Origin of the sequence: Bacillus sp. es.036 (assembly GCF_002563635.1) — a bacterium.
Taxonomy (GTDB): Bacteria; Bacillota; Bacilli; order Bacillales; family Guptibacillaceae; genus Guptibacillus.
Window position 1 is genome coordinate 1,667,425 of sequence record NZ_PDIZ01000001.1, and the last position, 115,343, is coordinate 1,782,767.

General features: G+C 40.1%; 110 protein-coding genes, 7 tRNA genes and 1 riboswitch (2 of these 118 only partly in view). Of the genes, 18 read left to right on the plus strand and 99 right to left on the minus strand.

What is annotated here, in order from left to right; translation table 11 throughout:
* The 11 genes from secD to ATG70_RS08585 form a co-directional block, all read right to left on the minus strand.
* Positions 1 to 382 carry the beginning of a protein translocase subunit SecD gene (secD, locus tag ATG70_RS08530; RefSeq protein ID WP_098443900.1) on the minus strand. It extends 878 nt beyond the left edge of the window, so only the first 382 of its 1,260 coding nucleotides appear in the window; its start codon is at positions 380 to 382; its stop codon lies beyond the left edge, outside the window.
* Between the two features lie 1,200 nt (positions 383 to 1,582).
* A complete protein-coding gene (locus ATG70_RS08540; RefSeq protein ID WP_098443902.1) occupies positions 1,583 to 5,488 on the minus strand; it encodes a TIM-barrel domain-containing protein in 3,906 nt (1,301 codons plus the stop codon).
* A 28-nt stretch (positions 5,489 to 5,516) separates the two neighbouring features.
* Entirely contained in the window at positions 5,517 to 8,750 is a 3,234-nt protein-coding gene (locus ATG70_RS08545) for a TIM-barrel domain-containing protein (RefSeq protein WP_218925489.1), read from the minus strand.
* A gap of 103 nt (positions 8,751 to 8,853) precedes the next feature.
* Positions 8,854 to 10,524, minus strand: a complete 1,671-nt coding sequence (locus tag ATG70_RS08550) for a glycoside hydrolase family 13 protein (RefSeq protein WP_257147648.1) — start codon at positions 10,522 to 10,524, stop codon at positions 8,854 to 8,856.
* A 50-nt stretch (positions 10,525 to 10,574) separates the two neighbouring features.
* Entirely contained in the window at positions 10,575 to 13,901 is a 3,327-nt protein-coding gene (locus ATG70_RS08555; protein ID WP_098443904.1) for a glycoside hydrolase family 31 protein, read from the minus strand.
* Positions 13,902 to 13,971: 70 nt separating this feature from the next.
* A complete protein-coding gene (locus tag ATG70_RS08560; protein WP_098443905.1) occupies positions 13,972 to 15,249 on the minus strand; it encodes an ABC transporter substrate-binding protein in 1,278 nt (425 codons plus the stop codon).
* A 30-nt stretch (positions 15,250 to 15,279) separates the two neighbouring features.
* Positions 15,280 to 16,089 carry a carbohydrate ABC transporter permease gene (locus ATG70_RS08565; RefSeq protein ID WP_098445765.1) on the minus strand — a complete coding sequence of 270 codons (810 nt, stop codon included), beginning with the start codon at positions 16,087 to 16,089 and terminating at the stop codon, positions 15,280 to 15,282.
* 78 nt (positions 16,090 to 16,167) lie between these two features.
* The gene (locus tag ATG70_RS08570) at positions 16,168 to 17,043 is read right to left on the minus strand and encodes a carbohydrate ABC transporter permease (RefSeq protein WP_098443906.1); all 876 of its coding nucleotides are present in this window, start codon (positions 17,041 to 17,043) and stop codon (positions 16,168 to 16,170) included.
* 24 nt (positions 17,044 to 17,067) lie between these two features.
* Positions 17,068 to 18,285 (minus strand): ROK family transcriptional regulator, encoded by a 1,218-nt coding sequence (locus ATG70_RS08575; RefSeq protein ID WP_098443907.1) that lies wholly within the window; start codon positions 18,283 to 18,285, stop codon positions 17,068 to 17,070.
* A 674-nt stretch (positions 18,286 to 18,959) separates the two neighbouring features.
* Positions 18,960 to 20,732, minus strand: a complete 1,773-nt coding sequence (gene ltrA, locus ATG70_RS08580; protein WP_179886331.1) for a group II intron reverse transcriptase/maturase — start codon at positions 20,730 to 20,732, stop codon at positions 18,960 to 18,962.
* Positions 20,733 to 21,704: 972 nt separating this feature from the next.
* On the minus strand, positions 21,705 to 22,826 hold the full coding sequence (locus ATG70_RS08585) for an NAD(P)/FAD-dependent oxidoreductase (RefSeq protein WP_098443908.1): 1,122 nt from the start codon (positions 22,824 to 22,826) through the stop codon (positions 21,705 to 21,707).
* A 160-nt stretch (positions 22,827 to 22,986) separates the two neighbouring features.
* Between ATG70_RS08585 and ATG70_RS08590 the strand changes: the two genes are divergently transcribed.
* Positions 22,987 to 23,406, plus strand: a complete 420-nt coding sequence (locus tag ATG70_RS08590; RefSeq protein WP_098443909.1) for a VOC family protein — start codon at positions 22,987 to 22,989, stop codon at positions 23,404 to 23,406.
* Positions 23,407 to 23,913: 507 nt separating this feature from the next.
* On the opposite strand, the gene ATG70_RS08595 is transcribed toward ATG70_RS08590, so the two are convergent.
* The 3 genes from ATG70_RS08595 to ATG70_RS08605 all read right to left on the minus strand — a co-directional run bounded on the left by ATG70_RS08595 (position 23,914) and on the right by ATG70_RS08605 (position 27,622).
* The gene (locus tag ATG70_RS08595; protein WP_098443910.1) at positions 23,914 to 24,534 is read right to left on the minus strand and encodes a trimeric intracellular cation channel family protein; all 621 of its coding nucleotides are present in this window, start codon (positions 24,532 to 24,534) and stop codon (positions 23,914 to 23,916) included.
* A 96-nt stretch (positions 24,535 to 24,630) separates the two neighbouring features.
* Positions 24,631 to 26,118 carry a UDP-N-acetylmuramoyl-L-alanyl-D-glutamate--2,6-diaminopimelate ligase gene (locus ATG70_RS08600; RefSeq protein ID WP_098443911.1) on the minus strand — a complete coding sequence of 496 codons (1,488 nt, stop codon included), beginning with the start codon at positions 26,116 to 26,118 and terminating at the stop codon, positions 24,631 to 24,633.
* Positions 26,119 to 26,320: 202 nt separating this feature from the next.
* Positions 26,321 to 27,622: an acetamidase/formamidase family protein gene (locus ATG70_RS08605; RefSeq protein WP_098443912.1), complete on the minus strand. Its 1,302-nt coding sequence runs from the start codon at positions 27,620 to 27,622 to the stop codon at positions 26,321 to 26,323.
* 200 nt (positions 27,623 to 27,822) lie between these two features.
* Here ATG70_RS08605 and ATG70_RS08610 point away from each other — a divergent pair, with 200 nt between their 5' ends.
* Together ATG70_RS08610 and ATG70_RS08615 are read left to right on the plus strand one after the other, a co-directional pair.
* Entirely contained in the window at positions 27,823 to 28,896 is a 1,074-nt protein-coding gene (locus ATG70_RS08610; protein ID WP_098443913.1) for a DUF3900 domain-containing protein, read from the plus strand.
* A 230-nt stretch (positions 28,897 to 29,126) separates the two neighbouring features.
* A complete protein-coding gene (locus ATG70_RS08615; protein ID WP_098443914.1) occupies positions 29,127 to 30,122 on the plus strand; it encodes an aldo/keto reductase in 996 nt (331 codons plus the stop codon).
* 75 nt (positions 30,123 to 30,197) lie between these two features.
* On the opposite strand, the gene ATG70_RS08620 is transcribed toward ATG70_RS08615, so the two are convergent.
* From ATG70_RS08620 to ATG70_RS08670, 11 genes are all read right to left on the minus strand, one after another.
* Entirely contained in the window at positions 30,198 to 31,115 is a 918-nt protein-coding gene (locus tag ATG70_RS08620) for an HNH endonuclease (protein ID WP_098443915.1), read from the minus strand.
* 189 nt (positions 31,116 to 31,304) lie between these two features.
* Entirely contained in the window at positions 31,305 to 32,045 is a 741-nt protein-coding gene (locus tag ATG70_RS08625) for an SDR family oxidoreductase (RefSeq protein ID WP_098443916.1), read from the minus strand.
* 222 nt (positions 32,046 to 32,267) lie between these two features.
* Positions 32,268 to 34,199 (minus strand): fructose-1,6-bisphosphatase, encoded by a 1,932-nt coding sequence (locus ATG70_RS08630; protein WP_098443917.1) that lies wholly within the window; start codon positions 34,197 to 34,199, stop codon positions 32,268 to 32,270.
* 285 nt (positions 34,200 to 34,484) lie between these two features.
* Complete coding sequence (locus tag ATG70_RS08635; protein WP_098443918.1) at positions 34,485 to 35,330, minus strand: bifunctional 5,10-methylenetetrahydrofolate dehydrogenase/5,10-methenyltetrahydrofolate cyclohydrolase; 846 nt, start codon at positions 35,328 to 35,330, stop codon at positions 34,485 to 34,487.
* 41 nt (positions 35,331 to 35,371) lie between these two features.
* Positions 35,372 to 35,454, minus strand: a riboswitch (ZMP/ZTP riboswitch).
* Positions 35,455 to 35,746: 292 nt separating this feature from the next.
* Positions 35,747 to 35,820 (minus strand) — tRNA-Arg (locus ATG70_RS08640).
* A gap of 94 nt (positions 35,821 to 35,914) precedes the next feature.
* A tRNA-Gly gene (locus tag ATG70_RS08645) sits at positions 35,915 to 35,988 on the minus strand.
* Between the two features lie 3 nt (positions 35,989 to 35,991).
* Positions 35,992 to 36,066 (minus strand) — tRNA-Gln (locus tag ATG70_RS08650).
* A 4-nt stretch (positions 36,067 to 36,070) separates the two neighbouring features.
* Positions 36,071 to 36,155, minus strand: a tRNA-Tyr gene (locus ATG70_RS08655).
* Positions 36,156 to 36,172: 17 nt separating this feature from the next.
* Positions 36,173 to 36,249 (minus strand) — tRNA-Met (locus tag ATG70_RS08660).
* Positions 36,250 to 36,263: 14 nt separating this feature from the next.
* Positions 36,264 to 36,340, minus strand: a tRNA-Arg gene (locus ATG70_RS08665).
* A 10-nt stretch (positions 36,341 to 36,350) separates the two neighbouring features.
* Positions 36,351 to 36,435, minus strand: a tRNA-Leu gene (locus tag ATG70_RS08670).
* 153 nt (positions 36,436 to 36,588) lie between these two features.
* Between ATG70_RS08670 and kynU the strand changes: the two genes are divergently transcribed.
* The 7 genes from kynU (at position 36,589) to ATG70_RS08705 (ending at position 41,773) form a co-directional block, all read left to right on the plus strand.
* A complete protein-coding gene (gene kynU, locus ATG70_RS08675; RefSeq protein ID WP_373560779.1) occupies positions 36,589 to 37,875 on the plus strand; it encodes a kynureninase in 1,287 nt (428 codons plus the stop codon).
* Positions 37,876 to 37,939: 64 nt separating this feature from the next.
* Positions 37,940 to 38,125, plus strand: coding sequence for a hypothetical protein (locus ATG70_RS08680; RefSeq protein WP_098443920.1), 186 nt, complete (start codon positions 37,940 to 37,942; stop codon positions 38,123 to 38,125).
* A gap of 11 nt (positions 38,126 to 38,136) precedes the next feature.
* On the plus strand, positions 38,137 to 38,421 hold the full coding sequence (locus ATG70_RS08685) for a spore coat protein (protein ID WP_098443921.1): 285 nt from the start codon (positions 38,137 to 38,139) through the stop codon (positions 38,419 to 38,421).
* Positions 38,422 to 38,544: 123 nt separating this feature from the next.
* Complete coding sequence (locus tag ATG70_RS08690; RefSeq protein WP_098443922.1) at positions 38,545 to 39,927, plus strand: alanine/glycine:cation symporter family protein; 1,383 nt, start codon at positions 38,545 to 38,547, stop codon at positions 39,925 to 39,927.
* A gap of 182 nt (positions 39,928 to 40,109) precedes the next feature.
* The gene (locus tag ATG70_RS22170) at positions 40,110 to 40,205 is read left to right on the plus strand and encodes a YjcZ family sporulation protein (RefSeq protein WP_142329607.1); all 96 of its coding nucleotides are present in this window, start codon (positions 40,110 to 40,112) and stop codon (positions 40,203 to 40,205) included.
* Between the two features lie 108 nt (positions 40,206 to 40,313).
* On the plus strand, positions 40,314 to 40,847 hold the full coding sequence (locus ATG70_RS08700) for a 5' nucleotidase, NT5C type (protein ID WP_098443924.1): 534 nt from the start codon (positions 40,314 to 40,316) through the stop codon (positions 40,845 to 40,847).
* A gap of 11 nt (positions 40,848 to 40,858) precedes the next feature.
* Positions 40,859 to 41,773, plus strand: a complete 915-nt coding sequence (locus ATG70_RS08705) for an NAD(P)/FAD-dependent oxidoreductase (protein ID WP_257147649.1) — start codon at positions 40,859 to 40,861, stop codon at positions 41,771 to 41,773.
* A gap of 30 nt (positions 41,774 to 41,803) precedes the next feature.
* Here the strand turns inward: ATG70_RS08705 and ATG70_RS08710 are convergent, their stop codons facing one another.
* Together ATG70_RS08710 and ATG70_RS22470 are read right to left on the minus strand one after the other, a co-directional pair.
* Positions 41,804 to 43,006: a D-alanyl-D-alanine carboxypeptidase family protein gene (locus tag ATG70_RS08710; protein WP_098443925.1), complete on the minus strand. Its 1,203-nt coding sequence runs from the start codon at positions 43,004 to 43,006 to the stop codon at positions 41,804 to 41,806.
* 220 nt (positions 43,007 to 43,226) lie between these two features.
* Positions 43,227 to 43,391: a hypothetical protein gene (locus ATG70_RS22470; protein ID WP_179886227.1), complete on the minus strand. Its 165-nt coding sequence runs from the start codon at positions 43,389 to 43,391 to the stop codon at positions 43,227 to 43,229.
* Between the two features lie 176 nt (positions 43,392 to 43,567).
* Here ATG70_RS22470 and ATG70_RS08715 point away from each other — a divergent pair, with 176 nt between their 5' ends.
* A complete protein-coding gene (locus tag ATG70_RS08715) occupies positions 43,568 to 43,771 on the plus strand; it encodes an alpha/beta-type small acid-soluble spore protein (protein ID WP_098443926.1) in 204 nt (67 codons plus the stop codon).
* Positions 43,772 to 43,821: 50 nt separating this feature from the next.
* Here ATG70_RS08715 and ATG70_RS08720 read toward each other — a convergent pair whose 3' ends face one another.
* From ATG70_RS08720 to ATG70_RS08740, 5 genes are all read right to left on the minus strand, one after another.
* The gene (locus ATG70_RS08720; protein ID WP_098443927.1) at positions 43,822 to 44,328 is read right to left on the minus strand and encodes a hypothetical protein; all 507 of its coding nucleotides are present in this window, start codon (positions 44,326 to 44,328) and stop codon (positions 43,822 to 43,824) included.
* 53 nt (positions 44,329 to 44,381) lie between these two features.
* The gene (locus tag ATG70_RS08725; RefSeq protein ID WP_098443928.1) at positions 44,382 to 44,633 is read right to left on the minus strand and encodes a DNA alkylation repair protein; all 252 of its coding nucleotides are present in this window, start codon (positions 44,631 to 44,633) and stop codon (positions 44,382 to 44,384) included.
* A 101-nt stretch (positions 44,634 to 44,734) separates the two neighbouring features.
* On the minus strand, positions 44,735 to 45,097 hold the full coding sequence (locus tag ATG70_RS08730; protein WP_098443929.1) for a YppE family protein: 363 nt from the start codon (positions 45,095 to 45,097) through the stop codon (positions 44,735 to 44,737).
* Positions 45,098 to 45,204: 107 nt separating this feature from the next.
* On the minus strand, positions 45,205 to 45,702 hold the full coding sequence (locus ATG70_RS08735; protein ID WP_098443930.1) for a MerR family transcriptional regulator: 498 nt from the start codon (positions 45,700 to 45,702) through the stop codon (positions 45,205 to 45,207).
* Positions 45,703 to 46,029: 327 nt separating this feature from the next.
* Positions 46,030 to 46,989, minus strand: a complete 960-nt coding sequence (locus ATG70_RS08740) for a DUF2515 family protein (RefSeq protein ID WP_179886228.1) — start codon at positions 46,987 to 46,989, stop codon at positions 46,030 to 46,032.
* A 98-nt stretch (positions 46,990 to 47,087) separates the two neighbouring features.
* Between ATG70_RS08740 and recU the strand changes: the two genes are divergently transcribed.
* Together recU and ATG70_RS08750 are read left to right on the plus strand one after the other, a co-directional pair.
* Complete coding sequence (recU, locus tag ATG70_RS08745; protein ID WP_179886229.1) at positions 47,088 to 47,690, plus strand: Holliday junction resolvase RecU; 603 nt, start codon at positions 47,088 to 47,090, stop codon at positions 47,688 to 47,690.
* Positions 47,691 to 47,771: 81 nt separating this feature from the next.
* Positions 47,772 to 50,474, plus strand: coding sequence for a PBP1A family penicillin-binding protein (locus ATG70_RS08750; RefSeq protein ID WP_098443933.1), 2,703 nt, complete (start codon positions 47,772 to 47,774; stop codon positions 50,472 to 50,474).
* A 72-nt stretch (positions 50,475 to 50,546) separates the two neighbouring features.
* On the opposite strand, the gene nth is transcribed toward ATG70_RS08750, so the two are convergent.
* The 18 genes from nth to ATG70_RS08840 all read right to left on the minus strand — a co-directional run bounded on the left by nth (position 50,547) and on the right by ATG70_RS08840 (position 67,587).
* Positions 50,547 to 51,206 carry an endonuclease III gene (gene nth / locus ATG70_RS08755; RefSeq protein WP_098445768.1) on the minus strand — a complete coding sequence of 220 codons (660 nt, stop codon included), beginning with the start codon at positions 51,204 to 51,206 and terminating at the stop codon, positions 50,547 to 50,549.
* 90 nt (positions 51,207 to 51,296) lie between these two features.
* On the minus strand, positions 51,297 to 52,013 hold the full coding sequence (locus ATG70_RS08760) for a DnaD domain-containing protein (protein ID WP_098443934.1): 717 nt from the start codon (positions 52,011 to 52,013) through the stop codon (positions 51,297 to 51,299).
* 203 nt (positions 52,014 to 52,216) lie between these two features.
* Positions 52,217 to 53,509, minus strand: a complete 1,293-nt coding sequence (asnS, locus tag ATG70_RS08765) for an asparagine--tRNA ligase (RefSeq protein WP_098443935.1) — start codon at positions 53,507 to 53,509, stop codon at positions 52,217 to 52,219.
* Between the two features lie 146 nt (positions 53,510 to 53,655).
* The gene (locus ATG70_RS08770) at positions 53,656 to 54,840 is read right to left on the minus strand and encodes a pyridoxal phosphate-dependent aminotransferase (RefSeq protein ID WP_098443936.1); all 1,185 of its coding nucleotides are present in this window, start codon (positions 54,838 to 54,840) and stop codon (positions 53,656 to 53,658) included.
* A gap of 22 nt (positions 54,841 to 54,862) precedes the next feature.
* The gene (locus ATG70_RS08775) at positions 54,863 to 55,360 is read right to left on the minus strand and encodes a cell wall elongation regulator TseB-like domain-containing protein (protein WP_098443937.1); all 498 of its coding nucleotides are present in this window, start codon (positions 55,358 to 55,360) and stop codon (positions 54,863 to 54,865) included.
* Positions 55,361 to 55,372: 12 nt separating this feature from the next.
* Complete coding sequence (locus ATG70_RS08780; protein WP_098443938.1) at positions 55,373 to 55,543, minus strand: YpmA family protein; 171 nt, start codon at positions 55,541 to 55,543, stop codon at positions 55,373 to 55,375.
* A 274-nt stretch (positions 55,544 to 55,817) separates the two neighbouring features.
* The gene (locus ATG70_RS08785) at positions 55,818 to 56,642 is read right to left on the minus strand and encodes a ComEC/Rec2 family competence protein (RefSeq protein WP_098443939.1); all 825 of its coding nucleotides are present in this window, start codon (positions 56,640 to 56,642) and stop codon (positions 55,818 to 55,820) included.
* A gap of 43 nt (positions 56,643 to 56,685) precedes the next feature.
* Positions 56,686 to 59,481: an ATP-dependent DNA helicase DinG gene (gene dinG / locus ATG70_RS08790; RefSeq protein ID WP_098443940.1), complete on the minus strand. Its 2,796-nt coding sequence runs from the start codon at positions 59,479 to 59,481 to the stop codon at positions 56,686 to 56,688.
* 239 nt (positions 59,482 to 59,720) lie between these two features.
* Positions 59,721 to 60,104 carry an aspartate 1-decarboxylase gene (gene panD / locus ATG70_RS08795; RefSeq protein WP_098443941.1) on the minus strand — a complete coding sequence of 128 codons (384 nt, stop codon included), beginning with the start codon at positions 60,102 to 60,104 and terminating at the stop codon, positions 59,721 to 59,723.
* Positions 60,105 to 60,107: 3 nt separating this feature from the next.
* Entirely contained in the window at positions 60,108 to 60,971 is an 864-nt protein-coding gene (gene panC, locus ATG70_RS08800) for a pantoate--beta-alanine ligase (protein WP_098443942.1), read from the minus strand.
* A complete protein-coding gene (gene panB / locus ATG70_RS08805; protein WP_098443943.1) occupies positions 60,968 to 61,807 on the minus strand; it encodes a 3-methyl-2-oxobutanoate hydroxymethyltransferase in 840 nt (279 codons plus the stop codon). The genes panC and panB overlap by 4 nt, the downstream gene beginning before the upstream one ends.
* Positions 61,808 to 62,074: 267 nt before the next feature.
* Positions 62,075 to 63,052, minus strand: a complete 978-nt coding sequence (locus ATG70_RS08810) for a biotin--[acetyl-CoA-carboxylase] ligase (protein WP_098443944.1) — start codon at positions 63,050 to 63,052, stop codon at positions 62,075 to 62,077.
* Entirely contained in the window at positions 63,037 to 64,224 is a 1,188-nt protein-coding gene (locus ATG70_RS08815) for a CCA tRNA nucleotidyltransferase (RefSeq protein WP_098443945.1), read from the minus strand. Before ATG70_RS08815 ends, ATG70_RS08810 begins: the two co-directional genes overlap by 16 nt.
* Positions 64,221 to 65,357, minus strand: coding sequence for an N-acetyl-alpha-D-glucosaminyl L-malate synthase BshA (bshA, locus tag ATG70_RS08820; RefSeq protein WP_098443946.1), 1,137 nt, complete (start codon positions 65,355 to 65,357; stop codon positions 64,221 to 64,223). Before bshA ends, ATG70_RS08815 begins: the two co-directional genes overlap by 4 nt.
* Positions 65,354 to 66,067 (minus strand): bacillithiol biosynthesis deacetylase BshB1, encoded by a 714-nt coding sequence (gene bshB1, locus ATG70_RS08825; RefSeq protein ID WP_098443947.1) that lies wholly within the window; start codon positions 66,065 to 66,067, stop codon positions 65,354 to 65,356. Before bshB1 ends, bshA begins: the two co-directional genes overlap by 4 nt.
* Positions 66,048 to 66,458: a methylglyoxal synthase gene (gene mgsA / locus ATG70_RS08830; protein ID WP_098443948.1), complete on the minus strand. Its 411-nt coding sequence runs from the start codon at positions 66,456 to 66,458 to the stop codon at positions 66,048 to 66,050. Before mgsA ends, bshB1 begins: the two co-directional genes overlap by 20 nt.
* A gap of 11 nt (positions 66,459 to 66,469) precedes the next feature.
* On the minus strand, positions 66,470 to 67,270 hold the full coding sequence (dapB, locus tag ATG70_RS08835; protein ID WP_098443949.1) for a 4-hydroxy-tetrahydrodipicolinate reductase: 801 nt from the start codon (positions 67,268 to 67,270) through the stop codon (positions 66,470 to 66,472).
* Positions 67,270 to 67,587: a nucleotide pyrophosphohydrolase gene (locus ATG70_RS08840; protein WP_202407199.1), complete on the minus strand. Its 318-nt coding sequence runs from the start codon at positions 67,585 to 67,587 to the stop codon at positions 67,270 to 67,272. The genes dapB and ATG70_RS08840 overlap by 1 nt, the downstream gene beginning before the upstream one ends.
* Before the next feature lie 199 nt (positions 67,588 to 67,786).
* Here ATG70_RS08840 and ATG70_RS08845 point away from each other — a divergent pair, with 199 nt between their 5' ends.
* Entirely contained in the window at positions 67,787 to 68,656 is an 870-nt protein-coding gene (locus tag ATG70_RS08845; protein ID WP_098443951.1) for a YitT family protein, read from the plus strand.
* Between the two features lie 64 nt (positions 68,657 to 68,720).
* On the opposite strand, the gene ATG70_RS08850 is transcribed toward ATG70_RS08845, so the two are convergent.
* The 22 genes from ATG70_RS08850 to aroC all read right to left on the minus strand — a co-directional run bounded on the left by ATG70_RS08850 (position 68,721) and on the right by aroC (position 89,276).
* The gene (locus ATG70_RS08850) at positions 68,721 to 69,398 is read right to left on the minus strand and encodes a zinc metallopeptidase (protein ID WP_098443952.1); all 678 of its coding nucleotides are present in this window, start codon (positions 69,396 to 69,398) and stop codon (positions 68,721 to 68,723) included.
* A 114-nt stretch (positions 69,399 to 69,512) separates the two neighbouring features.
* Positions 69,513 to 70,274: a sporulation protein YpjB gene (locus tag ATG70_RS08855; RefSeq protein ID WP_098443953.1), complete on the minus strand. Its 762-nt coding sequence runs from the start codon at positions 70,272 to 70,274 to the stop codon at positions 69,513 to 69,515.
* A gap of 62 nt (positions 70,275 to 70,336) precedes the next feature.
* Positions 70,337 to 70,933, minus strand: coding sequence for a DUF1405 domain-containing protein (locus tag ATG70_RS08860; RefSeq protein ID WP_098443954.1), 597 nt, complete (start codon positions 70,931 to 70,933; stop codon positions 70,337 to 70,339).
* An 81-nt stretch (positions 70,934 to 71,014) separates the two neighbouring features.
* A complete protein-coding gene (locus ATG70_RS08865) occupies positions 71,015 to 71,782 on the minus strand; it encodes a menaquinol-cytochrome c reductase cytochrome b/c subunit (protein ID WP_098443955.1) in 768 nt (255 codons plus the stop codon).
* Positions 71,783 to 71,846: 64 nt separating this feature from the next.
* Positions 71,847 to 72,518 (minus strand): menaquinol-cytochrome c reductase cytochrome b subunit, encoded by a 672-nt coding sequence (gene qcrB, locus ATG70_RS08870; RefSeq protein WP_098443956.1) that lies wholly within the window; start codon positions 72,516 to 72,518, stop codon positions 71,847 to 71,849.
* 12 nt (positions 72,519 to 72,530) lie between these two features.
* Entirely contained in the window at positions 72,531 to 73,028 is a 498-nt protein-coding gene (locus ATG70_RS08875; protein WP_098443957.1) for a ubiquinol-cytochrome c reductase iron-sulfur subunit, read from the minus strand.
* A gap of 132 nt (positions 73,029 to 73,160) precedes the next feature.
* Complete coding sequence (locus ATG70_RS08880) at positions 73,161 to 73,631, minus strand: YpiF family protein (protein WP_179886230.1); 471 nt, start codon at positions 73,629 to 73,631, stop codon at positions 73,161 to 73,163.
* Positions 73,618 to 74,493, minus strand: a complete 876-nt coding sequence (locus tag ATG70_RS08885; RefSeq protein ID WP_098443959.1) for a GNAT family N-acetyltransferase — start codon at positions 74,491 to 74,493, stop codon at positions 73,618 to 73,620. The genes ATG70_RS08880 and ATG70_RS08885 overlap by 14 nt, the downstream gene beginning before the upstream one ends.
* Before the next feature lie 125 nt (positions 74,494 to 74,618).
* A complete protein-coding gene (locus tag ATG70_RS08890; RefSeq protein ID WP_098443960.1) occupies positions 74,619 to 75,155 on the minus strand; it encodes a ReoY family proteolytic degradation factor in 537 nt (178 codons plus the stop codon).
* A gap of 68 nt (positions 75,156 to 75,223) precedes the next feature.
* Positions 75,224 to 76,498, minus strand: a complete 1,275-nt coding sequence (locus ATG70_RS08895) for a tetratricopeptide repeat protein (protein ID WP_098443961.1) — start codon at positions 76,496 to 76,498, stop codon at positions 75,224 to 75,226.
* A 444-nt stretch (positions 76,499 to 76,942) separates the two neighbouring features.
* Positions 76,943 to 78,229 (minus strand): 3-phosphoshikimate 1-carboxyvinyltransferase, encoded by a 1,287-nt coding sequence (aroA, locus tag ATG70_RS08900; RefSeq protein ID WP_098443962.1) that lies wholly within the window; start codon positions 78,227 to 78,229, stop codon positions 76,943 to 76,945.
* Between the two features lie 13 nt (positions 78,230 to 78,242).
* Positions 78,243 to 79,349, minus strand: coding sequence for a prephenate dehydrogenase (locus ATG70_RS08905; RefSeq protein ID WP_098443963.1), 1,107 nt, complete (start codon positions 79,347 to 79,349; stop codon positions 78,243 to 78,245).
* Complete coding sequence (gene hisC, locus ATG70_RS08910; protein ID WP_098443964.1) at positions 79,346 to 80,449, minus strand: histidinol-phosphate transaminase; 1,104 nt, start codon at positions 80,447 to 80,449, stop codon at positions 79,346 to 79,348. The genes ATG70_RS08905 and hisC overlap by 4 nt, the downstream gene beginning before the upstream one ends.
* 9 nt (positions 80,450 to 80,458) lie before the next feature.
* The gene (trpA, locus tag ATG70_RS08915; RefSeq protein WP_098443965.1) at positions 80,459 to 81,286 is read right to left on the minus strand and encodes a tryptophan synthase subunit alpha; all 828 of its coding nucleotides are present in this window, start codon (positions 81,284 to 81,286) and stop codon (positions 80,459 to 80,461) included.
* Positions 81,279 to 82,466 carry a tryptophan synthase subunit beta gene (gene trpB, locus ATG70_RS08920; RefSeq protein WP_098443966.1) on the minus strand — a complete coding sequence of 396 codons (1,188 nt, stop codon included), beginning with the start codon at positions 82,464 to 82,466 and terminating at the stop codon, positions 81,279 to 81,281. Before trpB ends, trpA begins: the two co-directional genes overlap by 8 nt.
* Positions 82,467 to 82,468: 2 nt before the next feature.
* Entirely contained in the window at positions 82,469 to 83,155 is a 687-nt protein-coding gene (locus ATG70_RS08925) for a phosphoribosylanthranilate isomerase (RefSeq protein WP_306472699.1), read from the minus strand.
* Entirely contained in the window at positions 83,094 to 83,864 is a 771-nt protein-coding gene (gene trpC / locus ATG70_RS08930) for an indole-3-glycerol phosphate synthase TrpC (protein ID WP_098443968.1), read from the minus strand. The genes ATG70_RS08925 and trpC overlap by 62 nt, the downstream gene beginning before the upstream one ends.
* Positions 83,857 to 84,882: an anthranilate phosphoribosyltransferase gene (gene trpD, locus ATG70_RS08935; protein WP_098443969.1), complete on the minus strand. Its 1,026-nt coding sequence runs from the start codon at positions 84,880 to 84,882 to the stop codon at positions 83,857 to 83,859. Before trpD ends, trpC begins: the two co-directional genes overlap by 8 nt.
* Positions 84,875 to 86,338 (minus strand): anthranilate synthase component I, encoded by a 1,464-nt coding sequence (gene trpE, locus ATG70_RS08940; protein WP_218925496.1) that lies wholly within the window; start codon positions 86,336 to 86,338, stop codon positions 84,875 to 84,877. The genes trpD and trpE overlap by 8 nt, the downstream gene beginning before the upstream one ends.
* A gap of 330 nt (positions 86,339 to 86,668) precedes the next feature.
* Entirely contained in the window at positions 86,669 to 87,031 is a 363-nt protein-coding gene (aroH, locus tag ATG70_RS08945) for a chorismate mutase (RefSeq protein WP_098443971.1), read from the minus strand.
* Positions 87,028 to 88,101: a 3-dehydroquinate synthase gene (aroB, locus tag ATG70_RS08950; RefSeq protein ID WP_098443972.1), complete on the minus strand. Its 1,074-nt coding sequence runs from the start codon at positions 88,099 to 88,101 to the stop codon at positions 87,028 to 87,030. The genes aroH and aroB overlap by 4 nt, the downstream gene beginning before the upstream one ends.
* A 2-nt stretch (positions 88,102 to 88,103) precedes the next feature.
* A complete protein-coding gene (gene aroC / locus ATG70_RS08955) occupies positions 88,104 to 89,276 on the minus strand; it encodes a chorismate synthase (protein WP_098443973.1) in 1,173 nt (390 codons plus the stop codon).
* A 221-nt stretch (positions 89,277 to 89,497) separates the two neighbouring features.
* Here aroC and ATG70_RS08960 point away from each other — a divergent pair, with 221 nt between their 5' ends.
* On the plus strand, positions 89,498 to 90,916 hold the full coding sequence (locus ATG70_RS08960) for an amidase (protein ID WP_098443974.1): 1,419 nt from the start codon (positions 89,498 to 89,500) through the stop codon (positions 90,914 to 90,916).
* 92 nt (positions 90,917 to 91,008) lie between these two features.
* Here ATG70_RS08960 and ndk read toward each other — a convergent pair whose 3' ends face one another.
* The 17 genes from ndk to ATG70_RS09045 form a co-directional block, all read right to left on the minus strand.
* A complete protein-coding gene (ndk, locus tag ATG70_RS08965; RefSeq protein WP_098443975.1) occupies positions 91,009 to 91,452 on the minus strand; it encodes a nucleoside-diphosphate kinase in 444 nt (147 codons plus the stop codon).
* Between the two features lie 101 nt (positions 91,453 to 91,553).
* The gene (gene hepT, locus ATG70_RS08970; protein WP_098443976.1) at positions 91,554 to 92,525 is read right to left on the minus strand and encodes a heptaprenyl diphosphate synthase component II; all 972 of its coding nucleotides are present in this window, start codon (positions 92,523 to 92,525) and stop codon (positions 91,554 to 91,556) included.
* 20 nt (positions 92,526 to 92,545) lie between these two features.
* A complete protein-coding gene (locus ATG70_RS08975) occupies positions 92,546 to 93,274 on the minus strand; it encodes a demethylmenaquinone methyltransferase (RefSeq protein ID WP_098443977.1) in 729 nt (242 codons plus the stop codon).
* Positions 93,275 to 93,277: 3 nt separating this feature from the next.
* Positions 93,278 to 94,054 carry a heptaprenyl diphosphate synthase component 1 gene (locus tag ATG70_RS08980; RefSeq protein ID WP_179886231.1) on the minus strand — a complete coding sequence of 259 codons (777 nt, stop codon included), beginning with the start codon at positions 94,052 to 94,054 and terminating at the stop codon, positions 93,278 to 93,280.
* Between the two features lie 258 nt (positions 94,055 to 94,312).
* Positions 94,313 to 94,534 carry a trp RNA-binding attenuation protein MtrB gene (mtrB, locus tag ATG70_RS08985; RefSeq protein WP_098443979.1) on the minus strand — a complete coding sequence of 74 codons (222 nt, stop codon included), beginning with the start codon at positions 94,532 to 94,534 and terminating at the stop codon, positions 94,313 to 94,315.
* Between the two features lie 22 nt (positions 94,535 to 94,556).
* A complete protein-coding gene (gene folE, locus ATG70_RS08990; protein ID WP_098443980.1) occupies positions 94,557 to 95,123 on the minus strand; it encodes a GTP cyclohydrolase I FolE in 567 nt (188 codons plus the stop codon).
* Between the two features lie 119 nt (positions 95,124 to 95,242).
* On the minus strand, positions 95,243 to 95,515 hold the full coding sequence (locus tag ATG70_RS08995) for an HU family DNA-binding protein (RefSeq protein ID WP_048309232.1): 273 nt from the start codon (positions 95,513 to 95,515) through the stop codon (positions 95,243 to 95,245).
* A 379-nt stretch (positions 95,516 to 95,894) separates the two neighbouring features.
* Positions 95,895 to 97,373 (minus strand): stage IV sporulation protein A, encoded by a 1,479-nt coding sequence (spoIVA, locus tag ATG70_RS09000; protein WP_098443981.1) that lies wholly within the window; start codon positions 97,371 to 97,373, stop codon positions 95,895 to 95,897.
* A 219-nt stretch (positions 97,374 to 97,592) separates the two neighbouring features.
* A complete protein-coding gene (locus ATG70_RS09005; RefSeq protein ID WP_098443982.1) occupies positions 97,593 to 98,312 on the minus strand; it encodes a hypothetical protein in 720 nt (239 codons plus the stop codon).
* 31 nt (positions 98,313 to 98,343) lie between these two features.
* Entirely contained in the window at positions 98,344 to 98,541 is a 198-nt protein-coding gene (locus ATG70_RS09010) for a DUF2768 domain-containing protein (protein ID WP_098443983.1), read from the minus strand.
* Positions 98,542 to 98,876: 335 nt separating this feature from the next.
* Positions 98,877 to 99,128 carry a stage VI sporulation protein F gene (locus ATG70_RS09015; RefSeq protein ID WP_098443984.1) on the minus strand — a complete coding sequence of 84 codons (252 nt, stop codon included), beginning with the start codon at positions 99,126 to 99,128 and terminating at the stop codon, positions 98,877 to 98,879.
* Between the two features lie 69 nt (positions 99,129 to 99,197).
* Complete coding sequence (locus tag ATG70_RS09020) at positions 99,198 to 100,253, minus strand: NAD(P)H-dependent glycerol-3-phosphate dehydrogenase (protein WP_098443985.1); 1,056 nt, start codon at positions 100,251 to 100,253, stop codon at positions 99,198 to 99,200.
* A gap of 12 nt (positions 100,254 to 100,265) precedes the next feature.
* Positions 100,266 to 100,865: a glycerol-3-phosphate 1-O-acyltransferase PlsY gene (plsY, locus tag ATG70_RS09025; protein ID WP_098443986.1), complete on the minus strand. Its 600-nt coding sequence runs from the start codon at positions 100,863 to 100,865 to the stop codon at positions 100,266 to 100,268.
* Between the two features lie 50 nt (positions 100,866 to 100,915).
* The gene (gene der / locus ATG70_RS09030; RefSeq protein ID WP_098443987.1) at positions 100,916 to 102,229 is read right to left on the minus strand and encodes a ribosome biogenesis GTPase Der; all 1,314 of its coding nucleotides are present in this window, start codon (positions 102,227 to 102,229) and stop codon (positions 100,916 to 100,918) included.
* Positions 102,230 to 102,425: 196 nt separating this feature from the next.
* Entirely contained in the window at positions 102,426 to 102,611 is a 186-nt protein-coding gene (locus tag ATG70_RS09035) for a capping complex subunit for YIEGIA (RefSeq protein ID WP_098443988.1), read from the minus strand.
* Positions 102,608 to 103,498 carry a YIEGIA family protein gene (locus ATG70_RS09040; protein WP_098443989.1) on the minus strand — a complete coding sequence of 297 codons (891 nt, stop codon included), beginning with the start codon at positions 103,496 to 103,498 and terminating at the stop codon, positions 102,608 to 102,610. Before ATG70_RS09040 ends, ATG70_RS09035 begins: the two co-directional genes overlap by 4 nt.
* Entirely contained in the window at positions 103,495 to 104,094 is a 600-nt protein-coding gene (locus tag ATG70_RS09045) for a YphA family membrane protein (protein ID WP_098443990.1), read from the minus strand. Before ATG70_RS09045 ends, ATG70_RS09040 begins: the two co-directional genes overlap by 4 nt.
* A 123-nt stretch (positions 104,095 to 104,217) precedes the next feature.
* Between ATG70_RS09045 and ATG70_RS09050 the strand changes: the two genes are divergently transcribed.
* Positions 104,218 to 104,358, plus strand: coding sequence for a YpzI family protein (locus ATG70_RS09050; RefSeq protein WP_098443991.1), 141 nt, complete (start codon positions 104,218 to 104,220; stop codon positions 104,356 to 104,358).
* A 64-nt stretch (positions 104,359 to 104,422) separates the two neighbouring features.
* Here ATG70_RS09050 and rpsA read toward each other — a convergent pair whose 3' ends face one another.
* The 7 genes from rpsA to prsW all read right to left on the minus strand — a co-directional run bounded on the left by rpsA (position 104,423) and on the right by prsW (position 110,314).
* Entirely contained in the window at positions 104,423 to 105,568 is a 1,146-nt protein-coding gene (rpsA, locus tag ATG70_RS09055; RefSeq protein ID WP_098443992.1) for a 30S ribosomal protein S1, read from the minus strand.
* Positions 105,569 to 105,750: 182 nt separating this feature from the next.
* A complete protein-coding gene (locus tag ATG70_RS09060; RefSeq protein ID WP_098443993.1) occupies positions 105,751 to 106,335 on the minus strand; it encodes a lysophospholipid acyltransferase family protein in 585 nt (194 codons plus the stop codon).
* A gap of 4 nt (positions 106,336 to 106,339) precedes the next feature.
* A complete protein-coding gene (gene cmk, locus ATG70_RS09065) occupies positions 106,340 to 107,011 on the minus strand; it encodes a (d)CMP kinase (protein ID WP_098443994.1) in 672 nt (223 codons plus the stop codon).
* Between the two features lie 146 nt (positions 107,012 to 107,157).
* Positions 107,158 to 107,325, minus strand: a complete 168-nt coding sequence (locus ATG70_RS22475) for a DUF5359 family protein (RefSeq protein WP_098443995.1) — start codon at positions 107,323 to 107,325, stop codon at positions 107,158 to 107,160.
* Positions 107,326 to 107,338: 13 nt separating this feature from the next.
* On the minus strand, positions 107,339 to 108,688 hold the full coding sequence (gene ypeB / locus ATG70_RS09075; RefSeq protein ID WP_098443996.1) for a germination protein YpeB: 1,350 nt from the start codon (positions 108,686 to 108,688) through the stop codon (positions 107,339 to 107,341).
* 14 nt (positions 108,689 to 108,702) lie between these two features.
* Positions 108,703 to 109,407 carry a spore cortex-lytic enzyme gene (sleB, locus tag ATG70_RS09080; RefSeq protein ID WP_373560780.1) on the minus strand — a complete coding sequence of 235 codons (705 nt, stop codon included), beginning with the start codon at positions 109,405 to 109,407 and terminating at the stop codon, positions 108,703 to 108,705.
* Between the two features lie 220 nt (positions 109,408 to 109,627).
* The gene (gene prsW, locus ATG70_RS09085) at positions 109,628 to 110,314 is read right to left on the minus strand and encodes a glutamic-type intramembrane protease PrsW (RefSeq protein WP_098443998.1); all 687 of its coding nucleotides are present in this window, start codon (positions 110,312 to 110,314) and stop codon (positions 109,628 to 109,630) included.
* A 125-nt stretch (positions 110,315 to 110,439) separates the two neighbouring features.
* Between prsW and ATG70_RS09090 the strand changes: the two genes are divergently transcribed.
* A complete protein-coding gene (locus ATG70_RS09090) occupies positions 110,440 to 111,411 on the plus strand; it encodes an asparaginase (protein WP_098443999.1) in 972 nt (323 codons plus the stop codon).
* 35 nt (positions 111,412 to 111,446) lie between these two features.
* On the opposite strand, the gene ATG70_RS09095 is transcribed toward ATG70_RS09090, so the two are convergent.
* From ATG70_RS09095 to ATG70_RS09105, 3 genes are all read right to left on the minus strand, one after another.
* On the minus strand, positions 111,447 to 112,445 hold the full coding sequence (locus ATG70_RS09095) for a YpdA family putative bacillithiol disulfide reductase (protein WP_098444000.1): 999 nt from the start codon (positions 112,443 to 112,445) through the stop codon (positions 111,447 to 111,449).
* Positions 112,446 to 112,565: 120 nt separating this feature from the next.
* Positions 112,566 to 113,846 carry a Glu/Leu/Phe/Val family dehydrogenase gene (locus ATG70_RS09100; protein WP_098444001.1) on the minus strand — a complete coding sequence of 427 codons (1,281 nt, stop codon included), beginning with the start codon at positions 113,844 to 113,846 and terminating at the stop codon, positions 112,566 to 112,568.
* 275 nt (positions 113,847 to 114,121) lie between these two features.
* The gene (locus ATG70_RS09105) at positions 114,122 to 115,036 is read right to left on the minus strand and encodes a D-alanine--D-alanine ligase family protein (protein WP_098444002.1); all 915 of its coding nucleotides are present in this window, start codon (positions 115,034 to 115,036) and stop codon (positions 114,122 to 114,124) included.
* Positions 115,037 to 115,242: 206 nt separating this feature from the next.
* On the opposite strand from ATG70_RS09105, the gene ATG70_RS09110 reads away from it, so the two are divergent.
* Positions 115,243 to 115,343, plus strand: partial view of a PIG-L deacetylase family protein gene (locus ATG70_RS09110; RefSeq protein ID WP_098444003.1) — the 5' portion only. 613 nt of this gene lie beyond the right edge of the window; only the first 101 of its 714 coding nucleotides appear in the window; the start codon lies at positions 115,243 to 115,245; the stop codon falls past the right edge of the window.

Genomic DNA, 115,343 nt, shown 5'->3' on the forward strand with positions numbered 1-115,343 from the left:
TTGATGAAAGTACTAGACTGTCCTCCGTGTCTCGCACCGTGATATTGCCCCCTATTGAGATAAAGGTTCTCATTTCCTCTTGATCTTTAACACCAGGTATTTGAACTCGAATGCGACTCTCATCTTCAATTGTAACCGTAGGTTCGCTGATACCTAATAAATTAATTCGATCATGAATTAATGAAGCCGTTTGTTTTAAGAGATCCTCATTGAGAATTTCTTGTTCCTCATAAGGATCTTGTACTTCATAAAGGATTTCAAATCCACCTTGCAAATCCAGTCCTAACTTCACTTCATTTATGAGACTCTTAAACGTAGCGAAAAACAAAGTCAAGATTAACAATATCGTTAAGGTTGTTGAAATAATCCAACTCTTTTTCAAATATAAACACCCTTATAGTAGGAAAGTTCTTTTTTCACTGGTTATGTATTATCAATATTTTTGCTACTCCATTATACCGTACTTAAAGTAATGGATTGTTAAATAACAATCCTCTGGATCTTCAATTCTCGCTCCGAGATAGCAGAAGATTGACTAACTTAAATTAGTAGGCACAAACGATGGTTAGATAAAATAAATGCTTAATCATTATCGACTTCGTCTTTGTTATCTTTTATCAATTTCACTATTCCTTTGATATTACGTATTACTTTATAATTCCCTAAAAGAGTAGCTACAAAAAATAAACTAGTTGAAATCGAATCAATAAATATTTCAAATTGACTTATAACGAAACAATAAACAAATATCCACACTTTTAAAAATCTCACAACATCCTTTCAATAAATTGTTCAACACTCGCAGAACTGAGATTGTTGAACAAATGAAGATGTAAGAAGTATACCTTTCATAAAATTCTTGGATGGCTTTGAATAATTCTGGAGAGGATTCAGCCCCTTTATAAAAACCAACTCCTTTATTTTCCTCGATCTCAATGACCATTAGCTGTCCATCTACTAAGAAAGTAAAAGTTAAACCATTCAATTCAGTGGTTTGTTCTGAAGTAAGAAGATTTTTTAGAAAAACAATCAAAGACGTAATTGATTTAACTGAAGTTTTACTTTCGTTTCACCTTATGTTGTAAACAATAATTACAATAACAAAACTCAAAGACCACAATGGGAACGAAATAAATATAAAGCGACTTAAGTAGCTGCTTAATCCATCGCTAACGAAAGGGCAAAAACAGTTACTTAAAATGATATCTAACACAATCGTACAATAAAGCTTATATATTTTGAATTCTGGCTTTCGCCTTATGTTGTTTGTGAATACAGTTGTGAAAACTAGTAGACACATGATTCCTGTTGAATGAAAAAGCATTCAAAAGAACACCCCCTAGTCATAATCAGTGCCTGCTCCCTCAGCATTTTAACGCAGCGGGAGTCAGGTACTGATCTTCTAAACACTTAGAGAGTGCCCATCCATCCTTTTTTTTCTAGCCTTTTCATTTTATAACCTACATAAGGCCTCCCAGTGCATAGGAGCGCCATTAACGTTACGAAGCTAGCCGAATCAAAAACTTCCCCTAAAGAGAATAAGTCTTCAAAGATATAGTAGCATCGAAGTCTCTTAGAATAATTACGTTGACTTCATTATTTTAACTTGATCAATTTGTAACGTTGTACCGCCCGGTGAATCTACGTAAAAACCAACATCAATCGTACCATTTGTAACCAATACATCGTCTACTTTGATTAATTGCCACTCACTATCAGGTGATAAATTAATAAATTGATCACTTCCACCATAATTAGTAACTTCTAGCCGGGCTGTGTTAGGAGTGTTGTTTTTCAAACGAACCCAAGCTTCAATTGTATATTCTCCATTATTATCAGGAACATTTACAAGTTGATGTATGCTTTGTTTATAAGCAGAACCTTGATATAAAAAAGCCCTTTGATCCCCATGGAAAGCTGTTTCAGGAGGGTTCGTTCCTATTCCTTCATCAACTCCATACGCAAGTGCTTGTCCGCTTGGGTGCCATTCTGTCCAGTTGTCATCCAGACTGATGTTCCGCTCAAAACTACCATTATCCAGAAGGTTTTTCTCCGGTATAGCATATGAATCAGATGACCATTTCACATCTAATTTATCCAAATTCACATTACCACTGTCACTTGATGTGTATTCATAAGTAACGGTGTTCAACCCTTTTGATAGTGATACTGTATCACTTGACGTTTTCCATATGTTCCAGTTCCCACCTGAGTGATCCAAGGATAGTTGACGTTGGTATTGACCGTTTGTATTCAATGATAATGTTTGTACACTTTGAGTACCATTTGCATAATCCAGATTTAAATCGTAGTTGCCTGCTTGTGGTGCAAACACGTCAAAGGTAACGGATGACCCTTCAGTTTTTAATCCATCGACAAAAAATTCTCCCGAATAGAACCAGTGATTTTGATTCAGACTGGCTCCCCCTAGTAGAGTAGATGCCTCTGCTTCATACGTTGAAATATTGTATTGAAAAGGAACCATTATGTGGTCGATATTCACTCTTCCGCTATCTCCCGCACCGTCATGATTAATGAAAGAAACAATACTTTGACCAGAGTCAAGAGGGACCGTTACTTCTAATGTCGACCAGTCATCCCAACCAGAAGTAGCAGGGAAGTCTACTTGCTGTTCATAGTCTCCGTTTACAAACAAACTCAGCGTCTGTCCTGATCCACTTCCATTCGCATAACGAACATTCACAGTATATTCACCCGGTGCTTTTGCTGTTGGATAGAAAGTGACTTTTGCTCCTGTTTGATCCAAACCATCTACAAAACCACTACCAGTAAAAGCAGGATTATTATCGTTAATAGTTGCCTGAGTAGAAACAGTGTCCCCGGATAAGGAAGCTTTCTCTGCTTCTATTATATATGCGGTTTCATTAACACTAGCATCCCCTGTAAGGTTCAAAGCCTTTGCAGTCGTAGATAAAGCAGAGACTTTCACATAGGTGACTACACCATATTCATCTTTACCTACCGTAAAGCCTTCTCCACTAGATTGTAATAAACTTTCTTTATCATTGAAGGAAGACAAGCTGTTCCCGTTTACAGTTACAGAAGTAGCCGCTTTCCCATGTACTTCTAGAATATAGTCTTCAAGTCCAGAAGTGTAAGAGCCTTCTTTTCCTTTAATTGTAACTTCGACTCCATTTTGGCCAATAGCTGTAATTTTTTGTTTCAAGAACTCACCGTCTTCATAATCATAGCTCTCACCATCATCATCATAATAAGTGAAAGATGTTTCAGTCGAAGAAGGAAATACATCTACATTCACTTGATCAATACCTTCCTGTCCTACAAAATCCATTGCCTTCTGAGAAGGAATGATCGCTCCATCTTTAACAAACAGAGGAATGTCAGTCCATTCGTTTGAATCTAGAGAATAGTTAATTGTCTTATCTCCCTCGTAAGAGATCCCTGTAAAGTAATCGATCCACTGACCTGGAGGGAGATAAATATCTTTAGACGTCAAATTCTCTTCTACTACTGGGGAAACATAGAGATAATCACCAAACATCCACCCATCGGTATAGTTTTCTACACGCTCTAATTCAGGGTACTCTTGCATAAGAGGCTTCACTAAGCCTGTACCATTTTCAAAAGCTCTTCTCTCATAAGCATACATATAGGGGATCAGTGAATACCTAAGCTTCATGACTTGTTTTGATACTTCCTCAGCAGTATTTCCGAAAAACCACGGTTGACGTTGATGATTATTGTTACCATGTACACGGAATACGGGTGAAAACGCCCCAAACTGCATCCATCTTGTGTACAATTCCGGAGATGGGTTCGTTATTTTGCCATCTTCCTGATTGAATCCACCAATATCCATTCCCCATTTAGGTTGACCATTATTAATAGAGGATAGCATTACGGATTTCTGTTCTTGCATCCCCGCTGCCCAATTGATTTTTTCTCCTTTATAAAATTGAGCCCCTATATCTCCTGACCATAGAGTCGTCGCAAACCTTTGAGTTCCAGGATAATATGTCCTGCCTGTTTGCCAGACTCTCTCTGAATCATTTGTGTAAGCTCTTTGTCCTTCATATATCGCCTGAGAAAAATGTGGGGTTGTGAAGTTGCCAAACCAGTATTCTGTACCGTTAGAAGAAACTTTATCAGTTTCATCATTCCACCATCCTACGATCCCTTTGTCAAAAGCACCCTTATAATTATCCCAAAGCCAACTTCTAGCTGCCGATTTATAAGGGTCAATGCTTCTTACTTGGACTGGAATAAAGTAATCTTGATATTCCTGGTGACCTGGGTACCAGTAACCACCGTTCTCTGCATCTTGATATTGAGTGGTCCTTTGTCCGGTTTCATTTTCTGTAACAATCCTTGGCTTTGTAATCCCAATCATATGGATACCTTTGTTATCCATTTTGGTTTTGAAATCTGTTGTACTGCTATCTGGGAAATTGTCTGTATTCCACCTGAAAGAACCGTAGTTGTCCTCACCGTAATCTTTCCAATCATAATCTAATCCATAGCTATCAATCGGTATATCTTTGGCACGATAAGTATCAACCATAGAGGTCATTTCTGATTGATCGGTATCCCATTCAAAATTCGAAAAACCTAATGACCATTTCGGCATAATGGGAGACTTTCCCGTTAAATCAGTGAACGACTTCATAATGTCGTCAGTATCACCAAGCATAATGAAGTATTCAACATCTCTTTTAGAATACCTTCTCCCTTCTTCAGGGGTACCTCCGTAATAAAATTCCAGTTTTCCGGTTGCTTCTTCTGTATAGGGATATCCGCCGTCACTATCTACTAAAAGGCCATAACCATCTGTTGACCAAAAAAACGGACCTCCTGAGTCACCTTGCTGGCCAGCATGAGCTCCGTGCTCATTGTTATTGCGAAGCAAATCTCCTCCACCCTCAAAGGCATTGTAACTTCGGATTCCATATATATTATCTGCTGCATTATGCTTAAACCGGACCCCATCGTAAAAGACTCCTCCTTCAGCGGGCTCCCAAAGTAAAGTAGTCCCATCAGATTCTTTTATCGTAACACGTGCAGGAGACTTAGAAATTTCAACTGTCATCTGATCAGTCGTAATGGTAATGGGGTTCGTTGTTGTATTTATCATCGCATTGTTGAATGTAAAGGATCGATCTGGGTCAAGAATAGGTGTATCTGGACTCACCGCCTCTCCATTAGGTCGATAATTGACTCGAAGTAAATTGTCTTTCAAAGGTTCCAAGATGAGGATGTCATCATTTGGATTTTGACCATTATCAATGGTTATCTCAAGCACTCCATTATTCACTGAGCTGTCTAATACATTTCCAAGTTCACTCGCATCTGCCTCGACTTTAATTGAAGGAGTAACGAACAACAGCAATACAACCATCGTTATGAAACCTACGAGAACATGATAACTCGTTGAAAACTTCTTTTGTGATTTCACTTTAACCTCTCTCCTCTCATAAGAGAAAAACAGGGCAAACGTTAGCTTATTCATAACATTTGCCCCAGATCCTAGTAATAGACTAGTAGATACTTAAAGAATCAAGGTTTATTCCACTATAACTCGCAGAGCCATAGCGTACCTCAATTGTATTAAAGCCTGCATTCAAATTGACGTCTATCGCTTCATTGTTCCAAGTATCCCAATCATTCGTTTTTCCTAAGAATAAATCGCTTACTTTTGTACCGTTCACGAATATCTCCCTCGAAGCATCTTCGTTCCCAGCAGCATATTTGAGATCAAGGGTATACATTTCACTCGTCGAGGCCTCGACTTCAAATTTGACAGAATCACCAGACTGAGCGAATTCATCTACAAAGCCTGTTCCTGAGTAGCCGCTATGGTTTGTGTTGGTTGAAACTCCATTCAATTCAGCATATTCCGCTTCATATCCTGGCTTTTTCACACCGCTCAACACGACTTCTTGATTTCCAGCATTTTGATTCAATCTTACGTATAATAGTCTTTGCTCAGCGTCATAGTACCAACCAGAGTTGCTGGAAGTGAACTGGGATAAGCTCGAATATTCGGTCATTGATACGCTATTATTTGTAACGGTTTGAGGTTTTGATGTGAACACTTGAAGGGCCGTTTGTGTATTCGTTGTCGGAACATCGATCGTTATAGTCCCCTGATCATACTTTTCATCGGATACAACTTCCTTCACACTGCCCCCGATATCGTCAAACCAATCATAAGAGGTAATATCTTTAGGATAGATTCTAAATGTTAGCTGGTTATAATCGTCTAGATCGCTATCAATGGATCCTCCTAATACGTATGAATCATTAAAGTTCATCGGTAAAATACTTCCACTTTTCACAAATACCGGTAGATCATCCACACCAGCATAGTAGTTGATGGTTTGGTTTCCAGGTCGTTGTGCGCCGTAGAAGAAATCAATCCATTCTCCTTCAGGTAGGTACAAGTCCCGTGACTGGGCTCCTTGCTCTACAATAGGAGAAACGAGAAGGTTATCTCCAAACAAATATTGTGTTGAGATATCGTGTGTATTAGAATCTTCAGGATATTCGATACCCAAGGACTTCATGAGGGGAACACCCTGATCACTGGATTTCTTAGCTTCACTATAAATGTAAGGAAGAAGGTTCATCCTCATGTTCGTGTACTCACGGAACGTATCAATGACCGTGGAATCGCCTGTGCGATCAGCTACATTCCAAGGAGAACGTTCTTCGCTTACTGATGGGTTAGCTTTTTCAGAGTGGAATTGCATAATCGGAGAAAATGCCGACATCGTTGTAGATCGCTTATATAGTTCTGCAGTTGGAAAGCTTCCAGTAAAACCAGCTAAATCCCAACTCCAAAACGGAATCCCAGATGCGTTAGCAGAGAGTCCTGCTCTTATGGCTTCACGGTATGCAGAGAATGTGGATGTCTGATCGCCCGCCCAAAAAATTCCATGTTCTTGAGCCCCTGTAGTTCCTGCTCGACTAAATGTAAGAGCATCTGATTGTTTAGACTTAGCAAATTCACTATAAGCTTCTACATATTCATTTGGGTACTGATTTCTCATTTCATCCCCAGTTTTACCATTTTCAAATGAAACGTCTCTTCCCCATACCATCTCGCCGCCATCCGTTTTGAACCCATCTATTCCGATGTCATCAAACAAATAGCTACGCTTGGACATCCACCAATCTGTTGCTTGCTGATTCGTGAAATCCAAAAGGAGACTGTTTCCAAACCATTTATTCTCTGGAACGCGATAAGGACTTCCATCCCCATTTTCTACAGCGTATCCTTGATTGATCATATAGGATTCATCGTTGTCTTTCTGTTCATAGTCATAATCCGTATATTTCAAAACAGGGATTTGCCACATCAATACTCGAATGTCGTTCGCATGGGCGTTATCGACCATTCCTTTAGGGTCTGACCACTTTCCACCAAAAGTATAGTCTTCGTAACCTAGTGACTGACCTCCTGATACAGGGGTGTATTGAGCATCGTTAAAAGCATAGAAGGTATGCTCGTCACTCCATTGTTCTAAAACCATTGCTGTCGCTGGAATGTCATAATTAGACGCTTGAGCAACCGCATTATCCACTTCTGATTGGCGGTCCCACTCATTAGCTGACATCCATAGACCAAAGGCCCACTTCGGTAACATCTCAGGTTTTGCTGTAACGTCCGTGTAGTTGGCTATCACATCCGGAAGATCAGTTCCGTGAATGAAGTAATAATCCAACATGGATCCGCTACTTCCACCTGTATCCGTTGTGAAACTGTACATGTCTTGTTTCTCGGTTGCTAATTTGAATTTGGAATAGTGAGTAGAATTAACAAGCACCCCATAACCATTCGTGTTCAAGAAGAATGGGACGGCTAAGTAAGTACGCTCACCTTGATTACGGTATTGGTTGTAAACATAAGTATCTACTTCTGTTCCACGCTTACCTATTTGGTTATAACGTTCTCCAAAACCAAAGAACTCCTCGTTTGTTGGTGTATAAAAATGGTTCTCAACTTTATCAATCGTACTGCTACCATCTGTTAACCAACCTGCTGTGCGGTTTTGAGCAGGATTATATTCCTCGGTAATTAACGTTTGCCCATCCTCTTCGTATACACTCATTTTATAAGGGTCTTTTTGAATTTTGACTTGCAGTTCTGAAGTACTAACGACGATTTCATTTGAACTTTCATTAACTGTATAGTTACTTAATCCACCTTCATAGGTCCCTGTACTATTCGGACTCATTTGAACACGAAAAACATCATCAGCGGCGAAAGACAAACTCATTTCTGGTGTGAAGTTCCCGTTTGTAGATGAACCCGAGAACTCTACACGGTCCGTATTGTCCGTAAAGCTATTAATAGAGGTAAGGTTCTCCCAATCTGTAACTGTAAAATCGAATGAACCTATCGTTTTTTCATTTGCCCCATCTTTGTTTGCATGAACGGTATATTCAACATCATCTCCTTGATTGAGAGAGCCTAGATTAACTTCCCAATAGGTGTTGTTTCCATCATTGTATTTAAACTCACCGTTGATAACTGGTTGTTGTACACCATTCTTCGTCCAAGTAATCCAAGTCGATTGTCCAGGTTCAACAGGCCAAGTTGCTATTTTGATTGAAACGTCTTGTCCGGCAACAGGATCTTTTGGACTTCTTTCAGTCGGCTTAACGTCGTAGAGCCCATCAATGCCATACGGATCATGGTAGACTCCGTCTATAGCGTAGCCTGTGGTTGAGGTGAAAATAAAAGTGAAGAAAAGCGAAAAGATCACAACAAGAAATTTCTTGCCTAAATGTTTAATAGAAATTACCTCCTGTTTATGTTAGTTAGCCCGAATTAATACACTTTCACTTCCTTTCATGAAACGGGCTCTATTAATAAACCTTATACACAGTTCCTTCGAAGGGTCGCAAAACCTCAATCTCCCCAGAACCAGCCTCATTAGATATCACTACAGAAGCCCCCTGAATCCGCTCCACAACATCCGAATCCACTTTCACCTCATCACCTGAGAAATTGCACATAATAATAAGTGATTCCTGTTCCCCTTTTCGCTCATAAGCAAAAACCTTCTCCGACTCTCTCATTATGAGTTGGAAAGAGCCTTCCGATATAACATCCATGTCTTTTCGAAGCTGTATGAGTTGTTGATAATAGTAGAAAACAGACGTTGAATCTTTTAAGGATTCCTCAGCATTGATCGTCAGATGATTTTCGTTCACTTGAAGCCAAGGGGTACCTGTTGTAAACCCTGCATGTGGCGAGTCGTCCCACTGCATCGGCGTTCTGGCATTATCACGGCCTTTTGTATAGATCGCGTTCATGATTCGATCGGTAGACCAGCCCAGTTCTTGTTTTTCTTTGAACATGTTCAAGGTTTCAATATCCTGATAACCTTCCAACTGATCAAACCGAACATTTGTCATACCTAACTCTTCCCCTTGGTAGATGTAAGGTGTCCCTTGCATCATGTGCAGGCAGGTGGCGAGCATTTTTGCAGATTTCTCCCTATATTCCTGGTCATTTCCGAAGCGGGAGACGATACGGGGCTGATCATGGTTGTTCCAATACAAACTGTTCCAACCGATACCGTAGAGGGCCGTCTGCCACTTTTCAAAATTCTCCTTCAGATCACGGAGGTCAAGCGGCTTTAGATTCCACTTGTCGCCCCCCTGTTCGTCCAGTGACATGTGCTCGAACGTAAAGATCATATCCAGTTCTTCGTTCTCTGGATCCGTGTACGCTTTTGCATCATCAGGTGCCGCTCCTGGCATTTCCCCAACGGTCATGACATCGCGGCCTTTCAATACTTCTCGGTGCATCTCTTTTATAAATTCATGGATTCTAGGGCCATTCAGGAAATATGGGCCTGGATCTCCATACTTGTCCCCTTCTTTGACTTCCCCATTTGAGAAAGGATAGTGCTTGGAAATGAAATTGATGACGTCCATACGGAATCCATCTATCCCTTTATCCATCCAGTAGTTCATCATGTCATAGATGTCGGTGCGGAGCTCTTGGTTCTCCCAGTTCAAGTCAGGTTGTTTTTCTGCAAACAGATGCAAATAGTACTGATCAGTGGTGTTTTCATATCTCCAAGCCGACCCGCTGAAAATGGATCCCCAATTCGTTGGCGGTTCTCCATTTGCTTTTCCATCTCGCCAAATATAATAGTCACGGTACTTATTGTTTTTGCTATTCTTTGATTCCACGAACCACGGATGTTCATCAGAGGTATGGTTCACCACAAGATCCATCACAATCTTGATTCCCCTCTTATGGGATTCCTCCAACAACTTCTCCATATCTTCCATCGAACCGAATAATTCATCAATAATCCTATAATTTCGTATATCATATCCATTGTCTTCTTGAGGCGAATCATAGACTGGGGAAAGCCAGATCACATCGATTCCGAGTTTATTCAGATAATCGAGTTTCTCAATAATACCGGGAATGTCCCCCACTCCATTTCCTGTCGTATCATTAAAGCTCTTTGGGTAAATCTGATAGATCGTACTTTTCTTCCACCATGCGTTTGTCATTATCATCATCCTTTTTTGATTGTCATTTCCGTCCTTAGCCGATTACTATCTTAGTAGATAACACGTGTTTTTTTATCCGTACCAACAACTTCTATTTTTAATGGTTCTAAGTCCGTATACACATATACAACAACTTCATCCTCCCCTACTTCTACGTTCAACTCGACGTCATGACCGAGATGATCTGTAAGCGTCTTTTGGAATGATGCCTCACAATAGATTCGACATAAGGGCTGTTTGTATGAAGTTAGATCATTACCTACGGGACTTCCTAGTTCTCCTGATTCACTGACATTTAATAGAAGCGCACTATTCATGCGGACGAACACTGGAATCTCTTCTACTCCAGCAGTACACGTTATATAAGTGGGACCTTCCAGCACTTCGCTTGTCCACAAGTGCATCCATTTTCCTTCAGGAAGATATACATTTCGTTCGATTTCTCCTTCATCAATGACAGGCGCCACAAGTAATGACTCGCCGAATAAGTATTCATCGTAGATTCCTGTTACCCGCTCATCCTCAGGAAAATCAAGCATGAGCGCTCTCATCAATGGTTCTCCTGTGTTACACGCTTTGAGCGACTCCTGATAGAGATAAGGTATTAGATTCATACGCACATTGGCAAAGAAGCGGTACACATCGATCACTTGATCCTCTCCAGTCCGAGAGGCAATATTCCAAGGCGTCCTGTCCTGACTGAACTCTGCTTTGCTCTCTGCATGATACTGCATAATCGGGCAAAAGGCAGCCATGGACGAAGACCGCATAAATAGCTCTGCAGAAGGAATGTCTCCATTAAATCCAGCTAGATCCCACCCCCAAAACACAACGCCTGCAAGACCCGCGTTCAACCCAGCGATCAGTGACCTTTTAAACGCATCGAAGGTAGACCGTTCATCCCCTGCCCAGTGCGCGGGGAATTGCTGTGCCCCGGTGTAACCAGCACGACTAAATGTGATGCCATCATTTTGCTGGGCGAAATCATAATAAGCTCCGATATAATCATTTGGATACTGGTTCCGCATTTCACTTCCCGTCTGTCCATTCGCGAATTTTAGATTTTTCCCGAACACGAACTCGCCGCCATCCGTTTTAAAACCATCCACTCCAATGTCCAACAGGTACTGGCGCTTGTGAAACCACCATTTTCGTCCTTCTGGATGACTGAAATCCATAATCAGACTATTCGTGAACCAGTTCTCAGGAATTCGATAAGGATTTCCATCTTCTTTTTGTACGACGTACCCATTCTCAATCATGTAGGCTTCGTCCTGGTCCTTTAATGGATGGTTTTGTTTGTTTAAGTATTTTTGAATCGGTATCTGCCATAGAACGAGTTTTAAGTTCTCATCATGGATGTGATCGACCATCCCTTTAGGATCCGGCCAGCGTCCCCATGACGGGAAGTCCATCTCTTCATAACCGTGAACATGTCCGGGTTCTTTCAACTCATAAGTCGCGTCATTGAACATATAGTATGTCGCTTCATCGCTCCATTGTTCCAATACAATTACCGTAGCTGGAATTTTATGATCGTTCGTCGCTTTGATTTCATCCTCTACAACCGACTGACGATCCCAGTTATTACTCGACATCCATGGCCCTAGCGCCCAAGTCGGAACCATCTCAGGCTTGGCTGTTCCTTTCGTAAAAGCTTGAACTTGCTCCCTGTAGTCCCCGAAGTAAAAATGAACCGTTGTTTCCTGTACGTTTTCATTTTGTTCAATCAGCCATGTGCATTGATCTTGTAACGAGGAGGCCAAATCAAACTTTGTGTACATCATTGTATCGACATGACAGCCATACCCTTTATTGGTCATATAGAAAGGGATGGGAATGTACGTCCGTGTTCCCTGATCTCTGTATTGGTTGTACACATAACAATCGATAATTTCCCCGCGCTGTTCGATTGCATTATAGCGTTCTCCAAACCCATAGAATTGCTCTTCTTTAGGAGAGTACCAATGCAGCTGAAATTCACGTATCGTTCCAGCTAGATCCTCTTTCCACTCAAGCGGCGGAAACAATGGGTGAGACCGGAGCAGTTCCTCGTCTTGATGGAAAAGAATGATTTCCTTTGAATCGGACGGCACATGTAGACGGTAATCTCCCGCAGAAATCGATGCACCCTTTTTAGAAACGTGCGGAGGCTTCTTCCCTGCTTTGGAACGAAGGGTCATGTCCATACCTTTTTCACTGATTTCAATTGTCAGCCTATGTCCTTCTCCGAACCCCAACTCTAGTGCTTGTTCTGTTGCTTCCACTATTGAAAAAGCATCAACGGATTCCTTTTTTCTAGTCGAGAGAGAATATGTATCAGAATAAAGCTCTTCTCCCTTTTCAAATGTAACGTGAAAAACGTAGGAATAGGTTCCATGATCGGGCAGAGGAGGGCGTTTTCCTTCATAGATGGTCGCTTCCCCTTTTTTCTTCGGTTGTAGATGAACAAAGTCTTTCCACGTAATGGATTCATTTTCCACATGAGCATCTACATGTAGAATTTTCTTTTCACTAATGACCTGACAAGCGAAGTGCACATAGTCTTCTGTGGTAGGATAATGCGGGTGTCTTTCCGTTAATTGTGGCAAGTAGACATTTTCATTACCAAGAGGATCATGAATGACCTTTTCGCCTTCTTTATTCTGAGAAGCGTAATAGTCGAATAGTGAGAGAATGACATCACCAAGTTGATCCTCTTTAGTATGATTTCTTGTTAAGTGTGCATAATACAAAGCTTTTTCTTGGTCGTATTTCTCGAGGTAATAGAGGGCCATCATCGCTGTTGCAGCTTTGGACGTTTTTTCAGCTCCACGGAAAGGAAGCATCCCCTCTTCTTCTTCCAAGTCCAGAACCATCTTCTTCGTTGCTTCCACCATAATCAGGTCTTCTGGAGAGAACAATCCGTAAGGCATAACGGCAAGTGTTTGATCGACAGAGATCCCCCTGTTTTCCATTCCATTCAAAGCGGTGCCACCAGAGAGCAGTTCGTTAAATACAAAATCACGTATTTCTGTCATAGTCTGCTGTACTTCTGTTTGTTGCCGGGTATTCTTCGTTTCCGCTAACGCGGCATAAGCCATGGAAACGTGAGAAAGATAGATGTCACCATCGTTTCCCCATATATCAGAGTGAGGCTGATTCCATTGTTCCGCTATATATGTGATGAACGGCTGATCATCAATAGAAGTCAATTCCTTATCATCTGGCGTCAGACCAACTTGTTTCTGCAACAACCACAGCCATGTAGCAATGGTGTGAAAATGATCCACTTCCAAAGTTGGCTGGTACTCTTTGATGGTTTTTTTGACGTCGGAGTGATTCTCTTTCAGTTGGTCTACATGAGCACGAAGTAGAGATAGATAAGCCTGATCCACTTTTACCACCCTTTCATGAAGAAGGATATATATGGAGACCCCCACATATATCCTTCATGTCCTACTATCATTAGTTTAAGATATTCTCATACTCTGATTGAAGCGTCTTCAAGACATCTTCTGCTGATTTGCTACCATTTAGTGCTTTTTCGAATTCTTGGTTGGTAACATCATTGATCTGGCTCCAGTTTTCAACAACCGGAGGCAACACAAGAGAGTCCAAGGCATTAAAGACCGCTTCACGGTTTTGTGGAGGGGACTGATCAAGGTATGGTTGAAGTACTTCTTCATCCGTCACAGCCGGAAGCTCCCAAGAGTTCTCAACACGAAGCTCCGCCACTTGTTCACTTGCACTCATGAATCGTGCAAACTTATAAGCCGCTTCCTGTTTGTCTGTATCAGCCGAAACAGCAAGACCATTAGCAAAGAAATGATGCGCTTTTTGCGAATTGCCCGCTTCTAACGCAACGTCCCATTCAAAGGAAGCTTCTTTGAATACATCAAACATCCAGATCCCTGTGTGGACGATTCCAAGCTGACCATTCAAGAACAAATCTGCTGGAGCTTGACCGGACATTTCACCAGGTGATGGCGTAACTCCTGATTCCGTCACTTTATCGACCATATATTTCAGGGCTTCTAGGTTTTCTTGCGTATCGACTGTAGGATTACCGCTGTCATCGAATAATTGACCACCATTTTGAGCCGCAATCTTAAAGAACTCATTCATCGTTGTCGGAGCATACGTACCCCAAACGTTGTTTTCTTCATTCGTGATCTTTTCTGCAGCCGCTAGTTCATCTTCCCACGTCCAGTCGGCTGTTGGATATTCTACGCCCGCTTCATCAAACAATTCCTTGTTATAGAACGTTAGAACGTTGGAGAAACTCTCGACCATTCCATACTGTTTTCCATCATACTGATAAGCTTCGAACGCTTCTTGATTTAATTGAGAAGGATCGAATTCGTCGTCCTCTTCAATAAAACTGGAAAGGTCGGCTAACGTTCCCTTTGAAGCGTATTGAACAAAATTCTCATAGTTCAATTCAAAAACATCTGGAGCATTACCCCCGGCCAAACGGGTTTGTAGTTTAGTAAAGTAATCATCGTAAGCTGCCAATTCCGTGTTCACTTTGATATTCGGATTTTCTTCTTCAAAAGCCGTGACAATATCAGCCAGGACATCCTCATAGTTAGGAGTAGCTGAGAAACTGTAATAGGTGATTTCGGTTGTACCTTCTTCACCATCACTGCTTTCATTTCCTTCACCACTCGACTCAAAAGAACAACCAATCAATCCAACACTAGCCAGTAGAAAAAACAAAGATAAAACCCAGATTTTTTTCATGTACTCTTCTCCCCTTTGATAGAATAGAATTTATTCTTTCATTCCGCTCATCGTCATACCTTGGATAAAGTATTTTTGAGCAAAAAGATAGACGATTAATATCGGTAAAACACTAATGACAACGCCAGCCATCATCAATCCCCAATCGGTTCCCCACCGACCTTGCAACAAAGAAAGGCCTAACGGCAATGTGGCTAATTCCTTATTGCTGATGACAATCAGCGGCCATAGAAAGTTGTTCCATGACTGCATGAAAGTGAAGATTCCAAGCGCAGCCAGCATCGGTTTGATCAATGGAAGACAAACGCGATAAAATACTTGAAAATGATTAGCTCCATCCATGAAAGCTGCTTCCTCAAGTTCCCTTGGAATACTCAACATCGCCTGTCTCATAAGAAATGTTCCGAAAACAGCAAACATTGTAGGTATAATAAGGCCTGGATAAGAATCCAGCCAGCCAAACTGCTTAATCAAAATAAACTGAGGAATCATCGTAACCTGGGTTGGTACCATCATTGTGGCGAGGTATAGCAAGAATAATTTATCCCTGCCTCGGAATTGCATTCTTGCAAAGGCATATGCCGCCATCGAACTGAAAATCATTTGCCCGATTGTAGTCAAGACCGCAACCACAACAGAGTTCCAAAGAAAGCGTACCATCGGAAACTGTTGAGTGACCTGCTCATAATTTTGAGTTGTCGGTTGATTCGGAACGAGTTCAGGAGGCAGTACCATCGTGGCTCCATCTGGCTTCAGGGATGTAGAAACCATCCAGAGAAACGGCACCAACATAATGAAAGCGCCTCCGATTAACAATAAGTAAAAAAGGACTTTTTTCATAATCGGGCGTCTCTTCGAACTTTCTGACTTGATGTTCCGGTAAACCAGAGCCTTGCTTGAGTTCTCCATAGCCATGGATCACTTCGCCTCCTTGTCCTGAAATCTCATTTGAATCAATGTAAATAGGAAGATAACTAAAAATAATACCCAGCTCATAGCTGATGCATATCCCATATCAAAGTAACGGAAAGCGTGATTGTATATATTCTGTACCATAACTACAGTCGAACCACCTGGACCTCCGCCTGTCATAATCATCACCTGGTCAAACACCTGAAAAGAATTGATCAAAGAAATGATCGTGACGAAAAAAGTAGTTGGTGCCAGCAAAGGAATCGTGATATTCCAAAGCTTCCTTGCTTTCCCCGCTCCATCAATAGATGCTGCTTCATAAAAAGAAGGAGAGATATTTTGCAGACCACCGAGAAACAAGACCATGACAAATCCTATGTCTTTCCAGGCACTAGTAAGAATGATGCCGATCATAGCTGTATTCGGGTCATTCAACCACATAGGCCCATCGATACCTATTGTGGATAAAGCATAATTGATGAGTCCATATTCCGGGTTGTATAACCATTTCCATACAAGGGAAACCGCAACCCAGCTTGTAATAACCGGCAGAAAGAAGGTAGCTCGAAAAAACGCTCGAAACTTCATTTGTTTGTTCAGAAGTAACGCACAAGCTAATCCAAATACCAGTACCAATGGGATATAGCCAAGAATGAAGAAAAATGTATTTCGAAAAGAAACCCAAAACTCAGGGTCCTGCATCAAGCGTATGTAGTTTTCAAAACCTGTAAATTGCATATCCCCAAGCAGGTCCCAATCCGTAAAGCTGATGACTAGGGAAGAAACAATTGGAGCCCCTATAAACGTCAAGAACCCCAGCAGGTTCGGAAGAAGAAAGACACAAAGCCAAAAAAAAGTTTTTTTCCTCGTCATTCCAACCATAGACCATCACCCCCTCTCAAAATTTTAATCCTCAGCTTTCATTTGTTGATAGATTGGTTCTCGAAATAGTTGGTTAATAGCAAGTAAAGATCCCCCCGTAAACCAAGAGTCATCCTTCAAATGGGAAAAAACAATATCTGTTTTGATGTTCACTTTCTCAAAAAAATTATCTTGAGCGATAGTTAGTACTTCGTCCTCAAACAAATGCTTATACTTTACACCTTCCCCTACAACAATGATCTTGTCCGGGTTCATCGTATTGATCAGGTTTCTCAATCCGTAGCCAAGGTGTGTACCCATTTCTTTCATAAGGGAAGTTGCCAACAGATCGCCCTCTTCCGCATCCATTGCTACCTTTGAAAAGTGATAGTCCCTTTCCTCCAAATCAGGTTGCTTATCCGCTAATTCCTTGAGTCTATTTTCAAAATAGAATTCCGATGCATACATCTCAAGGCACCCTTTTTGGCCACAGTGACATGAATACCCCTCCATGACCAAGTTTGTATGACCAAATTCTCCAGCACCCCCCACAGCCCCGTAATAGATGTTTCGATCAATAACAACAGATAATCCAAGCCCAGCCCCAATGGAAACGACTAAAAAATCATTATCCTTTTGACCTTCTCCTTTCTCAAGTTCAGCCAATGTGTATCCATTGATATTGTTATCAACAAATACCGGAATATCTGGGAAACACTCTTTGATCATAGAGGTGATGGAGACATCCTCCCAGCCTAACAGGGAAGAACGTATAATTTTCCCTTCATTTCGGTTTACGATACCGGAAGAAAGCACGCCTATACCTAGTAGACGCGAGATATCTTTGTCCTCTTCAGAAAAAATCCATTTCACTTTCTTTTTAATAAGAAACACGATAGTTTCAGCAGATGCTTTCTTTTCGAATGAAGCATACGTTTTTAATAAGGTCGCACCATCCAAGTTTGTAAGCGCTATCAAAATTTGTTCTTCTTCGATTTTAATGCTAACAACATAACCATGGCCTTCGTTAAATTTGAGCAGCTTAGCTTTCCTTCCTCCTGTAGAGGTTGCTTCTCCTACTTCGTAAATAAGGTCTTGAGATTTCAATTCTTCCATAATGTATGAAAGTGTTGAAATCCCCAGTTTACACTGTCTGGATATTTCAGATCGACTGATCGGTTGTTGTTGCCGAATAATATTTAATACCTTGAAACGATTAATCTCTTTAATGAGTTCCTTACTACCCGTTCGTAAAGCTTTCATATCTTCACCTCATCAATATTCCACTTACTTCTTTCAATGAACGAATTAAGTGTATATTCAATATACACTACCCATCCAGAAAAGACAACACCATTCCTGAAAATTCTGAAAATTATACATTACTCTCATTCGTTTTCTCCTTTCTTTGAATTTGTAAAATAGGCTACACTAATTTGGATAGTTTCGTTAAGCTCCGAGACACTTTACTCAATATTAAGTTTGAGGTGTGTTTTGCAATAAAAAAACACATAAGCTTGTTAGCCGGTATTTTCAAGTGTTTTGTCTTGATAATACTTGGCTCATTCGGTAGCTATCTCCTGTATATGTAAGTACATGTGCGTAATGAATATCACAATCAACTAAAGCCGCTGTATTGTAGCCCCTTACCTTTTGTGTACCTATAACTTACTTCTCCAGAGACAGGTACTTCCAAAAATAAAAGTTCATCAGTTTATAATATGTACTTACTACAATTCAATTTCCCCCTTTCCTAAACCGTTATTTATATGTTGTTATCTCGAAACTGAGTCTTCATACAGATAGATAAGGGTTTGAAGTTATCGCCCCCTTTTCCCCCTGTTTGCACCGTATGGGCAACTTTCATCGCGTACGGCGCGCCAACTAATCCAATTCATTCTTTCGATGTAATGAATAAAGCCGATTTATATTAAATCTTAGATTGCTTGAAGATTGCACTGCCTTCGAAGATCATTTACCTTTTCTTTTTGAGTGTTTTCCAGCTTTAATTCTTTAAGGATCGCTTTAATTTTAAGTGGATCCTTTAAATGTACAAGCCGGTGAACGGGTTCATATAACACGATCAGGTTAGAGAATCGATCATCTTTTGAAAGATGATAAGGTCTCTTATGATGACAGTGCCAGTCTGATAATCCAAGCTCTGTTCCCGTTACAGCACACTTACCGTACTGAGCGATGAACTTACTAATGCGATTATCATTGTATTCAATCGTTCGATTTGGTATATAGTTTGACATGACATAGTTAAGTACATTTTTCTGAATCGCTTTTAGGTTCTGGTGAATTTTCGCCCTACCTTTCGCAGTATAGTTACAGGTTTCTTGCGAAAAACATAAGTTGGTTTTATGCCGTTGCGCATAAATCGGGACGAATACCATGTCTTGAATCTTATAATATTGGGGTTCATACCCTTTAAAGCGTTTTTGTAGCGTACTTGTCATGTCTTTAAACTCAGCTTCTTTTCTCACGTCTTTTAATCGGTTGTATAATGTCCTGCGAAGATAGAAGTTCAACTCATGTAAATTATTTGTGATATGAGTGGCGGCAGCGTAATAATTCTGGATCCCCATGACAACTGTATTGAAATGCCAGACGGTCTCAGCACAAGGCTTTTTATGGATTGCCTTGATGGATTCTTTCATTTTCCTTTTGGCATTTGCTTTGGCTTTTTTCGACATATTTGAATGAGCCACAAATCCTTTTCTCGTCTTTCCTTTCTTGACAGCTCGAAACGTAAATCCTAGAAACTCTGAAGAGTTTTTCTTTAGGTTTACTACTTTCGATTTTTCTTCACTTGCCTCAAGATGAAGTCTTGTATGGAGAAAATCCTTTATGGCATAATTCATTTTCATTGCTTGTGAGCGTGTACGACATAAGACTTTGAAATCGTCCGCATAACGGACGATGTAACATTCTTTTAAATTTGACCTCTTCAGCGCTTGTATTTTACTTCCATTATGTTTGTACTGATGGCTAGTCTCCAGAGTTTCCCATTGGTTACTAATCCACCAATCTAGTTCATTTAACACAATGTTGGATAGAAGTGGAGAAATGATACCGCCCTGTTGCGTTCCTCTGGTTGGTATGCCTTCTCCTTCAACCTCTGCCTTCAGAAGCTTTGAGATAATAGAAAGCAATGCTTTATCCTTTATACCAATAGACCAGATCTGTTTCAGTAATTTGCTGTGATTGACGTTATCGAAGAAGCCTTTAATATCAACGTCAATACAATGATAAAGTCCACTCAAATTGATAAGAGACTCGAATCTCGCTTTTGCGTGATGCGTACTTCGATTGGGTCTAAAACCATAGCTGTGTTTGTGGAATTTCGCCTCACAAATCGGTTCTAGGACTTGTAAAATACATTGTTGAAGAATTCGGTCCCAGATGGTGGGTATCCCCAACGGTCTCGTTTTGCCGTTGGCTTTTGGTATTAGAACACGTCTAACGACTTCAGGCTGGTAGGATTGAAGCGTGTTTTGAACTTTCTCAATGACTTCTTCTACAGACAGAGATCGAATGTCATCGATGGTTAATTTATTAACACCTGCCGTTTTACTTCCCGTATTTCGTTTGATATTTCGATAGGCAAGACGTATATTTTCGTTCGAACAGATAATATTCATTAAGTCATAGAAATTCTGACCATTAACACTTTGAGCGTACAGATTATCAAAGCAGTGCTCCATATTGTAATACTCAGAGTGTCTCAGTTTCTTCCGTTTCAACAAGTCGGTGACTCCCTTAGGAGTTGAACCTCTTTTAGTCTCACGAGAACCTTATTAATCGATAAAGAACTGTCTTACATGGTTGAATGATCTTCATTAGTCTAGTGGCGATCCCTCCATGTGAATTAGACATTTCATTGGTACTGTGCCACCACTTTCACTGATATTAAGGTAAGTTATACAGTTGTTATTCTCACAATTGTTTTCCTTATCACCATTTCATCGGAAGCAAGTCCTCCACGTTATCAGCTTACAACGTTGAATTATATCTATTATAGAAAGAAGTTAGGTGCTTCCTGTAAGCCTGTTAGTCGTTCATGCGCCTTTAACACACCGTGGACTTTCATATTTACGAGTTTTACTCATCCACTACTAACCTCACTCTTGGTGATATACACATTTCTATGTATTGCAGTTATAGACCTGTACCTTCAGAAGTTCGTCAGCTTAACCTCTATTCTTATAGGTTATACGCATTCTCACCATGTTCTTTCAACCCAAGCATTATGATTCACACCACCCCCGCAGGTAGGTTTTCGTCAGCCGATCCTGTTACGGTGAATTCTCACGCCTTTTCATCGAGCTTATAACACTCTTATCCTTGCTAATTCAAGTGCTATTCGACTAAGAGAGAGCCCTTCAAGACGTTACGCTATCATTTGACTCTTCGATATAATCCTTCAGTTCTGTAAAGAACTGTCTAACTTTTACCTGAGTAATGTGACCATTCTCAGTTTAATTAGAAACGTTTCGCACCACAAAACTGCCCGATTGCTGAACATCACTACGCTTTAAAAAATACCATATTTTTCTATTCAATCGAACTATTCTACTTTTTTAATGACATTAAATACTTTATTATCAGCAAAAAAAGAAGTTCAATTCGAAAGGCCTTTTATGATCCGCCTGCCAAATTGAACTACTTCTTTCGTATTATTGTTTTGAAATCGCTGCGTGAATGTCGTAATCTGCAGGATCAAGTTCAGTTTCTTTACCAATCGCAAGCCTGGCAAGTTCAAGTCCAAGATATGGACCTACGGTTAGGCCTGAGGCGCCCAGACCATTTGCAGCTAGTAAATTATTCATCTCAGGTACATAACCGAATACTGGAAGAAAACCTGGTGTGAAAGGACGAAAACCTACTTTTGCTTCCAAAAAAGTACTCTTTGCTAATCCAGGAGCAATAGCAAGTGCTTTACTAAATATTTCTTGAAGACCGCCTGCCGTTACTCGCCTGTCCATCCCAGCCTCATTTTCATGAGTTGCGCCAATGACGACTCGCCCATCGTCAAAGCTTAATAAATACTGGTCGTTTGGCGGCATCACAACTGGCCACTCGCTTGTAGTTTCACCAGGCACATCAAGGTGAACAATTTGAGCTTTTTGAGAAGTGACGCTGAACTTTAGTCCTAACGGAGATAAGAGTTCTTCCGCCCATGCTCCAGCGGTAACAATGACTTTATCCGCTTCGAGTGTCTCGCCTTCAATGGTTACTCCTGTGATTTCGCTATTTGTTGACTGGAGTTTCGCATCACCATATTTCAATGAAGCCCCATGCATTTGTGCAGCGCGTAGAAGCGCTTGTCGAAGTGCTGCGCCATTTACTCGAGCGGCTCCGCTCACAAAAACAGACTGATACTCTTCCGCTACGTAAGGAAACATTTTTTTTGTTTCTTCGGCTGATAACTTTTTAATCTCACCTATTTCTGGTGCATCTTCTCTCCGTTTTTTTGCTCGATCCATCATTTTATCTAATTTCGTTTCATCCGTGTGGAGGCTAATTGCGCCTACTTTCTTGTAACCCGTTTCTGTCTCTCCATCCTCCATTAATTGTTCAATTAAATTTGGATAGTACTTTGCTCCACCTTTGGCGAGTCGATACCATACCTTATTTCGGCGTTGAGAGAGCCATGGGCATACGATCCCTGCCGCGGCTTCTGTAGCCTGGCCAGGTTCGTTTCTGTCGATAATTGTAACATCTACCCCCATTTTTGCTAAATGGTAGGCAGTTGAGGCACCAAGAATACCTGAGCCTATAATAATCATTGAATTCATCAGTAACACCTATTTCGTTAAATTCATTTCTTTTTCATTTTACACACAATCATAAAACCGCTCAAGCAGTTAAAAGACGCTTTGTCGGGAAACAACTTTCTTCTATATAAATTGCTGTCTATGCTAAAATGACACCATTACGTTATGAAGGAGTTTCATCATGAAAAAAACATTGGATCATATGGGAATTGCAGTTAGACGATTAGATGAAAGTGTTCAGTTTTATACTGAAGTATTAGGAGGAGAACTATTCGACCGCTATCGTAGTGAAGCTACAGGAGTTGAGAGCGAAATTGCAGTGATTGACCTTAATGGAAGTCGTATTGAATTGCTTATGCCTACAAACAATACAACTTCTCCAATCGCACGATTTATGAAACAAAAAGGAAAAGGCGTTCACCATATTGCATACAGGGTCGATAACCTTGATGAAGCCCTTAAAGAATTAGAACAACAAAGCATCCGTGTGATGGAAGAAACACTGCGTATCAATAAACATGGTAGAAGGTTAATTTATTTAAATCCCGCTGATACAGAAGGGACAATTATTGAATATTGTGATTATCCAGAAACAAATTAACTTATAATTGAATAAACGCTAGTCGAAAAACAAGAATCATAAATAACAAGAATGTGAGCACAAGAAGTATATTAATTCTTGAAGGTAAATTATTATTTTGATTGTTTTTATCACTCATGGTAGCTTTCCTCCCGTTACTAAAATTGTAAAACGATATCGTTCGTGTTATTGCTTCATGATCGTTAAGGATTACATTACAAAATCCTCATATCTTTAACATATAGGAAAAACAGCACCTTTACTGAAGGGGCATATTCCTCATCGTTTGCATTTTAGCATAATTTCACTTGTTACAAACGAGTTTTTTGGATTCAAAGTTATTTTTCTTCAAACGCTTTAAGGAAAAACCGGTAAAAGAAAGCTTTTCTCTCTATTGCTTGATCTTCTTTTACATCATTCGTTTCCACTTCTTTTCTTATGGATGGAGAAATCGTCATTATCTCTAGCCATTCAGCCAAATTATTTAATAAAAAAAATGCAGCCTAAGCTGCATTTTTTTTATTCCATCTATGTTTTCGATTCCTCATTATGAATGCTTCTATACGGCAACTTCCATCCATATCGAAGAGAAAGCATGCGGAGGAACACAATGGTTCCAAATAGTAACATTAATGGAGGCAATTCTTTCGGATAACCAAGGCCGATTAACAGACCAGCCATCATCGCCCAAACAGCATAGACTTCTTTTTGCAACACCGTTGGTTTCCTTCTCGCTAGAAGATCACGAATGATCCCTCCACCTGTTCCTGTCATAGCAGCAGCGACCATAGCTGCAATAAAAGGATGTCCCATCTCCTCTGCAAAGAGTGCACCCTGGATTGCGAATGCTGCGAGACCAATCGCATCAAAGAAGCTCCCCCACTTTTCCCAGTAATAGTTAATCCAGCTAGCTGGAAAAACAAAGATAACGAGAATTGTAGCGATCGCAATCATAATAAGAATATCTTGATCCCAAATTGAAGCTACGGGAACACCTATTAATAAATTTCGGATAATCCCTCCACCAAATGCCGTTGCAAGTCCAAGAACGATTACACCAAGAAAATCAAACTCTTCTTCAAGTGCGACCAGTGCGCCACTCGCTGCAAAGGCAATCGTACCGATAATATTAAGAATTTCCCAAGTCACACCATTACGCCCTTTCACGATCTATTGAAAGTTAAAGTGTACGTCAGCTTTTGCGTGTTAGCAACCCTTAATAGAAAAAAACCCCCAGCTGGAGGTTTAAGAAGAAAGATGATAGTGCATTTCGATTAAGTCTTCATCTGAATGTGGAATTTCTTTTCCTTTTACCATTTGAGCGCCGTTGATACATCCACTCGTAAGGAGAATAATATCGTGATCACGTCCAAGCTGCAGTGACTTTAAGACACCTTCACGTCTTGTGTGTGTACGATAGATATTCGGAGCATTTGGATTCGAAAATCCAGACATCACCTTATCAACAATGACTGACGGCTCATGATAGCCTGGATGGTCCACGGTTACAATCACTTCATCTGCCCTACCTTCGATCGCCTTAGCCATTTTTGGCATTTTTTCAAAATCTCTTATTCCAATGCCAGCAATCATGACGATTAGTTTCCGATGGTCTATTTTTTTCACTTCATCAACGAGACGAGTAAGAGCAACTGGTGTATGAGCGTAATCCAGAATAATCGTTTCACGATTAGGCCCAGTTATGACTTGAAAACGACCTTCAGGACTTTCTAATCGCGGAAGCACTCCTATAATTTCGGATAATGAATAACCGAGTAATAGTGCAGTACCAACAGCCGAAAGAACATTCGCAACATTATAGTCAGCAAAAACCGGTACAAACACATCATACGACTCACCATGTGAAACAAGTCTAAAAGATGTTCCATTTACTTGATAGCGAATGTCAGTAGCGATGAGGTCAGCCTCAGCATGTTGGTTTAAGCTATAGCTTACGATTCGATCGTTAAAGGTTCGGATCAGTTCGCTTCCCATTTCATCATCTACATTCACGACAGCTGCTTTTGCTTGATCAAAGAGTTTCATTTTACAAGCTCTATAATGTTCAAACGTATGGTGGTATTCCAGGTGCTCAGGAGAAATGTTTGTATGAATGGCTACATCAAAATTAATTCCATCAACTCGGTGTTGATCAAGGGCAATCGAAGAAACTTCCATTGCTACTCCCTTATCTCCTGCCTCCACTAAATCATTGAAAATCCGATGGAGATCGAGTGATTCAGGTGTAGTAGGCGTGCTTTTTTTGTACGGAATCCTCTTTTTGGAAGACCAGATACCTGTTGTGCCAATCGAACCCGTTGGTAAACCAAGTAAGCTTAAGAGAGACCGAACATAAGCGGCAACTGTCGTTTTTCCATTTGTTCCTGTTACACCGACGGTTCTTAATTTCTCATCTGCGGTATCGTAATATTGTTTTGAAAAGGAACCCATCGCTTTTCGAACATCATCGACAAGAACAAATGTGCAATTTGGATAGCTGTGTGAAAGACTTTGAGTAAGATCCTCTCGGTCAGCTATGACAGCGACTGCTCCATTTTGAATGGCGTCTTCTATGTATAAATGTCCATCGTGATTCTCACCTCTTATCGCAAAAAACACGGAAGACGGCTCTGCTTTCTTTGAGTGAAACGTAAGTTGGGTAATCGTCTGATGGTCTGGCCCATCAATTTGAAAAATGGATGGATAGTCAAGTTTTGAAAAGTTAATCTTCATGGTGAATTCCTCGCTTTAGCCGTATTATTTACTTTTATTGGAAAATTTTTAAAACGAAAGTAAATAATCTAATTTTACTTAAATTCCCCATTATTGCTTGATAAAAAACAATGACGTTACATATAGCATACTCAATTTAACCTACTTTTCATTCATAGGAAATGAACAGACAGCCTTGAAAAACAGCTGTCTGTTATTCCTGTTACTTTTCTGTATTATAGTGATTTCGAACAAGGTCGGTTAGGCTAAGTTCATCTAGGAGATGGGCGGGAACTAAAAATGTAATCGTCACTACGCCTGGGTGCCTTCCGATTTCGATTGAACCTGTAATCGTTGCACGGTTCATTACTTCAGGAACGGTAATGCCTAAAGTGTCAGCTGCACGCTTCAGTCCATTATCTGTTGCCTCATTAAGATCAGCACCGGTTCCGATAAAAGATACCGGTAATGACTCTTCTAATTTTGAAACACCGTACATATTCGCCACGCGCTTGGCTGCTTCTCTTTCTTTTGAAGTAAATGGCTTTGCCAAATGCGGTAGATCTTCTACTGTCGGGAGTAAAATAGGTCCATCTATCGTTAGGTCCTTAATGACGATCGCTTGAAGATTTACAATACCCGCAACATCAGCTGTATGACCTGCGATCTCTCCATTCCCCTGCATCGCATGCATGTCCCCGATATAAATACCTCCACCAGGTACTTTAACAGGACAAATCAATACCGCTCCTTCTCTAACACGATTAATGTCCATATGGCCGTCTGTCCGATCTTCCAATTCCTCTTTTGTAACACCATAATCATGAGGCGCATCAATTAGAAATTGACCGAAATCTCCGGCATTATGTGAATCAGGTAATGGGCGGGAAGGCGTTGTTCCGAGCTGCCCGAGAAAAGGACGTAGTCTTGCCATCGTTCCTACTAGATCACTTGGTCCAAACGTAACAATTGGATTTTGGACAGAGTTTTCAGGAGTAGCCATAAAGGATTTACCATTTTGAGCTATATGAGTGGCTGCAGCTTCATCTACCGTAACACCAACCGTTCGATCAGAATCAAATGCCATTGTATACCCATTCGTAAAAACAAAAGGTGTTACATCTTCTCCACAATTCGAACAGCGAATCGCCTCTGGTCCGGTACCTTCAATTTTCGTATCAGGATATAATTCTCCACAGCCAGGGCATTTCACCGCTACGAATGGATCGCCAACAAACCTTCCATCAACAGGTTGATCGTTTCCTGAAGAAGTTGCCATTGAAGTAACCTGAACCGATTTAATGCGTATTGCAATTGCGTCCCCAACTTCAGCACCTTCTACAAAAACAGGCTTCGTCACTTCATGCCCACCGCGTAAACATGGAGTGATCATTGGCCCCCAACATCCAGGTGCTGTATTTGCAACAATATGACCACCATCTTTCAATGGTCCGAGCATTTCTTTGGAAGGATCGAGTATTCCGTTCGTAAATTCATTAACAAACACCGTTTGCTTTGCTTCCATTGCCTCTCCCCTTTTCATCTGTATTCCTTTCTTCATTATAAGAGTAATGTCGATTCATGTAAAAAATTAATTGGCTAAAAACAAAAAAACTTTGAATTCGAAGGTTTATTACTTTCAAAAGTTAGTTATTTTGAAGTGATTGACGAATTCCAAAACGTTGCCTATACTAAATAAACGCAAACATAGAGACGGGTGATGAAATGGAATTTAAAATGCAGTATCTTTCCTTTTACTTAATCCAAGTAGAAGGAAGCGGAGAAAGTGAAGAACGACGCTACAAGCATTATCAAACACTTGATGCAGACAGCTATGAAGATAGCTCTCTCAAAGACTTTCTCAATGGTGAATTAACAAAAATCATGAAACGAAAAGTGGATCGTCATGCTAAATCTGAAGGTGCTCCAACCAAGATTGGCCGATTTATTGTCGAGCCTGGTCACGAGCTAACGTCCAATCCCAACTATAATTTATTCGACCGCACCCGCTATGCCGAATCTGCGGATGATTTTGAAACATCTACTGACCAAATTGTACAAATGTATCTTGATACAAGTGCGATAAGAGGCGGGGTTTTGATTGTTGCGACTGCTAAATTAACAAAACTCTTCGATGATCCTTTTCTCTTTATCTTAAAATGTGACTTCGAACCAAAAGTAGCAACGATAACCGACGAAGATACGCTAATCCAAAATGTTGAAATGGCGATTACGACAAAAAGCATGAAATCTGTCCAGTATCCCTACATGCCAGAAGAAGGCATGATCGACAGCGCTGAAATTAAAGTCCACCAGTCTTCTCACGCCCGCTACTTTGAAGACTTCTTAAAATGGGTCGAATACGAAAAGTCGATGCCTGAAATTGTGAAGACGCAAACGATGGGCATGGTCCAGGAGCATATCCAAGAAACGTACCAGGAAGAAAGTGAAGAACGAGAAGAGTTTGAGCAAGCAATGGAAGAATGGTCTCAGAGTCCTAAGCGAGAGCTACAGGAGCGCTTTACGACCGAACAAGTCGTCGAAGCTACTTCACAAATCGTTGAGCACTCCCCTGACGTTGAATGGAAGCTGAAGCTTGACCACGTATCCGTGAAAGCGATGCTGTCTGACTTTGGCGAATCAATTCATCTTGCGAAGGTGAACGGAAAGTATGTGCTTGCGATTGAAGCCGATTCGATTACGTTTGAGAAAGGCTTTTCTCCTGTTGAGTTTCACAAGCCTGATACGCTTCAGGAAGTGGTGGAGCGGATTTATAAGAAGAATGAGAATGAGTCATAATAAAAAAAATAAAAAGGCTACTCGTTTCAATCCTATATGAACTTTGATAACCTCACTACTATGTGGGGTTTTTTAAATAAAAGATCGTTTTAAGTTCGATTTTAATCGCTTCTGTAATAGGATGATTCATGTATAAATCAACATTTTGGTAATGAGTCCAACCCTTTTGTTTTATCCCCTCTTTATCCGGGTAAAAACCACTATCATTCAAGTAAGGTGGTATGACATTTATGAAACCCTTTGAACCAACGATAAAATATCAAGTAGGATTAGGTACAGCACCGCTCGGTAATATGTTTCGAGAAGTGCCAGAAGATGAAGCTCTGAGCACGATACAAGCAGCATGGGACCAGGGCATACGTTATTTTGATACTGCCCCTTTTTATGGAGCAGGACTAGCAGAGATGCGTCTTGGTAACGTGCTGTCAAAGTATAATCGTGATGACTACGTATTGAGTACGAAAGTTGGCCGTTATGTAACCGATGACACGGAAGACAAGGAAGGCTTGTTCCAATATGCTCGCAATAATAAAGTGATTACGGATTACACAGAAGATGCAACAAAGAGGTCTATTGAACAAAGCCTTGAACGATTGAAAACGGATCGCTTAGACTATGTTTTCGTTCACGACGTTTCCCCAGATTTTCATGGGGATGAGTGGATCGGAAAGTTCGAAGAGGCTCGCAAAGGAGCCTTTCGAGTGTTGACGCGTCTTCGTGAAGAAGGCGTTATCAAATCATGGGGGCTTGGTGTCAATACAACAGAGCCAATCGAGATCGCGATGGAGCTCGAAGAATTCCGACCTGATATATGCTTATCAGCGACACAATACACTTTGCTTCAGCATGACCGAGCTTTACAGCGTATGATGAAGACAGCTGAAGAAAATGATGTAGCGATTGTCGTTGGCGCACCGTATAACTCTGGTGTTTTACTAGGCGGTGATTACTACAATTATGAGAAAGCAGATGACGATATTATTACGAAAGTTAATCAGTTAAACGAAATAAGCAAAAAATATGATGTTCCTTTAAAAGCAGCTGCTCTACAATTCTCAACTTCTCACCCTGCTGTAAAATCTGTGATTCCAGGTTCAACGCGTCCAGATCGGATAAAAGAAGATATTGAAATGATCCAACGCGATATTCCGAAAGCTTTCTGGAATGAATTATTACAGAAGGGGTTTATCTCTCCTGATGCCCCTTTACCTACTACGATTAAATAAGTATCTTAACTAAACAAAAATGGACTTCTCTACTGGAAGTCCATTTTTGTGTATATACTTTACCCTAATAAAAAATTACTTCCTCATCCTCTTGCGTTTATGCCACTTGAAATATACTTTATTTTCAGGATGAATGCTAATTTTTTTGCGTTGATTTAATCCGTACATGTCATAGTCATCTTCTTGAATACTTGAAGAAATGTGTAATCGACCCTGGCCGTCAAAGGCAATCAACCCCTCATCATAGAGAGCGGCGTGGTTTTGACAAAGTAGCACCCCATTAAAAGGATCCAATCGCTCATCGTTTGAACAATCCTTCCACGGTTTAGCGTGGCTTGCTTTAAGTAATTCCGGAAGTTTAATGGCACAAAGAGCACACTGACCTTCCCATAAAGGAGCAACTTCATTGCGAAACTTTAACTTTCCCCATCTCATTTTCATTTTCGCTTCTGATTCTGTTTCCGTAATGATAGGTATTAGTGTATTACGTTCCGTTCTTCTAACTTCATCTACGGTTAACTCTAATTGTTCTTCATTTATACGATAAAAATTGGACTCACTAATTAGCTCAAGCAGCTTAATTGTTAGTGCTTCATGACAAGGGTATAAATACCCGGGATTTCCACTTGCATCAAGTTGAAATGGTGCGTATTTAAGAGGTAATAAAGGTGAAATTTCTTCAAATTTTTCTCTTACATTTAGCGGAACGTCCAACTCATGGTATTCTAGCGCCACTAAATATCCTTTATCGACTATCGTTTGATGCGATAAAGTTGACGTTTTCGCCTCCTCTTTACAGTCACTCTTAGCAAGGCTAACCGCTACAATCTCTCCTTTAACATAGTGGAAAATAGGATCTCCTTTTTTGACTTCTTTCAGCCTCTTCCACGAATGAGGCTCTTGGCCACCCCTATCTTCTTTCGGTGACCAGATCACCCCTGCTTCTTTTTCTTCAACATATGTATCTCCTTGCATGACAATAAAACTATTCATCTTTCTTCCTCCAACTGTTGTGCTTATTTCTCTAGTTGTTTATACGCTATCCAAGTTAAAGTATATGGGTGATCTGTGAATCATTCAAGTTATTGCGTATCTTAAATATATGTTTATGGTTCACTACTCCATAAAAAAAGACCGAGCAGGCTCGATCTTTTGCTAACGAACTATAAAAATGAGTCGCTCCTATTGCTGCATTGGTCGGACAACCACTTCATTCACATTCACATATTCAGGTTGAGTGACTGCATACACAACCGCACGAGCAATATCATCCGCTTGAAGAGCTTTCATTGAAGAGGCACGATCTTTAAACATGTTGAGGACCTCTTCATCCGTAATATGATGAGTTAGTTCAGTTTCAACGGCACCTGGAGAAATATTCGTGACACGTACACCAGTTTTTGATAACTCTTTTTCAAGTCCCATTGAAAGGGCTCTTACGGCATATTTTGTAGCACTATACACGGCACTTGAAGCAAATACTTCATGCCCTGCTACACTTGAGACATTAATAATATGACCACTCTCTTGTTTTAACATATCAGGAAGCGCTGCATGAATGCCGTATAGAACACCTTTAATATTCACGTCCACCATTTGACTCCATTGATCCACCTCATCATTTTTCATAAATGATAGTAGCATCACTCCAGCATTATTGACGACGATGTCAACCTTTCCAAATTCTTGTTTGGCTTGCTCAACGAGTTGCTCCATATCTTCTTTTTTCGTAACATCCGTTTTCACTACAATGGCTTTTCCATTTGATTGATTCGTGATGAAGCTCGCTAAGTCAGTCAGTTTTTCTTCACGACGAGCTGCAAGCACAAGACTTGCTCCTTCATTCGCTAGTTGTTTCGCTATCGCCTCACCAATACCACTGCTAGCTCCAGTTACTATTGCTACTTTCCCATCAAGTTTCATCGATTGATCGCCTCCGCTTAGTTAAAGTTATTCTTATTGACCATAGCACAACTTTCTAAAATGATTGAATGTTCTGCTCAATTAATATGTAAATGCTTCGTTACTGGTGTAAAATGAAGCACGATCTACCTCCATAAGAAGTTTCCTGCTTATACAAAAACGAAACTAACCAACAAAGCATCGACTTTGTTGGTTAGTTTCGTAAAAAAGGTGCATAAACCGTTAATTGATATACCGATATTCCATTAATCGATTAAGAATATGAACTTCTTGCAGGATTTCTTCTCCAATGTTTGTTTCACGAACTTTTTTTCTTTCTAATTCCTTATCTACTAATCGTTTTACTGACAATACATCTGCTCCGTGTAATAAAACTTCTTCTTTAGAATTAAATAATTTATGAGCAACAAGCTGCATGCCGTAAGAATTAAATAATAACGTGTACCCCGCAATACCTGTTGTTGATTGATAAGCTTTCGAGAAACCGCCATCAATGACAATCATCTTGCCATTTGCTTTGATTGGATTTTCTCCATCAATTTCTTTAACAGGCGTGTGTCCATTTATAATATGACCTTGATCTGGATTAAGGTCAAATTCTGCTAGAATCTGGCGACAGATCTCTTCTTCTTCACGCAAATGATAATAGGGATTTTTTCTTTCTTTATGGCTCTTCTTATCACTTATAAAATATCTCTCAAACGTCGTCATTTCTCTCTTACCGAACAGAGAAGAATACTCGCCTGTCCACAAATACCAAACCATATCTGTCGAAAGGTCAGCTGTTTCTTCAGGATGTGCGAAAGCATGGCGTAAATAATTCTCAAAAATATCAAGTAACTCGCGACCGGCATACGTTTTATTTTCGATGATCATTTTTTCCATATTCCCATTCTCATCGAGAGGAATACATCCATGAATTAATAGATTACCATTGTATCTTAGATAAAGACTGCCTTTTTTCATAAGGAAGTTCATATGTCTAGCAAGCTTTTCCGAGTGTTGTACTGAAAACAAAAGCTTGTTGATGACTTCCTCCTCCTCCTCTAATAGCTGGTCAGGTTGATCTGGATTAATGGTTGAAAAACAGGTGTTTTCTAACGGATACGTTTGCCCATGAATCGTAATGGTGTTTTCTTGATAATCAATCTTCTCTAATAAAAGTCTTTCAGACATATTAAAGTAAGATCTTCTTTTGATGATTGGACTCTCGAGTTTAAACTGTATCATCGTGATCGCCTGATGTATTTTCGTGATTTGACATTTTTCATGACTCGTTTGTTTCTCATCAGATTCTCTCTTTGGCGCAAAAGCGGGATTATCATCATAATATTTTTCGGCGAGATTCAGTAAGGGTCTCAGATTTATGCCATAAACATCTTCAATGATTTCCAAATTGTTGTATCTAGCACAAATACGAATAATATTAGCAAGACATACTTTAGATCCTGCAAACGCACCAATCCATAAGACATCGTGGTTTCCCCATTGAATATCTACCGAATGATAGTGAATAAGGGTATCCATAATTTTATCAGGTTCTGGTCCTCGATCGTAGATATCCCCCACAACGTGAAGATGATCCACAACTAGTCTTTGCGTCGTATAGGCAAGCCCGGTGATTAGCTTATCAGCTTGGTTCAGAGAGATAATTTGTTGAAGTATTTTATTATAATAAGGCTCTTTATTCGTAAGATCAGCCGTTTTATAGAGAAGCTCTTCAATGACATAAACAAACTGAGTAGGCAAAGCTTTACGTAATTTGGATCGTGTATATTTGGAAGAGGCATACGAGATGAGCTTTAGCATACGTTCAATCATCACCGTATACCATTCGTATAATTCGTTATCATTACTGAATGAATGTTTAATTAGGTTGATTTTTTCTTCTGGGTAGTAAACGAGCGTGGCAAATTCATTCAACTCATCTTCTGGTAATTCATCTTTAAACAAGTCAGAAATTTTCTCTTTCACTTTACCTGAACCATTTCGTAGCACATGTTGAAAGGCTTGGTACTCCCCATGTAAATCACTAACAAAATGCTCAGTTCCTTTTGGTAGATTTAGGATGGCTTTAAGGTTGATGATTTCAGTGACAACTTTTTCTTCACTATCATATTTTTGGGCAAGTAAATCCAAATGTTTTGTGTTCAAACTGATGTATCCCCTTTCAAATTACTGCAAGGTTTAAGATGAGAACGATTGCAACTAGCCTTACTAGGATTCATTTTTATAAATGTTTCTTTACATTGATAGTAACATATTTTTAAAATACTAGAATAGAGAATAAAGCAGCACTCTACTACCTCGTATGATACGAATGATTACTACACTGAAAGTTTCTCATTTAATGTAAAAGATACAAAAAAGCAGTTCCATTTAGAGTGCACGATTACAATGTGCCTCCTCCAATGAAACTACTTTTAACTTTACTTCTTTTTATTGAACTGTTTTTTCAGCTGCATCAACGGTATGTTTTAATAGCATCGCGATTGTAACTGGGCCCACACCGCCCGGAACAGGTGTAATATAGGACGCTTTCTTAGCTGCCGCTTCATATTCCACATCTCCAACGTTTCCTTTGTTATATCCAGCATCAAGCACAACAGCTCCATCTTTAACCCAGTCACCTTTAATAAATTCCGGCTTGCCCACTGCAGCAATTACGATATCTGCTTGCTGCACATGCGAAGCAAGGTTAGTGGTTCTAGAATGACAAGTTGTTACAGTTGCATTCTGATTTAATAAGAGCGCAGATACTGGTTTTCCTAAAATTGGGCTGCGGCCGATTACAACAGCGTGCTTTCCTTCAGCTTTAATATCATAGTCTTCCATGATTTTCATTATTGCTGCAGGAGTGCAAGATGGATAAGTTCCAAATCCAAGAGCTGTTTGGCCATAGCCAGCACTCGTTACACCATCAACATCTTTCTCGATCGCAATGGTTTCAAAAGCAAGACGTTCATCAATTTGAGATGGAACGGGGTGTTGAAGCAATATACCATGCACAGAAGCATCCTGGTTTAACTCTTCAATTGTCTGTACGAGCGTTTCAGTTGTTGTGTCTTCAGAGAGGTGAATTTTTTTAGAGGTAATTCCTACCCGCTCACACGCATTGCCTTTCATTCTTACATAGGTCTCAGAAGATGGATCATCTCCAACAAGTATCGTCACAAGGCTTGGCGTCACATCCTTTTCTTTAAGAGATGCGACTCTTGTCTTTAACTCTTCTTTTATGCGATTAGCAACTGCTTTACCGTCTAAAATTTTTGTTTCGTTTGTCATATGAACTCCTCCTGAAAATTGGTAAAGAATGAGCTGCCCCATTTCTTCGCCCAGACGACCGGCATTGTACGTCACAGCTCCCCTGTGGTTACTTCCACATTTGTCGCCAGTTACTGCAACGAATCTTTTCTACGGATATAGTAGCATAAAACAGAAAAAAACGAAAGAAAAACGGGACAATAAACTACTAAAAGTGAACAAATTAATTGAATTATAATTAATCGTTCGTATATAACCTCATCGCTCACCTCTAAGAAAAGATGAATTACTTTCGATTTTCCTTATCATTCAGTCCCAAATATTCTTTAAAATAGATGCTCTACTCGTTTGTTGGAAATGACCTCCATGCGCACTTACTCATGTGTATAAGAACAAAAAAACCCTTGAATAGAAATTCTATTCAAGGGTTATTGGTATGCGCCTTAGAGGATTCGAACCTCTGACCCACAGCTTAGAAGGCTGTTGCTCTATCCTACTGAGCTAAAGGCGCATGATATTGAGAAGTGACTCATCTAATCATTAGTATATCATGATTTAAATTATGATGGGAAGTTCGTTCTGACATTCTTCTCGAAAATATGTAATGGAGCGGGTGATGGGGATCGAACCCACGACATCAGCTTGGAAGGCTGAGGTTTTACCACTAAACTACACCCGCAAATGGCTGGGCTAGCTGGATTCGAACCAACGCATGACGGAATCAAAATCCGTTGCCTTACCGCTTGGCTATAGCCCAATCATGGTGGAGGGGGACGGATTCGAACCGCCGAACCCTGAGGGAGCGGATTTACAGTCCGCCGCGTTTAGCCACTTCGCTACCCCTCCATGATGAAATTGAAATATGGTAGCGGCGGAGGGGATCGAACCCCCGACCTCACGGGTATGAACCGTACGCTCTAGCCAGCTGAGCTACACCGCCACTTAAATTATGTATGGTGCGCCCGAGAGAAGTCGAATCCCTAACCTTCTGATCCGTAGTCAGACGCTCTATCCAATTGAGCTACGGGCGCAAAAAATATATGGTGCGGGTGAAGGGACTTGAACCCCCACGTCGTAAGACACTAGATCCTAAGTCTAGCGCGTCTGCCAATTCCGCCACACCCGCATGTGCTGTGCATCAGCGACGTTTAATAATATACCATTAGATCATTTAAAAAGTCAATCGTTATCCTAAAAAAACATAGAAAGTTTTTTACACAAAGAGTGAAAGCGTTGACAGGTCCTTATCCCTTTCATACGATTAGTGGTAGAAAAGGAGCTGTTTCTTATGAGTTTATCACAGTCCATTGAAAATGCTAAAAAATTCGACGAGAAAGATCCACTTGCGAAGTTCCGACGTGAATTTTATTTGAATCCGAACAGGCTATATATGGATGGAAATTCACTTGGTCTTCTTTCAAAAAAAGCTGAATCCTCTCTTCTTCAATCACTAGAAGACTGGAAACACCATGGAATAGACGGCTGGACTGATGGTCAACAACCCTGGTTTTATATGCCTGAAAACCTTGGTGGAATGACTTCTAACTTAATTGGCGCCCATTCTTCTGAAACCATGACAACCGGATCTATAACAACGAACCTTCATCAGATGCTTGCTACATTTTTTAAACCTTCTGGTAAAAAGACGAAAATTCTTGCTGATTCTCTAACATTTCCATCGGATATTTATGCGATTCAAAGTCAATTACAACTTCACGGGTTATCACCAGATACACACCTTATTCAAGTTACAAGTCAAGATGGTAGAACGCTATTGGAAGATGACATTATTGAGGCGATTGATGAGACAGTTGCCCTCATTCTTCTCCCTTCTGTTCTGTATCGAAGTGGTCAATTACTCGATATTGAGAAGTTAACGAAAGCGGCTCATGATAAAGGAGCGATCATCGGATTTGATTTGGCTCACTCAATAGGAGCCATTCCACATAAACTTCATGAATGGAAGGTGGATTTCGCCGTTTGGTGTACATACAAATACTTAAATAGTGGACCTGGTGGAGTTGGCGGCCTTTTCGTTCATAAGGATCACCTGGGAAGACGCCCTGGACTTGCGGGTTGGTTCAGTTCGAAAAAGGACGTGCAATTTGATATGAGTCATACGCTTACTCATGCAGAAACCGCCGGCGCTTATCAAATTGGAACACCTCATATTTTTAGCATGGCCCCATTAATCGGATCGTTAGAATTGATGAATGATGCAGGGATTGAATCGATACGAGCAAAATCACTTTCCCTAACGAGGTATCTAATGGAACTTGTTGAAGAAAACCTGAGGGAAGATGGCTTTGTGATTACCAACCCATTAGAAGATGATCGGCGCGGTGGACATGTTTGTTTGGAGCATGATGAAGCTGCACGTATATGTAAAGCGTTAAAACAAAATGGCGTCATTCCAGATTTTCGTTCTCCAAACGTCATTAGACTCGCACCGATTGCCCTTTATTCATCTTATGTAGACGTCTATTACGTTGTAGAGATTCTTAAAAACATCATGCGCGAAAAGACGTATCAACAATTTTCTAACAAACGAAATGTTATCGCTTAAGTTTGTATATTTCCAAACCTCCCCATTCATACTAAACATGATTAAAATGAAGGAGGGAAACTGGATGAGTCAACTTAATGAACTTGAACTTCAAAACTTACGTCATATGATTGGCGGCCATGAAACACTTGCAAACAAACTTGATTCGTACGCGGAGTCGTGTACCTGCCCACAGCTTAAACAAATGCTACAAAAAGATGCTCAAGATGCACGTCATACACAACAACAACTAATGGGCTTTTTAAGCTAAGGAGGGATCTTATGAACGAAAAAGATATGGTGAACGACTATTTATCAGTGTTAAACAGTAGCTTAAGCAATTACGGAAGCGTGATATCTCAAGCTGATAATCAGCAACTCCGACAGGCTCTTCAACAGATTCGTAATACAGATGAACAAAGACAGTATAACCTTTATCAGTACGCAAAACAGAAAGGATACTACCAACCTGCAGCGCCAGCTCAGGTTAATGAAATTCAACAAGTCAAGAGCCAATTGAGTGGTGCGCAACAACAACAAAACAATCAGCCACCTCAAATGCATTAAGCGGGAGCCGGTGAAAACCGGCTCTATGTCTTTATGCTCATTTTTTCATAATTTTACAAATAGCGTTTCACTCTCCCACTATATGGATAATTAAACTAGTACTACATATAAGGAGTGTTGGCAATGGACGCTATTTTAAATGCAATAACCGAGTTTTCCGCATTCATCTGGGGTTACCCAATGATGATCTTACTTTTAGGCGGCGGATTATTTCTAACAATACGGTTAGGCTTCTTTCAAATCCTATTTTTTCCCCATGCTTTAAAACATACGATCGGTAAAGTATTCAAAAAAGAAAAAGGTGATGGCACCATTTCACCTTTCCAAGCATTTGCTTCAGCGCTCGCATCCACTGCTGGCGCAACGAACATAGTTGGGGTTCCTGTTGCCATCGCTTTCGGTGGACCTGGTGCGATTTTTTGGATGTGGGTCGTTTCCATTATTGGGATGTCAACCAAATTCTCAGAAATTGTGCTCGGCATCAAATATCGTGAAGAAGATAAAAACGGCGTTTATGTTGGTGGCCCTATGTACTACATAAGAAAAGGGTTAGGGTGGAAATTTGCCTCTTCTCTCTTCGCATTTGGATTAATGATTGAAATTATACCTAGTGTCATGGTACAAACAAACTCCATTTCAACACTATCTGAAAGTGCTTTTGGTTTACCTACATGGCTTACTGGCGTTATTTTAATCATTTTGATTACCGCCGTTGTTTTTGGTGGAATTCGAAGAATAGGCGCAGTAGCTGAGAAAATCGTTCCATTTATGGTGCTTACATATATTGCTGGTGCGATCGGCGTCATGATTATTAATATTGAGGAATTCCCGAACGTGATCAGTCTAATTTTCGTCCACGCCTTTCAACCAATCTCTGCGGCAGGTGGATTTGCTGGTGCGGGATTTGCTGCTGCAGTTAGGTGGGGACTGGCTCGAGGACTTTATTCGAACGAAGCCGGGATGGGTACGGCATCAATCGCCCATTCTGCAGCACACACCCCTCATCCATGTAGACAGGGATTATGGGGCATCTTCAGCGTATTTATTGATACAATCGTCCTCTGTACCGTTACAGCATTCACTGTACTTTTGTCAGGAGCTTGGAAAGATGTGAAGCCTTCTAATGCAGCTGATATGGTATCAGATGCATTCTCTGGATTAATGGGACCTACCTGGGGACCGATATTCGTTTCTTCCCTCTTATTGATCTTTGTTATTAGTACGATTGGTGTACTCGTGTTTTACGGTGAAAAACAAGCTGAGTACTTATTTGGGATTCCTTTTTCTCGAGTGATGCGTTTCGTTTATATTCTTTCGATTTTTGTCGGGGCTATTGGTGGCCTTCAATTCGTTTGGGAGCTCGTTGATATTACACTCGCGTTGTTTGTTGTTCCAAACGTGATTGCCATTCTATTCCTTAGTAAGGAAGTAAAAGAACTGACCGACGATTATAAATTCAACTTCTTAAAGCAAGCTCAAACAAAAGATAAAGGCATTAGTTCATAAATTTTTCCTGGGACATTCACCTAATTTAGGTTCTCCTCCGCTCCCGCCTATATCATTTCTAGACGGCAACATACAGTGATAAAGAAAGAGAAATTAAAGGGGGACCTAATACTATGTACCATGCAAACAATGCACCATACGGAAACGAGCCTTATCAGCCGGTAGCTGGAGCTTCATACGGTATGCCTTGTCATCAACCTGCAGGAAATGGATTTGCGCTAATCGTCGTTCTTTTCATCCTGCTTATCATCGTAGGAACTGCTTTTATTAAATGCTAGTCCACTGAGCAAGAACCAATTGGTTCTTGCTTTTTGTATGAGTGGAATTGTTCCAATTTCCATTCGCTGTTATAGTGATAAAGAATGTATGTGGAAAGAAGTGATTTAATGATAACCCTTCTAATTGATATGGACTCTGTCATTTGTGATTTGATGTCAGAATGGCACCGCAGGTATAACGAAGATTATCAAGACAATCTTTCTGTTGAAAACCTTATGTGCTGGCGCTCTGAAGATTATGTAAAAAGCGAATGTGGAAAGAAGATTTATGAGTACCTGGATCAACCTGGTATCTTCCTTCACTTAAACCCTCTTCCAGATGCGATCGAAGTTCTTGAACGACTCTCTTTGAACTATGATGTCCTAATTGTAACTAGCAGCCGTACATATGCTTATACTGAAAAAGAACAGTGGGTTGAGAAAAACCTCCCATTTATCGGTAAAAATAATTTGATTTTCTCTCATCGAAAAGAAATGATTCGTGGTGACTTATTGTTTGATGATGCCCCTCATAATCTAATGGCCTTTAAAAATACTGGCAGAACAGCGATCGCCATGAATTATCCTTATAATGCTAACATTGATGTTCCTCGTGTTAACAATTGGCTAGAGTTTGAGAAATGGCTTGTAACATGGAAGTGAGGGCAAAACTCGTGGACCAAAAAAAAGACCTCTTAATTATCGGGGGAGGACCAGCTGGTATTTCAGCAGCCATATGGGCGAAACGCCTCGGACTAAATCATTTGTTACTTGAAGAAAAGAATGATCTCGGTGGTCAATTAAATACCATCTACAATCAAATTGTCGATTACCCTGGCATGATCGCACCAAACGGTCAATACCTACAGAAAAAACTTACTGAACATGCCCACAAAATAAATTTTGACTATGCTTTAAATTCAGCTGTTACGTCAATTGATTGGAAGAAAAAAATTCTTAAAACAATCGCTGATGATACATATGAATTTCGCTCTTTGCTCATTGCTACAGGATCATCACCTCGAAAACTCCATGTTCCCGGTGAACAGGAAATGATCGATCAGAAAGAAGTATATTCAGCTACTAGAGATAAATCTAAATTTATTAATAAGGACGTCGCTGTAATTGGCGGAGGCGATCGAGCTTTTGAGGGTGCCTTACTACTTGCTGAAGCTGGCTCTCGAGTAACCCTTATTCACCGTTCTGATCACTTTAAAGCTCGTCAAGAATATAAAGATCCTGTGATGGAACATGAAAACATCTCGATCCTTACCGGAACAGTCGTAACTGGAATAAAGGGAAAAGGTAGGAAAGTTTTATCTTTATCTAGTAAAGATCTTCATGAAACAATTGAAGTGGATGGTGTGTTTATTCGAATTGGTGTCCAACCAAATACCGGACCTTACAGTGAAGGTATTGCACTTGATGACGAAGGCTATATCAATTGCAATGCAGATGGTGAAACATCACTTCCCTACGTGTATGCTGCTGGAGATGTTTGTACGCGCCCACTTTTGTCTAGCATCGCTTCTGCAGTTGGCCAGGGAATGACGGCTGTGAAACAACTCTCGTTTTATCTAGAAAATTAAAAAGGACCCACAGGTCCTTTTTAGTTTTATTTATGGAAATGTACGATGTCTTTTGACAGAAGTATTGCTTCTTCCCAAAATCAAACAAATGATAATGAAGAGAAAAATGCCAATCCCTAGATAAAGGATCGTGCTACTTGAAAAAATGGATTCAGTTTCCTCATCCTTAACTTGTGCAACAGGTTTAGCTTCAGTTTTTTGCTCAGGAGCGTTACTTTCTATAGAAGTTGTGGTTAATAACTCTAAATCAAGATTTGAACGATATGAATTTCCTACACTCACAAGTTGGTTTTCATTTGATAATGTAAGATCGATCGGATAATCGTCATTTTGATACAGAGTAATGTCCTCTGAAAGACTGTATTTCTTTTGATTGACAACGCCCAGTTCAGTTCCTTTCTCAAACTCAACCGGTGTAAAGTCACTAAATCCATAATTAAGAAGATTTAACGTATCCTGATAAGCGATTTTGTCATCTGTTGCTTTCATCGTAACAGCAATTAATTCTTGATCACCTTTCGAAGCAGTCGTGACAAGGGTAAAACCAGATTTTGATACATAGCCATTCTTTCCACCAGTAACGAAATCGTAATCAAGTAAGAGGCGATGGTGATTGATAAGGGTCGTCTCCCAGTCTTCCCCGTTCCACATCATTTGTTTCATTCCAAATAGTGATCGAAACTCTTCATTCTTCATCGCATAATGGGTGATTTTTGCCATATCCTCTGCAGTCGTAAGATGCTCTTTATCAAAAAGACCGTTAGGATTTACAAAGTGAGTGTTCTGAACACCTACTTCTTCACTTAAAAATTCATTTAATTCATTAGAAAACGATTCCACATCTCCACTCAAATGCTCTGCAATAGCAATGGCGGCATCATTTCCTGAATTAATCATCATACCTTTTACTAATTTATCTAAAGGGACTGTTTCTCCTTCCTTTAAATAAACTCTCGTACCTTCTGCTGCCCGTGCATTTTCGCTAACAGTAACCATCTCATCCATTTTATTGGACTTTACTGCCATTAATGCGGTTGCAATTTTCGTAATACTCGCAGGATACATTTCTTCTGAGCTGTTTTTCTCATAAAGAACCTGTCCTGTCTTTCCATCAATAAGGATCGCGGTCTCACTTCTAATGGTTGGCGTTTCTTTTGCAGATGTTACGACAGGAATCAAACTCGTTGTTATGCAGATAACGACAATAAGATGCGCAATGTGTTTTAAACTCATGGAAGCTCCTCTTTCTATTACGTGCTAACTACATTATTCGTTCTATTTCTGAATGAATTGTCTAGTAAAAAAGACCTGATCCGCATTTAATTATAGCCTCCTATCCGCCATCTGAACATAGTTTATTTCTATACACCCTAATCAACAAACTTTTAACTTAAAACGAATCGTTGCTAAAAATTTAAAATAACAAAATAAAAAACCGCTCAAAGCGGTCTTGTTAAGAAGCATAGGAGCCTTTCCATTGTTCTACAATATGTTGTGGCGTACTCCAACATAGCCAGGATACAAGTATTTTATTGTCTTCTGTTAACACCATCCAATATTCTACTCTTTTTTTGTCAAAGTTCTGGTAAAATCCTGACTTTTTTATAAAACGATCCATACTCGAATCCCCTCCAGTTTGTACGTGTTATACATAACTAAATTCGATTAAGAAGCTTTTAATCCTCTAAATTTTCAGAAAACTTAAAGCGTTTTTTTACCATAATGTCCCTTTAATAAAGTTGTATAGCAAGTCTTTCTCCTGAGCATCATATTAGTCAAGGAGGTGTACACAACATGGCAAACAACAATAGCTCAAACAATCTGGTAGTCCCTGGTGTACAACAAGCTTTAGATCAAATGAAGTACGAAATTGCAAGTGAATTCGGAGTTCAACTTGGTCCAGACTCCACTGCTCGCTCTAACGGTTCTGTTGGAGGAGAAATCACAAAACGTCTTGTCCAAATGGCTGAACAACAAATGGGCGGCGGGAGCTACTAATCGCTAACTGAATAGTATGGATAAAGGAGGCGGAGAAATCCGCCTTCTTCTTATTCTCCAAGAAGATTAGATGTTTGAATCGCATATTCAATAAGATCACCTAAATCACTAATTTGATCTTCATTAATTTTACGGTTAAATTCTAATAAAACCTGTGTGGATAATGAAATATCCTGTTGATTTTCTGCATAAGGAAAAGAAACAGTTTGACGTATAGTCGGACGATATCCCCAGATACTACGGATGTCTTCTTCAATTTCAGCACAATCTTCTTCATCTGATATGACGACATCGAAGTATATTTTAATTTCACATCCAGGTTCAATCTGGTCTAGCTGTAGCTGTTCCGCACTAAAATTAGCGAGGTCGGCGAATAGCTCGATTGTCACATAAACATCTTCATTTCCAGTAAACTTCATCAGGTATTTTCTTGAAAGCGATGCGAGATCTACCAAATCTTCGCGACTTACGATCGAGATCTCTCCTTCAAGATCCCGATCATAAAGTTCTCCTTCTAAGACTACTTTAACATTTTCATAAATGGTTGGATCAAACATACCGTTACCCCCCTATCGTTTCACTATATCATGAATGCTAGAGGGACAAGTAGTTAGGAATGACGCGGGTGAGATTTAGCAAATTGAATAAACGTTTCTTCATCTCCAATTTCACCACATGCAGCACATTGAACTCTGACATTTGGTCCTTTGTATTCCATATGAAAAGGATCCGCTTTCCCTTCCTCCATAACAGAAACGACTTCTCCTGACTCTGGGTCTAACTTCACTGAAGTAGCTTTTTGCTCAATTTTATTAAATCTCATACGATTCGTCTTACATCTAGGACACAAATATGCTGTCATAAACTCACTCCCTTTTTTATTAGTGTTCCACTAAAAAAGGAAATTTTATTCATTTAGTATGGTATGTGAAATTTAATATTCTAACGGGAATCTCTCCCGTCTCACTTCACTTCCTCCATTAACTTTTCTAACACATATTCAACCGATTGTACCCGCTCATTGAATTTTTTTGGCCCTGTATCTTTTTGCCAGGCAACAACCGAAATCATTTCAATATTTTCAAACGTATTCTTAATTTGAATTGGATACAAATATTTAGGTTTATTGTACATAACCCATTCCCTCGCTAAAGGCTCCCAATCTTTAAGAAGCATTAATGCTCGATCAGCAAATGGTTTCACTTCTTCATAAAAATTCACCTTATAGTCATCAAGGTGAGTGCGCGTTGTATATTGCACTCTTGCTTCTTCATTTATTTGTAATAACTTCTTAGTCAATTCACGTAATTTTTGTGTGTTTTGCATGATCCTCACCCCCACCAATCTATCCTAACACACGATAATCGTTTACATACAAAAACCTTATATCCAATAGGGACATAAGGTCAGAAGGGAACCATATTCAACTCTTTCTAGAAACTGAACAGACTCATGATCCAGGGACGCTTTCCTTTGCCCGTCGACTGACCTACTGCCTCTTGTATAGACGTGTGATCTTCAAGCTCAATCAATTTTTCTTCCAACATGTTTATTTTTTGCATTAATTCATCTAGTTCTGTTCGGTGCTGGAGAACTTGCACGGTAATCACTTCATTCGCTTTTTCCTCCAACTGACGCTCAAGCTGCTCCAATCTTACTGAAAAACGATCTAGCCTTTGTTCAAATCGTTCTGGAGTTATCATAACCTGTTCTTGTGAACCGCCCGTTCCTGATGATTTGATTTTTTCCATTGAGTAACCCCTTCTTAAATCGTTTTTAATCGATTTTAGTTCCTCAACTGTCTCGCTCGAAAAAAGAAAATGTCCAAGTTCATTCTTCTCACATGCTAAATCGAAATACTTTACCCACCTTTGAACAGTAGTAGGGTTTACACCAAGTTCATCTGAAACCTGCTTTGTTTTCAATAACATGCAATCCCATCCCTTCTGTCATTCTCAGGCCTTTGCCTGTAAGTTTGTATAATACATATTCTCTTTCCTCTCTTCATTGCCTTCCTCGCTGACAAAACTAGAACGGTTTCGTCAAAGGTAGTGGTTTACTGCTAAAGGAAAGTAATTTCGACAAAGAAGGGGCATGATTTTGTAACATCTGATCAAACTAAGAGTAGGAGGTGGTACAAATGAACAAAAAACAAAAATTCGATAAACCAAATCAGAAAACAAAACAGCAAGAACCGAAAACTGGGTACGGAAACAAGAAAACGGAAGGCCCCGATCGTCCTTCCACTTAAAGCAGGGTTATCTCCTGCTTTTTTTCATGAGCAAATTTTCTATTTCAACAGCAATACGAATTTCACTTCTTTTCTTTTCATACCAATCCGATAAGGCAAGTTCAGCTGGAAGCGTTACGTCATTTTTTAGCATTTTCTTTACGAGTGATTGCCCATGGTACCAATCCTGTCTTTCTTTTCGATGATGATGAATGAGCGGATAAACTTGCCGTAACATCTTGCCTTCTCGCTTTTTATTCATATACCGTTCATAGTCAAATCGCGCCCCTGTAGGATACGTATTTGTGGCGAAACGATAAAACTCTTCAAAGTATGTCGGATGAAAGAGCAGCTTAGCTAATTTTTTCCCAAGCTCAATGCGATCTTTTGTATGTCGGAAACGACTGACAGACAAACCGTATAACTCACCTCTCATAGTTGGAAAAAGTACCGTACTAAAATGAAACCAATCTTGAATTGTAAAAAAGAAAGAATGAAAAACTTCTTTTGCATACGTATGATGTTCCATTACTGGCGCTTCAATCACGTGCTGTTCATTTATAATTAGCGCCGTCATTAAACGCTCTTCATCACCAGTTTGAAAAAACTTTTCCCATTCCCGCAAAATAAAATTCGATATTCCTAATTTTTGTCCAAGATCAAAAAAAGGTTTATTTCTTCTTTTGCTAACTTCGTATAGCATAAGCTGTGGCGCTGCATCATCAAATATTGTCCAATTCGCGCGTTCATATGTCATGAAGAAGTTGATTAATTGTTTCTTCGTTAATGCTTTTGGAAACCACTCTCCTTGTAAATCACACATACTCCAACCTGCATTCCGAGAAACCATTGAAGCTAAAAATGCCCATTTAATTTCTGGATTCCGTTGATAATAGTGATGATAAAATACGGTACGTGAAATATTATCCCTATTCCACTTTTTCGTTTCTCTTCTAATTTGACGAATGATCTCCAACGCGTTTTTCACAACATTTTTCACCTGCTTGAAACATTTTTGTCGTACAACTCGTATTAAGTAAAGTAAAATAGATTCAGTGCACCTTCGAAATAGAAAGGATGATTAACGTGCCGATTCGATATCCGAACGGAAAGCCGTACGTCCCTTCGGCTCAGAATCAGCTGGCAAGTCAAAAACAAAAGTCATATAGCAATCGAGGTATGACACTAGAAGAGGATATTAATCAGAGTAATACGTATTATCTCTCAACAGGTAAAGCCGTTATTCACAAAAAGCCTACCCCCGTACAAATTGTTAATGTTGATTATCCGAAACGGAGTGCGGCTGTTATTAAAGAAGCTTACTTCAAACAGGCTTCGACTACCGATTATAATGGAGTCTATAAAGGAAAATACATCGATTTTGAAGCCAAAGAAACGAAGAACAAAACGTCCTTCCCTTTAAATAATTTTCATGAACATCAGATCAGTCATATGAAACAAGTGCATGATCATGATGGAATTTGTTTTGTCCTTCTCCGCTTTTCAATCACCGATGAGGTTTTTTTACTTGACGCAGTTGCTCTCTTTTCTCATTGGCAATTAATGAAAGATGGCGGCAGGAAATCGATTAAAAAACAAGAGATTGAAAAAGAAGGCACACATATCCCATATACCTTTCAGCCACGCATTGACTATCTGAAAATTATTGATAAAATGTATTTCAGCTAATGAAGTCTTCTATTTAATTCATAAAACAATGGATTCATTCGAATCCTATTACTAGTACAGGTTTGAAAGGCAGGAATATTCATGAGTGAATATCAATCACGTCAAGAAAGACGTAAAACAAGTAGTAAGAAGCAGAAAGCTCCCAAAAAATCAGGTAAGAAAAGCATTTTCAAAAAAATCTTTCTTACATTAGTTGTTTTATTTCTAGTCGGTTTAGTCGCTGGAGGCATAACAGCAATTGCCTATATCAATAGTGCACCGGAGCTTGATCCTGATAAGCTTACAAATCCACAGTCATCTGTCATTCTTGACCGAGATGATGAAGAGGTTCAAACAATCGAAGGTGCTGATGCAAGAGAAGTAGCAAAAATCGATGAAATACCAGATGTTCTAAAAAGTGCGTTTGTCTCAGTTGAAGATACTCGTTTCTATGAACACTTTGGTATTGACCCAAGAAGAATTGGTGGAGCCGTTCTTGCAAACATTACAAACGGTTTTGGAGCTGAAGGAGCCAGTACAATTACGCAACAGGTAATTAAAAACTCTCTTTTAACATCTGAAAAATCGTTAGAACGAAAAGTTCAAGAAGCTTATTTATCCATTAAGCTTGAGCAAGAATATTCAAAAGATCAAATTCTCGAAATGTATTTGAATAAGATCTATTTCGGTAACGGAGCTTGGGGTGTTGTCGATGCCGCCGAAACATACTTTGGCAAAAACATTACTGAAGAGGAATTAACACCAGGTGAGGCTGCACTTCTTGCAGGTCTACCACAACGTCCTACTTACTACAATCCATATGAATATCCAGATCAAGCTGAACAGCGTCGAAATGTTGTTCTTAGCTTAATGGAAAAGCAGGGTGTTATTACTGCCGAAGAAGCTGATAAATATCAGGCTGAAAAGGTTAGTGATATGATTGTAGCCCTTACGGAAGAGAAAGAAAACGATCAATATAAAGTCTTTATGGACCAAGTTGTCAAAGAACTGCGCGATCGAGATGATATTTCTGAAAAAGATATTTACTCAGGTGGACTTGAAATTTATACAACACTTGATACTCGCGCTCAGGATATTACGTCTAATGTGATTGCAAACTATCCATATTCAAATGAAGATATGCGTTCAGGTCTTGTCCTAATGGATACGAAGACTGGTTCTATCCGCGCAATTGGTGAAACTCGGAAAGATGAGAGTGTCATCACGTACGCTACAACTGGCCAGTTTCAGCCAGGATCAACGGCTAAGCCAATCATTGCTTACGGACCTGCCATTGAAAACAAGCAGTGGTCAACTGGCCGATCCATTAAAGATGAGCCATTACAAATAGGTGATGCAAATATCCGAAACTGGGACCGCGAATACCGTGGTCAGGTTTCGATGAGACGTGCTCTTGAAATGTCTTATAACGTACCGGCTGTAAACACGTTCCTTGAAGTTGGAGAAAAACCTGCTCAAGAGTTCGCAAATAAACTTGGTATGGGACTAGAAGATAGCGATATGGTTCCTACCGCTGCGATTGGAACATTTAGCACTTCTCCCCTCCAAATGACTGGTGCATATGCGGCATTTGGTAATGGTGGAACGTACAACGAACCACATACCGTTCGAAAAGTGGTCTTCCCGGATGGAAAAGAAATTAATGTTGAGCCTGAACCGGAGAAGGCAATGAATGATTATACTGCTTATATGATTAGCGATATGCTAAAATCGGTTGTCGATGAAGGAACAGGAACGGATGCCAAAATACCTGGTCTACCTGTTGCCGGTAAAACTGGTACAACAAACCACGATTCGGCTGTCGTTCAGCAACAAGGGTTTCCTACCTCAGGAATTGTAAAAGATGCCTGGTTTGCTGGATACACGACTGAATACTCGATGGCCGTTTGGACAGGATACAACGAACCAAATGCCCACTATCTTGATTCAAATAAAGGGGAAGACGATACGTCTAAACTGATATTTAAAGAAATTATGAGCCAAGTATCAGAAGGCATTAACACGGCTGACTTCCAGAAACCTGATTCTGTTGTAGAAGTTGGCGTAGAAAAAAGTACGGGGCTTCTTCCAAGTGACTACACACCGAAAGATCAAATCGTGTATGAACTTTTTGTAAAAGGAAGCACGCCAGAAAAAACGTCTACCAAATACGAACAACCTGATGGCGTAAAAGGTCTATCTGCCCAGTACAATGCTGATTCTAATAGCCTTGCCCTTTCTTGGCAGCCTGGTGAAGATAAATCCTTCACCTATAAAGTCGAAATGGCTGTAAACGGCGGTGGCTATCAAGGGTTGACGGAAACCGGTGACACTGGATTTACCGTACAAAATGTTGAAAAAGGTAGCGAATATAAATTTAAAGTAACAGCCGTATCAGATTCAGGCGTTTCAACGAAACCAGCTGAAACTTCTGTATCAGTTCCGAAAGAAGAAGAATCAGAGGAGCCTGAAGAGCCGGCAGAAGAAGAAAATCCTGAAGAAGAAGGCGAAACACCACCTGAAGAAGGAAGTAATGACCAAGGTGAAGACGGTAGCGGCGACACCGAAGGGAATCAGGGAGATGAAGAAGAGCCTCCTGCCGATGATCAAGGTGGAAATGCTGGCGGTGGAGAGGATCAAGGGAACCAGGGCAACAACGGTTCAGGAGGTAATGGTGAAGATGGTTCTGGTAACAATGCTGGAACAACTGAGCCTGATAATCCTGAAGATACCGAGAATACTGAAGAACCCGCTCCAGAGGGAGACGCTCCAGCTAATACTCCACCTGCAAATGAAAACGAATAAAGTTCAAAAGCCCACTCTGCGTATACGCAGAGTGGGCTTTTCTTTCTTATTTACATCACTGCTAACTATTCTTTACTTACCACGCGCTCGCTGCTTCATTCGTTTTTGTCCTTCTCGACATAGTTCCAATAGCGGACAAATTTCACACTGTGGAGATTGCGCTTTACAATGGTACCTTCCGAAGAAAATAAAGCGATGATGAGACACAGACCACTCTTCTTCTGGAATTTTCCGCATGAGCGTTTTCTCTACTTCAAGTACTGAGTCCTTCCATCTGCAAATTCCGAGACGCTTGCTCACTCTCTCAACATGCGTATCAACAGCAATGGCAGGTACGTTGAAAGCAACGGAAGCAATCACGTTCGCAGTTTTTCGGCCTACCCCTGCTAACGCCATTAATTCGTCTCTCGTCTCAGGAAGGACACCGTTATACTGTTCTACAACGGTTCTTGCTAGCTTTTTAATATTTTTCGCTTTGTTTCGAAACAAGCCAATGCGTCTTATATCATTTTCTAGCTCCTCAATCGGCACATGAAGAAAATCCTCTGCCCTATTGTATTTCTCAAATAGGCCCGGCGTTACCTTATTAACAAGAGCATCTGTACACTGAGCCGATAGCACCACAGCAATGGCAAGTTCAAAAGGTGTCGAATGATTCAATTCACAGTGCGCATCAGGGAACATCTCTCCCATTGTTTCAAGAACAGTTTGTATTTGGGCTTTCGTTAACAACAGTCCAACTTCCTTTCTTCCGTTCGCAACGTTTTTTATTTCTTCACAAACAAAAAACGGAAGCCACACTTCCGCTTTCTTGATACGTATTTATCGTCCAAGCCAATTATAGATTGGCGCACTTTGATTTGAATCATTTTTCGTTTCTGTTTTAGCAGGCGATTTTTTATCGTACTGATGCTTTCGAAACTTTTCGCCATAGGCCCTCGCCTGTTCTACCGTTTTGATGCCATTTCGTTTCCATTCAAAAAGAATTCGGTCAATGTAGCGGAAGTTTAACTTACCACCGAGCACAGCTTCTTTTAACGCAGCTTTGATCAGCTCTGCATCATGCTTGTCAGCATCAATCCACATCGCAAGCGTCTCACATTCAATTGGCGAAAGCGGCCTTGCAAACTCACGCTCAAATAACGTATAAAGACTTTCTTCTTGCTCCATGTTTTTCGCTGCAGATTTTTCTGCTTCTTCCTGCTCGATTGCTTTAAAAATTCTTTCCCACAATGGAAGAAGCGAATAGGCTTCTGAATAATAACTTTTCAGATCATTCTGGTGTTCTTCAATTGTTAAAACACCTTTTTGCATCAGCTGCTGTATTTTATCCAAACAAGCTTGAGGCGAATAGGTCATCGCTGATGCAAGCTCTTCTGGCGTTGGAAAAGTGTTTCCCTGATCAATAAAACTGTGTAGCTTAATTAAAAAGAAAGTATCCTCTTCTTGCAAACCAATGTCAACATAGTGGTTTAACAACAATCTTGGTACTGAAACATTTCCTTCGTTCATCATATGAATGATTTGTTCCTTCTTCATCCCATCCACCTCTACCTTTCATTATAGCATGCCGGCATTTTGTGATGGGAGTAGAAAAAAATGCCTTTGCTACGTGCAATACATTTTTTAATCTATCCTCTAACAATATCCATCTTTGGTACTTTAAATGCTTCTAACTTCGGCAATTTTTCAGATAAAGACGCTTCTCTCATAACGAAAGAAGCGTCAGCTTTGTTAGTTTATCATGGATATAGACGATTTAAAAGACGTGGGAACGGAATTGTTTCACGAACATGTTCCACACCTGAAAGCCAGGCAACCGTTCGCTCTAAACCAAGACCGAATCCTGAATGTGGAACAGAACCATAACGACGCAGTTCAAGATACCACTTATAAGCATCGTCTGTTAAGCCGTGTTCCTCGTAGCGTTTTTCCATAAGAGATAAATCATCGATTCGTTGACTACCTCCGATAATTTCACCATAGCCTTCAGGTGCAATTAAGTCAGCACATAAAACGACCTCTTCGCGTTCAGGATCTGGTTTCATATAAAAGGCCTTAATATCTTTCGGGTAGTTCGTAATAAAGACTGGCTTCTCGAAACTTTCAGCAATGGCTGTCTCATGAGGTGCACCAAAGTCTTCGCCCCACTCAATATCCGTAAATCCTTTATCTTTCAATAAAGTAATGGCATCATCGTAAGAAATACGTGGGAACGGCGCTTGAATCGCTTCAAGTTTTGAAATATCTCGCTCGAGCGTTTTTAATTCTAGTTGACAATTTTCTAGTACTGATTTCACAAGGAAGCTCACATATTGTTCTTGAACCTCAAGACTCTCATCGTGATCCATAAACGCCATCTCAGGTTCAATCATCCAGAACTCAATTAAGTGACGACGGGTTTTGGATTTTTCAGCACGGAACGTTGGACCAAAGGAAAAAACGCGTCCAAAGGCCATTGCAGCTGCTTCCATGTAAAGTTGTCCACTTTGAGAAAGATAAGCATCTTCTTCAAAATATTTCGTATGGAAGAGATCAGTTGTGCCTTCTGCCGAACTTCCTGTTAAAATAGGCGGGTCAATTTTAACGAAATCATTTTCGTTAAAGAACTGGTACGTAGCGCGAATAATTTCATTTCGGATACGAAGAATCGCATTTTGACGTCTTGAACGGATCCATAGATGACGATTATCCATTAAAAATTCAGTACCATGTTCTTTTGGGGTAATTGGATAATCGATAGCTTCGTGAATAAGCTCCACGTTCGTGACGGTTAATTCATAGCCAGATTGTGATCGGTCATCTTCACGTACCACGCCTGTTACCCAAACGGATGATTCCTGCGTAAGATTTTTCGCTGTTTCCCATGCTTCTTCAGAAACTTCTTTCTTAACCATAACTCCTTGAATAAAACCAGTACCATCACGAAGCTGAAGAAACTGGATTTTACCACTAGAACGTTTATTATGTAACCAGGCACCAATTGTAACAGTTTGCTCAACCTGTTTATTTACGTTTGAAATCGTCGTTTTCACTACTTATTTCCCTCCAACTGATTAGAAAAAATTGGCGCACACTCTCCATTCTTAATGAGAATAGCGCCATGCATCTATTTGTTAAGATGGCTAAATCAAATGTTCGGTACTTATTATACCGATAATTTGTACATTGAACAACTCGCTTAAGCCTGTTTGGTTTTTACGAATCGCTCGATACGAACAATGGCTTCAATAAAGACTTCAAGTGATGTTGCGTAAGATAGTCTGACGTTATCAGGCGAACCAAATCCTGAGCCAGGAACAAGCGCTACTTTTTCTTCTTCTAAAAGTCCTTTTACGAAAGCATCAACATTTTCATACCCTGTTTTCTCTGCTGCTTCTTTTGCGTTAGGGAACAGGTAAAAAGCACCTTGAGGTTTCACACAAGTGAATCCTGGAATATTATTCAGTTTTTCATAAACGGTGTTCAATCGTTCTTCAAATGCTGTTTTCATTTCATTTACAGGTTCCTGTGACCCTTCGTAAGCTGCTAAAGCAGCATACTGTGAAATGGATGTAGGATTTGATGTAGAATGACTTGCTAAATTCGTCATTGCTTTAATGATTTCTTTTCGTCCTGCCGCATACCCAATTCTCCATCCAGTCATCGAATGAGATTTAGATACGCCATTAATGATAATCGTTTGTTCTTTTAATTCCGTAGACAGTTCTGCGATAGAAGTATGTTTTGCTCCATCATAAACGAGCTTTTCATAAATTTCATCAGAAACAATAAGAATATTGTTTTCTAAACAAAAAGCACCGATTTCTTTCAACTCATCTGGTGTATAGATCGAGCCGGTTGGGTTTGAAGGAGAATTAATAATTACCGCTTTTGTTTGAGGCGTGACCGCTTTTTCTAGCTGCGCCACTGTTATTTTAAATGCATGATCTTCTTTACCTTCTACATAAACTGGATTTCCGCCAGCTAGCTTTACTTGTTCAGGATAACTTACCCAGTAAGGTGTAGGAATAATGACTTCATCACCTTCATCAAGGATTACTTGAAACAATGTATAAAGCGCATGTTTCGCTCCCGTACACACAATGATTTCATCAGCATTGTAAGCGATATTTTGATCTTCCTGGAACTTTGCGATAATACTTTCTTTTAGAGGAAGAATACCACCTGAAGGCGTATATTTTGTTAGTCCCTCATCCATTGCTTTCTTAGCAGCATTCAGAATATGTGAAGGCGTATTAAAGTCAGGTTCCCCTGCACCAAGTGCGATTACATCATGACCTTCAGCTTTCAACGCTTTTGCTTTTGCTGTGATTTCTAAAGTGGCAGATGGTGTCAGAGCTGCTACACGAGTTGATAATTGCATTTCTCTTCCTCCCTTAAGTACATTAACTTTGTTTAATCGACCGTGAGCGCCAGTAGTCCCCATTACTAAAGTAATAATAGGCAAACGTATAGCGATTGTCGGTATCGATAAACGTTGCTTCCCATACGAGTACTTGTTTCTTTTCTTGATTCACTTCAATACCTGGTTTAATATTAATAATCTCTTGTGGAGAAAATTCATTGTTCAATTTCTTTTTAACCGTTTCTGCACTAACGCCTTCCTCCACTTTCTTTGTTACGAGAGGTTGATCGTTGTCTGGCACAAAAACGTAAACCTCATCCTTGTTCTTATCGCTTCCTTGTAAGACGACATATGCATCACTCGTCCCATGATATTGGACGGCATTATCAACTTCTTCGATCACTGCTTCAGATTCAGCTCGAGCAATCGCTTCGTCCTCTAACTTATCAGGATGATCCGTAATAGCGTTATAAAAAGAGACTCCTTGCCAAATCATCAGTGCTACAATAACACCAGCAATAATTCCTATCAGTCGCATACTATCACCCTATTATGTACGGTAGATCGTGAAAATCATTTGATCCTGATCTTCTTCATCAAGTGCAAGCCCAAACATAAGGTCTTTTTCTTTTAACGTACGATTTAACGAATCTACAATTTTGTAAATATCAAGGGACTTACTCACTTTTACTGTCGATAAAACTTCAATGTTGCTTTCCATTCCTGTCATCTCCCTGTACTATATGTGTTGATGCCTATGTGGAGTGCTGCGCTTACTCCGGGATAAATTTACTACTTATAGATGGCAGAAGGTGAGACAAACTATAAGTACCGTCAGAGACGGTGCATTAAATCTGCTCCACTTCCAACAGTGCCTGCGCCATGCGCAGGCTATTTTTTATGTTGCTTTCTTACCCAAACCTTATAAAAAACATTTTCTCTTCCTATTTTTAAATAAGTTCCGTTTTTTTGCAACAATTTCGATGAGGAAACTTTTATCTTGTTTCTTTTGTAGGAAGAGTGATGACATCATAGCGATCATTTTGAATACGAAGGGTTACACTTCCGATTCGATAAGGATAGTAAACGTCCGTCCAGCTTTCATTCAAACGTTCGAGTACCGATTCACTTACGTCAATGTTGTTATGACGAAAGATAACCGCCATTTGAGGATCAATTGCACTAAGAAATTCGGTTGAACTGCCATTTCCAGCACCAAAATTAGCCACTTTCAAAACTTCTACCGCTCTCCCGGAAGAGGCAATTTCTTCTTCAAGTTCAAGATTTGTTTCCCCCATCATTAATAAATCCTGACTTCCTAAGGATAGCATAAAAGTAACGGAACCTGTCTTAGAGATGTTCAGTATTTCTACATTCACATCCTCCGTCAGCTCAAGCTGTTGATTTTCTTGAATGTGCTGTTTTTGAATGTGTGATGGAATAGATGAAAGAAAAGCCGTTTCTACTCCTTTTGATAAAAACACTTCTTTCACATCATAATAGTGAAGCAAGTTGGAAAAATTCCCTGTATAAGCTTCATCCGCATTGGTAAGCCAAACTTTTCTAATTTCCTTTACCTTAAACATTTTCAGCCGATCTATTAACTCTTGTTCGGAATGAGAACTACCTGTATTAATTAGCACCGCTCCATTTTCTTTTGATTGAAGAAGAATGGCCTCTCCAATTGAAAGGTCAAGAAACGTCACTGCCACTTCATGATTTCTTAAATGAAGATCAACAGATTGAATTGAGGCTTCAGTACTTGTTGCACCGAGCATAAGAATATAAGTACTTATCATCAACACGAGTAATTTCTTCATCACAATCCCTCCTCATAGAAGTAGTTTGTGATGAAGATGTGCATTATAACCAGAGATCTAGTTCATTTACCAATTCTTCTGTTGTCCCTTTAATTAATGGGACGTCCGGTAAGGATTTTACAAATAATCGACCGTATCTTGTCGAAATGATGCGGCGATCGAATATAAATACTGCACCTCGATCACGCTGCGAGCGAACGAGCCTTCCAAACCCCTGTTTGAAGCGAATAATTGCTTCAGGTAGCGAAAGTTCCATAAATGGGTTACCACCGGAACTTTTCAATTGCTCTGATCTCGCCTGAAAAACGGGGTTATCAGGCGGCGAGAATGGAAGGCGAACGATGATAAGGCAACTTAAATCTTCTCCTGGAATATCCACGCCCTCCCAGAAGCTACTCGTACCAAACAAAATCGCGTCTTCACTTTCTTTAAAATTCTTTGTTAGCCTAACCCTGCTTCCGCTATCAACACCCTGACTAATCAACGTTAGTTCATCATGAGCGATTAATTCTTTCATCCGATGATGTGCTTTTTTAAGCATGTCGTAAGATGTAAACAAAACAAGCATTCTTCCCCTCGTGACGCGGGCAATTTGAAGAATCGCATCCGTAATATGTTCAACAAATTGAACATCGGATACATCTTTAATCATAGGCAAATCTGTAGGTATCATCAGTCGTGCTTGCTCACTATAATCAAATGGAGAATGATATTGGTGAATAAGCGGCCCAAATTCTTCCAAACCAAGTCGCTTCGTAATATAATCAAACGAATTCTTTACAGTAAGCGTAGCAGATGTTAACAATATACTTTTTTTCTTTCCGAAGTAGTCGCTTGAAAGTAGGGAACCCACTTCCACTGGTCTACTGAACAAAAATGCCGAATTTAACGATCCTTTAGGATCAATTTCTACCCACTTTACATCATTTTCACTTTCATTAAGAATAAGATAGTCAACTTTTGAAAGCTCCTCTAAAACAGAAGCATGAATGCCTTTAAAGTCAGCAGACGTATTTAACTGTTCTCTCGTTAGCTCATCTTCTTTTAAATCAAGTTCTTTCTCTAGCTTTTTTAATGATTTATCTAGATCTTTCAAATAGAAAACCAAACGATGGGCTGCTTCTTGAATCGCTTCCCATGCTGAGCCATTCTCACCTGTAATCCGATAGCTTAATCGACCAATTTCATTTGAGCGATGAATGTTTTTTTGTACGTAACGATGAAGCATACGAAAAAGTTCATCAACATCTCCAAGAATCGTTTTCACATATGCATCAATTTCATTTTTTGTCTCTTCTACTTCGACTTCCAGGTTTTTTAAAATGCTTAGAACTTTTCCATAAATTCCGTCGCCATCCTTTAGTCCAATTCGGACAAATCCCTGTAGAATCGAGAAATAATCGGTTTTGATGCCAAAAAACTCAGTAGCAATATCTTCAAGATGATGAGCTTCATCAATCACAGCCTGCTGATAAGCGGGTAATAATTGATGCTCATTAATTAAATCACTGAATAATAAAGCGTGATTTGTAATAATTAAATCCGCATTCATCGCAAAGCGTTTTCTTCGATGATAAAAGTCACGCGAAAACCATGGAGAACGGTGATTAGCGGAAACGGCTGCATCACTTTTTACCTGATGCCAGAAAATCTTTCCACCGCTAGAAAGGTTTAACTCTTCCACATCCCCATAATCCGTTTCAAGTAGCCAGACGAGAATTTGTGCCTTTGTTAAAATCGTATCGTAATTGTCTTCTTCAACATGATGTAGCTGCTGTTCAAATCGGGTTAAGTCTAAATAATGACTTCTTCCTTTGATAATCGTAGCTTTAAAGGAAAATGGCAAAATATCACGAAGAAAAGGCAGATCCCGTTGTAGCAGTTGTTCTTGTAATTGAATCGTATGGGTACTAACAACAACTGGCTTGCCAGAGTTCTTAGCATGAACGACTCCAGGTAGTAAATAACCTAATGACTTACCTATCCCCGTCCCTGCCTCAATGAGAATATGTTGATTTGTATCAAAGGCATGAGCCACCTGCTTCATCATATCGCTTTGACCCGTTCGCACTTCAAAGTCAGGGATTGTTTCAGCCATTTTTTGTTCAAACTCTTTTTGTGCATGCTCAAATTGAATCGATTGATGGGGAGAATCCACTTCACTGGTTTGTTCTTGTAACTTAATCGCAATGTCTCGAAAGATCTCAAAATTGCCTTCTGGTTCAATCCTATTCTTTTTGTCTTGCATGATCTCATGTAAGACCACTTCCATATCGCTCGATAGTCGAGTGGAAAGCTCCGCTAACTGTTCGAGGGTTACAAGTGGTAAACCATACAGTTTATCAAAAAGAAAGAGCAATAGTTCAGCTGTAACTTCAGCATCACTATCTGCTTGGTGGGGATTATCATGTTGAATTTCTAAATATTCTGCAAGTGAAGATAATTTATATGCTTCTGCTGTTGGCAATAAAATTCGAGCAAGTTCCACCGTGTCAATCGTTGGTCCTGTAAACGGATCATATCCACTCACATCAAGCTGCGCATTCATAAAGTTAAGATCGAATCGTACGTTATGGGCGACAAAATAAGCCCCATCCAATCGTTTGAGAAGCTCTGGAGCCACCTCTTCAAATAATGGTGCATCTTTCAAATCTTCATCCGTTATTCCGGTCAATTGTTGTATAAATAGAGGAAGTGATTTCTCAGGGTTTACAAATGTTGCATACCGATCAACGATCACTCCATCTTCAATAACTGCTAATCCTATTTGAATGATTCGATCCCCATTTTTAGGGGAGTTTCCTGTCGTTTCAAAATCTATTATGGTATATCGATTCATACGTTTTCACCTCAGTTGCTTCAACCCTTCAAGCGGTTACCTTCATTACTTTATCATTTTTTCTCTTGAACGGAAAATAATTTCTTATTCATTTGAACTCAATTTACCTAAAAGACTTCTAAAACATAGACCCGCTTTGCTTTAGAAGGAAGCGTTCTATATCTGAGAGCACGCATGGGAGAAGAACTTTCCATATCACCCTTCAAAAAAATGCCCTGGACAAAGTCCAGAGCATTTTCTTATAAAATTGTTGCTTCAGGCTCTAGCCCAATCATATCAACGATTGTATTATGCTCATTCATTATGGCTACGCGCGGCGTATATTGTTTCGCTTCTTCCTCAGTCATCATAGCGTAAGCAACAATAATGACCACGTCTCCTTCTTGAACGAGTCGTGCAGCTGCTCCATTTAAACAAACAACTCCCGATCCTCTTTCACCAGGAATAATATATGTTTCTAACCTTGCACCATTATTATTATTTACAATTTGAACTTTCTCATTCGGAAGCATGCCTACAGCTTCAATAATGTCCTCGTCTATCGTAATGCTTCCCACATAGTTTAAATTAGCTTCCGTTACACGGGCGCGATGAATTTTACCCTTCATCATTGTTAAAAACATCTTCTACACTCCTATCGCAATTTCATTTCTAGTTGTAACCTTGTTATCTATGAGTCGTGCAGCAGTAAATTGAACAGCCACCGCTACAATGATGTTTTCTTTCATCACATCAATGGCTTCTAACGCTGGATATGAAAGAACTTCAACATAATCAATCACTCCAGATGTTTGGTTTAAGTAAGAAATAATCATTTCTTTAATACGTACTGGATTCGTTTCCCCTCGCTCAATCGCATTTGCTGCAGCATCAAGACTTCTTGACAACTGAATGGCCTCTTCTCGTTCAGTAGGCGTTAAATATACATTACGCGAGCTTTTCGCAAGCCCATCTTCCTCTCGGATAATTGGACACGGGACGATTTCAACGGGAACGTTAAAATCCTCCACAAGCCCTTTTATCACGGCTACTTGCTGAGCATCTTTCATACCAAAGTACGCGCGATCTGGGAGAACGATCTGAAGCAATTTCATAACGACGGTAGCTACGCCATCAAAATGCCCTGGCCTTGCTTCACCACATAATGTATCCACACGTTCTTGAACGGTTAATCGTGTGGTACGTTCTTTTGGATACATCTCTTTCACATTTGGATAGAATAGGATGTCTACTCCCGCCTGTTTCGCAAGTTGTTCATCGCGCTTCAAATCTCTCGGATAGCGATCAAAATCTTCATTCGGACCAAATTGCAAAGGATTTACAAATATGCTCATGATAACGCAATCATTTTGTATCAACGCTTCTTCAACAAGACTCATATGTCCTTCATGAAGATAACCCATCGTAGGTACAAAGCCAATCGTCTTGCCCGATCTTAACGTTTTTTTAGAAAAGGTCTGCATTTCGTTGATCGTCGTTATGATTCTCATGATCTTGTCCCTCCGTACATCCCTGATAGCTGCTCTTCCTTCATATTAAACGAGTGCTTTTGCTCTGGAAATTGACGTTCTTTCACTTCTGCAACATACTCACCAATCGCCTTCGAAATAACGTTTGAAACATGACTATACTGCTTCACAAATTTAGGTACATGACCCGTACCATAACCGATCACATCGTGATAAACGAGAACTTGCCCATCTGCCTGAACACCCGCTCCAATGCCAATGACTGGAATCGAAAGCTCATATGCCACAATTTCCGTTAGCTGTTGAGGGACACATTCCAATACAAGCGCAAAGGCTCCTGCTTCTTCTATTGCTTTTGCTTCTCTAACGAGTAAGGCGGCACTATCAGATTCTTTTGCCTGTACTTTATAGCCACCTAATACACCTACAGATTGTGGTGTTAGCCCTAAATGTCCCATAACCGGTACACCTGCTGTAGTTAACTTTCTAACTTGTGAAATAACTTCTCCACCGCCTTCAAGCTTAACTGCATGAGCTCCAGCTTCTTGCATAAGTCTTCCTGCATGTGCAAGCGTTTCTTGAAAACTACTATGATAGGTAAGGAAGGGCAAATCCGTTACTACAAATGTATGAGGCGCTCCACGTTTTACCGCTTTCGTATGAAGAACCATATCATCCATCGTAACCGGTACAGTTGAATCGTAACCAAGTGCCACCATGCCTACCGAATCACCTACTAACAAGAGATCCATCCCTGCTGCTTCTGCTAGTTTTGCTGAAGGATAATCATAAGCGGTTAACATCGCAATTGGCTCTTTGTTTACTTTCATCTTTTTAAAATCGCTTGTCGTTTTCATCTTTTTCCTCCTTTTTTTAGAGGAACAACCCACCGCACAAAAAACCTCCTAACATGGAAATGCAGCAGACAGGGGTATCCCATCAGTCTATGTACGCATAGACTTGCCGCAAAACTCCACGTTAGGAGATTACTTCATCGGTTTTATCCCTCTGTCCCAGTCCATACGGATCAAGGCAGACTATTATTTTAGTAAGAATAAATGGTGCGGCTCTAATCAGATACCGCCCTTACACCTGTTAGTATAGCAGAAAATATGACACAATCGTTAACAGATTTCAATATCTGCAGAATAAATATAGTGCATCTTCCCACTTTCATCTTCTAAAAGCAGAACGCCTTCTTCTGTAATCCCTTTTGCAAGGCCTTCGATAACGCCATTTAACGTTCTTGCCTTTATTTTACGACCTAGACTAACTGCATAGCTTTCCCATAGAAGTTTGATCATCCTAAATCCATTGTTTAGATATTCTTCATAAAGCGTTTCGAGTTCATTTAATATGGCAGCTAGAAGGGCTGAACGGGTTATATCCCTGCCAGACTCAATCTTAAGTGATGTTGCGGTCGTTAACTCATCCGGAAAATCTTCTTTGCTCGCATTCACATTAATGCCCATCCCAATAATGATTGACTTAATTTGATCTGCTTCAGCCTGAAGTTCTGTAAGTATGCCCACAACTTTTTTTCCATCAATTAAAATATCATTCGGCCACTTAATTTCTGCTTCAAGTCCTGTTTGCTTACGAATCGCATGCACCACGCTAACCGCAGCAATCAGTGTAAACTGTGGTGCCCTCTGAGGTGGGAGTTTCGGACGCAAAATAATACTTGTCCAGATCCCGCTCCCACTAGGAGAGTGCCAGGAGCGACCAAGTCTTCCCTTCCCTGCTGTTTGTTCATCAGCTACAATGATGGTGCCATCCGAAGCTCCTCGATGAGCTAAATCATGCGCAATAAATTGAGTTGATTCGACAGTAGGATACGTATATATGGTTTTCCCTAGAAAATTGGTCGTTAGCTTAAGAGCAATTTCTTCTTTACTAAGCATATCCGGTCTGGAAACGATTCGATAACCTTTTTTTTGAACTGCTTCAACTTCGTAGCCGTTTTTTCTAAGTTCTGAAATGTGTTTCCAAATAGCTGTTCGAGATACATTGAGCGTTTCACTTATCATTTGACCTGAAACGTAGTTTTCTGCATGCTCTTCAAGCATTTGCAGCAGGCGCTGCCTTATTGAGTCTGCCACTGTTTAAGCCACCTTCTAATGCTGGATTTCTCATTTTTAATTTCATCATTGATTACGGCTAGCTCAATTTGCTTTAGAGCCTCACCAACCCACGGTCCTGGAGAGGATTCTCTCCAGTGAATGAGGTCCTCCCCTGTCACAGCAAGCATTTTGGAAGAGGTTATCGTAAGATCTGAAGTGATCTGTTCCACACTTTCAAGAAATGGACGACGCTTTTCAAACACTGATCGAAGTCTCTCACATGACTTCACTTCTGGGAGTGCATTATAAACGGTTTCCTTATTCCACCCTTTATCTTGTGCATTCTTTACATTTACTAAAAGATGCTCCACTTCTTTAATAATCCGATTTGACAAACGCCACTTTTTTAAAAATTGACTTGGCTTTTCAGTCGTGGAAGATAGCCACGCCCACCGCTCTATTTCTGTCGTTAAATTCACCAAAAAAGGAATTTCATCAAATGATTGCTCAATTTCTTGAAGTTCTGGTAAAACGAGATGAACATTTGCCTGTACAAGTGCATGGAGTGCTTGATCTACAGCTTTTCCAGCTAGTAGTTTGCTGAACTCCATTTGAATTCTTTCAATTGCAACATATTGAAGCAAGTCCGCTTGTTTCTTTAACGCTTGTTCCGTTTGTTGGTCAAGTGTAAAATTAAGCGTGCTTTGAAATCGCAGGGCTCTTATCATCCGTAACGCATCTTCTTGAAATCGTTCATCTGGATTACCGACCGTACGAATAAGACGATTTGTAAGATCCTCTTGTCCACTATATAGGTCGATAAGTGTTCCATCTATTGAAAGCGCCAGACTATTCATAGTGAAGTCACGCCTCGCGAGATCTTCCTCTATTGAACCTAAGAAAGAAACCGCATTTGGATGTCTAAAATCATTATAAGACACATCAGTTCTAAATGTTGTTACCTCGTATGAAAACCCATGATGAATAACAGTAACCGTTCCATGATCGATCCCTGTTGGAATGACTGTATGAAAACTAGCCATGATCTCTTCAGGTTTAGCTGAAGAGGCAAGATCAAAGTCAGAAACAGGTAAACCGAGTATCGCATCTCTCACTGCGCCTCCAACAATATACGCTTCATGTCCGGCGTCCTTTAGAAGTTGAAGTACCTCAAGACAACATTCATAAGCTTTACCCGTCAATCTAATCAAGTAAGTGCCCCCTGAAGCGTTTTATAATAAATCGCCTCATACTGTTCTAAAATGCGTTGGGAAGCAAACCTTGTTTGAACGGCTTTAACCGCAGCCGAACTCATTCGGTTATGCAACTCTTTATTCGATAGTAACTGCACAGCATAAGCGGAGATGATGTCTAACTCACCAACTTCTGCAATAAACCCGTTCACCTCATGTTCAATGACTTCCGGAATACCGCCTATGTTCGTTCCGATTGCAGGGACGCCACAGGCCATCGCTTCAAGAGCAACTAAACCAAAACTCTCTTTTTCAGATAGCAATAATTTTAAATCACAGATAGAGAGAATTTCAGCTACATTTTCTTGTTTACCGAGGAACTTCACTTTATCTTTTAACCCTAAATCGTTTACGAGTCGACAGGCAACTTGAATTTCAGGGCCATCACCAATGAGCAATAGCTTTGCAGGCATTTCTTTTTGGATGCGGTGAAAGACCTTAATGACGTCAGGAACACGTTTTACCGCTCTAAAATTCGAAATGTGAACAATAACCTTTTCCTCTTCCGTAATGCCGTAACTTTTCTTCAAGTCGGCGGGAGGTTTTGGATAATAAATGCGTTCATCTACAAAGTTATATACCGTGTCAATCGGTTTGTCGGTTTCAAGTAATCGGTGTGTTTGATCAACGAGATCGTTTGATACAGCTGTAACGCGATCAGATTTTTCAATACCAAATCGAATTAGTTGTGTTAACGACGGATCATATCCAAGTACTGTAATATCTGTTCCATGCAGGGTTGTAACGATTTTAATATCTCCTCCAACCATTTCTTTCGCTAGGAAAGCACAAACAGCATGCGGAACAGCATAGTGAACATGAAGGAGATCAAGGTTTTCTCGTTGAATCACCTCTGCCATTTTACTAGCAAGGGTTAAATCATATGGGGGGTAACGAAAAACAGCATATTGGTTGACTTCAACTTCGTGAAAATAAATATTAGGGTGAAACGTATCCAGGCGGAACGGAACGCTACTTGTAATAAAGTGAACTTCATGCCCCTTTTCAGCCATCATCTTACCAAGTTCTGTCGCAATAACGCCAGATCCCCCGACAGTTGGGTAACAAGTAATTCCTATTTTTAATGTCATCGTCTTTCTCCTAACGGAAATTCTTCCAGGCACAGCAGATTCTTCGCAATAAACCCTTCTGCATATTCTACTCCTGACTCTTTACCATATAAATATTCTCGATGAATCACTTTATCAACGTACCCATTTGTTAAAGGAGTGGATACACTATCGGGCGTGAGAGTAAATTGACTCTCATACGCTTCAAGCGATTGTCTTTTTGCCTCAATTTGATGACTGATGTTAATCGTAAATTGAGGACGGTGGAATCCGTTAATAAAGTAATAATAGATTTGGCTTACTTTATGAGCATCTCCTAATTGTGGATGATATTTTCGAATGCCCGCTGAAAAAACGGCTTCTTCCACTAATCGAGCCGCTTGACCATGATCCGGGTGGCGATCTTCTGAGTAAGGGACAAAAACAATCCGCGGCTTTCTCTTGCGTATGATTTTAACTAGTGCTGAAAGCTTATCATCTGAAATACCCAATCCACGGTCAGGGAATTTCATATTTAAACGCGTTGTAACCGACAAAATTTCAGCTGCATGCTGGGCTTCGTGATGTCGGGTGAAAACAGTACCGTTTGAAGAAAGTTCAGCCTCTGTTAAATCACAAATGCCTGTCGTCCTACCTTCTTCAGCGAATTTCTTTAGTGTACCACCCATACCAATTTCAACATCATCTGCGTGGGCCCCAAACGCAAGTATATCAAGTATTATTTCTTCCATGTACAATTTCTCTCCAATCCAATTCTCCCCTTGCCAGAGCGTGGACAAGTATTTCCGCACTGCCCATATTTGTTGCTAGCGGGATATCATATACATCACATAATCTAATGAGCGCTGTAATATCTGGCTCATGCGGCTGTGCTGTTAGGGGATCTCGAAAGAAAATCACTGCATCCATATCATTCTCTGCAATCATTGCACCAATTTGCTGATCCCCACCAAGAGGACCAGATTGGTAACGATGCACGTTTAAACCAGTTTCATCTATGATTCGCTTTCCAGTTGTCCCTGTCGCATACAGGTCGTGTGGATCTAAAATCATTTTATAAGCTAGTGTAAAACGAACAAGATCGTCTTTTTTCTTATCGTGTGCGATTAAAGCGATTTTCATGAGAACATCCCCTACTCCATTATATTTTCAAGACCGTAAACAAGCTGATCGATTTTCAAAACCGTTTCAACAGCAAGCTGTACACCTGGCATAAAGGACGCTCTGTTCATTGAGTCATGACGAATTTTCAATGTTTGTCCTTCGCCTCCAAAAAGAACTTCTTGGTGGGCAACAAGACCTGGCAAGCGAACGCTATGAATTCTCATGCCTTCATAATCTGCACCACGTGCTCCAGCAATGTCCTCCCGTTCGTCTTCATGCCCCTGCTTCTTTTCTTCCCTTACCTCTGAAATCATTTTTGCTGTTTTTACTGCTGTTCCAGATGGTGCATCAAGTTTTCGGTCATGATGTTGCTCAATAATCTCAACATCTGAGAAATATTTAGCTGCCATTGAAGCAAATTTCATCATTAATACAGCACCGATTGCAAAGTTAGGAGCAATAATCGCACCTAACTCTTTTTCTGCTGCCGTTCTTGATAGTTCGTCCACATCTGCATTTGAAAATCCTGTTGTTCCTACAACAGGTCGAACTCCATGATCAAACGCAATTTGCATATGCTTTTTCCCATGTTCAGGCGTTGTTAAGTCAATCAAAACGTCACACTCTACTTCAGATAAACATTGATCAAGATCTGTATAAATAGGTGAATTTAGCGATGGAAGGCCACTAATATCTGCCACCGTTTGTCCAGACGATTTACGGTCCACAACAGCAGTTAACGTGAAATGCGCTGTCCGATCGACAAGTTTTACTGCTTCCATCCCCATATTCCCTCTTGGTCCTGCAATAACAATTTTCACTTCTTGCATCAGTCGCCACTCTCCTTCTCGATTTTTGTCCAACGATCTTTATCTCGTGTTTGAAACTTATTCATCACTCTTCCAAATGCTTCATCAAGATCAATATCTAACGAATTCGCAAAACAAGTAAGCACAAATAAAAGATCGCCCATTTCATCTTCAATGGTCCGTTCTTCTTCCGAATTCTTTTTTGGTTTTTCACCATGGTAATGATTAATTTCACGTGCTAACTCACCAAGTTCTTCTGTCATTCTGGCAAGCATGGCAAGTGGACTAAAGTATCCTTCTTTAAATTGACTTATGTATTGGTCTACCTCTTCTTGCATTTCATGTATTGTGCGTTCAGACACGAACCATTCCACCTTTCACATCAGTTCTTATGTTAGCTAAAAGAAGAACATTTGACAAATGTTTCACACGAATTCCTCTCTTTAACTTATAGCGAGTATAACAGAATGAAATTGCTGTCTGCTCGGTATTTGATTATAATGTAGATTGTTGGTTCATACGTTAGGAGTGTCGGATATGGAAGGTATACGAACAAAAAATGTGTTCTTTATTTTATTAGGCTCTGCCATTTTTGCATTTGGGCTTGTGCATTTCAACATGGAAAACAATTTAGCTGAAGGTGGTTTCACCGGCATAACACTATTACTCTATTTTCTATTCAATATCGATCCAGCTATTTCGAATCTTGTTCTTAACATCCCCTTATTTCTCATTGGCTGGAAGCTACTTGGTCGAAAAGCATTTATTTACACGATTATCGGAACCGTTTCCTTATCTCTGTTTCTATGGATCTTTCAGCATTATTCAGCGCTCTCAATACCTCTACAAGATGATCTAACACTTGCCGCTCTGTTTGCAGGTGTTTTCGTAGGAGTAGGACTCGGTATTATTTTTCGGTACGGAGGGACAACTGGCGGCGTAGATATTATCGCAAGACTTGGATCTAAATATGTTGGATGGAGTATGGGAAGAACGATGTTTGTTTTTGATTTTTGTGTCATTGCCATATCACTTGTTTATCTTAATTACAAAGAGGCCATGTATACGCTTTTAGCCGTTTTTGTAGCCGCTCGCGTGATCGACTTCATTCAGCAAGGTGCATACGCAGCAAAAGCTGCAATGATTATAAGTGAGAATAACAAAGAAATAGCCGATACCATTATGAGCCAGATGGATCGTGGCGCAACCGTCTTAAACGGGAAAGGAAGTTTCTCAGGATTACAAAAAGAAATACTCTATTGCGTCGTAGCACGAAATGAAATCGTACGCCTAAAAAACATTATTAAACAGGTAGACCCTCATGCATTTGTCGCAGTAAATGATGTTCATGATGTGCTAGGTGAAGGGTTTACGCTTGATGAAAATAAAAATCCAATTGAACAGTAACGTCACTGCCAAACAGAAAAAATAAATGAACTAAAAAAATCTCGCCATTAGGCGAGATTTTTCATTAATCTTCGTTCATTCCGATAAAGATAAACACAAAGCGTACCAATTCTAATAGCGCAACAACTGCTGCTGCTACATATGTTAACGCGGCTGCATTCAATACTTTCTTTGTTTCTCTTTCTTCGTCATTTCGAATCACACCAGTGGATACAACTTGCTCCATCGCTCTGTTAGATGCATTAAATTCTACCGGGAGCGTTACTAGCTGGAACAAAACAGCTGCACTCATAAAGATAATCCCTAGCAATATAAAGTTTGCAGAAGACATGAGAATACCAGCAAGAATGACAAAATAGCTAAAGTTTGAACCAAGATTCGCTACTGGAACAAGCGTATGACGGAACCGAAGTGGCGCATAGTCTTGCTCATCTTGAATCGCGTGTCCTACCTCGTGCGCTGCTATAGCTGCACCCGCTACAGAATGCCCATGAAAGTTTCCTGATGAAAGTCTTACCGTTTTGGAACGTGGATCATAATGATCTGAAAGGTGACCTCGTACTTCTTCTACACCTACTGAATACAACCCATTTTCATCAAGAATTTTTCTTGCTACTTGAGCACCAGTCATTCCAGAAGAATTAGGAACTTTGGAATATTTTTTATAGGCGCTCTTCACTCTGCCCTGTGCCCAGAGTGGAATGATTAACAAAAGCGCGAAGTATATTAGAAAACCAGCCATTTTCATTCCTCCATCACATGTGTAATTGCTTTTAAAACTCTTATTAACGTCAATTTTAGTCAAATTCACCTTGAAAGTCAATTACACAGTTTCAGGTTCACAAGATCTTCAAATTTAATCCATCTGTTTCCTTTTTAATGTCTCTTTTTCTCCTTTATACTTTCGATAAATGACATAAACCAATGTGAAAATAATTATCCCGCCAATTGAGACGATTAACCACATGAGAGAAGTTTCTTCAGAATAAGATGGATCATAGGCGTTTTTAAAATCATCATACATCGTTTCAAGCTGACCAGATAATTCTGTATTTCGTCCTGACGCGTACTTTTCGATAAAAGCGATATGAGAATCAAGACGCTGCTGAGTTTCAGGAGGTAGATCAATTGCCATCGCAGGTCGAATAGTGCTATAACTACCTAAAAAACGGTCTTTACTTGCTTTATATACATCTATATCTCCGTGTTCAATAGCAGTGGACATCTCATGAATTAGTGGCAAAATCTGATCATTCGTTTGATGCCAAATCGGCTGTTCTTCCGTAACTAGAGCATCTACCGCCAATCGAAATTCTGTTAATGCCTGAATTCGTTGATCATTTGCTTTATCCATAGATGTTACAGCTTTAAGTGCACGATCATGCGTATTTAGTATCACCCTAAGTTCCGTATTCGAAAGTTCACTTGACTGTTCACCGGGAAAAACGGTTGAAAATTCCTCTAACATCATTTTTGATCGATCAAACTTCTCTTGCTTTCCAAATTCCAGGACATTTGCGGCTATGTCATTCCAGACTTGTTTCGAATCGGCCTGTGAAGCGTGTACATTTACCGGGAGCGTGAAAAGCAACACTAATAGGAGCCATCGTCTACCCATTCCTGTCCCTCCTTCTTCCTACTTCAATGTATGAAGAAATGGACAAGAGTAGACCACCGACCTTATTGGATCGAGAGCTTAAACCGTTCTTTTCGAACGGCTAAGAAATACACAATCGTAAGTGAAACTAACGATAGCCAGAATGTAAAATATCCGATTAGTGATGTGTATTCGCTTAAGATCGAATATCGCGGCATTTGACCAAACACATAATCAATCACATCATTATGTAATGTCCAAATAGCTACAGCTACTAAATGCCACCGTTTTATTTTATAAAATGGGGTAAAGAGCAATCCTTCAATCGCCATCCCTAAATGTGAAAGAATTAGCATGATTGCAATAGGAGATAGTTGATTCGTTTCAATCATCACAAGAGCATTCATAACAACTGCCCAGATTCCATACTTAAATAACGTAACGGCTGCTAGTCCTTCCATAAGCGGCCAGTTTTTCTTAAAAAGAAATGCTAGTAAAACAAAGCAAAAGAAAAGACTCGCTGTTGGACTATCCGGCACAAACAATAAAAAAATAGGTTCTGTATCAGCTAATTGCCATCCATACCAATAATAACCGTATATTGTTCCAGGTATATTGATGAGAAGCAACAATATGAGAAAAGGTTTTGACTTAAGTAAATAAAAAAATTGAGAAACCATCACGATCTCCTTTAATAGAGGTTTAAGTTGTACTCCAGTCTAAATTAGAAAAAAGCTGACTGTGCAGTCAGCTTTTTCATCTTATTGATTTGCCTCAGACGTTTCAACAATAAAGTCAGCTAGCTTTTCAAGTTCCTCATCAGAACCTTTAAAAGCATTTGCTGGCATTCCGCCGATTCCGTTTACAGCAATATCCATAATGGATTCTTTTGTTTGCTTTGTTTCAAGAAGTGATGGACCGGATCCACCTTGAAGGCTATCACCGTGACAACCAATACAAGATTGACCTGAATAAATAGCATATCCTTCAGCTTCTTTGTCTACTTCAGCTTCAACAATTTCCCCTTGCTTAGCTGCTTTCTCCCAGTCATGTGTAACAACTGATTCCCATGTTAGGTAAACCGTTGAAATAAGACCTAGAAGCATTAACGCTGTTGCTACAGGTCGCTTAGCAGGTCTTCTTTCAGGACCTGGATCAAGCCATGGAGCAAGAAGAAGTGCACCAAATGCAAGACCTGGCATAATTACTGTACCTACAAGTGTATAGTCACCAGCCGCAAATTTGTACTTCAAGAGCTGGTATAGAAAGAGAAAGTACCAGTCAGGAAGCGGCGTATACGTGGCGTCAGTAGGGTCCGCTACGCGCTCAAGCGGAGATGGATGGGCAATTGTAAGAGCAAGATACCCAATTAGGAATACCGCACCTACCATCCACTCTTTTAACAAGAAGTTCGGCCAAAACGCTTCTGTTTTGCCGGGGTACTCTGAATAATCTTTTGGAATGTTAGGCTTTCTCTGCGCAGGGATACGCGAGTCGCCAACAAACTTCATTCCTTTTCCGCGATGCATCTGTCCCCCTCCTTCGTATAAAAAATTGTGTCGTCAATTAAATATAAGTTCTTTAGAATACGTCTTATAGAGGGCCAGAAATACCCTGCTTACGAATCATGATAAAGTGAGCAGCAAGCAATCCTAGGAGTGCAGCTGGTAAGAAGAATACGTGAATCGCAAAGAATCGTGCAAGAGTTTGCGCTCCGATAATTTCTCCACCTGCTAGAAGGGTCTTTGCCCATTCACCTACAACAGGAATTGTTACCGCAATTTCAAGACCAACTTTTGTGGCAAATAGCGCTTTCATATCCCATGGTAAGAGATATCCCGTAAATCCTAAGCCAAGCATAACAAAGAAAATCAATACACCAACTACCCAGTTCAATTCACGGGGTTTTTTGTAAGAGCCGGTAAAGAATACGCGAAGGGTATGTAGAAACATCATAACGATAACGAGACTGGCTCCCCAATGGTGCATTCCTCTTACAATTTGTCCGAATGCTACTTCATTCTGAAGATAGTATACAGACTCCCAGGCGTTAACAATGTCTGGTACATAATACATTGTTAAGAACATCCCGGATAAGATTTGGATCACAGTAATAAAAAACGTTAAACCGCCAAAACAATAAACAAACGCTGAAAAGTGGTGAGCCGGGTTAACGTGCTCAGGCACTTCGTGATCTGCAATATCGCGCCACATCGGCGTAATATCTAAGCGTTCATCTACCCAATCATAGATTTTATTTAACATAGATTACGCCCCCTAACGTGGTTCAGGTTTTCCGAGGTAAAGTTTTCCATCTTCAACTTTCTTGTTGTAAACATCAAGCGGCGCAAGTGGTGGTGTACCCGGAACGTTCACACCATCTTTCGTATAACGCCCCGCGTGACATGGGCAGAAAAACTGATCAGGATATGCAGGATTTGAAGACCAGTCAACTGTACATCCGAGGTGTTTACAAACAGGTGAAAGTGCGACAATTTCGTCTTTTTCATCTTTGTAAACCCAGGCGGATTGCGTTACTTCAGATTCATACCAACCATCTACCTGGTCAATTTTGAATTCTTTACGAACTGGTTTGTCCGTAATCTCGCTTGTGTCCATAACAGGTACAAAATCCTGCTTGGCTCCTTCTTTTAACAATGGATCAATTGCAAAACGAACCATCGGCATTAGCATCCCTGCTGCCATAAAACCGCCGACACCAGTCAGGCTGTAGTTTAGAAATTGGCGTCTTGTTACTTCCTTCTTCTTCGCCATTGGTTTCCCCCCTATCCTATGAAGTCAGTCCAGCCGGACATAATAGTACACACATATAACTAGGACATTCCTATGATAGCGTAGTCAGTCTTGCTCTGTCAATATTCGGATTGGTCTTTAGCATGCCACAAATCAACTATTTATATTACTTTGCCACGTATTTGTTACAAATTGTAAAACCTGCTTTACCTGAGCTGAGACCGTTTCCATTTTGTATTGTTCATCCATATGTTCAAGTGGAATTGCCGGCATCCATAATAAAGCACTCGAGATTTGGTCCTCCACCTGTTTCCATTCTACATCGGCAGTTAAGGTGATAATATGTTTAATACCTCCTACATGCAATTCTTCCTCTATCTTTTTCAAGCGGTCCGTCTTAAAAGCTTGTTCCTCTGAAATTAAATAGGTATAAGCAGGTAGCAAAAGAAGACGACCTTTTAATTGTCTTTCTAGTTCATTTGATATGATTGAGATATACTCTCCCATTGATACGATCGTTTTCATACTGTTCGTCATTGATATTGGAACGAGTGGAAGAACGACTGTATCTACATATTCTTTTTCTTTTTCAAATAACGCAATATCTGCTTCAGTCCATCTCATTGTATAAACTCCTTTTTTGTCCATATAAACACCAAGTTGTTTGGTGAGAATAAGGTTCTAGCCACTTAGCCTGCTGTATTGGCAAGTCGATCCATATGGTTCTTGCTTCTTCTATCGCATAAGCGTTAACCATTTTCCACATGTCTCTGCTATATAGCGTTGTTTCATTTAAGACCTTAACATGCAAATACGAAGCACCTTTCTCTTCTTTCACCAGCATAAACCCACCCGTATCGTTAGCAAATAGCTCTACTTGCTCAAGATAAGTGGAAGAAAGAGAAGGTAAGTATGGAAGTGGATAATAGATCAAGTAAGGGAAAAATGATTGACCACTCTCTTTCCAGTACTTTTCGATCGTAGCTTTCTTATTCTCTTCTGTCACTCTATTAAACGACCTTGTAACGGTTTGTCCGATGATTGTGTGTGGACTTATACGAGAAGACACAATTTGCGATTCAAGCTGCATCAGCAAATGAGGCGCTATACAGTTACCTCCCGTGTTATAGTCTTCTGTTGCATAGCCAACCCAGATAATAGCTGGGTTTTCAAATGCCTCAATTTGCAATGTATTCATTAATTCTGAAGCGATCCCTTTTTTTCGAAAATCACTATGTGTTCGTAATCGACCTAGGACAGCAGCTTCACCTTCAAATATCGTCAGGCCAGCAATACCAACAAGCATTTCTTTCTTGAAATATCCTACTATCTTCTCTTCTTGCATTAGTTTATGTATGATGCGAATAACGTAATCATCTTCTATCCCCGTGGGCATCTCTTTAACGAGAGGAATATCCTCGTATTCTAGGGTTCGAATCAACTCTTTCTCTCCTTTCATTAAGCCGATCTGTTCAATCTCATTCATTCGCCGTCCCTAGTTCTTGCATTTCTTTCTAGTATATCATTTGTTTAGAAAGTGTTGAAGATTTTTCCTAGAACGCACGTTCCAAAATACTTAAGGCAAACAAAAAACCCCTGATCAATCAGGGGTTATAAATGACTCAATTGCTTACTTAAGTGGAGAAACGCTATTTCATCATTTCGATCCAGTGCTTCATCAATTTGTTTCAAAATGGATTCTTTTTTGAAACGTGTGAATGACTCGTCGAGAACCATTTCAGCCATAAACGAATATTTTTTATCAGCTGCCATATTCTCCGGTAAAAATGGATTCTCTTCTAAAACAGCTACGTAGTGAGGAGAAACATTTTTACTTTTGAAGTTTAGCTGAATATAAATAGGCTCGTCCTGATTCAGGCGAATGTCATGAAAAGACTTTTCAGGGTCTGTCGTAATGATGTTATGTTTGTAAAAACGAAAAGGCGCATTTTCTACACAGTGCGTGGAAATCACAAGCGCTTTTGGACAAAATTCAGCGTTTTCAACAAAATGAACATTCCCCATCAACACTTCATCACTTATTAAATAATTCAAAAGCCAGACACATTCACGTTTCTTCACCTGATACTTCTTTAGAAACCATTTCAGAAAGTCTTTTTTTTCAACGACAGAAACGGAGCTGCTCATAGCGATTCCTCCCTGAGATTTTCCTAATTTAACAATTCGTCATTGAAGATACATTTCCTTCTTCACCTTTAATCCTCTTTGAAAGTTTCCTCATCAAACCTCAAAATTTCTTCTTCAAGATGGACGAGCGATGGGTCTAGCTCTAGAGCAAGCTTGAAGGCTTTCACTGCTTCTTCTCTTCTACCTTCTTCAATTAAGAAGGCGCCATATTCCTCTAGAAAAATTGGATCCTGTCTGAAATAAGTATATGCATTTTCATAGCGTTTTATGGCATCTTTATACTCTTCCACCTGTGCATATGCTGTTGCCGCTGACCAATCAAGATATGGATCACTTTGCTCTCCCTCTTCAATGTTTCGCAAGAGATCCAAAATATCTTCATATCGTTCCTCTGTCTTCAAATAAGCAGCTAGCGTTTTCGCAGCTTCTATATGCGCTGGATTAATGGCTAGTAATTCACGTAAATACTGTTCTCCGCTTGCATTATCGTGTGTTTTAAAGGTTAACCTACTAGCTTGTATATATAGCTCCTCATTAAATTCATCAAATTTAATTCCTTGAGCTAGCACCTCAATTGCTTCAGCTACCGCACCTTCTTCTTCATAAGCTTTGGCAAGATAAGGATAAAGTGTACTATACTGCGGATCTAGCTCTTTTAGCTCATTAAACGCATTAATGGCTTTTCGGTATTCATTGATTTGAAGCGCCGTAAAACCATAACCAAACAGGGCGTTAATTTCACGCGCGTTCTCGAGTCCCTTCTCATAGTAAGTAAGCGCATCTTCAAATTGTCCACTTCCGCTCAATGCTTCAGCCAATCGAAGTTCAATATTTTCATTGGCAAGCTCTCCTTTGGTACCAAGAACTGCTTCATAGTAAGGAACTGCCTTTAAATGATGACCTTGTGTTAAATAAAATTCACCAAGTCCAAAATCGATGATCGGTTCATCAGGAGAAAGTCGCTTTGCCTCCAGCAGTTTTTGCTCTGCAACTTCTTCCAATCCTTCCGTTTGGTAAAGATCGGCCAATAAGAGAAGGGCAGGTGGATACGCAGCATCGTTTTCATCAATTTTATTTAAAGCAGCAATGGCATCCTGCTCTTGTTCAAGATCAACATAGCATTCCGCTGCCTGTACAAGTAATTCACCTTCATTTGGGTAATGAATAAGTAGCTCTTCTACGACGTCTCTGGAATCTTCAATAAGTCCAAGACTGTAGTAAATGTTGGAGAGATCATATAAGCTTTCATGATCAGCTTCTTTTCGTACTTCTTTTAGTTCTGTTAAACCTTTTTCAAAATTTCCCGACTCAATTAATGAGACAGCCTGTTTAAGACGATCCACGTTCCAAAACTCCTTCTAACACTACTTATTTTATTTCGATGACTCCAAGCATAAACTCTTTTTATTGCGCCACCCTTCATTTTAGCTGTAAAGGATGATTCTCTTTCTGTTATTTACGACAAAGCTCTGAAATGAATGGGTCTCCTCCATCATAATCAAGAATTTCGTCATCTTCAACTTCATTGCCTAAATTCCTGAAATAAGTAAGTCTAGAAATGAGGAAATTTATTAATTAAGATCAATGAAAAAAATTCCCTGTGCAGAAAGCGTTTGTTAGCGCTTTCAAAACACAGGGACAAAATAAATATGGATAGGAGTGGAGAGAAACCATTACTACGTTTAGTATAACAGGAAAAGATATAAAATCAACTGATTTTTTAGAAAATTTTGCGTATTTTTTAAAAAATTCAGCAGTTCCAGTTACAAAAACCAAATAGCAGGTTCCTAGGAACCTGCTTTTAGCTTCTTCAAATGGTCAAAGAAATCAGGATATGACACTTTGATAGCATCAGGTAATGCGAGCTCGACAGCACCTTCAGTTATACATCCAGCGACAGCAAGCATCATACCGATCCGATGATCACCTAAACTTGAAACTTCCCCACCATGAAGAGGCGTAGGTCCTTCTATCACCATGCCGTCTGGTGTACCAGTAATTGATGCCCCTAAAGTTTGCAAAGCTTCCACCACCGCATCTATGCGGTTCGTTTCTTTTACTTTTAATTCTTCAGCATTGCGAATAATTGTCTTTCCATTCGCCTGGGTTGCAAGAAGCGCAATAATCGGCAACTCATCAATTAAGCGTGGAATGATATCCCCTTCAATGACTGCTTCACGAAGATCGCTCGTACAAATCGTAAGATCTGCTACTTCTTCTTGATTGACTACTCGTCTATTTTTAATCGATAATGCTGCACCCATTTGTTCAAGAACATCTAATATACCGGATCTTGTTTCGTTAATGCCAACATTTAATAAGGTTATTGTGCTGTTTGGAACGATTGCCCCCGCTACGAGGAAAAAGGCAGCTGAAGAAATATCTCCAGGTACTTCAACATTCGTAGCAGTTAGCTGTTGACCGCCTTCTACACTAACTGAAAGTCCATCTCTATTAACCTTTACGCCGAAACTCTCCAGCATATTTTCGGTGTGATTTCTGGAGCGGTGTGTTTCAGAAACAGTCGTAACCCCTTCAGCTTGTAAACCAGCAAGAAGAATGCCTGATTTAACCTGAGCACTTGCGACAGGCGACTGATATGTAATGCCTTTCAAATTGCCACCTCGGATTGAGATTGGTGCAAATGTGCCCTGCTCTCTTCCATCAATGACAGCACCCATCTGTGATAATGGAACCGTTACACGATTCATCGGTCGTTTAGCAATTGACTCGTCTCCCGCTAAAACCGAGTGAAAAGGGCGACCCGCAAGTAATCCCATCATTAAGCGAAAAGTAGTACCCGAATTTCCTACATCGAGAAGCTCAGAAGGTTCCTTGAGTCCTTCAATTCCTTGCCCTTCTACAACAACAGATGCGCCATCTTGTTCAATACGAACCCCCATCTGTTTAAAACAGGAAATGGTACTTAAACAATCTGCTCCAGGAAGGAAGTTCGTAATCCTCGTTGTGCCATTAGCAATTGAACCAAACATGATCGCACGGTGGGATATTGATTTATCTCCAGGTATCACGACTGTTCCCTTAAGACTGTGCGCTTTCGTTATTGTTTCCATAGTTACGTTCTCCTTATTTATCATCTACATATGTTTCAAAATCACGATCTAGGATTACTTTCGCATTATCACGGTCCGTTTCTGAGCGAAAGCTCACTCGAAGCACACCCATAATATCTTCTCGGGTTTCAATGATTCGAATGTTTGTAATTGAAATTTCTTCCTTTGCGAGTTTTTGCGTAACAGCAGCGATTACACCGGGCTGATCCTGTACATCAAGGAACAAATCATAAAAGGCCGGTATCGCCCCTCTTGAGCGAACAGGTAATCCATCACGAAAGTCTTTCGCGCCCGAAAAATAATTAAAAATACCGTCCTCATTTTCTTCTTTAATATAGCCCTGAATTCTATCTAATTCTAACTTCATGTCTTCTGTCATCTGAAGTAAAACATCTTTGTTCCGCAACAGAATGTCACGCCACATCACAGGACTAGCTGATGCGATACGCGTAATGTCTCGAAACCCTCCAGCTGCAAACCTTGCGACGTTAAAGCGCTGACTATCATTTCGATCACTAACAAAATTCACAAGACTTGCAGCTAAAATATGCGGGAAATGACTAATTAATCCGACTAAATAATCATGTTCCTTAGCTTCAAGCTCAACAAAAGTAGCATTGGTAGAACTTAAAAGGTCCATTAAGTCGTGTAGTTTCGATCGATCGACAGCATCGTCTGGCGTTAAAATATAAAAAGCATTCTCAAACAGGTGGGATTTTGCTGCTGTCACGCCTGTTTTGTGGGAGCCAGCCATCGGATGCCCACCAATAAATGTAATAGAAGGATTAAGAATATTCTTCGCATGACTTACGATCGAAAGCTTAGTACTTCCCACATCCGATACGATGACGCCAACCTTTAATTTTATTGAGGAAAGTTGTTCTAGGATTTGCTCCGTTTGAACGACAGGAGCTGCAATCATGATATAGTCTGCTTTTTGCACCGCTTCTTCAAGAGAAGAAGCGGTGTCATCTACAACACGAAGAGCTTTTGCAAGATCAAGCTGGTTTTGATTCACATCGAACCCTGTAATCATGGCATTCTGATGCCCTGCTTTAATTGCCAGAGCAATCGATCCTCCGATTAGTCCAAGACCGATGATTGCTACATTTTTACTCATGACTTTCGCATTCTCTTGTCATTAAGAAATTGCGATATACAGCCAATGATTTCCTTGTTTTGCTCTTCCGATCCGACGGTTATTCGCGCTGAAGTTGGAAAGCCGAGAGCAGAACCAGAGCGGACAATGTACCCATGCTTCATGAGATAGTCAAATACTTCATCTGCTGGAATACCAAAATCGATAAGAACAAAATTCCCTTGAGAAGGATACACAGATAATTCATATTGCTCACAAAAAGCATAGTAAAGAGCGCGACCCTTCTCGTTTTCTTCTCGACACATCTCTATAAATTGCTGGTCTCTTAGGGCAGCAATTGCAGCAGCTTGTGCGACGCGGGAAGTATTAAAAGGTTCTCTGGAAGGTTCAATTGATGCGATCACTTCCGGGTTAGCTACACCATACCCAACGCGCAACGCAGCGATGCCATAAGCTTTAGAAAACGTTCGTAAAACGACCAGATTTTTATATTTTGAAAGGGTTGCAATCGTGTCAGGAAAATCAGTAGCGGTCACATATTCTTTGTATGCTTCATCCATTACCACAAGCACGTGATCTGGCACCTTATTCAAAAACGCAAATAGCTCATCCTCTGGAATGTGTTCTCCAGTCGGATTATTAGGTGAACAAACCCAAATGATTCGCGTATTCTCATCAATAGCTTGTAACATCTCATTTAATTGATGCTTTCCATCCATTAACGGAACTTCACGAACCTCAGCATCTTCGATGACGGCGTTATGACGGTATTGCGGAAAAGTTGGTGTAGCCATCACCGTGTTAGTTCCTTTTTCAAGATACGTTCTGCAAAGAATTTGAACGACTTCATCTGAGCCATTACCGAAAACGAGCTGATCTTCATTTACATTAAGATGATTTGCTACCTCAGTCCGGAGAGAAGCTGCATAACCATCTGGATAAATGTGTAATTGCGACAATTCTTTTTCAATCGCCTCTTTCACACTTTGAGAAGAACCAAATGGATTTTCATTTGAAGCAAGCTTAATGACTTGTTTAAGACCGAGTTCTTTCTTTACTTCTTCAATTGGTTTACCTGGCTTGTAAGGGGTTAACCCTTTCATTTGTCTTTTTGGAATCATGCCTGCACCTCACGAATGGATTTTCGCTTTCCCATATGGAGAAATCAAATTTCGAACATATGACCGAATTTGATCAACCCCTTCTTTAAGGGATGCTTCGTTCTTCAACACTTCCACTTGTTCCTCTACTTGACGAATAATGGCACTGCCAACAATAACGCCATCGCAGTGATCTTTTAATTTCTCAACTTGTTCAGGAGCAGATACTCCAAAACCAACTGCAACTGGAATCCTACTATGCTCTTTCACCCGATCGAGAAATGTAAATACAGAAGAATGAAAATCAGTTCTTGTACCCGTTACACCGAGTGATGAGACGCAATAAAGAAATCCAGTAGCTTCTTTCGATATCGCTTGCAGTCTTTTATCTGAAGTTGTTGGCGCAACAAGAGAAATCAGCGCAGTCTCATTAGCATTGCAGCTTTCCCTCCACTCTTCACTTTCTTCAAAAGGAAGATCTGGAACCAAAAGTCCGTCAATATCATTTTCTCGCACTAAAGCGAAGAAGCGTTCTTCTCCTAATTGTAACAAAAGATTGTAATAAGTAAATATCACAACTGGAATTTCAAGTCCTTTTTTTCGCATTTGCTTCACGAGACCCATCGCCTTTTCAAGGCTCATACCATGTTCAAGCGCACGTAATGATGCGCGCTGAATGACTGGACCATCTGCTAATGGATCAGAATACGGGATGCCGAGTTCAATAGCGTTTGCTCCTTCTTCCTGCAACATTAATGCTAAATCGATGGTTGTTTCTTCTGTTGGATCGCCAGCTACAATAAATGGAATAAAAAGATCCGTCCGACCGTTCACGTATTGTTCAAATCGTTTATTCATCTCCGTCACCTCCAAGATGCTCCATTATCGTATGCACATCTTTATCGCCTCTTCCAGAAAGGCATACAAGAATACGTTCTTCTTGATTCATATTTTGCGCTTGTTTAATGGCTTCTGAGAGTGCATGAGCACTTTCAATCGCCGGAATGATGCCTTCTTCTTCAGAAAGAACTTTTAAAGCATCAAGCGCCTCTGCATCCGTGATGCCTACATACGTTACGCGACCCGTCTCATTTAAATAGGCATGCTCCGGTCCAATCCCAGGGTAATCAAGACCAGCAGAAATGGAGTGAGGCTCCTGAATTTGACCTGTTTCGTTCTGTAAAAGATAAGTGATTGAACCATGAATGACTCCAAGGCGTCCTTCAGACAGCGTTGCAGCGTGTTCCCCTGTATGAATTCCTTTACCTGCAGCTTCCACACCTATTAAATCAACGTCATCTTTAAGAAATGGGTAGAACATTCCCATTGCATTACTCCCACCACCAACACAAGCAATCACTTTATCAGGTAATCCTTCCATTTGTTCTCGCGATTCGTCACCAATCACGCGTTGGAAGTCTCTTACCATTTTAGGATAAGGATGAGGCCCTACAACAGAACCAATTAAATAAAACGTATCTTCAACGTTGGCTACCCAGTAACGAATCGCCTCATTTGTAGCATCTTTTAATGTTCGACTGCCTGAAGACACTGGTACAACTTCCGCCCCTAGAAGCTTCATTCTAAAAACATTCAATTCCTGCCTTCTAATATCCTCTTCTCCCATAAACACTTTGCACTCTAAACCGAAACGCGCTGCCACGGTTGCTGCTGCCACACCATGCTGTCCTGCACCAGTCTCGGCTACAATTTTTTCTTTCCCCATTCGAACAGCTAAAAGCGCCTGGCCGATCGCATTGTTTAATTTATGTGCACCCGTATGATTCAAATCTTCACGCTTCAAGTAAATTTGTGCACCACCAAGTCTTTTGGATAAATTCTCGGCATGAGTAATCGGTGTAGGCCGCCCTGAGTACTTCTTTAATTCATCATGGTAGCTTTTCATAAACTCTTGATCTGCCATTGCTTCGTTTAGCGACTGTTCTAATTCTTCTAGCGCATACATAGCTGTTTCAGGAACATACTTTCCACCGTATCTACCATATCTTCCGCGTTGATCAGGTACACTTGTTGACATTGTTATCCCAGCCTTTCGATTAAATCGTTCATTTTCGCCTTATCTTTTCTATCATTCGTTTCAATTCCACTTGATACATCAATACCATCTAGTTGATAGCTTAATAGTTCTTGCACATTATCTACCTTTACGCCGCCCGCAATAAATAGAGGTACTTTTTGACTTACAGCTTCCGCTTGATAAGATGGAATCGAATCCCAATCAAATCGTTTGCCTGTCCCACCCCATTGCCCAGGTAATTTCGTGTCTACGACATATCCATCAGCTACACCATCAAACCGCTTCATTTCATCTAGAGCGGATTTACCGTGATGGATTACTTTCCAAATTGTTTTACCTGTCATTTGTTTTATCTTTGCAACAAATGCCGGCGTTTCACTACCGTGAAGTTGAAGGACATCAAGCGGAACTTCACTTACCGTTTGCGCTAACTCTTCTAATTCCGGATTTACAAACACTCCTACAATTTTCGTATCATTTAGCGGTGGATAATCGTTTAACCAGACTTTCACTTGTTCATCTGTAACGCGCCGAACGCTATTGGCAAAAATAAACCCTGCATATGGGACACCGCTCACTCTAACGCTCTCCCAATCCTCTAACGAACGATTACCGCACAACTTAAGATCAGGCTTCCTCATGAACTTTTTCACCGAACAAACGCTTAATTCCTTTTTCATAAGTTCCATCTCTCATGAGTGCCTCACCAACTAATACGGCTTTCGCACCGGCACTTTTCACATCTTTAATATCCTCATAGGTAGATATTCCACTTTCGCTAATCATCAACGTAGCTGCAGGAATGAACTGACTGAGTGAATGTGTTTGTTTAGTCGACGTCTCAAATGTAGCAAGATTTCGATTGTTCACTCCAATAATAGTTGGAGTGAAGTACGACGTAAGCTCTTCAAGCTCTTCCTTCGAATGTACCTCAACTAGACATTCTAACCCTAAATTTAAAGCATAATCATAAAATTCTTTTGTTTTCTCTGCACCAAGCGCCGTTACAATCAATAAAATCGCATCTGCGCCAATTCGTTTACTCTCATCTATTTGCCGTATATCAATGATAAAATCTTTTCGCAAAATTGGTAAGGACACGTGCTTTTTTACTTCCGTTAGAAATGCGTTCGCCCCCATAAAGAACGACTCGTCAGTTAAAACGGAAATCGCATCTGCACCCGCTTTTTCATAAGCTTTTGCTACTTCTACAGGATCAAAGTTCGCATTGATGATCCCTTTAGAAGGTGATGCCTTTTTTACTTCTGCAATTAAGCCTACCTCGTGCGTTGGCTTACGCAGGCTTTCAAGAAGAGAAACGTTTGCTAATTTTTCATCTTCAGGCATACTAAATCGTTCCATCTCTTCGTGTTTTACTTTAATAATTTGCTCAAGCATGAACATTCAGCTCCTTGTTTGCGCTTAATGTCTTTAGTTGATCTTGACCTGTCCCATTCAAAATGGCTTCTTTTGCCATTTGAACACCATCCTTAATAGTTTCACAAGCTCCAGCTAGATAAAGAGCTGCTCCGGCGTTGTAAAGAACAATTCCTGTACTAGCTTCGTTTCCTTGATCGTTAAAAACTTTCTCTATCAAATCTGCACTTTCTTTTGAATTGTTTACTACCAAATCCTTTGGGTTACCTGTAACAAGTCCAACTTCCTCTGGAGTGCGGCGATACGTACTGATTTCACCATTCCTCAATTCAACGAAATCAGTATAAGTGGAAATAGAACACTCATCGATTCCTTCTCCACCAGTGACGAGTAGTGCACGCTCTGTGCCGAGACGCTTCAATGCTTCTGCCATTTTCAGTGCCTTTTCATGACTATAAACTCCAATTAACTGAGACTGACTACCAGCCGGGTTTGCTAGAGGACCGAGGCTATTAAAGACCGTTCTAAAACCAATCGCCCTCCGCGCATTTACAGCGTGTTTCATTGCGACATGATAGTTTGGTGCAAATAGAAAGCACATGTTTTTTTCTTTAAGGGTTGCAACTGCTTCGTCCCGGCTTGACTGAGTCGGGATGCCAAGCTGGTCCAAAACATCTGCACTACCACTTTTGGAAGACACTGCTTTGTTACCGTGTTTCGCAACTTTCACCCCAAGACTCGAAACGAGAATGGCAGAAGCTGTAGATATGTTAAAGGTAGAGTGTCCGTCGCCACCTGTTCCACAAGTATCGATAAGCGGAAGGCCACCATGATCTAACTGAACAACATGATTTCGGAGCGAGCGAACAAACCCTGTCAGTTCTTCAATCGATTCACCTCTCATGTGAAGAATCGTTAAAAAGCTCGCAATTTGTGCATCGTTTGCTCTTCCTTCCATAATGATATCCATCACTTGTTCCGCTTCAGATTCTGTCAGAGTATGACCTTCAATCATCCTACTTAATTGTTCTTTAAACATTAAGCTGCTCCTCCTTTTTATCGAAAATCGCTTCAGCCACTTGTATTGCTTTAATCAAAGCGCTCGCTTTATTTCGAGTCTCTTCCCATTCATTTTCTGGTATTGAATCAGCTACAATGCCTGCTCCAGCCTGTACGTATGCAGTTCCATCCTTAATAACCATTGTTCGAATCGCGATACATGAGTCAATGTTTCCATCGAAACCGATATAACCGATCGCGCCTGAGTAAATCGATCGTGAAGTTGGTTCCAGCTCATTTAAGATTTGCATCGCCCGTACTTTCGGAGCGCCAGACACAGTTCCTGCAGGGAAGGAGGCTACAACAGCATCTAAACTAGTGAATTGAGGTGCTAAAACTCCCGTTACTTTTGATATAATGTGCATCACATGAGAAAAGCGTCCAATGTCCATCAGCTGCGGTACCGACACACTGCCATATTCCGCTACTCGACCAACATCATTTCTCGCCAGATCAACGAGCATGTAATGTTCCGCTCGCTCTTTCTCGTCTTGAAGTAATTCTTCTGCAAGTTCATTATCTTCTTGGTCAGTTCTACCGCGCTTTCTCGTACCAGCTATTGGATCGATCTCAATTTCACCATCCCGAACCTGAACTAATTTCTCAGGTGAGCTCCCAATAATTTCAAAATCATTCATCTTTAAATAAAACATATAGGGAGATGGATTAATGACGCGAAGGACCCGATAAAGATCCAACCCTCCAATCGTGACATCTTTTTCAAATCGCTGAGATAATACAGCTTGAAAGACATCACCCTCCTCAATGTAAGATTTTATTTTATTTACATCATTTAAAAATTGTTGCTTTTCATAATTCGATTTTATTTGTGAGAAATCCACTTCGTGAGAAGTATCTTCAGGCAGTACCATCACTTCCGATTGGTTTGACTTTGAAGAAAGAGTGACCAGCTCTTCCATCACAGAGAAAGCATTGTTGTATATCTCTTCAACATCCGCTCCTTCCCTTAATCTTGCATGATGACAAACCGTCAAACGCTTTAAATGATGATCAAAAATTAATAAATTCTCACAAACAATGAAATGAAAAAGCGGCATATCCTCATCCCGATCTGGATGAAGTGGAACTTTATCAAATTGGCTAACAGCGTCATAACCGATATAGCCAACAGCGCCACCATAAAAAGGAAAATCATGATCTGGAAGCTTCGGGTTTAAATAATTAAACAAAGCTTTTACACCTGATTGAAAATCATTTCGTTGCAGAATATCTGAACCGTTGGCATCAATAACGGTAAAAGTTCCTTTTTGTTCAATTAGCGAATAAATTGGATCGACTCCAATAAAGGAGTAGCGTGACCATTTCGACTCCTGATCACTACTCTCTAATAGAAAACTTGCTCGTTTACCAATGTTTTGAAAAATTTGAATGGGTGTCGCCGTATCAAGAAAATACGACTTCATTATCGGGATCATGCCGAACTGTGTGGCATCCCTTTGAAAAGAAGAATAATCTGTAGTCAACTTTCTCACCTCTCCATGTTTTGTTATGGAGAATGGAAACCTGAGTATTCCGAGGATGTTAATATAGTGGTATAACAAATAGCAGACTTAAATCGTCTGAATGTTAGCAATACCTTAAAAGGGTATATAAAAACCCCCTGAATAACCTCAGGGGGTGTATAGACGTATCCCTCTAAGCTCTCCTCAACTCAACTATCCTATTCTCAGCTCTCTCAACTCATAAAACCTACTATTGCCTCTGCTCTAAACTTATTTCTATCCTAGTATGATGCTCTCGATTTGTCAACTCGCAAGGTCGGGACGAAGCGATATAGCTTTCTCCAGGTAAACATGCTTGATTTGTTGCTGATCCATTGATGTATTCACCGTCATTAATACTCGAATGCACAAAGGTAACGCACCTTGAACTGGGATTTCTGATGAGCATAGCAAAGGAACATTTGACCATCCTTTAAATGCGCGGACTGCTTCAGCTGGAAATACCGCATCTAAGTCTCTAGTCATCGTAAATTGAATGGATGCTACCCGATTCGGTTCAACGTCATTTTGCTCGATTAATTGTTCAAGTAACGAAGTCGTTGCACGAATAATTTCTTCCTTGTCATTAAGACTAACCGTTGTTGCTCCTCGAATCCCTCGAATCAATGAGCTCCACTCCCTTCTATACTAGCTCGAAGTAATTTAAGAGCGATATCATCGTTTACCTTCACCTTAATTGGTTGACCAATTCTCTTTAATAAAACAAGCTGCAGCGTTTTGTTTTCTGCTTTTTTGTCTTTCTTCATTCTCTCAATTAATTGATTCGTATTAAGCTCTTTTGGAACTGTTGTAGGGAGGCCAATTTCTTGAAACCATTTCTTTATGTCATCCATACGAAGTGTTGTTTGAAAATATTCCTCGCTCAAACGAAGCGCATAAATCATACCAATAGCCACTGCTTCTCCATGAGTCATTTTGCCATATCCTAGCTCTGCTTCAATAGCGTGACCAAGCGTATGACCAAAGTTTAGGTAAGCACGAATTCCTTTTTCACGCTCATCTTCTTTTACGATAGCACCTTTCACAGCAATACCTTTTTTAATGATAAATTGAAGCTCTTCATCGCTATAATCCTGCACAGGCTTTCCGCTTTCCATTAACCATTTTAAAAATGCTTCATCATGAATAAGCGCATGCTTAATCACTTCACTAAATCCTGAGCGCCATTCTCGAGCTGGTAAGGTTTGCAGGCACTCTGTATCATAAATAACGGCTGCTGGTTGATGAAAAGCACCAATTAAGTTTTTCCCAAGTTCATGATTAATCCCTGTCTTCCCACCAACACTTGAATCATGAGCAAGTAGCGTTGTAGGAATTTGAACAAAATCAATGCCCCGCATATATGTAGCGGCAGCAAAACCTGCAAGATCTCCTACAACTCCTCCCCCAAGAGCAATGATGCAGGCTTGCCGATCTAAATCAGCTTTAAGCAACGCAGTCATCACTTCATGATAACGGGAAAATGATTTGGATTCCTCCCCTGATGGAACGACAAACGTTTGTATTTCTTTATCCTGCTGAATCGATGATAAATATCTTCCTTCCACTTCTTCGTCAGTAATAATGAAGAAACTTGAGTAGGGGCCTTTGACCAGCTCTTGCCATTTGAAGCGTATCCCAGTTCCGATATAAACGGGATAGCTGCCATCATTTGTATCAATCGATAGTGAATCCATCATTAAAACTCCCGGCTATATGTCCTGTAGCGATCTAGCGCTTCCGCAATTTCTTCCATTCGATCATGACCAAATTTATCAAGAATCGAACAAGCGACTTCCCACGCGACAACATTCTCAGCAACAACGCTAGCTGCCGGTACTGCACAGCTGTCCGATCGTTCAATACTTGCCTGGAAAGGCTCCTTTGAATCGATATCTACACTTTGCAATGGTTTGTATAGTGTTGGGATAGGTTTCATAACCCCTTTTACGACTATAGGCATTCCTGTCGTCATACCGCCCTCAAAGCCTCCAAGTCGATTAGTTTTTCGCGTGTATCCTTCTGACTCAGACCATTGAATTTCGTCGTGAACTTCACTACCAGGCTTTCTAGCTGCCTCAAAGCCTATTCCAAACTCAACCCCTTTAAACGCATTGATACTCATGACAGCTCCTGCAATTTTGGCATCAAGCTTACGATCATAGTGAACATGACTTCCAAGACCTACAGGTAGACCCTCGACGATTACTTCTACGATGCCTCCAATTGAATCGCCATTCTTTTTAGCATCATCAATTGCTTCCATCATTTTATTTCCTGCTTTTTCATCAAGGCTTCGAACAGGCGATTCTTCAGAAACACGTTGAACTTCTTCAAGAGACATACCACCATCGTATTGACTCTCAATCCCTCCAATCATGCGCACATGCCCAGCTACCTTAATACCAAGTGTATTGAGTAGTTTTTTAGCTACAGCTCCAGCAGCAACTCTTACCGTTGTTTCTCTAGCAGATGAACGTTCCAATACGTTTCTCATGTCACGATGGTTATATTTAATAGCGCCATTTAAATCTGCATGCCCAGGACGCGGACGTGAGATTTGACGCTTCATGTTTTCTTCTTGTTCTTTCGTTAATGGCTCTGCACCCATATAATTTTTCCAGTGCGTCCAGTCTTTATTTTCTACAACAAGCGCAATGGGAGCACCCGTCGATTTCGCATGTCGAACTCCGCTTAATATTTGGACTTGATCCTTCTCAATTTGCATACGTCGACCACGCCCATATCCAAGCTGGCGCCTCGCAAGTTCAGTGTTAATATCTTCTGCCAATAGCTCAAGACCAGAAGGAAGTCCTTCAAGTATTGTTGTTAGCTGCGGTCCGTGTGATTCTCCTGCTGTTAAGTATCTCATCTCAATCTCCTCCATTATGCTTTGGCGCTTTTACGTACTACTATATCACACCATATAAAATTCGTGTAAGTATTTTTAACTTTTTCAATGATGGTTGGGCATATCCTAACACAATTTAACTAAAAAAACACAAAATTTTTATTCTTTTCTCTAGCAGAATTGCTTCATCCGTTTTCTTTGGTTAATGTTGAAGATATAACCTACAACAAGGAAGTGTCTGGATGGAAATCACAAACCTTACAGCTCAATCCATGGCAAAAAAAATAAAAGCAAAAGAGATTTCGCCTGTGGAAGTTGTGCAAAGTCATCTTAATCGAATAAAACGTTTGAATCCTAAACTGAATTTATTTATCACTGTATTTGAAGAACAAGCGATAGAAGAAGCAAAAGCAGCTGAAAAAGAACTGATGAATACAGGTACAAGAGGACCTTTGCACGGTGTACCAATCGCATTAAAAGATCTTACATCAGTAGCCGGCCGGCGTACTACATTTGGTTCTCCACTTTTTAAGGATCACATTCCACAATCAGAGCCGACAATTGTAAAAAGGATTCGAAACGCAGGTGCTATTATTATCGGAAAAACAAATACACCAGAATTCGGGCATAAAGGGACAACAGACAATCTCTTAGTAGGTCCGACAAAGAATCCATGGGACCATTCTAGAACTGCTGGAGGATCAAGTGGTGGATCTGCTGCTGCAGTAGCAAGCAAGTGCGTGCCACTAGCAGAAGGTAGTGATGGAGGCGGTTCGATTCGTATTCCTTCATGCCTAAATGGCATTATTGGTCACAAACCAACGTTTGGTCGCGTACCGTTTGACAGCTCACCTTTCAATCGCTTTGGAACGACTCAGCCTTTTGTTCATTATGGTCCAATGGCAAGATCAACCGGTGACGCAGCTCTCCTCCTCTCTGTGATGGAAGGCTACCAGCCAACGGATCCGTATTCGGTTCCAGTCCCAGAAGAAAATTTACTTGAGGAAATGAAATTAGGTGTTAAAGGTAAAAGGTTCGCCTTTACAGAAAACTTTGGATTGTATCCCTTTGAGCAAGAAATTTTAGGTCCGCTAGAAGAAGCGATCAGTCTTTTACGTGACCACGGGGCAATCGTAGAAAATATCCCATTTCAATTTGGTATGAAACTTGAAGAATTGATTTCATTCTTCAACAAGATGTGGTATGTGGGTTTGGCAACAGCTTACGGGTCGCTTTATGATCGCTTCCCTTCACAATTTAGTCTCTCTGTTTCTCGCATGATTGAATCCGGTAGACAGCTTAGCGCAATAGAATTAAGAGAAACCGAAATGAAGCGTACGATCATTTGGAACACACTTCAACAAGAGTTAGATCGGTATGACGCTATTCTGTCTCCAGTTGTTGGAGTAACTGCTTTTTCACATCAAATCGAAGGTCCTGATACGATAAACGGAAAAGCTGCCGCCCCAATCTCTGATTGGATGATGACCCAGTTATATAATTGTACTGGGCATCCAGCGATATCGATCCCAGTCGGAAAAGCGCGATCTGGCTTACCCGTAGGTCTACAGGCTGCGACCGGCAAATTCAACGATACTTTATTATTTAGAATTGCCTATACACTTGAACAGGAAAAAGGTTTTGAATTCCCAATGATCTAACCGCCTATTCATCGTTTTGACTAAAAAAAGAACCAGACAGAAATCTGTCTGGTTCTTTTTATATAAGCGCTTTCATTTTTCTTTCAAAAAAATTAAACCCACTTCGAAACCGTTTTTGTATATTCATTTAATTCATTCTCATTAAAAAACAATGCAATTTCACGCTCTGCACTTTCAGGTGAATCTGAGCCGTGGATCACATTCATACTTACTTGAACACCGTAGTCACCGCGAATGGTTCCTGGATTAGCATCTTTTGGATTCGTTGCCCCCATCATCGTACGAGCAGTAGAAATAACATTCTCACCTTCCCAAACCATTGCGAAGACAGGACCTGATGTAATAAAGTCAACAAGTTCCCCGAAGAATGGACGCTCTTTGTGTTCACCATAATGAGTTTCTGCAAGGTCTTTTGAAACCGTCATCAATTTTGCCCCTACTAAATTAAATCCTTTATTCTCAAAGCGTGATACAATTCCACCAATCAAATTACGTTGAACACCGTCAGGCTTTACCATTAGAAAAGTTTTCTCCACAAAAATCTCCTCACTTTCAACACTTTGTATGTATAGGGCAGAACTATTTATCTGCCCTTCAAAATTCTATCAAATATTCGCAAAAATAACAACATTTCCTTTTAATGTTTTCTCTTGCCGATATATTCTGCGATTTGTCTAAGTGACGTTCTTGCTGAAGAAGCGGGTAGCTGTTCTAGTTCAAAGAAAGCTTTTTGAAGGTAGCGATCGCTAATCTGTCGAGAGTGTTCAATACCACCTGACAATTTCACAATGGACAGAACTTGATCCACCTGCTCTTGAGAAGCATGGAGCTCTTCTGAAAAAACATCCATGATTTTCTTCTTTTCGTTTTTCTGATTCATCGCATAAAGGACAGGTAACGTAATGTTACCCTGTAGTAGGTCTCCACCTGCTGGTTTCCCAAGCTGTTTTACAGTTCCTGTATAATCTAATATATCATCCGTTATTTGGTAAGACATACCAACGTAATAACCGAATTGCTTTAAGTGAAGCTGCTCTTGTTTAGATGCTCCCGCTGCGACTGCCCCTAGCTCACATGAAGTTGAGATTAGAAGGGCTGTTTTACGTTTAATTCTGCGAAAATAATCCCGTACATTTTGATCCCAATTAAATTGATCACGAATCTGTTCAATTTCACCAACGCTCATCTCTAAAATGGCATGGGACAAAATTCGATTTGCAGTCGGGTCATTTAATTCGGTCACTAGTTCAATGGCTCGGGCAAAAATATAATCTCCAGTATACATGGCTACACGGTTATCCCATTTTGCTTTTATTGTTTTAGCGCCCCGTCTCATTTCAGCATCATCAATGACGTCGTCATGAACGAGAGAAGCCATGTGAATTAGTTCAAGCGCCACCGCTACGTTTTTCATGAGTGGCAAATTGTAATTCCCGAACTTACCTGAAAGCAGAACGAAAACAGGACGGATTCGTTTCCCTCCAGCTTTTAATAGGTGGTTTGATGCATCCCGAAGAACGGGATGATGAGCATCTACCGTTTGCTCCAATTCAGTTTCAATAAATGACAAGTCTTTTTTTAAAGAAGCGTATATCGTTTTTAATTTCATGAGATCCACCTAACTGATTTTCACAAAATATCTGTTCTCTTATTCACTGGTTTAAAACCTCTGTGCATCGCTGCAACACCGCCAGAGTATGGCTTTGTATCAACGCGGCTAAATCCATTTTTAAAGAAAAGTTGTTTTAACTCTTCTCTACCTGGAAACGTGCTAGCTGATTCCTGAAGCCAAGAATACTCGTCATAACTTTTTGCGAACACTTTACCAAGAACTGGCATTACGTGCTTAAAATACCCGTAATAAACTTGTTTAAAGACAGGGATGGTGGGCTGGCTCGTTTCGAGGCAGACAACTTGTCCACCCGGCTTAACCACGCGATACATTTCTTTAATAACCTGGTTATAATCGGGGACGTTTCTTAGTCCAAAACCAATCGTAACGTAGTCAAATGAATTGTCTTCAAAAGGTAGATTCATTGCATTTCCATGAATGAGGGTAACGTTTTCTTTCCTTTTCTCATTCACTTTGACATGACCGACTTCAAGCATGTTTTCACTAAAATCAAGTCCAATGGCTGATCCACTTTCTCCAACAGCATCAGCCATTGCAATTGTCCAGTCTGCTGTGCCACAGCAAACATCAAGTGCTGATGATCCTTTTTGAACATCCATTAATCTCATTGTATCTTTTCGCCATGCTTTGTGACGCTGAAAGCTGATGACTGAATTCATTACATCATAACGTTTTGAAATCGTTTGAAATACATCGTGAACGCGTTCTTCTTTTGATGAAGCCATGCTTTATCCCTCTTCCGCCATTTTCTTTTCCTGGATCCCCTTCATTCCCCAGTTGTATTCGAAACGCTCCTGAAATAACTGATGGAGTTCTGAATGCTGTTGGAGAAGTTGGTCCATTTCCTTTTTTGCATAGGCAATATAAGAATCGAGGACGATTTTTGCTTTTGATGCCTGATTTGTTGATAACTTCGCACCTTTTACCGAGAGGAGCGTAGAAGCAATTTTTTGTAACATAAATGTACCCGATTGAATGATTCCCTGCTTTCTTTCAGTTAAAAGACGATTCATGTAGAAATAGTGTGAACCGAAGCTTTTCCAATTCGTAAGACCATAGTGTTCAGCAACTTTGCGTACTAAAATGGATTCAATCTCTTTCAAATTGTCAAACACGGGTTCAATCGTACTATACTCAGTTTGGTAAAAAGACATCTTTGCTTCATTAATCTCCTGAATGGCTTCAGAAAGAGTCCGAATCAACTCATTATCTTCCCATTTAGAAAGAAGGTGATAATACATGCTACTAAAATAATCACCTGCAAGTACTGTCAACTGACGATTTTTTCGATCACCTTCGTTATCGATCTCCTCAAGTGAAATAAGATCATGCGTATCAAGAGCAATTTGCACAAGCATGATGGAAAGAAGTGTATCCTGTTTCCTTTTATGTTCGAGCTTCGCTTGTTCTAGCATGCCATAAAAAACATATAACTTCTCTTCATCAATCACTGGAAAGTCGATAAATCGAAGTAAATATGAATGGGATAGGCGAGACTGCAGCATGTCCCGAACTCCTGCTATTTTTTTATGTGTGGTTTCCTTCGGATTTGTCATATCCCATACCCCTAACATGTCTTCCATTTAGAAAAGTGGGCTAGCCGCTTTATAGCGGTGAAAGCTTATTTTTCTTTTCTTCTTCAAATACCCTTATTCGTAATGGTTCAATTATGTATTCAATTCTAGTATAGCACAATAACCTTTGACCTAAAACGAGCGGCTCTTGTTTTAAAATGAAAGAAAAGCAGGTTTCGGTTTCCTGCTTTACTCTTCTGTACTTATTTCACCGTGTTCTGTTTGAATAACGGCTTTCCCTCTTACCTTAACGGCAGAAGTATGTTCAGTGAATTGGGCAATCATCACTTCTCCCTTATCAAGTTTCTCTGAATGATGAAATCTTGTATCAGACCCTCGTGTTAACCCAATTACGTTCACGCCATTTTCTAAGGCTTTAATAACAAAAAAATCATTGCTATCGCTTTTCATATCAATCACTCCGTTTAAAAGTTTAGCCTTTAATCAACCCAAGCACTTCAGCTCGTGCAGCTGTGTCATTCTCAAACACACCTCTAACTGCTGACGTTACGGTTGATGATCCAGGCTTTTTAACGCCTCTCATCGTCATACACATATGCTCAGCTTCTACGACAACCATCACGCCGTGAGGTTCAAGTGTATCCACCATTGAATTCGCTATTGTCGATGTAATTCGCTCTTGAAGTTGAGGGCGCTTTGTAACAGACTCGACAGCTCTTGCAAGTTTGCTAAGTCCTGTTACTTTACCGCCTTTCGGTATGTATGCCACATGCGCCTTTCCAAAGAAAGGAACGAGATGATGCTCACAAGTTGAATAAAACGGGATATCTTTCACTAAGACAAGCTCTTCGTGATCTTCCCCAAAAATGGTTTGAAAATGCTCTTTTGGATCTTGATGTAGCCCCTGAAAGATTTCTTCGTACATTCTTGCGACACGTTTAGGAGTATCTAACAATCCTTCGCGTTTTGGATCTTCCCCAATTGCTTCAAGGATCATTGTCACTGCTTCTTGTATTTTTTCATAATTAACTTCGTACATTGTTCTTACTCCTCCATTCAGGGCCTATATTACCTATGAAGATTCTAGCACATGGAGAAAAAGTTAGCAAAAAAGAAGAGCCGCATAATGTGCGACTCTTCTTTTGCCCTATGTATTTCTTACTTAACTGCATCCTTAAGGGCTTTACCAGGTTTAAATGCAGGAACCTTACTTGCAGCGATTTCGATTTCTTCGCCAGTTTGAGGATTACGCCCTTTACGAGCAGAACGCTCACGGACTTCAAAGTTACCAAAACCAATTAGTTGAACTTTGTCACCCTCTTGCAAGGATTGCATAATGTTATCAAAAACTGAGTCAACAGCTTTTGTCGCTTCTTTTTTAGAAAGCTCTGCAGATTCTGCAACAGCATTGATTAGATCTGTCTTGTTCATTCTGTTCACCTCCTCTCAAGAGAGATGGATAAATACATTCATTCACTTAATGACCAATATTTATACGTTGCAATGCACGTTTAGTACGTTTGCAAGCCCTATATTATACGAAGATGCGAAAGAATTCAATACGTTTGTGTCGATTTCAACGATTTTTCAGTGTTTTTTTACCTATTATCTGCGATATTCACTATTTGTAAACGCTCTAACGATCACTTTCCTCATTGTCGGTTAATTCATTCAATTCCGTTAATGCTTTGTTAATGCTTTACTGAACTCTGTTCTTATACACCGCTCGTAGAAACTATATTACCCCTTATACAAGTATGGTTAAACCTACAAAGCGAAAAATCGACTCCATAAATTGGAGTCGATTTTGTTATAGTATAATCGCAATTAAACCGCCTGATCCTTCGTTAATAATGCGCTCTAACGTCTCTTTTAATTTATAACGAGCATTCTCAGGCATTAAACCAAGTTTTGCCTGAATCCCTTCTCTCACGATTGAATTTAGTGAACGACCGAATATATCAGAGTTCCAGATCGAAAGTGGATCTTCTTCAAAATCTTGCATTAAATAGCGTACAAGCTCTTCGCTTTGCTTTTCTGTTCCGATAATTGGAGCAAATTCGGATTCTACATCTACTTTTATCATATGGATCGACGGCGCAACTGCTTTTAACCTTACGCCAAACCTCGACCCCTGGCGAATAATTTCTGGCTCATCAAGACTCATATCTTCAATAGCCGGGGCTGCAATACCATATCCCGTCTGTTTTACCATACGAAGAGCGTCAGAGACGTGGTCATACTCTGCTTTAGCAAACGCAAACTCCTGCATAAGTTGAAGAAGGTGATCTTTGCCTCGAATTTCCACGCCAACCACTTCTTTAAGAATTTGATCATAAAGATCTTCCGGTGCATACAGATCAATTTCTGCTATTCCTTGCCCCATCTCAATTCCAGCAAGGCGAGCATCTTGTATAAATTCAAACTCTTCAAATTGCCCAACGACACGATCAACATCGCGAAGTCGCTTAATATCTTTAACTGTTTCTCTTACAGATTCTTCATAATTTTGCCTTAACCAGTGATCCTGGTGGAGAACCATTACCCAACTAGGCAAGTTCACATTGACTTCTAATACTGGAAATTCATAAAGCACTTCTCTCATCACATTGTTAATATCATGCTCTGTCATACTCTCAACACTTAGTGAGATGACTGGTATGTCATACTTATTCGAAAGATCTCCACGTAACGCTTCTGTTTGAGGATGGTGAGGATGAGCTGAATTGACAATCATAATAAACGGTTTGCCTACTTCTTTTAATTCTTCAACGACTCTTTCCTCTGATTCGAGATAATCATGTCTTGGAATCTCTCCAATAGATCCATCTGTTGTAATCACTACTCCAAGAGTGGAATGCTCCTGAATGACTTTTCTTGTACCAATTTCAGCTGCTTCCTGAAACGGAATAGGCTCCTCATACCAGGGTGTATTGATCATACGAGGTCCATCCTCATCTTCATACCCTTTTGCTCCAGGTACCGCATACCCAACGCAGTCAACAAGTCTAACATTCACGTCTAAGCCATCTTCTACATGAATTTGAACAGCATGATTCGGGACGAATTTAGGTTCTGTCGTCATGATCGTCCGGCCTGCAGAACTTTGTGGTAGCTCATCTTGTGCCCTTGCTCGATCTGCATCGCTTTCCATATTGGGCAAGACGATAAGTTCCATGAACTTCTTAATAAACGTTGATTTTCCTGTTCGAACAGAACCTACGACTCCAAGGTATATATCTCCCCCTGTACGCTCTGCGATATCTTTGAAGATATCTACTCTCTCCACGTGATCGCCTCCTGAATTCCGCCTCATTGGACGAAATGATTCACTCCAGACCGCAGACATTCTTGAACACTACCATTCTATGATGTTGTCCAATAAATATGACACCTTAAAGCAAAAGGATTTGATGTAACAAGTAAACTTTGGCTACCTTACCGTTTAAATTCATAAAAAATCCCTCCTCTTTTTAATAGTTGTATTGCTAAAGAGAAGGGAAAATACCTATTTCACTAAAAAAACAGCTTTATCATTTTCAACCGTATACGGAACAGATGCAACTGGTACATAGAACGAATTGTTCGCTAACAAATCACGGATATCATCACCGTTTTGATAGTTATGGTCGGGATTACTTTCAATCGCTTTTGTAAGGTCGCTTGAGTAGTCAATATGTACATTACCATTCTGATCAAGGAAAAACGGAAGTTGATCGTTTGTAAACGGGCTCTTTACCGTTATCTCTTCCTCTATACCCATCGCGTCGTAATCGATTGAATAACGATCTTTCGCAAGTACTTCCTTAAAAGGAGGATAATCTTTTTTTCTTCGATAATCATTTATACGGAGCTGCAGATCTTTTACTTTTTCAATCATTAGTAAATCAATTAACCTTACTGTAGGGTTTTCTTCCACGTTGATTAGAACATATTGAAATACCCCTCCATTTTCAAAGGAATTCCCCGGTGCTTGCTGTAAAAAAGCGGGTACTAATTTCTTGAAATCAATTGGGTACTTTTGATAGATTGGCGTTTCCTGATCTCTCGTTTTGATTGGAAGAACTGACTTGTTATCCTGATATTGTTCAACGGCTGTTTGAACAGATTGTATTTGATCTGTATATGGAATCTGATTCTCGTTCTTCTGGCTTTCCGGATACAAACAACCTGAAAGCATAGTCACAAGACTCGTCCATAATACAAGCTTTGTAGCTAATCGTTTCATTTCACTCATTCCTTAATCAAAGTTTACTTGCTTAGTTTGTAGGACCAGTGACCACGACTAGAAGCATCAGGACACCTGCAACGAACATACACATATAGGCAAAAGTCGATACAAGTATTCGAAAAAAACCTTTCAGCTTCGAGCGGCTTAGCATAATGGCCATAACAGCAATAAACATTAAGCCAAGTGCAGAAAGCGCTACCCACATTTTAATTAACGCTGGTGACATTATTTATCCCCCTAGTATGACAAAATCTAACTTACACTGCCAATCATTATATCAAATCTTATCCCTTTTTACCTATAGTCGTTTTAACATTTTAAAAGTAGCTTTTTTAAATATGTCCGTCAGTTCTTTTTTGAGAAAGATCACGTTTAATAGTCAACAGATTCGATAACGCTTCCAAATCCACAAATAAAAAGCTGAAGAAAGGGGCTTTTCTTCAGCTTTGACTATATGGATTTCTTATAGAAGTATGCTTTTGCACATTGATGGTTCCTTATTAGTATATGGTCTTTCATCGAAGGCGGTATCGTTGATTAGCCTAAGTTTGATCACATTTTTTATTTTTGACTAAAAAGTTTGGCAATTGCAGACAAATCGAACGGCATATTCTTGTTGACGATCGCCTTTACGATTCGATCTTCTTTTTCTTTTGAGACAGGTACATTCGCAACGCGTGCAACATTCGCTATTAATCTACGCACTGTTTTCTCATCAGTAAAATCTGCGCCCTGAACGGAATTTGCTAACTTAAAGATGTCTTCTTTTTTGACATTCGTTTTCTTTTCTATGTTATCGAACAGATCGCTCACGCTGTTTCCTCCTTACCATTAAGGTTCAACATAGTGTATGCAAGGAGGAATACTTCGTGCTTCGGCTGCTTATAGTTCTTTAGGATTTAATTCAAAACGATCAGCAAGTAGTGAAGTAAGATCTTCTGTTTCATGGGTTCGAAGTCGTCCCATTAATTGATCTACGCCATCTTTGGGATCTTTGTTATTAAATAGCACCTCAAATAACACGGATGTAATTGGCATGTCCACGTTCTGTTTTTGTGCAAGGTAATATGCCGCTTTCGTCGTCCGGACACCTTCTACGACCATACCCATATTTTCGAGAACTTCATCAAGGTTATTCCCTTTACCTAACAGATTACCAGCTCGCCAGTTACGGCTATGTACACTTGTACACGTTACGACAAGGTCTCCTATACCTGTTAAACCCATAAAAGTAAGCGGGTTTGCCCCCATCGCCGCCCCAAGGCGCGCAATTTCAGCTAAGCCTCTTGTAATCAGGGCAGCTTTTGCATTGTCGCCATATCCAAGTCCATCAGACAAACCAGCACCAAGCGCAATGATATTTTTTAAAGCTCCTCCAAGTTCAACACCAATTATGTCATGATTCGTATAAACTCGAAAATTCGAATTAATAAAAAGATCCTGGACATATTCAGCTTGAGCCATGGATTTAGAAGAAGATGTAACAGTTGTTGGGTGACGAAGGCTTACTTCTTCCGCATGACTAGGTCCTGATAAAACAACAACTGATTTTCTTAGGTTTTCCGGAATCTCCTCTTCAATCACTTCAGAAATTCGCTTGGACGTCTCAGGTTCAATTCCTTTACTTGCGTGAATGAATGTTACGGGTGTTGATAAGTATGTCTTAATTTCAGGAAGAACTTCTCGAAGCGCTTTCGTTGGTGTAACAAGCAAGATGGCTTCGGCATCTTTTACACTTTCTTCAAGTGAACTAGTCGCTTTAATCCCTTCAGGTAGACTAATTCCAGGAAGATATTTACTATTTTCCTGCTTCTCATTTACTTCCTCTGCAAGATCTGTTCTCCTTGCCCATAATGATACATCATGTTGGTTATCTGCTAGTACAATTGCAAGAGCTGTTCCCCAGCTTCCTGCACCTACCACTGAAATTTTCGCCATTGTACTTCCTCCTTACTGCTCGACCTTTTGACCGAGCTTGCTTTCAGTACCAGTGAACAACCGTTTCACATTTGTACGATGTCGCCAAACTGAAAGAATCGCCAGAATCGTCCCTAACAAAATATAAGATGCTGGGTTTCCTCCAAGCAAGAATATAAATGCAGGCGTTAGCACAACAAAGATCAGGGAACCAAGTGAAACAAATCGCGTAATCACAATCGCAAAGATAGCTATAATCCCAGCATAAAGTGCTGGTAAGAACGCAATTGTAGCAAATACTCCAATCGTTGTTGCCACACCTTTTCCGCCTCGAAACCCAAAAAATATCGGCCAGTTATGACCTAAAATCGCACATATTCCTGCAAGGAAAGGAACGATTGGTTCACTAGAGAACCAATACCCTAACCATACAGCAAGTATGCCTTTAATCACATCAAGAGCCAGGACAGTAATAGCAGGACCTGTCCCGAGTACTCGAAGTGTATTTGTCGCTCCTGCATTGCCGCTCCCGTGATCTCTTATATCGATCTTCTTCACGAATTTTGCAATCAAATAACTGAAACTAATTGAACCGAGCAAGTACGCAGCAATGCAAATCAGGATCGCGATCATCTCATTTCCCCCTTTTAGTTAGCAAGGTCCCCCGAACGAAACAAGGTTAATTATTCGCTTTTTCTTCGAGCAAGAATACGTAATGGCGTGCCCTTAAAGCCAAACGTCTCACGTATACGGTTCTCTAAGAAGCGTTTGTAAGAGAAGTGAAGCAATTCTGGGTCATTAACAAATAAAACGATAGTAGGCGGCTTTACAGCCACTTGCGTCGCATAGTTAATTTTCAGTCGTTTCCCATTATCTGTCGGTGTTGGGTTCATCGCAACTGAATCCATAATTAATTCATTCAATACATTTGTTTTCACACGTAATGCATGGTTCTCGGCTACTGTGTTCACAACAGGTAGTAACGTGTGAAGACGCTGTTTCGTTTTCGCAGATAAGAACACAATCGGTGCATAGCTAAGGAACAAGAAATGATCGCGAATTTTTTGTTCGAATTCACGCATTGTCTTATCATCTTTTTCAACAGCATCCCATTTGTTTACAACGATAACTACGGCTTTACCAGCTTCATGAGCATAACCCGCTACTTTCTTATCCTGCTCGATGATCCCTTCTTCCCCATCAATAACGACTAAAACAACGTCTGAACGTTCAATCCCACGCATGGCTCGAAGAACGCTGTACTTCTCAGTCGTCTCATAAATCTTTCCTCGTTTTCTCATTCCTGCCGTATCAATAATGACATAGTCTTGACCATCGCGCGTAAACATCGAATCAATGGCGTCACGCGTCGTTCCAGCTATATCACTTACTATCACACGTTCTTCCCCAAGAATTGTATTAACAAGTGATGATTTCCCTACGTTTGGACGGCCGATCAATGAGAACTTAATCGTTCCTTCATCATATTCTTCCTCATGTTCTTCAGGGAAAGACTTAAACACTTCATCTAGAAGATCACCTAATCCCAGACCATGAGAACCTGAAATACCGAATGGAGTACCAAATCCTAGAGCATAGAAATCATAAATAAGCGTTTGCTGTTCCGGGTTATCTACTTTATTTACAGCTAATACCACTGGTTTATTGGAACGATAAAGAATTTTTGCAACTTCTTCATCGGCATTTGAGATCCCATCTCGTCCATTTACCATAAATATAATAACGTCAGCTTCGTCAATGGCTATTTCTGCCTGGTAACGAATTTGCGAAAGAAACGGCTCGTCACCGATCTCAATACCACCTGTATCGATGATATTAAATTCACGATTTAACCATTCTCCTGTACTATAAATACGATCTCTTGTTACTCCTGGAGTATCTTCTACAATCGATACTCTTTCTCCTACTATACGATTAAAAATGGTCGATTTCCCAACATTTGGTCGACCCACTATTGCGACAACTGGTTTTGTCATTTTATGCACGCCCTTTCTAAAAGACTATCTAAGCTTGAAACCAGAAAGTCGTGGACAAACTTTCCAGGAGTTCATGATAAAAACCCTCCTCTATAAGAAGGGCGTAGTCTTCGATAGCTTTTATATCTTATCAAAAAAGCAACCATTGAACAACAGACGATCAAATGAATCTTCTTTCAATCCCTCCTAAACTTTGCTAATGCTTTACAATTATATACACGCCATTACTTAACTTGTGAGCAATCCCATCTAGGATGGCTTCAAGATCAGCTGCTACTCCGTCCATTTCTTCTTCAGAGTCACAAACAAAAATATTAGCTCCAACAGGGGCTTTTGCTACTGATCGCGTAACAGTTGCCAGTATTGCTTTTTCTATTTTCAAGACTCGTCACTCCCCTTTTCCTTCGTTTCCGTTGGCATACGTATGGCGTTTTCGAGCGTCGGAACTTTTGAAATGACTTTCATAGCAAGATCAACATTTTTATTTTGAGGTAAAATAAAAACGCCAATACGTCCATCATCAAGATCGCGTTTAATTAATGGCACAAGGGCTGGAGTACCAGAATCACGATAGACACCGAGTGAAATGGCAAGGTCATGTAGAATCGCTTGTCTTTGACCAAGATTACCAATTGTCATACGCGCATCAAAATTTTTCGGTGAAATTGTAAAACCAAGCCCATGTTGTAAAATCTCTTGCTGTCTTGCTGGAATCCCAATATTCATAATGTAAATGTTATCAACATAAAGGCCCGCCCCATCAAATGTCACTTCTTTTTGTTCAATGTTCGCAATCTTCCCTAATTTACTTCCAGTCATGTACTTTCTTGCTACTAAAAACGCAAGAAATGCTGCGACTAATCCTGCCCATAAGTTTATAGCTAAATAGGCAAATGATGTGACAAATGAAATAAAGATAACTAAGTAGTTTCTTCCTTCAAACGTAACGGCTATTCCCTCAATGTACGAAGCCCCTCTCGGAACGAGTTCGAGCGAATCCATTTCAGTTAGGGTTTTTCTTTCCATATTGCGCACTTCTCTAAATTGCGAAGCTGCAAGCGTTAAAAAGGTAACGGCTGTAAATTCTTGTTCCATAATGGAAGGAACGACGAGTGAGCCAAGTGATGCGGCAATAAATCCAAGGGCAAGGTGGATGATCATCCCATGTGGGTATGTAGGGTATTGGCGGTAATCAGTCCTGAACATATAAATTCTCGCAAGTGTACCTGCGATCACCCCAAACAAAATTGAAATTGTATACTCATTCATGAATATCCCCGTCTTTCTTGATGTTTTTTCAAGAGTTTTTCAAGATGAAGCGTTACTTTTACAAATCCCGACCATGCAGCTGTGCTCATTACTGAAATAGCCAGTATGTCCAGCGAGGCTAACTCTCCAATAACTCGTTCGAACCCCATCCCATTAAATATCATTCCTAAAATCATTTCACCGTGGACGATACTGAGAATTAGAAAAGAGCAGCGTTCGAACGTACCGTTAATCGTTAAATGAATGATGACAAGAAGAATTGCTGAGATAGACCACCTTGTATACAAAAAAGTAAATACCGGATCATAAATTGCAAACAGCTGAATCGATGTAAATGCTGCTGTTAACATGATCAAAATAATCATTGCGTAAACCGTGTTAACACGATATTTCATTAAAAGGAAATACCCAATCCCCAGTAAAAGCAGCCATAAAGCTGATACCGTAACATTGAAAGTTTCTACCGTTGTATGAATTAAGCATATCGCCAGCAAAAAAACAAATGCTAACAGCGTTCGATTGAAGGAAGCTTTTTGAAAAAAAACGGCAATAACCAGTCCCATCCACGCGAACCAAACGAATATAATCCCATCCACTACTTCTCCTCCTCTCAGTATGATCAGTATGGGATGTTTTCATAATAGATAGACTTAAAAATGCATAACTTCTAAACCTTTTTTTCATTATAAGAAGAGGTTCGTTTGAAAGGAGGGTGAAAAATGGGGAAAGATCGACAGGAAAAAAAGTTGAAAAACTCAAAACGAGTTGAGTCAGACCGTGATCAATCTCTTGAACATCAAGGAGCAGCCATGTTAGAAGGAGCTTCTGATGCTAGAAAGCGAAATGGTCAGAAGGGATAAAGATTCACATTTTGCATACAAAAAAGCTCTCTGCATCATGATGCAGAGAGCTTTTTTAATTTGATTATTTGTATTTCTTTAGCTGATCACCGATCATATCTCCAAGAGAAAATGGAGCGTTTCCATCACTCTCTTTTTGATATTCTTCAACTTCGCTTGATACTTGTTCTGTCTCTAGAACTTTTATACTTAGTGAAATTCGCTTTTCATCGAGATTCACATCGAGCACTTTCACTCGTACTGTTTCCCCCTCCGAAAGGACTTCCTGAGGCGTACCAATATGTTTGTTCGAGATTTCTGAAATGTGAACAAGTCCTTCAACGCCAGGAGCTACTTCAACAAATGCGCCAAAGCTAACTAGACGTTTTACAGTACCTTCAATTTCATCTCCAGTACTAAGCTTGCCCTTCACTTCTTCCCACGGTCCTGGAAGTGTTTCCTTTATGGATAGTGAAATTCTTTCGTTGTCACGATCAACAGAGAGAATTTTAACATTCACTTGCTGACCTTCTGTTACAACTTCAGACGGTGTTTCCACACGATGGTGAGCCATCTGAGAGATGTGAACGAGTCCATCAACTCCACCGATATCGACAAATGCGCCAAAATCAGTTAATCGTTGAACCGTTCCCTCGACAACTTGTCCTGCTTGAAGAGATGCAAGCGTTTCTTGTTTTTTATGATCCGCTTCTTGTTCAAGAACGGCGCGATGTGATAGAATCACCTTCGCTTTCTCTGGATCAAACTCAACAATTTTCACACTCAGGCTTTTACCTTTGTAGTCTGAGAAATCTTCAACGTAGTGTCTTTCTACAAGGGAAGCGGGAATAAATCCGCGAACACCAAGATCAACTACAAGACCACCCTTAACCACGTCCGCAATTTCAACATCGAATGCCACAGAATTTTCATACTTGTCTTGCAGGGCATCCCATGCTTGATCAGCTTCGACTGCTTTCTTAGAAAGCACTAGTTCATCTTCAGAAACTTTGATTACTTTAACTTCTATTTCATCACCTTCTGAGAGCACGTCGCTAACCTTTTCGACGTGAAGGCTTGACAGTTCGCTGATTGGCAGCACTCCATCAACTTTAAAACCAACATCAACTGATGCGTGTTTCTCTTCGACTTTGGAGATTTTCCCAGTCACCACATCTCCAATTTCGAATGATTTGAACTCAGTCATTTCCTGATTCATCTCTTCACCCATTGACAAACTCCTCCTTCAATCCAAAAGAAATAAAACTTTTCGATATGATTTATAAAAGTCTTCCACTGATAGCGAAAGAAATTTATTGAAAAGTTAAGCACCCTTTCCTCTAACTTTCACTAAAAATGACGGATTTGTCAAGTATCCTGACACATTTATTTAAATTTTTTAACAATATTGAATTATTTATGATGAATTTCGATCAAATCTTGGATTTCTTTCATGATTGCCTGCGTCGCTTTTTTTGCTGCACCCTGTTCTTCACGTAACGAAGAAAGGTCGACAGGTTTTCCATATACGATTTTCAAGCGACCAAATGGTTTATAAGAGCCCTGAATCGCGCAAGGGACAACTCTTACCTCAGGACGAAGTGCAAAAAAACCTGCTCCAGATAGACCCTCTCCTAGCTTTCCATCTTTGCTTCTTGTTCCTTCAGGAAATAAACCAACAACGCCGCCATCTTTTAGAAGCTTCATTCCGCTTCTAAGGGCTTGTTTATCACTCATGCCTCTTTTCACAGGAAAAGCGCCAACCTTATCAATCAACTTCCCAAGAATCGGAATAGAGAACAATTCTGATTTGGCCATGAAATGCACATCTCTCGGGAACATCGCACCTACTAATGGTGGATCAAGGTTGTTAATATGATTTGAACAAAGGAGAATTCCCTTATCTTTCGGAACGTTTTCTCTTCCTACAACTGTAACTCGATTGAATAGCTTAAAATAAACGTGAAATAAGCCCTTCCCGACACCGTATAAACTCACGTCATCATGCCCTTTCTTTCGCTAATTGTAAAATATGATCTACAACATTTGAGATCGACATGGTGGTCGTATCAATTTCAATCGCATCGCTTGCTTTAACGAGAGGGGCTACTTCTCGCTCAGTATCACGCTTATCTCTTAATGCAATTTCATCTTTTATCTGATCATAATCTGCTTCGATACCATTTTCAATTAGCTCTTTGTAACGTCGTGAAGCTCTTTCTTCTACTGAAGCAATTAAGAATACTTTAAGTTCAGACTTCGGAAGAACGTGTGTACCGATATCACGACCATCCATCACAACGCCACCTCGGTCTGCGAGTAATTTTTGTCGCTTCACCATTTCTTCACGTACTTCACTTTGTCTTGCAACGAATGAAACATTGTTGGTTACGTGTGAAGATCGAATATCCGTTGTAACATCGGTATGGTCAACCAATACAAGTTGCTCACTCTCGCCAACTTGAAGATCAATGACGGTAGTATCTAATAAATCTTTAAGCGCAGGGCCGTCTTCTAAATCAACTTTATTTTCAATAGCTTTAAAGGTTAAAGCACGGTACATTGCACCTGTATCAATGTAAAGAAATGTTAAATGATCGGCTACTTTTCTTGCTACAGTACTTTTACCAGCTCCAGCAGGTCCATCAATTGCTATATTTATTCGTTTGTTCATATTCTTCTTGCCTCCAAATTCCGTTCAATCCTATTAAATCATCTAATCGACAACTTAACGTACAAAAAAAGCAGGGTATCCTGCTTTCTTTGTACGACCAAAATGTCATATTTATCATAACATAAGACATTTTATCGGTCTATTCACTATTGACGCTTGATCAGAGGAGGCAAATCCTTCAATACACCTTCATAATAAATGGCTTTGCTAAGATAAATTCGAAAGTCCTCCTGAGTCAGTAACAACTGAGAGGCCATAAGAAAAATAAATTGAATGACGATCAGTTTTATTAACATTTGTTCAAGTTTCGCCATTCTTTCACCCCATTTATGCCGTTTCGTAATTCATCTCAGTACCGTCCATTTTTTCAACTCTTTCTTCTCGTCCATTTTCAACATTAATAAAAATTCGATACGTTTCATTTTCAATCGTACCCATAAATTCATAACATAATACTTCTTCTCCAAGGTCATTTTGTATGACGCCCAACCCTTCGTCCATCACTTGGACATTGGGATTCACTTGTTCTAATGCTTCGTTTCTTGATAATGTTGGGGGCTCGAGTTGTCTTTCATGATGATTCGTTAAATACTCTAGCGACTCGTATCCAGTAATATCACCATTGTCTAACGCCACCTTAATATGAACAGCATCAGGATAGATCGCAACATCATCTTGTTGGTACACAAATGTAAAGACGCCCATCCGATCATACTGACTACTTTCAGAAATGGTCATATTTGTGATGTCATGTTCTTTTAAGAAAGCCCTCGCTTGGTCTGCGGCTTCATTCAAGCTAAGCTTTTGTTCCCCGATTTCCCTATCCATTAGGATCCAGATCGGCTTTGCACCCTTTTGAGTAACATCAAGATTGGTTGAGGATTTTTTGTCTTTGTTCTCAATTGAAAGACTATAGGCTTGATACTTTGATTCATCCCCCGTTCTGGTTATGTCTATTTTGGCTTTTGAATCAAGATCTAGAAAATCAATCACTTGTTGTTTGGCTTCTTTTTCACTAAGTTTCTTCCCTTTAATATTTTTATTTAGATTCTCTTTCTTGGTATTAAGCTGTGTCACTTCAGGTCCCCAGTTCACCTCACTATACCCTTCCACTTGCTTATCCACTGTCTTAAATCCATCTATGATTGTATTGTCTTGAGGCTGGGATTCGGAAGCTAGAGCAAGCTCTACGTCCATCCAGCGAAGATTATGATCGATTACCATCGCTTGAACTTTTCTTAATTCATTTTTGATATCCGTGGAATGGCTGTGCAAATTCTTCAGCGTCTCATATTCTTCATCTGATAAGGGGTTTTCATCGAGATCTCGAACAGCTACTCGGTAACTAAATGAGCCGATATTCGTTAAAAACTCCTCTGTCTTGTTAAAAGGCATAAGAGTTAAAGGAAGCTGTCCCACGTCATTTTGAGCTTCTGAAGTTAAGCGCCACACTTCAGCTAACGCAGGCGAAAGACTACCACGAGAGTTCATTGCGAGTGTAGATCCAATCTTCTCTTCTAGTGCATCCATGTGAAAATTCAAATCATGAAATGCTCGTTGGTACGTATTTTCAGCATTAATAAGTACGGCATTTTTCTCCTGGTGTTCTTTGTATCCCCAATAACTTGTTCCGGCAACACCAACTGCAAGTACACCAATCAATATTGAGCGAATCAATTAAACCACCTCCATTATTCACAGAATATATGTTTCCCAATTTGTTTGATTTGCGGTCTTGTCCATATCCATCCAGACGTAGCTGTATTCGGATTAAAATAATAAAGCGCTTCTCCCGTTGGATCCCAGCCGTTTATCGCATCGATAACAGCTTCTTTTGCCTTTTCATTCGGCGTTAACCAAATTTGTCCATCTGAAACTGCTGTAAAAGCACGCGGTTCAAAAATAACGCCCGATACAGTGTTTGGAAATGATGCGCTTTGGACGCGGTTTAAGATGACTGCAGCAACCGCAACTTGGCCTTCATATGGTTCTCCGCGCGCTTCTCCATAAACTGCATTTGCAAGAAGCTTAATATCATTCTGGGAATATCCTGAAGGCACATTCTTCGCCTGTACATTCGAGTCTTTTGGCTTACTTTGGTTCGCTTCTGATGCTTTAGGACTTTTGCCCCCCTGTCCAGGGTCATATTTTGTGGTTTTATTTAACTTGGCCTTCATCTCTGGTCCAACAAGCCCATCAACATCCATTCCAAATTCGTATTGATAGTTTCTAACTGCCCAATACGTTCCCCAACCAAAAACCCCATCAACTTTACCTGTATAAAAGCCAATATGCTTCAAACGTGCTTGAAGTTCAATAACGTCTGTTCCTGTCGCGCCCTTTTGAATAATTTGGTTTGAAAATGCACCTGCTTCATTGTCATCATCTAAAACCATGATAAGCGGTGCACAAATTAATCCGATTACCAAAGGGATTTTCAGAAAATTAAATGCCTTTCTCATGCTGTGAACCTCCCTGATCATTCTGATTTCACACGTGTAGTTTTTGTAACGATAGGTATTTTATACAAATGAAACGAATGACTAAGGATTTTTGTTAGTTGCCTTTCTCGCTTTGGATTTGATACAAAAAAAAGATGCCCAGTGGGCACCTTCGTTAGATTGGCATATTTTCTTTCGTTTGCATTAATTCTGCCTGATTGAGATCTGCGGCTTTTATTTTTCTTAATCCAATAAACCACAGGATCAGCATAAAGGGGATCATTAAATAGATGGTATTACTGTTTACCTGAAGAACCAAAAAATTATACGTACCATGAAAGATAAACGGTATGAATAAAGAAAGGGCAATCCATTTTCCAATCTTATTCTGCAACGAAAATTTCCCTCTACCTAAATAAGAACCCATCATTAAGCCAAATAAGGCGTGACTTGATACTGGCAAAAGAGCCCTCCACCATGCTTCCTGAATGCCATAGGCAAAAAGGTAAAATACATTCTCAACGGAGGCAAACCCTAGTGAAATTGCAACGCCATAGACAATCCCATCATAAAAATCACTAAATTCTATATGGATATAAACGGTAAAATAAAATATAAACCACTTTAAAAATTCTTCCAACAACCCCGACATTAAAAATGACTGACTGAATGGTGACTGTAAAAAATTCTCCACTTCAAATCCGTGCTGGATCACCATAACTGGAAACACAAGCATGGCCCCAAATACAAAACTTCTAACAACTGGGCCAATTGGCTCAGATTCATACTGATGCTGTTTAAGATAAAAAAAACAAAGAAGCGCAATGCCTGGTGCTATTCCAGCAGTTATGGCTGCTAACATAGGCTTTCCCCATTTCTATCCCATACCTCTTTTAAAAGAAGATTCACTCTTACCTATACTTTTATAATCGTATCATGTTACTTTATTTAAGGAAACATTAATTAGGAAAATAATGAGGTGACGCTATGAGTAAATTATTGATTATCCATACCGGAGGTACCATTGCAATGGAGGAAAATAAGGATTCTGGTGCTGTTAATCCTGGGAAAGAAAATCCGTTAAACGCAACGCTTAACCAATTGTTAACAGGAGATGATGTTTTAATTGATGATTATATCAACATCCCCTCACCTCACATGACGCCAGAAACGATGTTTGCTATTGCAGAGAGAATTGAAACAAGAATAAAGGAAGAGCCTATTCGAGGCGTGGTCATTACCCATGGCACCGATACACTGGAAGAAACAGCTTATCTGTTAGATCTCGTGCTTCAGACAGATCTTCCTGTCGTCGTAACAGGCGCAATGCGATCAAGTAACGAGCTTGGCTCTGATGGACCTTATAACTTACTTTCTTCAATAAAAGTAGCATCCTGTCACGAAGCGAAGGGGAAAGGCGTTTTAGTTGTCTTAAACGATGAAATACATACTGCAAAAAACGTAACAAAAACCCACACGAGCAATGTATCTACTTTCCAAAGCCCTCAGTATGGACCAATTGGAATCGTAACGAAGCAAAGAGTGTTCTTTCACCACACGTTAACGATGAGGGACCGTTATCACATATCCGGATTAACGAAAAAAGTTATGCTTTTAAAGGCTTATGCCGGAATGGATTCGAAATTACTAATTGCTGCTGCTGAACTTGGCATTGACGGTATTGTGATAGAGGCTCTCGGACAGGGCAATTTACCTCCTGAGATGATGGATGGGATTAATCATCTAAGAGCAAAAGGAATCGCAATCGTCATGGTTTCTCGCTGTTTTAACGGCATCGTTCAAGATGTATATGGATATACGGGCGGCGGGAAGCATTTGAAGGAACAAGGCGTCATCTTCTCAAACGGCTTGAATGGACAAAAAGCCCGCTTAAAATTGCTAGTTACACTTGAAGCAACTGGGGATCCAAAGGAATTGCATAGCTTCTTCCTAAGATAAACTCGCCCTTACGTTTCATATACAAAAAACCTACCTTAATTGGTAGGTTTTTTTGCTTTCTTAATTACTGAATTTGCAATCATCGCACCGTGTAACCTTCCATTTTCAATGAAAATTTCATTTGCATTGTTCCCAGCTGCAATTACACCTGCAATGTAGCAATTTTCTACATTTGTCTCCATCGTTTCCTTATTAAAGGTAGGACGACCACTTTGTTGATCAATCTGGATCCCGATCTTGGTAAGGAATGAATGATCAGGATGATAGCCTGTCATGGCAAACACAAAATCATTTGGTATAGTTTTGTATTCTCCCATCACATCATATACAATTTCTTTTTCTCTTACTTCAACTAAAGAGGCATTAAACTCCATTGAAACTTTATTGTTTCTAACGAGAGCTTCAAATTCAGGCAAAATCCACGGTTTAACACTTTTAGAGTATTCTGCGCCTCTATAAAGAATCGTTACTCGCGCTCCCGCTTTTTCAAGTTCTAATGCTGCATCTACTGCAGAGTTTTTCCCACCGATGACCGCAACGTCCTGATCAAAATAGGGGTGTGGCTCTTTAAAATAATGCAGTACTTTATCAAGATTTTCCCCTTTGATGTCCATATAATTTGGACTATCATAATAACCAGTAGCGATTATTAAATGCTCAGCACGATAGGTGATTTTTTTAGATTCATGTACTTTTTCAGTTTCGATGATAAAGGCGTCATCATTTTCCTTTGTAATGACGTTTGCTTTTTCGAAGGAATGAATTCTTAACTCTTTTCGCTTAGCCACGTCTCGATAATAAGCCAGAGCCTGGTTTCGCTTCGGTTTACGTTCTTCAATAATAAAAGGTACTTCTCCTATTTCAAGTTTCTCACTTGAACTAAAAAAAGTTTGGTGCGTGGGATAATGATAAATGGCGTTAACGATATTTCCTTTTTCAATAATTAAAGGGTCATATCCTTTATTCATTAATTCTATAGCTGCAGACATGCCACAAGGTCCTGCACCAATAATGACGATCTGTTCTTCTCTCATTTCTCTCACTCCCGAACCACTCCATAAGAATTAGACCATTTCTTTATTATTATTCTACTCAGTACAATAAAAAAATTCCCTACCTGAATGATAGGGAATTTTATTCCGAAAGGCAACTATTTATATCCATCCTCTAAAACGAGAAGCTTCAGCCATTTTTCGCACGCCAACCATATAAGCGGAAAGCCTCATATCAACTCGGCGCGTTTCTGCCGTTCGATAGATCGAATTAAATGCGTTAACCATTACCTTTTCAAGCTTTGCTTCCACTTCTTCTTCTGTCCAATAATAACCTTGATTATTTTGAACCCATTCGAAATAAGAAACGGTTACGCCGCCAGAACTAGCCAACACGTCTGGAACTAATAGAATGCCTCTATCTGTTAAAATCTTTGTTGCCTCAATTGTAGTTGGTCCATTTGCCGCTTCAACAACAATGCTCGCTTTAATTTGGTGAGCGTTGTCTTCAGTAATTTGATTTTCAATTGCTGCCGGAACAAGAATATCACAATCAAGTTCAAGTAGTTCTTGGTTACTGATTGTCTCTTTAAAAAGCTTCGTTACTGTACCAAAGCTATCACGACGGTCGAGTAAGTAGTCGATATCCAGGCCTTCAGGATCATGTAAGGCGCCATACGCATCTGATATACCAACAATTTTCGCTCCAGCATCGTGCATAAACTTCGCAAGAAAGCTACCTGCATTTCCAAATCCCTGAATCACTACTCGTGCACCTTCTATTTTGATATCTTTTTTCTTAGCAGCTTCACGAATACAAATTGTAACACCTTTTGCAGTTGCAGATTCACGACCGTGAGATCCGCCTAGTACTAATGGCTTACCAGTAATAAATCCAGGGGAATCAAATTCTCTTATGCGACTATACTCATCCATCATCCATGCCATAATTTGAGAATTTGTAAAAACATCTGGGGCAGGGATATCTTTTGTTGGTCCAACTATTTGACTAATCGCCCTTACATAACCACGGCTCAAACGCTCTAATTCTCTGAAAGACATTTCTCTCGGATCACAGATAATGCCCCCCTTACCGCCACCATATGGAAGATCTACAATTCCTGCTTTTAAACTCATCCAGACTGAAAGTGCCTTTACTTCAGTTTCAGTCACATCTGGATGGAAACGAACGCCACCTTTAGTAGGTCCGACAGAATCATTGTGCTGAGCACGATACCCGGTAAATATTTTAATAGAGCCATCATCCATCCGAATTGGAATCCGAACCGTCATTAATCTCATTGGTTCTTTCAATAATTCATACACTTCACTCGGATAGCCTAGTTTGTCCAGCGCTTCGTGAATGACCGATTGCGTCGACTCTAATACGTTCCGTTTCTTATTGTTTCCTTGTCCGTTGTCTGTTTCGTTTTTGTCGACCATTGCTATACCTCCCATTACTGTGCACTTACTCTGCTGTTTTCATTTAGCTTAGAAATCTAACCTATTCCAATTTAATTTTAAAACGTCTTATGTTGTTTATAGAATGTTCTATTGCTCTGCTTTCAAAACATAGTATACACGTTTAAGTAAGCTATGAGAAGGCATTCATGCCACATTTATGCAAATTGTTCCACACTGTTGAAAACGCTTACGATAAAGGTTGGCAGTCTTTAGCAATTAAAAGTAAGACCCCACTTGTGTGAGGTCTCGCATAGCTATTTCTTTAAGCCTAACTGAATTAAGTTCTCAATCATTTGTTCATAAGAGTAACCAATTTCTTTCGCTGCATCTGGGAATAAACTAGTTGGAGTCATTCCGGGTAGCGTGTTTACTTCAAGAAATACTGGTTCAGATCCATCTTTAGGTACGATATAATCTACACGTGAGTACGTATCGCATCCAAGTAATTCGTGTGCAACAACAGATTGTTTTTGAATTAGTTCTGTATAGGATTCAGAAATACGAGCTGGAACGATGTGTTCACTTCCACCTTCTGCGTATTTCGATTCATAGTCGTAGTAAGCGTTCTTTGGAACAATTTCCACAACGGGAAGTGGTTTTACTTCTCCCTTTGATCCCATCACAGCAACTGTTACTTCAGTCCCAGAAATAAACTCTTCTAGAATGACCGTATCATCAAATCGAAACGCTTCTTCAATCCCTTTTTGAAGCTCCTCTTCCGATTTAGCAATGGTTAATCCAATTGTCGATCCCTCGCTGTTTGGCTTTACCACTACTGGATAACCAAATGGTAAATTGAGTGAATGATGATCGTCCAACTTATGGAGAACAAGATCCTGTGCTAAGCGTATCCCAGAATCTTTTAATACTTTTTTGCTTTTAGCCTTATCCATTGCAACTGCTGATCCTAGAACTCCCGATCCCACATATGGGATTTGCAGCATATCAAGGAGTCCTTGAATCCTTCCATCTTCTCCATACTTACCGTGAAGGCCGATAAAAATAATATCAACCTCAAGTTCCATCACTTCTGATAATCGTTCTGGATGAAAGTCTATACCGATTACTTCATGACCGTTTTCTTTTAAAGCTTTCATGATCCCTTTACCGCTAGATAGCGAAACTTCTCTTTCAGCAGAAGTTCCTCCATAAAGTACTCCAACTTTCATAAGCTATACCTCCTGGGCTACATTTATGTATGTCATTATATTCGATTGTTAATCGAGTGGAACTTAACAAAACTTCTCTCATCATACCATGTTTTTCGACAGCTATGTTATCCTGAGTGACCATCATTAAGTATTATTATTGGAAAAAGGATGATGATCTTTTGTATACTTGCCATAATCTTATATATATGAAAGGAAATGTCCTTATGTCTCGTACATTTATGTTTATATTTGCTCACCCTGACGATGAAAGCTTTACTTGTGGGGGGACGCTAACCGAATTAGCTAAAGCAAAAGATACAAAAAC

Excerpts from the sequence above, each read along its gene's own strand:
- ATG70_RS08540 (WP_098443902.1), bottom strand. The coding sequence starts at position 5,488 with ATGAATAAGCTAACGTTTGCCCTGTTTTTCTCTTATGAGAGGAGAGAG.
- ATG70_RS08550 (WP_257147648.1), bottom strand. The coding sequence starts at position 10,524 with ATGACAAACGCATGGTGGAAGAAAAGTACGATCTATCAGATTTACCCA.
- ATG70_RS08560 (WP_098443905.1), bottom strand. The coding sequence starts at position 15,249 with ATGAAAAAAATCTGGGTTTTATCTTTGTTTTTTCTACTGGCTAGTGTT.
- ATG70_RS08565 (WP_098445765.1), bottom strand. The coding sequence starts at position 16,089 with ATGAAAAAAGTCCTTTTTTACTTATTGTTAATCGGAGGCGCTTTCATT.
- ATG70_RS08570 (WP_098443906.1), bottom strand. The coding sequence starts at position 17,043 with ATGGTTGGAATGACGAGGAAAAAAACTTTTTTTTGGCTTTGTGTCTTT.
- ATG70_RS08575 (WP_098443907.1), bottom strand. The coding sequence starts at position 18,285 with ATGAAAGCTTTACGAACGGGTAGTAAGGAACTCATTAAAGAGATTAAT.
- ltrA (WP_179886331.1), bottom strand. The coding sequence starts at position 20,732 with ATGGAGCACTGCTTTGATAATCTGTACGCTCAAAGTGTTAATGGTCAG.
- ATG70_RS08585 (WP_098443908.1), bottom strand. The coding sequence starts at position 22,826 with ATGAATTCAATGATTATTATAGGCTCAGGTATTCTTGGTGCCTCAACT.
- ATG70_RS08590 (WP_098443909.1), top strand. The coding sequence starts at position 22,987 with ATGAAAAAAACATTGGATCATATGGGAATTGCAGTTAGACGATTAGAT.
- ATG70_RS08600 (WP_098443911.1), bottom strand. The coding sequence starts at position 26,118 with ATGAAGATTAACTTTTCAAAACTTGACTATCCATCCATTTTTCAAATT.
- ATG70_RS08605 (WP_098443912.1), bottom strand. The coding sequence starts at position 27,622 with ATGGAAGCAAAGCAAACGGTGTTTGTTAATGAATTTACGAACGGAATA.
- ATG70_RS08610 (WP_098443913.1), top strand. The coding sequence starts at position 27,823 with ATGGAATTTAAAATGCAGTATCTTTCCTTTTACTTAATCCAAGTAGAA.
- ATG70_RS08615 (WP_098443914.1), top strand. The coding sequence starts at position 29,127 with ATGAAACCCTTTGAACCAACGATAAAATATCAAGTAGGATTAGGTACA.
- ATG70_RS08620 (WP_098443915.1), bottom strand. The coding sequence starts at position 31,115 with ATGAATAGTTTTATTGTCATGCAAGGAGATACATATGTTGAAGAAAAA.
- ATG70_RS08625 (WP_098443916.1), bottom strand. The coding sequence starts at position 32,045 with ATGAAACTTGATGGGAAAGTAGCAATAGTAACTGGAGCTAGCAGTGGT.
- ATG70_RS08635 (WP_098443918.1), bottom strand. The coding sequence starts at position 35,330 with ATGACAAACGAAACAAAAATTTTAGACGGTAAAGCAGTTGCTAATCGC.
- ATG70_RS08680 (WP_098443920.1), top strand. The coding sequence starts at position 37,940 with ATGAGTCAACTTAATGAACTTGAACTTCAAAACTTACGTCATATGATT.
- ATG70_RS08685 (WP_098443921.1), top strand. The coding sequence starts at position 38,137 with ATGAACGAAAAAGATATGGTGAACGACTATTTATCAGTGTTAAACAGT.
- ATG70_RS08690 (WP_098443922.1), top strand. The coding sequence starts at position 38,545 with ATGGACGCTATTTTAAATGCAATAACCGAGTTTTCCGCATTCATCTGG.
- ATG70_RS22170 (WP_142329607.1), top strand. The coding sequence starts at position 40,110 with ATGCCTTGTCATCAACCTGCAGGAAATGGATTTGCGCTAATCGTCGTT.
- ATG70_RS08700 (WP_098443924.1), top strand. The coding sequence starts at position 40,314 with ATGATAACCCTTCTAATTGATATGGACTCTGTCATTTGTGATTTGATG.
- ATG70_RS08710 (WP_098443925.1), bottom strand. The coding sequence starts at position 43,006 with ATGAGTTTAAAACACATTGCGCATCTTATTGTCGTTATCTGCATAACA.
- ATG70_RS22470 (WP_179886227.1), bottom strand. The coding sequence starts at position 43,391 with ATGGATCGTTTTATAAAAAAGTCAGGATTTTACCAGAACTTTGACAAA.
- ATG70_RS08715 (WP_098443926.1), top strand. The coding sequence starts at position 43,568 with ATGGCAAACAACAATAGCTCAAACAATCTGGTAGTCCCTGGTGTACAA.
- ATG70_RS08720 (WP_098443927.1), bottom strand. The coding sequence starts at position 44,328 with ATGTTTGATCCAACCATTTATGAAAATGTTAAAGTAGTCTTAGAAGGA.
- ATG70_RS08725 (WP_098443928.1), bottom strand. The coding sequence starts at position 44,633 with ATGACAGCATATTTGTGTCCTAGATGTAAGACGAATCGTATGAGATTT.
- ATG70_RS08730 (WP_098443929.1), bottom strand. The coding sequence starts at position 45,097 with ATGCAAAACACACAAAAATTACGTGAATTGACTAAGAAGTTATTACAA.
- ATG70_RS08735 (WP_098443930.1), bottom strand. The coding sequence starts at position 45,702 with ATGTTATTGAAAACAAAGCAGGTTTCAGATGAACTTGGTGTAAACCCT.
- ATG70_RS08750 (WP_098443933.1), top strand. The coding sequence starts at position 47,772 with ATGAGTGAATATCAATCACGTCAAGAAAGACGTAAAACAAGTAGTAAG.
- ATG70_RS08760 (WP_098443934.1), bottom strand. The coding sequence starts at position 52,013 with ATGAAGAAGGAACAAATCATTCATATGATGAACGAAGGAAATGTTTCA.
- ATG70_RS08770 (WP_098443936.1), bottom strand. The coding sequence starts at position 54,840 with ATGCAATTATCAACTCGTGTAGCAGCTCTGACACCATCTGCCACTTTA.
- ATG70_RS08775 (WP_098443937.1), bottom strand. The coding sequence starts at position 55,360 with ATGCGACTGATAGGAATTATTGCTGGTGTTATTGTAGCACTGATGATT.
- ATG70_RS08780 (WP_098443938.1), bottom strand. The coding sequence starts at position 55,543 with ATGGAAAGCAACATTGAAGTTTTATCGACAGTAAAAGTGAGTAAGTCC.
- ATG70_RS08785 (WP_098443939.1), bottom strand. The coding sequence starts at position 56,642 with ATGAAGAAATTACTCGTGTTGATGATAAGTACTTATATTCTTATGCTC.
- dinG (WP_098443940.1), bottom strand. The coding sequence starts at position 59,481 with ATGAATCGATATACCATAATAGATTTTGAAACGACAGGAAACTCCCCT.
- panD (WP_098443941.1), bottom strand. The coding sequence starts at position 60,104 with ATGTTTTTAACAATGATGAAGGGTAAAATTCATCGCGCCCGTGTAACG.
- panC (WP_098443942.1), bottom strand. The coding sequence starts at position 60,971 with ATGAGAATCATAACGACGATCAACGAAATGCAGACCTTTTCTAAAAAA.
- panB (WP_098443943.1), bottom strand. The coding sequence starts at position 61,807 with ATGAAAACGACAAGCGATTTTAAAAAGATGAAAGTAAACAAAGAGCCA.
- bshA (WP_098443946.1), bottom strand. The coding sequence starts at position 65,357 with ATGACATTAAAAATAGGAATTACTTGTTACCCAACTGTCGGGGGATCT.
- bshB1 (WP_098443947.1), bottom strand. The coding sequence starts at position 66,067 with ATGGAAGAAATAATACTTGATATACTTGCGTTTGGGGCCCACGCAGAT.
- mgsA (WP_098443948.1), bottom strand. The coding sequence starts at position 66,458 with ATGAAAATCGCTTTAATCGCACACGATAAGAAAAAAGACGATCTTGTT.
- dapB (WP_098443949.1), bottom strand. The coding sequence starts at position 67,270 with ATGCAAGAAGTGAAAATTGTTATTGCAGGACCAAGAGGGAATATGGGG.
- ATG70_RS08840 (WP_202407199.1), bottom strand. The coding sequence starts at position 67,587 with ATGCAAGAAGAGGTAGACCAATACATAAGTCAATTTAAAGAAGGATAC.
- ATG70_RS08845 (WP_098443951.1), top strand. The coding sequence starts at position 67,787 with ATGGAAGGTATACGAACAAAAAATGTGTTCTTTATTTTATTAGGCTCT.
- ATG70_RS08850 (WP_098443952.1), bottom strand. The coding sequence starts at position 69,398 with ATGGCTGGTTTTCTAATATACTTCGCGCTTTTGTTAATCATTCCACTC.
- ATG70_RS08855 (WP_098443953.1), bottom strand. The coding sequence starts at position 70,274 with ATGGGTAGACGATGGCTCCTATTAGTGTTGCTTTTCACGCTCCCGGTA.
- ATG70_RS08860 (WP_098443954.1), bottom strand. The coding sequence starts at position 70,933 with ATGGTTTCTCAATTTTTTTATTTACTTAAGTCAAAACCTTTTCTCATA.
- ATG70_RS08865 (WP_098443955.1), bottom strand. The coding sequence starts at position 71,782 with ATGCATCGCGGAAAAGGAATGAAGTTTGTTGGCGACTCGCGTATCCCT.
- qcrB (WP_098443956.1), bottom strand. The coding sequence starts at position 72,518 with ATGTTAAATAAAATCTATGATTGGGTAGATGAACGCTTAGATATTACG.
- ATG70_RS08875 (WP_098443957.1), bottom strand. The coding sequence starts at position 73,028 with ATGGCGAAGAAGAAGGAAGTAACAAGACGCCAATTTCTAAACTACAGC.
- ATG70_RS08880 (WP_179886230.1), bottom strand. The coding sequence starts at position 73,631 with ATGAGATGGACTGAAGCAGATATTGCGTTATTTGAAAAAGAAAAAGAA.
- ATG70_RS08885 (WP_098443959.1), bottom strand. The coding sequence starts at position 74,493 with ATGAATGAGATTGAACAGATCGGCTTAATGAAAGGAGAGAAAGAGTTG.
- ATG70_RS08890 (WP_098443960.1), bottom strand. The coding sequence starts at position 75,155 with ATGAGCAGCTCCGTTTCTGTCGTTGAAAAAAAAGACTTTCTGAAATGG.
- aroA (WP_098443962.1), bottom strand. The coding sequence starts at position 78,229 with ATGGAAACAATAACGAAAGCGCACAGTCTTAAGGGAACAGTCGTGATA.
- ATG70_RS08905 (WP_098443963.1), bottom strand. The coding sequence starts at position 79,349 with ATGAGTAAAAATGTAGCAATCATCGGTCTTGGACTAATCGGAGGATCG.
- hisC (WP_098443964.1), bottom strand. The coding sequence starts at position 80,449 with ATGATTCCAAAAAGACAAATGAAAGGGTTAACCCCTTACAAGCCAGGT.
- trpA (WP_098443965.1), bottom strand. The coding sequence starts at position 81,286 with ATGAATAAACGATTTGAACAATACGTGAACGGTCGGACGGATCTTTTT.
- trpB (WP_098443966.1), bottom strand. The coding sequence starts at position 82,466 with ATGTCAACAAGTGTACCTGATCAACGCGGAAGATATGGTAGATACGGT.
- ATG70_RS08925 (WP_306472699.1), bottom strand. The coding sequence starts at position 83,155 with ATGGAACTTATGAAAAAGGAATTAAGCGTTTGTTCGGTGAAAAAGTTC.
- trpC (WP_098443968.1), bottom strand. The coding sequence starts at position 83,864 with ATGCTTGAGCAAATTATTAAAGTAAAACACGAAGAGATGGAACGATTT.
- trpD (WP_098443969.1), bottom strand. The coding sequence starts at position 84,882 with ATGTTTAAAGAACAATTAAGTAGGATGATTGAAGGTCATACTCTGACA.
- trpE (WP_218925496.1), bottom strand. The coding sequence starts at position 86,338 with ATGATCCCGATAATGAAGTCGTATTTTCTTGATACGGCGACACCCATT.
- aroB (WP_098443972.1), bottom strand. The coding sequence starts at position 88,101 with ATGGATTCACTATCGATTGATACAAATGATGGCAGCTATCCCGTTTAT.
- aroC (WP_098443973.1), bottom strand. The coding sequence starts at position 89,276 with ATGAGATACTTAACAGCAGGAGAATCACACGGACCGCAGCTAACAACA.
- ATG70_RS08960 (WP_098443974.1), top strand. The coding sequence starts at position 89,498 with ATGGAAATCACAAACCTTACAGCTCAATCCATGGCAAAAAAAATAAAA.
- hepT (WP_098443976.1), bottom strand. The coding sequence starts at position 92,525 with ATGAAATTAAAAACGATATACGCTTCTTTAAAAAAAGACTTGTCATTT.
- ATG70_RS08975 (WP_098443977.1), bottom strand. The coding sequence starts at position 93,274 with ATGGCTTCATCAAAAGAAGAACGCGTTCACGATGTATTTCAAACGATT.
- ATG70_RS08980 (WP_179886231.1), bottom strand. The coding sequence starts at position 94,054 with ATGCTGCAGTCTCGCCTATCCCATTCATATTTACTTCGATTTATCGAC.
- mtrB (WP_098443979.1), bottom strand. The coding sequence starts at position 94,534 with ATGAAAAGCGATAGCAATGATTTTTTTGTTATTAAAGCCTTAGAAAAT.
- folE (WP_098443980.1), bottom strand. The coding sequence starts at position 95,123 with ATGTACGAAGTTAATTATGAAAAAATACAAGAAGCAGTGACAATGATC.
- ATG70_RS08995 (WP_048309232.1), bottom strand. The coding sequence starts at position 95,515 with ATGAACAAGACAGATCTAATCAATGCTGTTGCAGAATCTGCAGAGCTT.
- ATG70_RS09005 (WP_098443982.1), bottom strand. The coding sequence starts at position 98,312 with ATGAAACGATTAGCTACAAAGCTTGTATTATGGACGAGTCTTGTGACT.
- ATG70_RS09010 (WP_098443983.1), bottom strand. The coding sequence starts at position 98,541 with ATGTCACCAGCGTTAATTAAAATGTGGGTAGCGCTTTCTGCACTTGGC.
- ATG70_RS09020 (WP_098443985.1), bottom strand. The coding sequence starts at position 100,253 with ATGGCGAAAATTTCAGTGGTAGGTGCAGGAAGCTGGGGAACAGCTCTT.
- plsY (WP_098443986.1), bottom strand. The coding sequence starts at position 100,865 with ATGATCGCGATCCTGATTTGCATTGCTGCGTACTTGCTCGGTTCAATT.
- der (WP_098443987.1), bottom strand. The coding sequence starts at position 102,229 with ATGACAAAACCAGTTGTCGCAATAGTGGGTCGACCAAATGTTGGGAAA.
- ATG70_RS09040 (WP_098443989.1), bottom strand. The coding sequence starts at position 103,498 with ATGAATGAGTATACAATTTCAATTTTGTTTGGGGTGATCGCAGGTACA.
- ATG70_RS09050 (WP_098443991.1), top strand. The coding sequence starts at position 104,218 with ATGGGGAAAGATCGACAGGAAAAAAAGTTGAAAAACTCAAAACGAGTT.
- rpsA (WP_098443992.1), bottom strand. The coding sequence starts at position 105,568 with ATGGGTGAAGAGATGAATCAGGAAATGACTGAGTTCAAATCATTCGAA.
- cmk (WP_098443994.1), bottom strand. The coding sequence starts at position 107,011 with ATGAACAAACGAATAAATATAGCAATTGATGGACCTGCTGGAGCTGGT.
- ATG70_RS22475 (WP_098443995.1), bottom strand. The coding sequence starts at position 107,325 with ATGGCGAAACTTGAACAAATGTTAATAAAACTGATCGTCATTCAATTT.
- sleB (WP_373560780.1), bottom strand. The coding sequence starts at position 109,407 with ATGGTTTTAGATGATGACAATGAAGCAGGTGCATTTTCAAACCAAATT.
- prsW (WP_098443998.1), bottom strand. The coding sequence starts at position 110,314 with ATGTTAGCAGCCATAACTGCTGGAATAGCACCAGGCATTGCGCTTCTT.
- ATG70_RS09090 (WP_098443999.1), top strand. The coding sequence starts at position 110,440 with ATGAGTAAATTATTGATTATCCATACCGGAGGTACCATTGCAATGGAG.
- ATG70_RS09095 (WP_098444000.1), bottom strand. The coding sequence starts at position 112,445 with ATGAGAGAAGAACAGATCGTCATTATTGGTGCAGGACCTTGTGGCATG.
- ATG70_RS09100 (WP_098444001.1), bottom strand. The coding sequence starts at position 113,846 with ATGGTCGACAAAAACGAAACAGACAACGGACAAGGAAACAATAAGAAA.
- ATG70_RS09105 (WP_098444002.1), bottom strand. The coding sequence starts at position 115,036 with ATGAAAGTTGGAGTACTTTATGGAGGAACTTCTGCTGAAAGAGAAGTT.